This window comes from Paenibacillus nasutitermitis, assembly GCF_014641075.1.
Taxonomy (GTDB): Bacteria; Bacillota; Bacilli; order Paenibacillales; family Paenibacillaceae; genus Paenibacillus_Z; species Paenibacillus_Z nasutitermitis.
Genome location: NZ_BMHP01000002.1, coordinates 864,405 through 979,747 on the forward strand (window position 1 = coordinate 864,405; position 115,343 = coordinate 979,747).

Sequence of the window (115,343 nt, forward strand, 5' to 3'; positions counted from 1 at the left end):
ATAATCCGTCCGGTTTCACGGGCGCGGCTCAAGTCGCTGGTCACAATGCCATCCCAGCGCATCTCCTCGTTGCTCAGTCTTGCAGCGAGAGCGTGAGCCTGTCTGATACCCTCCGCATTCAAGGCAATATCTGTTTGACCCTGAATCTTGCCTAATGCGTTCCAATCCGTTCTGCCGTGACGGATAAGTCCAAGTCGCACTCCAAGCCCCTCTTTCCTCTCAATTGACATGCCTGAAATTCCTTGCAGCGATCCGCGTAAAACGAATAGGGATGGGCTGCGGTTATGTTTAGTTTCGCGTCCGCGAAAACCAGTTCAAGATAAGCAAAGTCATGATCATCCCCAGCAGAGAAAACGCAACCCAGTACTGAGGAACGGTTGGTACGACATTCAATATGATGGGATCGCTGATGCTCGCGACAGGGACATCGGCATAAAAAGAATCGCTGATCAGCGAGCTGTCGCTTGACGCGTCAGCTGTATCGAGAAGCCCGGTCAGCTTTGCCACCTCCACGGAGGAGGGGTCGTTATAGCCAATCAGCAGATAAAATAATCCACATACGAATATCGCCATACAGCAAGCAATAGCAGCTGTCATATTGCGGCGAAAGGTCCGGGTAAACTGATAGCTTCGCGTTGGAATAGGCATGAGCCAGCTTTGCTCGCTGTAGATCCGTTCCATAACATCCTGATTGACTCGGTCAAAAGATGCCATTTCCTCGTCATTTTCGGAGAAATCACGAATCAATTGCTCGCTTTCCTGCCATATCCGAAATTCCTCCCTGCATGCTTCGCAGGTAAGGAGATGCTCATCTACCATTATTCGTTCCCTATCCGTCTCGGGCATATCCCAATAAATGCCCAGCGATTCCTGAACTTGGAGGCACTTCATCATGATTTCATCCCCTCGTATTCCTCCAGCAATGGCGAATCGCCGAAATACGGTTCAAGCTGTATCTTCACGCTGCTGCGCGCACGAAACAATAAAGACTTGACGGAGCTCACCGTCTGTCCGAGAATACTGGCAATCTCCTGATAATCCAATTGATCGTATTCGCGTAGAATCAGTGCGGAACGCTGTTTCTCCGGCAGGCTGTTGATCGCTGCCCTGACCATCGTCATGCGTTCATTTTGCAGCAACCGGTGCTCAGGGACGGTGTCTAACGACGCTGTAGGCATAAAGCCGATTTCATCGAGCGACACATTGCCCGTCTTTTGCTTACGCAGCTCGCTTAGTACCGTATTTCTTGCAATGGTGTACAACCAGGTAGAAAAGGAAGCATCAACTTCCCTGAACGAATGCAGGCTGCGATACGCTTTGTAAAAAGATTCCGAGCATAGGTCTTCAGCTAGCAGCTCAAGCTTTGCACTTTTCAGCATGTGATAGATGAAGGCTAGGATTTTACGTTGGTAGCGCCGCATCAGTTCCGAATAGAGCTGTACGTTACCGTCTTTGATTTCGCGTATTAACTGGGAATCGGTCATCGCGGGCGACCCTCCTTGGCCATAGGAGTACTCCCGCTTCGGTTATAATATTGTACCGAAGCGGGAGGAAAAAGTTGCGCGGCTAACTCTATATTAAATGTCTTATATTTATAATCATGAAATGAATTCGCGAATTGAGACCATTTTCCTGCTTCTTTCGACATCATTATTCATCCCACATTTTTACAATCGATACGTTCATTGTAGCATAGCCGCTCATATCGAATGATAAATTTTTTCCAAATTTCCGGTATGTATGGTTCAACAGATTGCAAGCAGCCATCGAAAATGGATATCCGCCCTAAGATTAGACGGATAATAGTGCGTTAAAGTTTCAAAATTCACCGGAAGCTGTTTAATAAGATTATTTGAAGATAAAACAGGTTAGCTAATCCGCAAACTGTGCAGTTCCGTAATCGAGTTATCGAGCACACGAAAGACAGTCACGTCCGTTACGAACCAGGCTGAAATGGAATATTTCATGATTTTACAGACTCTCAAGCATTTTTAAACACAGAAGAAGAATTTGGAAACAAAAAAAAGGCCGCCTTCTAAAGGCGGCCTCGCACATAGTGCGAAGGATTGGATAGGAGTGGAGAGAAACCATACTGTACTTTTATTATATGTATACGTTTTCATTTTGTCAACATACGTTTACATAAATGACGGCTTTATTTTTAAAAATGGACAGGGAATCCAATTTCACCCAGTTTATGAACAGCCTGGTCCAAATCATCCTGCGTACGGAAAGAAAGCCGGAGCACCCCGGGCACATCTTCCCTGCTTTCAATAATGTGAATATTGCTCAAGTTGATTCTGCTGTTACCCAGCTCGGTTGCGATCTTTCCGATGATCCCCGGATGATCGGGCACATCGACATAACATTCATAGATCGAATGAATCATGCCTTTACGCCGCTCCGGAAGCTGGCTGCGGAATTGTCCCGCATTCAGGAAGGCCTGCTCAATGCCCTCCCCATCACCGGTCTCCAGCAAACGGACAAAATAACCGATCTCCATGCTCCAGTCCTTGAGCAGCTCCAGCAGCACACTGCTGTTGTTGATCAGGATATCCCGCCAGACGACCGGATCGCCCGAGGCAATACGGGTGATATCGCGGAATCCTCCTGCCGCAAGGACGCTGTTCAGAGGATTCTTCTCATTGTAACGACGGATCTGGTTCACAAGCGCTACAGCAATGATGTGGGGAAGATGGCTGATTGCGCCGACAATTTCATCATGTTCCTCCGGATCGACATGAACGATATGTGCTTTCGTATGCCTGATCAGCTCTGTCAGCTTCTCCACATCGCCGGCGGGCGTGTCCGCTGCGGGAGTAAGTACATAGAACGCATTCTCAAACAGATAGGAGGACGCCGCTTCCACCCCTGAGCGCTCCGATCCAGCCATGGGATGCCCGCCAATGAAAGTGACGCCTGATCCGAACAGCCTGCCGGCGGTCTTGGCAACTGACGCCTTGGTGCTTCCCACATCCGTAATAATACAGCCTGGCTTCAACTGCATGGCGCTGAGCTCGCGAACATATTCCTCCAGGTTTCCAACCGGCACGCACAGAAAAATAAAATCCGCACCTTCGGCAGCATCATGCATGGACGTTGTCGCATAATCGACAACGCCTCTCTCCATGTACTTGGTTACGGATGATTCGCGTACAGAGTGACCAACTACGGTGAGTCCCGGCTTGTCTTTAAAGCACAAGGCCAGAGACCCCCCCATCAGTCCGACGCCGAATATTGCAATTTTCGTCATGATGTCAGCCCCGCACCGCCGCTTCTTGAAGAACTTCTTCAAGCGCATGGATAAACGATTCATTCTGCTCTTGGCTGCCTACCGTAATACGGATATAGGTCGGGTAGTGGGCCCAGCGAGCACGGGAGATGATGCCTTTGCGCAGCAATCCGTCAAATACTTGCTGCGACGGGAGCTTGGTGTCGAACATAACAAAGTTGCCATGCGCTTCGAAATAGCTCAGTCCCATGCGCGCAAGCTGACCGCATACATACCGCCGTCCCTCTGCATTGCGCTGCCTGCAGCTGTTCAGGAAGTCGAGATCGGTGATCGATGCCGCTGCCGCCGCCTGGGCGAACCGGGTCGTGTTGAAAGGCTCGCGAACCTGATTGACATGACGGATCAGGTCGGCATGAGCCACACCGTAGCCGATACGCAGCGAAGCCAGTCCATAGATTTTGGAAAACGTACGCAGTACGATAATGTTCTGGTGTTCGCGAAGCAGCGCCAGACTGTTTGGATAGTCGGCATCTGTCACATATTCGTAATACGCTTCATCCAGCGCGATAATGATATTCTTCGGCACCTGTCTGACGAAATCGGCCAGTTCGTCTTCGCGGACAATCGTTCCGGTAGGATTGTTGGGATTGCAAATCCAGATGATTTTGGTCCGGTCCGTAATCTTCGCCAACATCGCCGGAAGGTCGTGCGTACCGTTCTTCAGGGGCACCTCCACTGTAGCCGCGCCCTCGATAACCACATTATGCTTATATTGCGAGAAGGTCTCGTCTGCCATGATCGTTTCGTCTCCGGGAGACAGGTATGCCCGCGCAAGCATCAGAATCACTTCATCAGATCCGGCGCCAAAAATGATTTGATTGCGTTCCACCTGCAAATAATCGGCGACAAGACCGGTTAACGTGGTACTGAAGCTGTCCGGATAAATCGAGATGTTCGCAAGTTCGTCCTGAATGGCTGCTTTGGCACGATCCGAAGAGCCGAAAGGATTCTCGTTGGAAGCCAGCTTAATGACTTCTGTAAGCCCAAGCTCGCGTTTTACTTCTTCAATCGGTTTGCCCGGCTGATACACAGGCAGATTCACTATACTTTGTTTAGGCTGCACCTATCGTCACCTCTTTGAATTTTAGCTGATGTTATTCAAGATTCATTGTCTCATAAGTTGCTTTTATTTTAAAGGAAAAGATGCGACAGCTGCTTTCGTCCTCAGCTTCGATACACTGGCCTGCAACAAGCAAGTCTGTCTGTAAAACCGTCCGGTCCGGGCGAAAAAAAAACCGCATCAGGCTGATGCGGCGGTCTGCGGGATTTGCTTCATTTATCGTTCTTAACCTTTAAGCGCTGAGACAAAAGCACGAATCTGCTCAAGGCCCTCCGCTTTGGTCTGCGGTTCGTGAAGGAGAGGCAGCACCTCTTCGATTTTGCGGACGATCGCGCTGCCGACAATGACGCCGTCAGCCTGCTTTTCAAAACGCTGCACCTGTTCCCGGCTGGAAATTCCAAATCCGACCGCGATTGGCACGCTCGAATTATTGCGGACCGTTGCCAGAAATTCGTTGATGCCCTGGTGGAAATCCGCCCGGACTCCTGTGACGCCAAGTGACGATACGCAGTAGACAAAACCGCGCGCTTTGCTGGCAATCCTCGCGACCCGGTCATCCGAAGTAGGCGCCACCAGAGGAATGAGATGGATATTGGCCTGCTCCGCCATCGTCCTGACCTCCCCGTCCTCCTCAATCGGCAGATCGGGAATGATCAGGCCGCTGATGCCTTTATCAGATATAAGACGGAAGAACGATTCCAGTCCCAGCTGCAGGATCGGATTAAAGTAAGAGAACAGAATAAAAGGAATTTGAACGCCGGCTTCGCGTGCGGTTTCGGCCACCTGCACGACCTTGGCGAGTGTAACCTTTCCGTTTTTCAGGGCACGCTCCGAAGCGCGCTGAATAACCGGTCCATCAGCCAGGGGGTCGGAATACGGCACTCCAAGCTCGATCATATCCGCGCCTGCCTGCTCCAGTGTCTGAATAATTTCAACGGAGGTCCCAAGATCCGGGTCCCCGATTGTCAGAAAAGGAATCAGAGCTGTTTTCCCCTGATTGCGCAGCGTCTCGAAGGCAATGTCAATACGATTGGTGCTGTTCAAGCCAGCTCACCTCCCAAATATCCCATTATAGCCTGTACGTCCTTGTCGCCACGGCCGGAGAGGCTCACGACAATAATTTGGTCAGGGCTGAGCGTAGGTGCAAGCTTCATAACTTCCGCGATGGCATGGGCCGACTCGAGCGCCGGTATAATGCCTTCCGTGCGGCATAGCAGCTGCAGGGCCTCCAGCGCTTCAGCATCCGTGATCGGAACATACTGGGCGCGCTGCGTATCCTTCAGATGTGCATGCTCGGGTCCGATACCGGGATAATCCAGCCCTGCCGAGATGGAATGGGCCGGCTGCACCTGCCCATATTCATCCTGAAGCACATAGCTGAGCGACCCCTGGAACACGCCATGCCGTCCTTTGGTCATCGTAGCTGCATGCTCGTCCGTATCCACGCCTTTTCCTGCCGCTTCCACTCCGATCAGCTTAACCGATTCGTCGCCGATAAACGGGTAGAACATACCGATTGCATTGCTGCCTCCACCAACTGCAGCGACGATGTAATCAGGCAATCTTCCCGCTTCCTTCTGAATCTGTTCCCTGGACTCGTCGCCGATAATCCGCTGAAAGTCGCGAACGATCATGGGGTATGGATGAGGACCGGTGACGGATCCGAGAATATAATAGGTGTCATCAACATGGCTGACCCAATAGCGTAATGTCTCGTTGCAGGCATCCTTGAGCGTTCGCGTGCCGGACATGACCGGAACGACCTCTGCGCCGAGCAGCTTCATCCGGAATACGTTCAGCTCCTGCCGCTTGGTATCCTCTTCCCCCATGAATACTTTGCATTCCAGCCCCAGCAAAGCGGCTACCGTCGCCGATGCGACGCCATGCTGGCCCGCGCCGGTCTCGGCGATAATCTTGGTCTTGCCCATCCGTTTGGCAAGCACGCCTTGTCCGATGGTGTTATTGATCTTGTGTGCGCCGGTATGGTTCAAATCCTCGCGCTTCAAATAAATCCGGGCTCCGCCAAGATGTTTGGTCAGCCGCTCCGCATAGAACAACGACGTCGGACGGCCGGAATATTTGTTTAGCAAATCATTGATTTCAGCGATAAACTCCGGATCCTTGGCGTAATGTTTATAGGCTTCTTCCAATTCCAGAAGCGCGTTCATCAGTGTTTCCGGCACATACCGTCCTCCGAATTGGCCGAAACGCCCTTTTTCATCCGGGACCTGGTTCATATTCCCTTCACCCTTTCCACAAAAAGCCTGATTTTCTCTATATCTTTCAATCCGTCCGTCTCCACTCCGCTTGAGACGTCCACGCCATCCGGCGAGTAAATCCCAAGCAGCTGCCCAACATTATCGGGATACAGTCCTCCTGCCACGTACAGAGGCACGCCGATCTCACGAGCCGCAGTGCGATAGCCGTCTATGACATGCCAGGCAAAGGAACGGCCCGTCCCGCCGCCCGCCGTATCGATCAGAATCGCGTCTACCGCGCCGCGGTAAGCCGCAAGACGGCCCGGTCCGTCGGCATGCCCGCCTTCTTCGCCAGCTTCGCCCGTCCGCTGCTGCTTATCCTCGAGAACACCAAGCACCTTCCATACGTCAACGCCCAGCTCCGCCTTGACAGCAGCGCAAAACTCCGGAGTCTCGTTGCCGTGCAGCTGTACCACATCAAGGGGTGCAATGGCGAGAGTCTCGCGGAGGGACTCCAGGTCCGCGTCAACAAACACACCTACTGTTCTTGGCGCTTTGCCGGCTGGCGTGTGCAGCCCCCGGACCTGCTCCAATAAATCGGCAGCCAGCTCCGGTTCAACCTGCCGCCGGCTGGCGGCAAATACGAAGCCGATTTCATCCACAGGCAAACCATCCATGAGACGAATGGTTCCGGCATCGCGCAAGCCGCAAATTTTCACCCGGGTACCGCCTGTCTGCCCTGTTTTCCCGCTCATTAATTACTCACCGGTCCCATGAGCTGCTCAACGGCTTGACCCACATCGGGCTGCCGCATGAAATATTCGCCTACCAGAACGCCTCTGGCTCCTACCGATTGCAGGTACGCAATATCCTGCGGCGATGAAATCGCGCTTTCGCTTATAACCGTCACGCCAGGCGGAACCAGATCAATAAGATGCTCAGTTGTTTTCAAATCCGTCGCGAAGGTTTGCAAATTGCGGTTGTTTATACCAACCAAGGTCGCCTTGCCCAGACCAAGAACCGACTCCATCTCTTCCCGGTCATGTACTTCAAACAGAACATCAAGGCCAATCGACTTGGCCAGATCATGCAGCTCGGACAACAAAGTAGGACGCAGAATAGCGGCTATCAGCAATATGGCATCCGCTCCAATTGCGCGGGTCTCATAGACCTGACGATAATCAACGATGAAGTCCTTGCGCAGCAGAGGCAGCTTCACAGCGGCTCTGACGTCGGTCAGAAACTCATTGCGGCCTTGAAAATAATCGGCATCCGTCAGGACGGAAATACAGTCGGCACCTGCTTTTTCGTAAGTAAGCGCCAAATCAACGGGATGAAAATCAGGCCGGATAACCCCTTTGGAGGGAGAAGCCTTCTTCACTTCCGCGATCAATCCTACGGGGCGATGGGTACGGCGTGCCAGCGTTTTCTCGAACCCTTTGCAGGGAGGAAGCTCGGCAATCATGCGTTCATATTCATTTATTGAAAAATGTTCAGCCAAATCATCGACTTCTTTACGTTTGGAAGCTACGATTTTATCCAGAAACATAAGCAAGCTCTCCCGTCATTTCAATTAATTGCTGCAGCTTGGCCGCCGCCTTTCCGGAATCAATGATCGCCGCTGCCGCCGCTACTCCTAACGGCAGCGATTCAGCAGCGCCGCCCATAAACATGCAAGCACCGGCATTGGCAAGGACAATATCGCGGTAAGCGCCTCGTTCCTCGCCTTTAAAGATCCGCCGGATGATAGATGCGTTCACATCCGCATCTCCGCCGACGATCTCGCTCAACTCATGCCGTGGAAGTCCAAGCTCCTCGGGGGTAATTTCATACGTATGGACGACTCCATCAGCAAGCTCGGAAACTTGGGTTGCCGAGGATACGCTGATTTCATCCAGCCCGTCGAGACTGCTGACAACCATCGCCCGCTTGACTCCCAGCTCCCCGAGCACCTGCGCGACGGTCGGCGTGCGCGCGATATCATAGAGTCCCAACAGTTGGCGGTCCGCTCCAGCCGGGTTGGTCAGCGGTCCCAGCATATTGAATATGGTGCGGAATCCAATTTCCCTGCGCGTTGCCGCTGCATGTTTCATTGAAGGATGATATAACTGGGCGAACATGAAGCATATGCCAATCTCATCCAGACATTTAGCCGCCTGGTCAGCCGTCAAATTAATCTGTACGCCGAGCGCCTCCAGAACATCCGCACTGCCTGCTTTCCCCGACATCGCCCGGTTGCCGTGTTTGGCAACCCGTACACCAGCCGCCGATGCGATCATCGCCGAAGCTGTGGATATATTGAATTTATGAATGCCGGAGCCGCCGGTCCCGCAGGTATCCAGCAGCCCTTCCTGAACGGTTTGCACCCGGTTGGAGTGGGAGCGCAACACCTCGGCGAAGCCGGTAATTTCCTCCTTGGTCTCGCCTTTCATACGCAGAGCTGTAACGACTGCGCCGATCTGCGAATCCGTGGCCTCGCCGTTCATAATAATGCTCATAACCGATCTTGCGTCTTCACGGGACAAATCATTGCCGGCAATGATCGCTGCCAGCGCACGCTGAATGGATATTATTTCGTTTCCCACGCTTCGCTCACCCTTTCGCATTGGCGTAATAATCCGTATTGATCATGTTCACGCCCCGCTCGGGAGCGGAAAACACCGCTTCGGCAGCGCGAACGGCTTTCAGCAGCGCTTTGGCCTTGTTAATGGTCTCCTGGTATTCATTTTCCGGAATGGAATCCCATACAATCCCTGCGCCAGCTTGCACATAAGCCTTGCCGTTCTTGAATATGAGCGTACGGATTGTAATGCAGGTGTTCAGGCTGCCGCCAAAACCGAGGTAACCGATCGCACCGGCATAGGCGCCGCGAGCTTCATTCTCAAGCTCAGCGATAATCTCCATGGCGCGTAGCTTGGGAGCACCGGATACAGTGCCCGCAGGCATGCAGGAAATGAACGCATCGAAGAAATCCTTATCCTCGCGCAATTTGCCTGACACGTTTGAAACAATATGCATGACATGGGAGTAACGTTCAATATCCATCAGTACATCGCAATGGACACTGCCGAATTGGGATACGCGTCCGATATCGTTGCGTCCGAGGTCCACAAGCATCATATGCTCCGCCCGTTCCTTCTCATCGGCAAGCAGCTCCACTTCCAGCTGCTGATCTTCTTCCTCTGTCCTGCCGCGCGGACGGGTACCGGCAATTGGTCTTGTCTCCACACGGTCGCCGTCCACCTTGACCAGCGCTTCCGGCGAGGTGCCGACGATCACTTCGTCATCCATTTTCAAATAATACATATAAGGTGAAGGATTCATATTCCGGAGCATTCTGTACACATGAAGAGGTTCGACATCGGTTTCAATGCTGAACCGCTGGGATAGCACCACCTGAAACACGTCGCCGGAACGGATATATTCCTTCGCCTGCTCGACATTCGCGATGTATTGTTCCCGGGTCAGATTGGAGGCGACTTCGCCAAGATCCGGATCGGACGGAATAGTTCCTCCAGCCATCAGCTGCGTAGGCAGCGGCTGTTGAATGCGTTCAATTACCGACTCCATCTTGCCGAGCGTTTCCTCGTAGGCCTGCGCGATGACGGTATCCGTGGCCGCTTCCGGAATATGCACATTTCCGATAACCTGGATCTGTTGCTTGAAATGATCAAACACAATGATCTGATCGCAAAACATAAACTGCATATCATTCATATTCATGTCATCGATCCGATGAGGGGGAAGCTTCTCGTAATATTGCAGCAAATCGTAACCGAAGAAGCCGATGGCGCCGCCTGTGAACGGGGGCAACTCCGCGATGGACGGGCTCCGGAACGAACGCAAATGAGCTTTCAGCAGCTCGATCGGCTTATCGCGGAGGACCTGTTCCCTGCCCCCCTGCTCCACTACCATTTCCCCATTCTTCCCACGGACGATCATGAAAGGATCGGTTCCAATAAAGGAATAACGCGCCCACTTCACGCCTCCCTCCGCGCTTTCAAGCAGGAACGCCCTGCGCTCCTTGTAAAAATGCTGAAACAACCGGATTGGCGTCTCCGTATCCGCCATTACATTGCGTACGATGGGGATCAAGTTGTAGTTTCCTGCAAGCCGAATGACCTGCTGCAGCTCCTGATTCATGTCAATCTCTCCTCTTTAACGTAAAATAAAAAAACTCCCGCCGTAGCAGGAGTGTTCATGTCGGAAGATGGAACATGAGTGCTGGAACGCGAATCAGAAGGCCTTGTCTGCTCAAGGTCAGCCGCATCGGCATGACAAATGAACGACTCATCCTGCTTGAAATCGTGTCTGTACTTGAACTACTCTCAGCTCTACTCATCTCATCTGACAACATAAACGCTGCCATTGCTCAGCTCTGCTCTGTCTCTTGCATTATTGTATTTCATCACTATACACCAGCCATTATGTACCGTCAATATCGGTACTTGACAATAGAGCGCTAATTCAGCAAAAAATCTGCTAGCTACCGCTTACGGCCTGGATAAGTCAGGGCGCAGAGCCTGCGCACCGCCGTAATAAACATGCTCGATCTGCTGCTGGGTTTTGTCGGTGTTGACCAATACCATCAGCCTGATGCATTTCTCCAGGCTTCCTTTGACAGGCACTTCGAGCGCGCACATAAGCGGCACCAGCTCCCAACCGGCCATTTGGCGGATCGCGCTGGCCGGGAAGGTCGCATCCAGATCCTGTGTAACGGTAATGAACACATTGCAAATATCATGCGGATCAAGCCCATTGGCATTTACAATGCCGTTAAGCAGTTCCAGAGTTGCTTTTAAAATCGGTCCTTCTTCATTGGCATTTACCGTAATGGCACCGCGGATTCCCCGTACACTCATGCTTGAACGGCCTCCTGTTTCAATTGTTCCACGATTTTTCTGACGAGCTCCGTGGATACGGATTTGTTGATTTCCACCTGCCCGATTGCAGTTGGAACAATAAAGATCATCGTGCCCTCAAGAAATTTTTTGTCATGCATCATCGCTTCCATGATCCGGTCGGTATCCAAATGTTCCGGAAGACGAACCGGAAGACCCACCCGCGACAGTACGCGTTTGGTGACCGTCAGCACCTCCTGCGGTGCTCCCAGCTCCACGGCCAGCCGCGCAGATCCTACCATTCCGATGGAAATGGCTTCCCCGTGAAGCAGCTCGTTATAACCGGCAACAGCTTCCAGCGCGTGGCCGATCGTATGCCCCAGGTTCAGAATCATCCGCAGGTCGTTCTCCCTCTCGTCCCGCGACACGACAGCCGCTTTGACAGTGCATCCTTTGTAGAGCGCGTAACCCAGCGCTTCCGGGTCAAGAGCAAGCAGGCGATCCCCATGGTCGTCGCACCACTGGACAAATTCCGAATCCCAGATCAATCCATGCTTGACGACTTCCGATAAACCGGCACTTACTTCACGCGCCGGTAAGGTTTGCAATGTATTTAAATCATAGAGAACAAGCTCGGGCTGATGAAAAGCGCCGATGATATTTTTTGCTTGCGGATGGTTGACCGCAACCTTGCCTCCGACACTGCTGTCGTGCGCAAGAATCGTAGTCGGTACCTGCACGAATTTGATGCCGCGCATATACGAAGCCGCCACAAAGCCTGCCAGATCCCCGACAACGCCGCCGCCCAGCGCAACGATCGTTGATTTCCGGTCAAGGCCGGCCTGCAGCGCTTTGGTCATCAGATCCTCAAAAACAGCCAGAGACTTCGACGTCTCGCCGGGAGGCACAACGGCGGATTCGGTCTGATATCCGCTTCTCTGGAGAACGTCCACGAGCTTGTCCAGATGGCGCACGGCCACATGCTCGTCCGTTACAATCAGCACCGGCGATTTCTTGCCGATCCCCTGCTTCTCAAACAGCTCCCCAGCCTGCTCCAGCAGCCCTTCCCCGATGAAGATCGGGTAGGAGCGCTCGCCCAGTTCAACGCTCAATTCGCGCATCGCGTTCATTAGTATCGCCCCACTTGCGCAAGGTAGTTGTCATAATTGGCGCGGATCTCTTCCATGGAGTCGCCTCCGAACTTCTCCAGGAACGCTTTGGCGACTTCCCAGGCGACGACATGCTCCATCACCACACTGGCTGCCGGCACGGCACAGCTGTCCGAACGTTCCACCTGGGCCGTGAATGGCTCTTTCGTATCGATATCAACGCTCTGGAGCGGCTTGTAGAGCGTTGGGATAGGCTTCATAACGCCGCGGACCACAATCTGCTCGCCATTAGTCATCCCGCCCTCGAAACCTCCCAGACGGTTCGATGCGCGGTGATAGCCCCTCTCCGGTGTATACAGGATTTCATCATGAACCTGTGATCCCTTCATAATGCCTGCTTCAAAGCCGATCCCGACCTCGCAGCCCTTGAAGGCATTAATCGAAACCACCGCCTGGGCAATTCGACCGTCAAGCTTGCGGTCATATTGCACATAGCTTCCGAGCCCAATGGGAACGCCTTCGACGATACACTCGACGATACCGCCAATTGAATCGCCCTCCAGCTTGATTTGATCGATATAGGCGGTCATCTTCGATTCCGTTACCTTATCGACTACACGCACAGGCGACTCTTCAGTCAAAGCAATCAGCTCGTCGACCGGCAGATTGTTTGCAGGGGCTTCGACTTCCCCGATGCGTATCACTTGACCTGCGACCTTGATGCCGAATGCGGACAGAAACTGCCGCGCGACCGCACCAACGGCCACGCGAGCCGCAGTTTCCCTGGCGCTTGAGCGCTCCAGAACATTGCGCAGATCCTTCAGATTATACTTCAGTCCGCCGTTCAAGTCGGCGTGGCCAGGACGCGGACGATGAACTCTGCGTTTCTCCTCGTCTCCCCCTTCAATGGGTTCGATATTCATCACGCTCGTCCAATGTTTCCAATCCTTGTTCTCCACCACAAGCGCTACAGGTGCGCCGGTTGTCTTGCCATGGCGCACGCCGCCTACAATGTTAGCGGTATCTTTCTCGATCTGCATGCGGCGGCCGCGGCCATGGCCCTTCTGCCTGCGATGCAGCTGAAAGTTCAATTCTTCAAAATCCAATTGCAGGTTGCTCGGCAGCCCTTCAATAATCGCTGTCAGCTGCGGACCATGAGTTTCACCTGCTGTCAAATAACGTAAAGTCATGTATATGTTCCCCTTTCAAACCGAACATCGAGAGTCTTGCGACCATAAGTTCCTCTTTGGTTCAAGCCCAAATATCTTTGCTCATTATAGTATAGCCTTGCCGGTTTGACAAGGAATTGCGGGGCTTTACTGGAAATGCAAAAAGCCGCCTGCCGCGCTTATGAACAGCGCGGCAAGCGGCTTCTCTTGCCTTATCCTAGCTATTTACGGATTTCTTGTCCTGCCTTGTATTCGGATCCGTTGACAAGTAAGGATCGCTCATCAATCCGGAGAATTGGGCGGTATCGATGCCCAGGATCTGCGCACACTCCTGAACATTAATAAACCCCCGCTTGTATGCTGCAATGACTTTCCGCTTGTCCATCATGAAACCTCCAACGCTGCTGTTTCTATAAGTTAGTATTGGAGAAGTTGGATAACGTTATACCTTTACAGCAGTCTGCGGCGGTAAAAGAATGTTTCTACTGTCTCAAAATCATACTGGGAAGGTGTGAAAATTTGCTCCGTGCTGCCGACAAACAACAGCCCGCCGGGACGAAGCGCCTGCGAAAATTTATGATAGAGCTGATGTTTGGCTTCTTCCGTAAAATAGATCATCACATTGCGGCATACAATCATATCGAACTGACGATCAAATGGATCGTTTAATAAGTTCTGCTGCTTGAAGGTGATCGCTTTCTTCAACCGGTCATTAACAACGTAATGATCCGCATCCTGCTTGGTTAAATACTTCTGCAGATAGCTCTTTGGCACATCCCGGACTGATCTTTCATGGTAAAGGCCCGGAGCGGCCTTGTCCAAAACAAGCTGATCCAGATCGGTTGCCAGAATGGAGATGCGGTCAAGCGCGCCCAGCTCCGCCGCGATCATAGCGAGTGTATAAGGCTCTTCGCCGGTGGAGCAAGCCGCGCTCCATAGCTTGATGCGACCTCCGCCGCGCAGCATGTCCGGTATAAACCGTTTCTCTACAGCTTCCCATCGGCCCGGATTCCGCCAAAACTCGGAAACGTTAATCGTCATGCGGTCAAGAAACTCATTCATCAGTTTTTTGTCGGTATCGATCGCTTTCCAGTATGCGGCAAACGTGTCAAAACCGTGTTTCTGCCGCAGCGTGGTCAGCCGCCGTTTCATTTGGGCCTCTTTGTATTGCGACAAATCGATCTCTGTCTTGTCTTTAATCTTCCTTGCAAATTGTATGAAATCCATATCTTCCAACCGTCATACCCCCGCTGCCCGCTGCTCTGCTGATAGGTTAAATCCAGTTCTGAATAATCTGTTCGTATTCCACAAGCTCGTGAGGCTCAAAGAAAATGCCAATTTCCCGCTCCGCGCTTTCAGGAGAATCCGATCCGTGAATAAGATTGAAATTCGTATGTACGGCGTAATCCGAACGAATGGTGCCTGGGGCCGCCGCGATGGAATCCGTCTTGCCGATAAGCGCACGCGTCAGCGCGATGACGTTATCCCCCTGCCACACCATGGCAAATACCGGGCTGGACGTAATAAAATCAACCAGCGGCGGGAAGAAAGGTTTGCCGATATGCTCCGCGTAATGGCGCTCGGCAAGCTCCGGTGAAATTCTCATAAATTTCGCCGCAACCAGCTTTAACCCCTTCCGCTCGAAGCGGGATACAATTTCACCGATTAATCCGCGCTGAACACCATCGGGCTTGACCATCAAAAATGTTTTTTCCATCATAAACTCCTCCTCGCTAAAAATATTCGTGCATCATGTTACGCCCCCCGCTAACGAAGAAGGCCAGAGACTAGACTTCAGGCATCCTTAATAATTCCGTTTGGAAGCGAAATGGGTGATATCCGTCAAGTTCTTCTTGGCAGGAATATCCGGCAATTCGGCGAGCGCATGAATGGCTTTGGCGATATAACGGTTGGCCAGTCCTTCTGATGTCCGGATGCCTGCGCTCTTACGTATAATGTTCAACGCTTTTCTCGTATCCCCTGCTCCATCCGACTGACGAATTTCAGCCAATTCGGAAAGCAGCTGTTCGCGGCCGGTTTCCCGCAGAGCAAGCAGAACAGGAAGTGTAATATTCCCTTGCCTGATATCGGAGCCGGGCGGCTTGCCGATCTGTTTCTCGGTCCCAAGCAAATCCAGTAAATCGTCCCTGATTTGAAAGGCCATGCCAAAATTGTAACCGAACCGGTACAATTTATTGGCTACCGACCACTCCGCCCCCGACGCAATCGCCCCGAGCTGGCAGCTGACGGCAATCAGCAGCGCCGTTTTGCGGCGGATCCGCAGCAAATATTCCCGGACCGACTGACCGGTGTTGAAAAAGTCGCGGATCTGCTCCATTTCACCGATGCACATTTGCACCATGGCTTTGGACAAAATTTGATGAATCAGCGGATTTTTGAGCTCCGTCACGGTAATAAGCGCTTTGGCAAAAATATAGTCGCCGGTATACATGGCGATCCGGTTGTCCCATTTACTTTTTACCGTCAGTTGTCCACGGCGCGTTTCGGCGTTGTCGATCACATCGTCATGAACAAGCGACGACATATGAATCAACTCCAGCGACACTGCGATTTTCTCCAGCGTATCCAGCCGGTAATCGCCGAATTTACCGGAAAGCAGCACAAAAATGGGACGAATGCGCTTGCCGCCGGCTTTCAACAGATGGGTGGATGTTTCGCTCAGAAGAGAATGATCTGATGTGACGCTCTGCGCGAGCTTGCCTTCGAGAACATCGAGATCGCTTTTCATTTTGGCATATAAATCAAGTAGTTTCATTCGTTCACCTGTAGGGCAGTATGGTCTACAAAAAACTCCATCCGGACATCCTGGTCAAGCAGGCCAAGTGATCGGGCATATTCAAAATAGAGCGATAAGCCTCTCTGCTCTTCCGTTCCGAAGTTATAGGTCAAGCCTTGAAAATATTGGCGCCAATAGGCTTCGGTTCCGCCCAGCTGCGCCATCGCTTTATGAACAAGCGGACCGGTATCTTTCAAGCTCCGGCTTTTGCTGGCCGTTAAAGCTTGCAGGACCTGCGACACCGCCTGCGGATCGGCCGCCGCCACTTCCTTGCGGACCGCAAACAAAGCAAAGGTCATCCCGCAGCCGGTCCAGTTGCGCCACAGCTCGCCAAGGTCGATAACCGTAAATCCTTCGCTTCTCCAGGAAGCGGTAATTGCCGTGTCCCCAATCAGCAGAGCCGCATCCGCGCTCCCGAGCATTTGATCCAGCGACGGTTCCATCGTGATAAATGCAGGCGATGCCTGATAATACATCGACATCAGGATTTTCAGCAAATTGATCGAGGTGGCCGATGTAGAGGTCATCGCGATCGTACCGCCCAACACCTTCTCCATCGGTTCCTTCGTGATGAGCAAAATGGAATTGACGCGCCCTTTGGCGCTCACGGACAAATCCGGCAGCAGCAGAAAATGATCCGCATACTGCGCGTAAGCATAAGATGACATCGAGGTGATATCGATCTCCCCCCGCTGCATCGCGGCATTCAGCGCCGAGGGCACCCTTCTGTCAATAACGAATCGATCCGCCGGCAGCAGATCCTCCGCATAATGAAATATTGGCCAGACGTTCGTATAGTCAATGCGTCCGATGGTGATCGGGCGATTTAGGCCCATGCTGCTCATCTCCCCATCTTCTGTACAAATTATGTTCAACCGGCAGCTGATCCAATACTTTTCCCACCAGGAAATCCACCATATCAGCTACCGTTTGCGGTCCATTATAAAAGGCCGGCATGGCTGGTATGAGTTTCACCCCGAGCCTTGCCAAAGTCAGCATGTTTTCCAGATGAATCGCATGCAGTGGCGTCTCGCGGGGAACAAGCAGCAGCTTCCGCCCTTCCTTCAGCATCACATCCGCAGAGCGGGTCATTAAATTATTGGAACTCCCGTGCGCGATAGAAGCAAGCGTCCCCATCGAACAGGGCATGATGATCATTCCCTCAACCCGGTAAGAACCGCTGGCGATAACAGCACCAATGTCGGCGTTCGGGTGAAAAATGAGCTGCTTGGCATCAAGCAGCGCCTTGAATTTCGCTTCAAGCGCCGCCGGTCTGCGGGAAGTTTCCCATCCCAGCTCCTCTTTGAGAACACGCCAGCCCGCCTCCGTTATGACCAGGTGCACGTCCAGCCCGGCGGCGGCAAGAGCTTCAATCAGACGGATGCCATATACCGAGCCGCTGGCCCCCGTAATGCCGACGATCCACCGTTTGCGCACCTCCGGGGTGCGGACTTTTACCATTGGTGCAGCACCATCAGGTCAATGAACGTAAAGCCGAACAGCGTAATGCTGAGCGCTCCGTTCATCGTAAAAAAAGCGGTCTGTACGCGGCTCATATCCGTAGGTTTCACAATCAAATGCTCATAAAATAGAATACCAAGGGCAATCACGACGCCGAGCAGGTAGCCCCAGCTCAAATCAGTCATCCAGAATAAAGCCAGGAAGCAGGCGGCTGTAATCAGATGGAATATCCGCGCCAGCACAAGAGCGCCGGCAAGTCCAAAGCGGGCGGGTATGGAATGGACGCCCTCCTTGCGGTCGAAATCAAAATCCTGGCACGCATAAATCACGTCAAAACCGGCAAGCCAGAATACGACTGCAGTGAAGAGGACCCAAGCCGGCCAGGCGAACTCACCGGTTACGGCTACCCAGGCGCCCAGCGGCGCAAGGCCGATCGTTAGTCCCAGAACAAGATGGCAAAGCCAGGTGAACCGTTTCGTATACGAATAAAGAACGAGCATCAGAACGGCAATAGGCATCAGCTTGATGCACAAGGGATTAAGCTTTGCTGCGGCATAAAACAGCACAATGAAGGAAATCGCGATAAAGAGCATCACTTCACCGGTTTTGAGCAAACCCGCAGGAATGGCCCGTTTCTCTGTGCGCGGATTTTTCTTGTCGATCACCCGGTCGATCACCCGGTTAAGTCCCATAGCAGCGCTTCTTGCGCCGACCATAGCCAGCAGAACCCAGCCGATCTCGCTCCATTCCGGCAATCTGTTTTCCATAAATACCGCACCAAGCAAGGCGCCGATAAAAGCAAACGGCAGGGCGAATATCGTATGCTCCACCTTAATCATTTCGAGAAAAATACCAAATTTGCGAATCATGCTTCCTCTGTTCCCTTCGTTCCGATATGCAGCGCGGCAATACCGCCGGTCAGCGGGAACGCGCGAACGTCTCGGAGACCAATCTCACGGTATACAGCCGCCAGCTGGTTTTGGTCCGGGAACGCCTTCAGCGACTCCGGCAGCCATTTGTATTGCTCATAACGTTTGGCGACAAGCTTGCCCAGATTCGGCAATATGCGCTCGAAATAAAAATAATAGATCGATTTGAACGGCTGCCAGGTGGGCTTGGACAGCTCCAGACAGACAACTTGTCCGCCAGGCTTGACGACGCGCTGCATTTCTTTGAGCACCTGTACAAGATCCGGAACATTGCGCAGCCCGAAGCCAATGGTCGCATAATCGAACCGGTTGTTCTCGAAAGGCAGCTCCATCGCATTCCCCTGTATAAGCGAGATCTGGTTGTTCAGGTTCTCTTTATCAACCTTCTGCTGACCGAAATCCAGCATGTTGCGGCTGAAATCCAGGCCTACCATCTTGCCAGTCCCGCTTGCTCGGGCGAGCGATATCGTCCAGTCGCAGGTGCCGCAGCATAAATCGATTGCCGTCTCGCCTGGCTGCATATTCATTTTGCGCATCGTAAAGGCTCGCCAGGCTTTATGTCTGCGGAAGCTGAGCAAATCGTTCATCAAATCATATTTGGGAGCGATGTTCTCGAACACATCGTGTACATACGTTTCTTTGGATTTGGATTGCATTTCTATGATCACCTTCTCTCGCCATGAACGGATACCGCAGCAATGAGCGGCCGCTGGAATGATTCGCCGATCTGTATCAGCTCGCGCATGAGCTTCTCGGGATCAAGCTTGGATGAATAGGACAGGACATGGGATATGGATTGCTTTAATTTGCCGGCGAGCATACTGCGGATATCGTATTTGGCGAGAAGAGCGGACGCGAAAGGCAAATCCCCGGACTTCTCGACAAGCTTGCGCTTCTCTTCCTCGTTGCCTTCTTCCAGGACATGCCAATAACCCCAGCTTCCGCCGAAACGCTCCGGCTTCTCGCTGCGGGCAAGCTCTTCCACAAGCACCTCGCACCGGCCAAAGCCCTGCAATAGCTCCCGCCAATCTGTAATTGCCTCATCATCCAGCATATCGGTGAAGACCCGGAACAATTCCGTCTTCAGTCCAATGGACTGGTCCAGATAATCCTCAGCAGTCACCCGAAGCTGCTTCATCTTCACGTACAAATTCATTTTAAGCTTGTTGACTTCGCAAACGCCTTCGCTGATCCGCTTGACCATATCCACCTGCCCGGCCTGTGCGAGCAAATGATAAAACCGGCTGCTGAAGTAATCCCCGGCAAGCACCTTCAACTGGCGTGAGCGCATTTCGCGTTCAGGTACATGGCCGGAATCGGAATCAATCAAATCATGCGTATCCATGCCGAGCTGTACAAGCGAAACAACCAACGAATATAGCTCACTATGTTGAAAAGGCGCCTTCTGATTGGTCAAAAAAGCGAAAAGCAGCCGAATCCGCGAATCGGGAAACTCCGGCAGCTCCGTATACGTCTGAATCATCTCATGATCCGCGTATTTTTTGGCTAGTTCGGGTATTCTGTAAGATTTCATAAGGTCAAGCCTCCGGACAGATCAGCGATTACCGTGCTGTTCTATAATCTAAATAATTATAGCATTATGTCAAGTTTTTCGCTACAAGTCCGCCTTGACGAAAGTAGGCGCTTTGACTGCGGTGACAACACTCAGGCAGCCGGGCCCAAACGATTGAATCCTTCCTGGGAAACAGATAAGCGAAGCCTCTGCCTCCACTCCGCACTTGACAGCAGATCCGTCTCCGCCAAATCCGTCAGACCGGAAGCCAGCCATTCATCGTTCTTCCTGACATCCACAGCCGCCAGAATTGTCGCCGGTGAGGCGGCTGTGACGCCTCCAGACAACTTCGGCTCCACAAAACGCACCAACACGCGGTTCACATTATCCGTCCGCACAAAAGCCAGCTCAAGCAGTCTCTGGAGGTCGGCAGCCCATACGCGATTGGCGCCGCCCTTGTCATCAACTGCCAGATCAACGGAAAGGACTGCCTGATTCCAGGCTGCTTTTTTGATCGCCAGCGAAAGCTGAAGACCGATCATCGAGTCGACCAGATTATCGCTCGACAAACGCTTTATAGGTGTCACACGGAATACTGCGATGTCTCCTCTTTGCTGTGACCCGTTTGGCCGCATGGTTGGAATCGCGGTTAACAGAACCGTTACTGCCAAGGTTATTGAAGATGCAAGGATCAGCCTTTTCCACAGGGACATGCCAAGATCGCCTCCGCAAATGAAATGGTCGCACTCCTTACAGTGTACAAACTAAAAAAGCAGGCTATGCCTGCTTTTAGAATTAGTCTTCGGTATCGACGGTTCCATACTTTGTCAAAACGGTCGCTTTGCCACGGATTTTGATAGCGGATGTATGATCCGTGAACTGGCAAATGAGCACTTCGCCTTTGTCCAGCTTCTCGGTGTGGTGAAACTTCGTATCCTGTCCGCGTGTGAGTCCGATTACTTGCACGCCTTGGGCTTTCGCTTTTACGACGATATATTCCCCATGCAAATCATTCATAGAACCGTCCTCCTTCAATTTAAAAAACCGCCTCCTGAACGAACAAGCTCAAGGGCAGCAGTTTATGGTTTGTTATATAAATGGTCGGGTGTACCGGATTTGAACTGGCGACCTCTACCACCCCAAGGTAGCGCTCTACCAAGCTGAGCTAACACCCGCCCTAGCAGGGATATTGCAAGCATCAAACTGACGCTTTCATTGCAGCACCCTTCAACCGCAAAGCCCAGTTTACTGGAATTGCAAGGTATTGTCAACAAGAAAATTCGCGAAAAACGCCCGGATACCGTAAGCATCCGGGCGTTATCAACGGCATGGGCCGCGTTATTTATTTGGAGACGAGATCTTTAAGCGATTTGCCTGCTTTAAAGGTCGGGATTTTGCTGGCCGGGATATCAATCTCCTGACCGGTTTGCGGGTTGCGTCCTTTACGGGCTTCGCGGCTTTTCACCTCGAAATTTCCGAATCCGACGAGTTGTACTTTGTCACCGCCTTGCAGCGAATCCGAGATCGCATCAAAAACAGCGTCAACCGCTTTGGAAGCATCTTTCTTGGAAAGCTCAGTCAACTCGGCAACTTTGGCAATCAGTTCCGTTTTGTTCAATTCTTTCACCTCCCCTTACGTGCATCATTTCATAAGCACATCAATATCATTCTGTTTTACACAAAACCTGAGAAATTATACCTGCAGGTTATCGTACAGACGATTTCGCTGTCCTTTTTTAGAAAGACACCGACAGCTTGCCACAGCCTTAAACCTGATAACCGGGCGTGTGTGCAGCTCCAGCAAACTGTACGACGAACAGATTTATAGTAATACAGTGCCTATATAATTTCAAGAGGGACGGCAAGTTTTCCCATTAAGATCCTGGTTTTTTTATGTTTTTTTGCGATTTAAATGTACAAATGTGACTGCGAGCGCGAGCACAAGCACGCATCCTTTGACAATATCATTGATATAATACTGCAAATTCATCATCGTCATTCCGTTAAGCAGAACCCCGATAAGCACCGATCCGATGAAGGTCCCGATCACATTCGGGCGCCCCGCTCCCAATACGGAATAACCGACGAATACCGCCGCTACCGCTTCCATCAAAAGAGAGCCCCCGGCGTCGATTTGACCAGTTCCGACCCTTGCCGAGAACAATATCCCGCCGATCGCCGCAAACACGCCTGAAGCGATGTATGCCGCTGTACGTATCCGTTTGACGCGCACGCCGGAAAGCCTTGCTGCTTCTTCGTTGCCTCCGGTCATCTGCATCTGGCGTCCCCATCTTGTATAAGAGAAGAACACATGCACGCCGGCAACGGCAATGACCATCAGAATGACAGGGATCGGAATGCCCAGCCATTTGCCTTGCCCCAGCCACAGGAAGTCCTCACGGAATACCCCGGGAGCGGTAGAGCCGTCCGTCAATTGCATATTGTTGTAAATGGAATAGCCTTTCGTGAACGTTTTATGAACGCCTGCAACGATATACATAATAGCCAGGGTCGCCAGCAGATCCGGTATGCGGATTCTGACAATCAGCAGTGCATTGATCAAGCCCACCACAACGCCGATAAGCAGCGGAAATACGATGACGACAATCAATGGCTGCTCATACCAGACCATCAGTGCGGCGGAGACGACTGTCGTAAGCGAAACGGTCGAGCCGACCGACAGGTCAAAGCCGTCCACAGTAAGCGAAAAAGTCACCCCGATCGCAACAAAGGTCACGATCGAAATCGAGCGTAAAATATCCGTGATGTTGTTATACGTGAAAAAATGCTCGTTCCAGAGCGAGAAAAACACGATGACGATGCCTATGACGAGCAAGGAGCCGTATTTAAAAATAAAATCCATCGGTTTGCTGATCATGCTGTATGCTCTCCTCCTCCGCTGGCATAGTAGAGCAGCTGCTCCTGCGAGGTTTCTCCCCGCTGAAAAGAGGCTACAAGCCGCCCGTCATACATGACCAGAATGCGGTCGGCAATCCCGAGCGCTTCTGCAAATTCGCATGTCAGATAGACGATTCCCCTGCCCTGCTGGGCCAGCTCTCCGATTATCCGGAAAATATCGCTTTTGGCGCCGATATCGACGCCTTTTGTAGGTTCATCAAACAAAAAAACATCCACACCGGCATTCAGCCATTTGCCGATCGCTACTTTCTGCTGGTTGCCTCCGCTTAAAAACATCGTTTTCTGTGCAGCGGATGGCGTTTTGATGCCCAGCCTGCCAATAATCGAAGAAGCGTTGCGCTGTTCGCCTGCGCCCGAGAGAAAACCGAAACGGGAGAGCAGCTTCAGAATCGGCAGACTCAAATTGCGCTGTACCGACTCTGACACCAATATTCCCTGACTGCGTCGTTCCTCGGGAACCAGCGCAATACCACCGTTTATGGCAGCTGCAGGCTGGGAGAGACTGATTTTCTTGCCGTTAACGCGGACCGTGCCCGTCTTCACGGCATCCGCACCGAACAAGAGCCGGGAAAGCTCCGTTTTGCCGGCCCCCACGAGCCCCACTATGGCGACAATTTCGCCTTTCTTCACATCGAAGCTGACATTATGGACCGAGCGTGCAGCCGAAAGGCCTTCTACTTCAAGCACGACTGGTCCGATAGCCGCCTCCGCCTTTGGGAATTCCTGCTCAAAGCTGCGGCCAAGCATCGCATGGATTACCGCGTCCATATCCGTCTCTTTCTTCTCTTCCAAGAAAACACGCTGGCCATCGCGCATAACAGTGATCCTGTCGCACATGTCGAACACTTCCGGCAACCGGTGAGTAATAAAGATACAGCCGATCCCTTCGTCCCTTAACTGTCTCATAACACGGAACAACCGCTCAGCCTCTTCCAGGCTGAGCGGTGCGGTCGGTTCGTCGAAAATGACAAACTTTGCTTGTTCGGTGAGCAGGCGGGCGACAAGGACAAGCTGTTTCTCGGCAAGCGTCAGTTCACTGACCCGTTTACGTACCGGGATTGGGGAGTCGAGGCGCTTCAATACCGCCTCCGCCTCCCGGTGAAATGCTTTCCAATCCAAAAAATGGGCGCTTCCCGGTGAAGATATGCGGTCAAGCATAATATTCTCCGTCACGGACAAATGCGGAACCAACGCCGTATCGACCTCCTGGTAGACACAATGGATCCCGCACGCCTTGGCATCGCCTGGCGCCATGATCTGAAGGGCTTGTCCATCGACTTCGATAGATCCGGCATCCGCGGTATACGCACCGGACAGAATTTTCATCAAGGTGCTTTTGCCGGCCCCGTTAGCACCAAGCAGGGCGTGAATTTCTCCCGCCCGGACTTCAAAATCAACCCTTTTGAGTGCATCCACACCGGCAAAGGATTTGCCGATGCCGCGCATTTTCAAACTGCTGGTATTCCCCATGCCGCACTTCCTTGTCTGCTCATTCACCTGCATCAAGAGCGTTTATTTTGCAGTTGAAGCTTCCAGCTCCTTCAACAAATCGGTGTAGCCTTGTTCACTGCTGCCCCAGCCTTCCACATGCTCGCTGAGCTGTGTCGTATTGACTTTCTCAGGCAGAGCAGGCAAATCCTCGCGTTTCACCAAAGTCGGCTCGAGCACGACGGTCTCATCGGTTTGGTCGCCATTGAACTTCTGATAAAGATAACGAACCTGAACGCTTCCGATTGAAATCGGATCAACCGCTGCAGAAGCGACCCACGGGCTATTGGAATCCTGGATCAGTTGAAGATCCTCGTCGCTCATATCAATCCCGTATACTTTGATTTCTGTACGTCCTGCCTGTTGAATGGCACGTGTTGCTCCTTTGGCAAATTCGTCCCACGACGCCCATACGGCTGTGATATCGCCTTTGTTCGGATATTTCTTCAGCACAGCTTCCATTTGAGACTGGGCATCCATGGCCGGGTTGTTGGCATTGCCGAAAGCGGCAATCTCCTTGAAATCCGGGTTGCTGTCAAGGAAAGCTTTATAAGCGACGTTGCGGCGCTCCATCGGAGCAAAGCCGGCAACCCATACTTTAACGATGCTGCCTTTGCCGCCGGCATCTTCAGACAGCTTGTTCAAAGTCATTTCCGTCAGCTTCGCGTCATCCTGCTGGAGCACGGTTACCTCCGGCACTTTGAGGTCGGCATCAAAAGCAATAACTTGGATTTTTTGCTCGACAGCTCTTTTGACGCCTGCTTCCAGCGCTCCAGCTTGTCCATGGTCAATCAGAATTCCGTCAAAACCCTGGTTGATCGCGGCATCCAGGTTGGAAGCCATTTTGGCAAGATCATTATCCGCGGCAAAAACTTGAACCTCGCCGCCAAACTTGGTCACCTGATCCTTCACGCCCTGAATATACTGCGAAGAAAATGTTCCTGTATTGAACTGCATGATAAGGGCAATTTTCTTGCCTTTGAGAGCGTCCAGGTTTTTCGTGGCATCGGATGGCTCCGGTGAGCCTGCCTGGTTTGTTTCGCCCTCCTGATTGGATGTTTTGTTACCGCCCGCAGTGTTATTGTTTTCATTGGCTTTATTGCCGCATGCGCTCAGCACGACCATTATAGCAAATGCCAGCAGTAAAATTGATGCTTTTCCCCATTGTTTCATTTTCTCTTTCTCCTCCTGATAACTCTATCTATTTTTCATAAGAATTATAATATCACGGATTCCTACTATGTCAATCGGAATTAATAACCTGAATGCGGACAAAGTTCCAATATCTGTGAAAACAGCCAAAGAGACACGCTTCACGCGTGCCTCCAGTTGTTGAATATGGCTTATAAAATGATGGCAATCAAACCGCCGGAGCCCTCATTGATAATCCGTCCAAGCGTCTCCTGGAGCTTGTAGCGGGCATTATCCGGCATCATGGCAATTTTACCTTGGATGCCTTCACGTACAATGGAATGCAGCGAGCGGCCGAATATGTCGGATTCCCAAATCTTAATCGGATCGTTCTCAAAATCCTGCATTAAGTATCGAACCAGCTCTTCGCTTTGCTTCTCCGTCCCGATAATCGGTGCGAATTCCGATTCCACATCGACACGGATCATATGAATGGAAGGCGCGGTCGCTTTGAGCCGCACGCCGAATCTCGAACCCTGGCGGATCAGTTCCGGCTCATCGAGCGCCATTTCCGCAAGTGATGGGGCGGCTATGCCGTATCCGGTTGTTTTGACCATTTCCAGTGCTTCCGCGAAACGGTCATATTCCCGTTTGGCATGGGCGAACTCCTGCATCAGCTGCAGCAAATGGTCTTTCCCGCGAATTTCCACGCCGACGACTTCCATCAGGATCTGGTCATACAGCTCATCCGGCGCATAGAGGTCGATTTCCGCAACCCCTTGGCCCATGTTCATGCCACTTAATCCTGCTCTGGCGATAAACTCATAGTCCATGAACTGCGAAACTACCCGATCGACGTCCCGCAAGCGCCGGATATCCTTCACCGTGTCGCGGACCGAATTTTCATAGTTGCTGCGCAGCCAGTGCTGATCGTTCAGTACCATGACCCAGCTCGGCAGATTGACATTAACTTCATGCACCGGAAATTCGTACAGAACTTCACGGAGCACGGACATGACATCTTCCTCGCCCATGGTGGCCACGCTCAGCGTCATAACCGGAATATCGTATTTGGCCTGCAGCTCGCTGCGGAGCTGAAGTGCCTCGTCACTGCGGGGACGCGTGGAGTTGACGATGAGAACGAAGGGCTTGCCTACCTCCTTCAATTCGTCAATAACGCGTTCTTCCGCTTCCACATAAGAGCTGCGCGGAATTTCCGCTATCGTTCCGTCAGTCGTTACGACGACCCCCAAAGTGGAATGTTCCTGGATGACCTTGCGCGTTCCGATTTCAGCTGCTTCCTGAAACGGGATCGGTTCGTCGAACCATGGCGTTGTAATCATCCGCGGACCATTTTCGTCCTCGTATCCTTTCGCGCCATTTACAGCATAACCCACGCAATCCACCAATCTGATGTTGACTTCAAGCCCCTCAGCTACCCTCAATTGAACAGCCTGATTGGGCACAAACTTTGGTTCCGTTGTCATGATCGTTTTGCCTGCCGCGCTTTGCGGCAGTTCATCAATAGCTCTTAGCCGGTCGGCGTCGTTTGTGATGTTTGGCAGAACAACCGTCTCCATGAACCGTTTGATGAAGGTTGATTTGCCTGTGCGGACCGCACCGACGACGCCGAGGTAAATATCCCCGCCGGTTCGTTCGGCTATGTCCTTGAAAATGTCCACTTTCTCCACTGAATATCCCCTCCCAATCGAATTTCGCCTGTACATGGACGTACCGTTACTGCCGCATATCCTCCTGCTGTGTTGCCGCATCTGTCCGCCGCCTGTCTTCCTTTTACGAAGCAGGCCAGCGGCGCAACTCGTACATGATTTTGGACTAGTAATAGCTTATTGCGCGTTCGTCCCAATTATGACGACTTGGGGGTGAAATCTTTCGATTTGATATAACGTTCCTTAAGCATTCGCCCTTCCAAGATTGAGATATATGAGAGAAAGAACGCTACTATGCCTTGAAGCACAAAAAAAGTCCCCCTTATCCCAAGTGGAATGACATAAGAGAAACTTCATAGAATAGTTGTTTATTTGAGCACCGCTTGCGGTTCTCCATTTACAAGATGGTATACAGGCGACTTGACCGGCACAAAATCCGAGCTGTCGGCGAGCAGCTCCCGCAGATCCTGATCCTGCTTCAGACCGCTGCCAGCCGTCTTCTGCAGCGCCTGCATGATGTCGCTGCCATAGTCGATGTACACATTGCCTTTGACATCCGCCAGGGTGGATAGCGTTTGCCCCGTGAACATGCTGCGGATCGCCGGCTCTTTAATCCCCAGCTTCTTGAAATCGATCCGCATAAAGTCCGGATAAGCCTCGCCGGAGGAAGGCAGTTCGCCGTTATGGCCGTTCATATAGGTTTTGAGCGCAGCCTGCACATCATTAGCTTTCTGATAGATTGCCAGATTCATCAGTTTGACGGACGGCTGCGTCTCTTCGTTGATAATGAGATAATAATAGGTTCCGCCCTTCTCATAAGCGGTCTCCGGTATGCTGGATAAATAGTTCATTCTTTGCAGCTTGGCAAAGTCAATACGATACTTTTCGTATAAAGGAGTAGTCTGGTCGCTATTTTGAATCGGGAGCAAGCCCGTATCCTTCTGATATTGGTTGATTACGGTCTGCACATTGAGAATGGCGTCCTTAGCCGGCTGCTTATCCAGCTGGGCATCGGGATACATACAGCCTGACAACAATACGGTCAGGACCATGATCATTGTGATGGCAGCTGCGCCTCTTGTTCCACGTTTAAACATAATGCCTCCTGAACGATTGAGCTGTTTGTTTACTTCACTGTCATCTAGTTCTGACTTCTACCAAAGTTTATCTTCTTCCGCCTGCCGCATTAACTGCTTTCTGACCGCCGCACGAAGTGGATCTTCAGGCAGTTCCACAACCGCCTTTCCGGTAATTCGGGTCTGGCAGGCAAGTCTGGTGCCTTCTGCTTCAAGCCCTGCAAGCTTTCGCCGTTCCATATCCTGCATAGGAGACAAGCCGCTGCTGCTGTGGGCGACAACTTTGCACATCAGACATGAGGCTTTTCCATCGCATCTGGTCCGGACCGGTACCCCATGGCGCCTGGCGGCGTCCAGCACCGATGTTCCCTGTCGAACGGACACCTTACGGCCTGAAGGCAGAAACGTGATGTCAACATTCATTGTGGTCCCTCGTTTCTCAAATTTCCAATAAGATCATGCATATAAGCGAGCGAGGATGGACTCAAACGGTTTGCCTTCTCAATAGCCGCAAATGCTTCTTTATGGAGATCCTGCTCAGCCTTAACCGTTTCGGCGATCATTTGTATCCGGTCTTGCCGCTTGCGCAGCTGATTAAACCACATTTCATGTGCAAGGGGCACAACACCAATCTCTGAGCCGTCAACCCGTACGACATAACGCAGCGGAGCCAGCACCTCCGAGACCTGAACGGCATAACGGTCTTCGCCGGATTGAATAACGAAACCGCCAACCAGCTCTACCGGCACACCCTCGATGACGTAATGACTGAGCAAAGAACGATATATACCGCTTATATTCAGCTCCTGCTGATCAATCGCATATTCCCGTAGCCTCTCATGAAGCCGTCTGGCATCTTGTTCATCTGCGTATAGATCCAAATCACGGGGAGGACGTTCCAGCTCCATTCCCCGCATCATCAGCCCGGTACTCCCGCCAACAAGCCAGATGGCTTCGGCGGAACGGGCGGCTTCAGCGATCCTGGACAAAACATTGTGAAAGTTATTGGGATTTGACAACGAAAAAACACTTCCTCAACATTAGAAATAAGTCCGGTTCTCCGCCTTTATGACAGCGTCTGCCGATTTGACGACCGCCTGGCAGCCTAGCCGGTAGCCTTCATCGAACTCTTCAGGCTCGAGCCGGTCCCATTCCGCGTCGGTAATCTCCTCCAGATACTCTCCACCTTCAACGACCAGACAGCGGCAGCGCGCGCAGGTACCCCGCGTGCAGGAAAAACCCCAATCCAGCTTGTGTTTCAGTGCAATATCCAGGATGGACAACCCCGGTTCAGCTTCCACGCGTATCGATTGTGTAAGTCCTTTTAGCTCTAACATATGCAAGCTCTACATCCTTTCGACATTGCAATTTGTACCGTAATCTTATGGACGATAAAGACTATCCGGCTTCTTATGAATCTGCACGGTCCAACCAAAGAACAGAGCGATCAGACCGCACACGGACAATCCTTATGTAATGGAAATTAATCCGAGTAACCCGCCAATAATCAGAAACAAAAAAGCCACAGAAGAAACGAGCGTTTTAACCAGTCCTTTAGTCTTGTATCTCGCCAGCGTAACCAGAACCGCCGCGAGCGCCATAAGTCCAATCCCTACAAAAGAAACCCACATTTTCATCATTGGATCCATTGAATCTTTCGCCACCTTGTCCATCCATATTCGATCCATTATACCATTACTCGTCTTTGCTCTGCTACTTTCAGGCACAATTTAGATTTATTGATTTATCTCGTCAAAAAAAAAGAACCCCGGCACAAGGTCTGCAACGGCCGACATCTGCCGCCGCTCGATTGCGCCGAAATTCTCCCTTAGTTCTTGAGCATCATTTTCATGAGCATTTCCATATTGGAAGTATTCATCCCGCTCTTTTTTACAGCTCCGATAATATCGTTGATCGTCTGCTCCGTGACGGGTACCTTCGCCATAGCGGACACGGATTTGATCAGCTTGCGAAGTTCATCCTCATCCTGCATGGTATGGGCTGTCACATTGCTCGCAAGCTTCTTGACAGCACTTTCCGTTATCGGTTTGCCTGTCTTTTTATTGACCGCATTAAGGACTTCTTTGGAAATATTGTTTTTGCCGCTCAATTTTTCCCCTCCTCAAAGTTTTCGAAGAAAACTCACTTCGTAAGCATAAACCTAGTTTTCGAAGAAAACTCGCTTCGTAAGCACATGCAAACTTACATCGAAAGCAAAAAGCCAGCTCTCGACGTATCATATGAGGGGAAAGGCTTATTGGTGTAGGCCCCAGGAGGCGGCTCCTTCTTCCATTTCATGCGTACGGCCGCGGCCCATTAAATCTTCAACGGCGCTGCGCGGCGGCTTATTCCCATAAAGCACCTGGTACAGCTGCTCGGTAATCGGCATGACCACATCGAAGCTGGCTGCCAATTCGCGCGCCGCATTTGTCGTGCGGACCCCTTCGACAACCATGCCCATACGCTGCAGCACATCGTCCAGCGCAAGTCCGCTGGCGAGCATTGAGCCGGCACGGTAATTCCGGCTGTGCCTGCTGGTGCAGGTGACGATCAAATCGCCGATGCCGGCAAGTCCGGCGAAGGTCAGCGGATTGGCCCCCATCGCCGTACCTAGCCGGCTAATCTCCGCAAGTCCCCTTGTGATCAGCGCCGCTTTGGCATTATCGCCAAAGCCCAGTCCTTCGGTCAGTCCCGCGCATAATGCAATAATATTCTTAAGCGCTCCCGCTACCTCGACGCCAACCACATCCGGATTGGTGTACACCCGAAAATAAGGGGTGATAAAAGCGTCCTGAGCACGTTCAGCCGATTCCTGACAGGCCGAAGCCACCACGACTGTCGTCGGCTGCTTGCCGATGACTTCTTCTGCGTGGCTTGGTCCGGACAGCACAACAAGCTGTTTGGGATCGATCTGCAGCTCTTCGGCCAAAACCGTAGTCATCCGGTTAAAGCTGACAGATTCAAACCCCTTCGTGGCATGGACACAAAGCGTCCCTTCCTTGATGAATGGAGCTGCCTGTCTGGCAACCTCCCGCATAGCAGTCGACGGAGACGCAAACAGAACAAGTTCCGCTCCAAAAAGCGCTTGCTCCATATTCGTAGAGGCGACTATACCCGGCGGCAATACCGCATCAGGGAGAAACTTGCCGTTTCGATGCTCCTCATTGATTTCCTTTGCCTGCACGGGATTGCGGGTCCACATTGTGACGTGGTAGTCATTGTCGGCAAGGACAGCCGCCAGAGCAGTCCCCCAGCTCCCGGCAACAAGAACAGCAGCTTTCCGGTTCGTCATATGCGCCTCCTACCCTTTTTTGGCCCCAAGCTTATTTTCATTGCCTTGAAGCAGCTTGACAATATTGCTGCGATGACGGACAAAAGCAAATATACATAAAATGAATGCTGCCCAGAACAAGGCCATCGGCATCCCCATGATCAATACGATTACCGGGGTCAACAATGCAAAAAGCAAAGAACCCAGCGATACAAACCGGGTCAGGACAATGGCGGCGATTGCAATAACTCCGGCGATAAGACAAGGCACCAAAGCCAGTGTCGCCATTACGCCTACAGTTGTGGCAATTCCTTTGCCGCCTTTGAAACGGAACCAGATCGGCCAGTTGTGCCCGGCAATCGCTGCCAATCCGCATAGAACGGGCGTCCACTCGTCACCAACGATCAGCATACCCAAACAAACAGCAACGACCCCTTTGGCAATATCAAGCAAAAACACGGTAATTCCCGGACCTTTGCCAAGCACCCGCAAGGTATTGGTAGCTCCCGCATTGCCGCTGCCGTGACTGCGGATATCAATGCCCTTAACCCATTTGCCGATCAGAATACTGAATGAAACAGAACCTAATAAATAGCTTATAAGAACCGCGATGACTGTGAACACGTTCTTCTCTCCCCAACAAATTTCTTACCCCCGATCCCCGAAGTCGGGGAGCTCTAAGGGCTCCGCACACTTGTCCCCCAGTTAATACAACGTATGAAGGACAGACGGATTCGTGGTGGCTTCGCCTTTTCGAAAATCTCCCATTCAGAAAAAGCGCCATACCTTGCTACTTCAATCGTGACTGTGAGGCAAGCAATTATTAATCCTCGTCGGATTTGCGGCGTGTATAAATACGAATCGGCGTCCCTTCAAAATTGAAGGCGCCGCGAATTTTATTTTCCAGATAACGCTCATAAGAGAAATGCATCATCTCCGGATCATTGGCGAACAGCACGAAAGTCGGCGGTTTCGTTGCCACCTGTGTCGCATAATTGATCCGCAGACGTCTGCCCTTGTCCGTAGGAGGCGGATTAATAGCGATTGCATCCGATACGATATCGTTCAGCAAATGAGTCTGAATGCGAAGCGCATGCTGCTCCGAAACATGAACAACGACCGGCAGCAGCTTATGCAAGCGCTGCTTGGTTTTGGCGGACAAATATACGATCGGCGCATAGCTCATAAATAAGAATTGATCGCGGATGTTCTGGGTAAACTGCTGCATCGTTTTTTCATCTTTATCGACGACATCCCATTTGTTGACGACAAAAACAGAAGCCTTTCCCGCTTCATGCGCATAACCGGCAATATGCTTGTCCTGCTCAATGATGCCTTCTTCGCCATTGATCAGCACCAGCACCACGTCTGCGCGTTCAATCGCTTTCAACGCCCGCATAACGCTGTATTTCTCGGTTGTTTCATAAACCTTGCCGCGTTTGCGCATGCCTGCTGTGTCAATCAGCACATATTTCTGGCCGTCGCGCTCAAACGGGGTATCGATCGCATCGCGCGTTGTTCCCGCCACCTCGCTGACAATGACGCGTTCTTCGCCAAGCAGCGCATTCACGAGCGAGGATTTGCCGACATTCGGCCGTCCAATCAATGCAACGCGGATGACATCCTCCTCGTAATGATCCTCGACGAGCTCCGGCAGCTTCTCGACGGCAGCATCCAGCAAATCGCCGATCCCCATTCCGTGAGAACCCGATATTGCGATCGGATCGCCGAACCCTAAATTATAAAACTCATAAATATCATCGTGACGGTTGAAATTGTCAACCTTGTTCACGGCCACTACAATCGGTTTGCGTGATCGCAGCAGCATCTGCGCCACTTCATCGTCCGCATGAGTCAATCCATCTTTGGCATCCACCATAAAAATAATAACGTCCGCTTCCTCAACAGCCAGCTCCGCCTGCATACGGACCGATTTCATGATTTCATCTTCGCCGTCAATTTCAATGCCTCCGGTATCCACGATACTAAAGGCTCTGCCGTTCCATTCCCCGGAACTGTATATACGGTCCCGAGTAACGCCCGGCTTGTCCTCCACAATCGCTAACCGATCGCCGATGATGCGGTTAAATATCGTAGACTTCCCCACGTTAGGCCGCCCAACGATGGCGATAATGGGTTTTGCCATGTTTTCACTCCTTCATAATATGAGTTCCATTTTGTTTTTTCACCGCGTATTCGCAATGTATATGCAACGAATAAATCCTATCCGTTTCTTCACAAATATAAGTTATGTATAAGAGAGGGTTATACGTGCTTATATTTACTCACGCCTACCATCATAGCAAAAAACACCCCGCTTGGCTAACATTTCATTCATGGCGATGGTTCACTAAAATGATGGTTCCATTCTTCAAATCATGGGCGCTGGCGTCTAAAATCTTTTCCAGCAAGAATGCTGTCGTTTCCCGTTTATCCATGTCGGGTTCGATAAAAATGGGGGCACCTCCGTCGATTCTTTCCTTGTGAACCGTCACGATTGCCACTATTTTAGCCATGTTTGCCCTCCTTGCGGTTTACACTTGCTTCGCTTGGCATCCGAACCGCAGATTCCAGGATCGGCACCTTCAGAGCTACTGCCCGCGCCTTATGCGGGTCCAAATCCTGAGGCAGCATAAAAACAGCCAACCGCCCATTCTCCATATCCAGCTTGGCTAAAGGCACAAGAGCAGGCTCCCCGTCATCACGGTATACGCCAAGAATCGTGGACAAATCGAAGAGGATCGCCTGTCGCTGGCCAAGGTTGCTGAGCGTGGCGATGCCATTGATATTATAGGGGGTCAATATCATACCAACCCCTCGCTGCGCGATCAGCTTCTGGTTGCTTGCAAGTCCAACATTCATCATATAGATGTCCCCGACATAAAGATCAGGACCGTCAATTCTTAAAGCTGCATTGTCCACCTGTGCGATATGTGAAATATTTTTTCCCGATTTGAGCACCCACACCAGGACGAAAGAGAGGGTCCCTGCAAGAACGCCAAACAAGGGGCCCAATCCGATAGCCGCCAAACTTGTCAGCAAGGAGGTCAAAATAACAAGATAATTTCGTCCCTCGAACACCATGGCAATGCCTTCAATATAGGTTGCACCCCGTGGAACGAGCTCCAGACTGTCGATTTTATCAAGCGTATCGCGCTCCATCTTACGGACATCGCGAAATTGCTGGGCGGCAAGTGTCAAAAAGGTGATTGCCGTGTAATCTTTGTTATACATAGCCGGTACGGCGACTGCCCCCAGCGCAGAAGCAATTACGCCGAGAGAAATATGGATAATACGCCCATGTGGATAAGTCGGGTACTGCCGGTAATCGGTACGCAGCATCAACATCCGGGAAAATACACCAAATACGATGCCAAGTAGAATCCCGATTAAAATATGATGCGGCTGACCAAATTTCATCTGTTCCCACATGGTTTTACAATCCCCCTTTAGCTGAATCGTCCCCTTCTGGCTTTATGAAACAACCCTCTCATGAATTCCTTCAACAGGGTAGTAACTCTTGCGGCAAGCAGTGCGATCGCAAAGGCGTCCCACCATCCCCACGAACCCAAAACCATATCTCCGCCTGGTGCTCGGACAGGAATCAGCACAAACGCCATGAGCGCTGCAAATACGATCAAAGTAAACTGGTGACGGAAACGCTCGAGCAGCAAACCTCCTATTATTCCAGCCAGCAAAGGACCATCCCATATTGGATGCAAACCAATAAAAACAGGGTCTGCCCGGTACATCAGACGAGCCCATGTCCAGCTCATTCCTGCAAACAGGCTGCTAAGCAGCATGGACACGACAAGACCGGCATTCCTGCAGTCTGCAACTGACAAAATCGCCGCTCCGACTGCCGCGATCAGACTAGCCTGAAGGATCAAATGGTTGCCGAGCGGCAGCCATAAATCGTGAAGAACGAAGACCGCTAGCAGAAAAACCGCAAGCACACGACGCGATACTCCGTCTGCTACCTGCTCCTTCCACCCTGTCATATATAAGATCAGCAGCATGAAGGCAAACCAGCATGCGATAAACCCTTCATTCAAGACTATCCTCCCTCTCTCGACTGTCCTATTATGCGCTCCGGCAGGCAAACCTAATCTTGTTCCCAAATCCGTATGCAACAAAAAAAGCCGTTCGACGGCGCCATGGCCCGTCAAACGGCTGTTCATATCGTGGTACTATATGAACGAACTATTTCAAGTTTTTCAGTTTATCTCCAAAACGTTCAGCCAGTGTAAAGCTCATGCTTTCGTTGCTCAAGCTGACATTCGGGTTATTAAGCTCCACCTTAGGCGAACGCTGCGACGATGAAGAACGCTCTGGGCGTGAAGCAGGTTGTTCCGGAGCCTCTTCTGTTTCCTTGATGCTGAGGCTTACGCGTTTTTCAGAAGGATTGAAATCAAGCACTTTCGCTTGAACCTCCTGGCCTTCCGTTACCACCTCATTAGGAGTGGCTACATGGCGGTGAGCAAGCTGCGAAATGTGCACAAGACCTTCAACGCCCGGGGCAATTTCCACGAAAGCGCCGAAGCTGACGATACGACGGACCGTTCCCGTCACGATGTCACCTGCTTTGAATTGGCCATCTGCCGATTCCCAAGGGCCTGGTTGGGCGGCTTTCATGCTCAAGCTGATTTTGCCGGCAGCCGGATCCACTTTAAGTACTTTTACGTTAACGGTTTGGCCTTCCGACACAACATCCTTCGGATGCGCCACATGCTGCCAGGAAAGCTCAGACACGTGAACCAGACCATCGATACCGCCGATATCTACAAACGCGCCGAATGGCGTAAGGCGCTGTACGGTGCCTTCAATTTCTTGGCCAACTTGAATCGCGTTCATAACTTCTTGTTTGTTTTGCTCGAATTCGGCATCCAGCACTTCTTTCTGGGAAAGGATCACTTTATTGTTCTCGCGATCGATTTCTTTGACTTTGACACGCAATGTGCGGCCTTTATAATCGCTGAAATCCTCTACAAAATGACGTTCCACCATAGAAGCGGGAATAAATCCACGCACGCCAACATCAGCAACCAATCCGCCTTTGACTACATCGGCAACGGTTACTTCGAACACTTCGCCTTGATCGAAACGGTTTTGAAGCTCATCCCAAGCTTTTTCGCCGTCAACCAGTTTTTTGGAAAGCACAAGTTTTTCCTTGTCATCGTCAATGCTGACGACTTTAAGTTCAACTTCTTGGCCGACTTCAACGGCTTCAGCTGCACTTTCAATCTGGATCGAGGAAAGCTCACGAAGTGGAATAACGCCGTCATATTTATATCCAAGGCTAACATAAGCTTGGTTATCCTCAATTTTGACGATAGTACCTTTTACGGAGTCGCCTTTCTTCAAAGACACAAAGTTATCCAGTGCCTCTTGGTTTTCCGTTTGTTCAGTTGCTTCGGCATTTTCAGCCGATTCTGCAGCAACAGGTTGCCCATTTTCGATATTTTCCGCAGCAGCGGTTTCTTGCGATTCGATATTTTCCGCAGCAGCGGTTTCTTGCACATTTGTTTCTTCTGACATTTGAAAAACCTCCTCAGTTCATACCCCAACTTTATTTAAACGCACGCCCGCGACATTGAAACAGCAGCCTGACGCACCATCTAAAACTTAATTATACAACTAAAACCCTATCCGTGCGCAACCATTTCACGAATTCGCTTCATAATGGCTTCGGTGACCTGCTCCAGAACGTCAGAGCCAGGATCCTCAATAAAGGCAGTAATATCGATCGGCTTCCCATAACGGATCTTCATTTTGCGGAAGATGCGGTAATTGCCGACAATCGCCACCGGTATAATGGTCGCTTTGCTCCGCATGGCAATCATAGCGGCGCCTTTCTTCCCCATATCAGTAGCAGCGGCTTTGCGGGTTCCCTCCGGGAAAATCCCCATGACGCCGCCTGCCTGCAGAAGGCTGATGGAAGAACGTATGGCATCCTTGCTGACACCGCCGCGTTTAACCGGGAATGCGCCAAGCTTTCGGATAAAAGGACCGAATAAAGGAATCTGGAATAATTCCGCTTTTGCCATATAATGTACCTTACGGTTAACCTTTGTGCCTACCGTAGTAGGATCGAGCAAACTCAGATGATTGGAGCAGAGTATGACTCCCCCTGTGGCCGGGATGTTCTCCAAGCCGCTTGCTTCAAACCGAAACAAGAAAGCATACAGGATACGAAGCACTCGGCGGCAAACCCGATATAGCATAGTTTACTTCGCCTCCGCCAGTTTGGTTCGGCCTAATTCCTGAATAAGTGCAACAACTTGTTCAATGGTAAGCTCCGAACTATCGATACGTATCGCATCCTTCGCACAAACAAGCGGCGATATTTCACGCTGTTCGTCGCTCAGGTCGCGTCCTGCGATCTCCGCTTCCAGCTGCTCCAGCGAGACTCCTGTGCGGTCCTTCAATTCCTGATACCTTCTGAGTGCTCTGATATGCACACTTGCGGTAAGGAATATTTTCAATTCGGCGTCCGGCAGAACATGGGTGCCAATATCGCGGCCATCCATAACAATGCCCCTTGCCGCGGCTAGCTGCCGCTGCAGCTCCACCAACCGGATACGTACCGATTCATGCGAAGCCACCTGTGATACATGCTGCGTTACATCACGTGAACGAATTTCAGACGTTACATCTTCCTCATTCAGAAATACCATTTGACCGTTCTCACCAGGAGCAAGGCGAATATTCAGGACTTCCACAAGCTCCTTGAGCCTGTCCTGCTCACCCGGATCGATCCCCGCCCGATTGGCGGCGAGCGTTACGGCACGATACATGGCTCCCGTGTCGATGTAAACATAGCCGAGTTGTTCGGCAACCTTGCGTGCCACCGTGCTTTTGCCGGCACCGGCAGGTCCGTCAATCGCTACGTTAATGCGGTCGCTACAGCGTCCCCCATTGTTGCTCAACGGTGTACAACCTCCTTGAGAGCCGTTAGCGGTTTTCATCCCATGCTCTGATCATCAAGAAAAAAGCAGGCTCTGCCTGCGATAGTAGAAATTATACCACAGCGGTTTTGAAGATGCAAAGAACGCGAGTCGTGTCAGAGGGGCGTCCCTTCCAACCGATCCACGCCTGTTACCCACATCCGCACTTGCGGAATCTGCAGCGCAAGCTGACTGATCACCAGAGCGACCAGCAATGTAATAATCATTTTTTTGAGCACTTGCGAGACTTCATCGGATAACTGTTCAACCCCCTTTAAACGTTTGTCGCGCCTGTTGCCAGTCATTTTTTGCCAAAGCTTCATGAAATGCGCCTCTCCTTTGTATACTGCAGAAAAAACAGTATGGAAGTCTGAGGTTAGTTTTTCATATCGCAATTGTCATTATGCGCCTTCGTCCTAAAATGATCAGCTTTTTCGGATATCCAGCTGGCGCTCGAAGCAGAAACGAATAATTTTCTGTCTTTCCCCGTCCGTAATACCTGAAAATTTAGCCATTACCTGAACCTTGCCCGTTTCTGTCCTTTTTACCCGCACTACCTCTGCCTTGAACTGGGCATGATCCAGGCTGCCGTTGCGATAAGGCACAAGCAGCCAGCAATCCAATGTGGTCCCTTCCGTTATTGGCCATTTGCCATCGGCGAGAAACGAAATACCACCGCCCCCCACATCATCGGTCACACCGATAAACCGGACCTGCTCCGACATCTTGATTGCCAATTCCAGTTCCGCCGCCACACGAAGAAAATGCCGCCTCTGGACTTTCGTGATGGTTTGCGGATCCGGCTTGCGAATTCGGATCATTTTGACGACGTCCTCTTTAAAACCAAGCACATGTGAGTTGAAGTAATGTTTGACGCCATCGCCGGTCATGAAATATGCCGATAATTCGTCTCCCAGGAACAGCCGCTTGTACCGCCCCGTCCTCTCAAGGATCGGGATATCGATAAGGAGCTCGTCCTCTTGTTCATCCGATACCCTTGATTTGTATTCTATGTTCGCTTCTTCTTCATCGGAAGAGGCAACTTGAAGATACAGAAACTGATTCACTTTCGGCAGCATGATCGTCCCCCCATTTTTCTAAATTATAGCATAGCGTGCCAGAAATGGGCGAGAGGTGCGGTAACGAAAGAAATAGGACATGCAACATAAGTTCGCATGTCCTATCTTCTATTGGGGCATCTGTTCAATAGCTTCTTCAATTCCTGTTTCGGCATTAATGTAGATCCGGTAAACCCCTTTATTGATTTTACCGACAAACTCGTAACAAAGCACTTCTTCCCCCAAATCGCTTTTGATCAAGGCAAGCTGCTGCGATTTCGACTGGAAATCAGGATTCAATAAAGCCCTTGCCTGCTCCAGCGTAAGCTTAGGTTTGGGTATCTTTCGGTTATGATGCTCGTATACGTAATCCGAGGCTTGAAGCCCTACCGTTTCCCCATTATCCAGAGCAACCTTTACCGTTAGCTTGTCGGGGAAGATCAGAACCCCGTCCTGAGAACCTACGAAGGTGAACACGGATATCGTATCGTAATGGTCGTAATTTATGGCTTTCATTCCCTTATAGCCGTGATGCTCCAGAAACTCCTTTGCCTTGGCTTTTGCTTCCTTCGCTTGAAGCGCCTGCTTGCCAATCGTGCGGGGATTCTCGAACCAGATCAACTGGCCGCCTTTTTTCGTAAAATCCATCTGAATCGGATTGTTCATATTCGGCAGCTCTATTGTAGCGGAATACGACTCGTATTCCGTGCCTTTCCCATTCTCCACCACATTGATATTGTTCGGATCCTGTATCCCCATGAAATCAGCTGCGATTTTTCTGATGTCTTCGGGCGATTTCATCTGGCCGCTGAGCATATTAATCGTTCTTTTCTGATACATGCTGGCAACCGATGGCCCCCAGTTGATTTCCGGGTATTCGCTGACTTCTTTGTCAACCGTTTTGAACCCGTCAATGATGGTGTTGTCATTTGTCGATTTTTCGGACGCCAGCGCGACTTCAACATCCATCCAGCGCAGGTTTTTTGCCAACACTTTATCCTGCACGGTGTTCAATTCTTTGGAGATCTGCTCGGAGTTCGCATATAGCGTTTTGAGCATTTTGTGTTCATCATCCGTCAGCGGCTGCTTCGTCAAATCCCTTACAGATGTTTTATAGGAGAAGTTTGCGATCTTGGAGAGGAACTCCTCTGTTTTGTTGAACGGCAGCAGCGTCAGCGGTAGCTGGTTGATCTCGTTCTGCGCTTCGCTGGTTAGACGCCATACATTAACAAGCCCCTTGCGTTGATAGCCTTGTGAAGCGGCATTGACGGCAAGCGTATTGCCTAACTGCCTGTGAAGCTGCGACACATGGTAAGTCAAATCATGAAAGGCCCGCTGGTACTGGTTCTCGGCTTTGATCAAAACCGAATTCTTCTCTTGATGCTCCTGGTAGCCCCAATAAATCGAACCGATAAAAAACAGCGTCATTACCGGGAACAACACGGCGCTTAATCGACGGTACATAAGGCAAAAGCTCCTTTCGTATGCAAAACCTGGTGTTAGTTTGGTTTGCAGGAAGGAGCTTTATGCATAAAGATTAAACACATTTGGTACACGAGGTATTCCTTTTTCGGTACCGCTTTTCTAAAGAGCCTCTTCCACTTCAAAATCATGTTCGTTGTTGCAGAGGCATTGCTTGAAGCCGGTGTCGATGCGGTCATTATCCTTTCGTCCGCGAAGCACAAATTTCTCTCCGCATAGTTTGCAGCGAATTCTCACTTTAACCCTGGCCGTGATCATTTTTTCCTCCCGTCAAAAAGAAAAAACGATCGCCTTTATTCGAGGCTACCCGTCTTTCCCTTCTGAAAATATAAGTAAATCTAATATTAAATGTGGCGGAGCCCGTCGTACCTTATAGTCCTATTATAGACAGAGAAGCTATAATTTAATCTCTTCCTCCCGCACAAGAAGCGCGAACGGTGACCGGGCGTTTGCCCGGTTCATTTTACGTATTCCTTTCACCCACAAATAAATCATCAGCGGCACGATAAACCATACCCAGTATGTGGTGCCGGAGCCCATAATCCAGTCATACACGCCATGTTCCGCTACCGGAATAGCAGCAGCCAGCAAAATATATTTGCCGCTCGACTTTTTGGGGGCGAATTTCGCTTTCCCCAGATAATACCCCATCGTGACGCCGAACAAAGCATGTCCCGAAACGGGCAGAAGCGCGCGGAAAATCAGCGTTCCCACGGAGGCTGGCTGAAATACCGCATACAGCACATTCTCAAGTGTCGCAAATCCAAGCGAAATGGCGACCGCATATACAATTCCATCATAAGGCTCATCGAACTCCGTATGATTATAAATAATATGATAAAGCACGAACCACTTGACCAATTCCTCCACACCTGCAGAAATGACAAATGCAAACAGGAAAGGATGATCGCCCCAAAGGAGGGTCAAGCCTCGTTGGATGACCATAATAGGCAGCACCACAACGACACCGAGAAGAAATACCCGCAGTACCATATGAATCGGTTCGGTATCGTAACGGTCCTTCAAATAAAAATAGGTCAGCAGTGAAATTCCGGGCGCAACCGCTCCGGTTAATATGGAAAAAAGCAGCATCTCCCTCGTCTGTCACCTCCTGGTGTCTATCTTGCTCTCTTAAACCCAGCCGCGGTAACGTGAAGCCTCGGCTATCTTACGTACGCCAACCATATAGGCTGCAAGCCTCATATCTACCTTGCGGGCAAGGTGCAGGTCATGTACCTGGTTAAATCCGCGGATCATCATTTGCTGAAGCCTGCTGACCACATCCGATTCGGACCAGTAATAACCCTGGTTGTTCTGAACCCATTCAAAATAGGACACAATGACACCGCCCGCGCTTGCCAGCACATCCGGCACCAGAAGGATGCCGCGGCTGGTGACGATTCGCGTGGCCTCCATCGTAGTCGGCCCGTTGGCCGCTTCCACGATAATCTTCGCCCGGATCTTCTCGGCGTTATCCACGGTAATCTGATTCTCAATTGCTGCGGGCACAAGAACGTCGCACTCAAGCTGAAGCAGCTCTTCATTGGTGATCGTTTCACGGAACAGATTCGTCACTGTACCGAAGGAATCCCTGCGATCCAGCAGTGAATCAATATCCAGCCCTTCTTTATTATACAACGCTCCGTTCACATCGGAAATACCTATTACTTTGGCACCGGCATCATTCATGAATTTCGCCAAGAAACTCCCCGCATTTCCAAAGCCCTGAATGACCACCGTCGCATTGTTCAGTTGAATGCCTTTGACCCGGAGAGCCTCGTCGATCATAATCGCCACTCCGCGTGCCGTCGCAGTTTCACGTCCCAGAGAACCGCCGAGCACAATCGGCTTTCCGGTAATGAAGCCGGGTGAATCAAATTCGCGGATCCGGCTGTATTCATCCAGCATCCAGGCCATAATTTGCGAATTGGTCATCACATCCGGTGCGGGAATATCTTTGGTCGGACCGACCAGCTGGCTGATCGCACGGACATATCCGCGGCTTAGCCTTTCCAGCTCACGGAAGGACATTTGGCGTGGATCGCAAATAATGCCTCCTTTTCCACCGCCAAACGGCAGGTCCGCAATTCCGCATTTCAGACTCATCCAAATCGAAAGGGCTTTGACTTCATTCTCGTTGACATCGGGATGAAAACGGACGCCCCCTTTTGTAGGTCCGACCGCATCATTGTGCTGAGCCCGGTATCCCACAAACACGCGCGTTTTTCCATTGTCCATGCGTACAGGAATCCGTACTGTAAGAAGACGCATCGGCTCTTTGAGCAACTCAACCATTTGCTCATCGTAACCCAGCTTGCGAAGCGCATCCTCGATCACGGTCTGCGTCGATGCCAGCATATCATTTTTACTTGACATTGTATCCGTCATATATAAACGCCACCACCTTTTCATTCCATAATATGAACGGTAATGGACCGTGCTATGCGAAAAGGCGGAGAGGGTGAATCAATTTCATAACTAGAAAAAAACCGCTTAATTTACACTACATATAGGTTTGTTGGAGTTATACAATCAACAATTGTGAAAGATTAAGCTGAATATGCAATTATGAAATTGATTCGCTATCAAACAAAAAAAGCATCGTGCAAACGGAAAAGAGAACCGCTGCAGATGCTTGGAAAGGTTTATTTTAAAAATAAGTGCAAATTTCGGAAACCGCCTTGGCGGGCATAATCACTTTGCCGTATTCCTCGAGTATGGCCGTTGTGACGGATGTCGCTTCCCCGTATTCGGCAAGCAGGGCAATGACCGCGTGATAGCGCGCAAGTTCCAGCCCTTCCGATTCAAGGACAAGCATATATTTGCCGTTATAGGAATATAAACGTCCATCTTCCGTTATTTCGGCCGCCATGATTTGCTTGCAGACGGCAATGACATCTTCGATGTCCCGGAAAGCATACATAACGATATCGCTTTGCTCAAGCGTGACTTCAAGCTCGTAAACGTCCTCATCGTGGTCCTCTTCCTCCAATGAGCGTTCTTCCGGCTTGAGATTTACTTTGCCTCTTGTGACGATGACGACCATTCCCTGTGCCGGGAGCGCAAATACTTCAACAGCAAGCGGACCGCTCGCATCAAATCCGAGTTCATTATAAGCCTGATCCATCATCTCGCTGAACAGCTCGTGCACCTTCGGAATTTCGCGCCACATGTCCTCCTTCTGGATCCCACGCTCCAGCAGGTCGTCGAACGTCAGAAAAATACGTATTTTATCTTGATTGAGTCGTTCGATTTTCATGATAGGATCCCCCTTCTCGAAAGCATCTGCTTCGTTTTTGCGGAGCAAAATCGTCTTCGAAAGCGCACAAACGCGGCATTATTGGTTATAACAGCGTATGAAGCGCGCGCTGATTGGTGATTAAATCGTGCTATGTAACTATGTTAGCATGTCTGTGATTGGAATGCTACTTATGAACACATAAAAAAAGAATCGCCGGACCGTCTCCATATATACGTAATCAGACGATCAAACGATTCAATTTTTAATGCTTTGCCGCTTCCTCCATAATCTCTTCCACTTGCTGCTTGGCACGGGGTTCCTGGTTCAGCAGCTCCTCAATTTGAACCCAGTTTTCGCCTGTTTTTTCTTGGGTGGGCTTGGCATGCTTGGATGCTTTATGCCCGCGGTCCGAGCCGATATTGCGGTTGATCACGGCATCGACTGCCTTACCCTTCATCCCGCCCCAAACTTCTCCTGCCGCAGAGCTTGCCCAGGCAAACATTCCAGGACGTTTCTTGGCGGCATAAACAGATAATGCCACCCCTGCAAAACTGCCGAGTAAAAAGCTGCTCCACTTCATCGGTAAGCCTCCTTTGACTGATCAGGTGATTGGTGCCCCGAGCTAAGAGCGGGCTCAAGACTTCCTGAATTCAAGTATAGTTTGACCCAACCGGGCGGCTGTCATTCCGTTATCAGTATGTTACAATGATTGGACTGAATTACGCCGATTCATTGTGAATCATTCCATTCAATGGACATTCAAACACCCCAGGAGGAATACGATGCCGACCTTACAAAAAAATAAAATTTTTCTGGTACTCACCCTTGGAACTTTGCTGATCTCGGGCTGCGCCTCAAAAACGGGAAACGTCCCGTCAAATGATAATGCTATTGCGAACGCGCCATCGACGCAGTCTGACTCTAATGGAACAAACACGTCACAAGACCCGGAACCCGCAGATCCCGAAGCAAGCAAGACACCGGAGCCAAACGGCGCTGTGAACAGCGGAGGAGGCGGCGAAAGCACGAAGGAGCCTTCGGAACAGAAGCCGGAGGAATCAGATCCCCCAAAGAAGCTTTACAAAATGTCCAAAGCTTACCGCTTTGAACCCATCGGGAGCGATACTCCGGACAAGGTAGTGCTGCTCACTTTCGATGACGGCCCCAAAGAGGATGAAATGATCAGCAGTCTGCTCGACACACTGGATAAGCATAAAGCAAAAGCTGTCTTCTTCGTTAACGGCTACCGCGTTAAAAGCCATCCGGAGCTGCTTAAAAAAATAGCCGACCGCGGACAGACGATCGGCAATCATTCATGGGACCACATTGATTTAAAGAAAGAATCGGCTGAGAAGATTGAAAAGCAGATTGGGGATGTGCAGGATATCGTGAAGGAAACCATTGGTACGGAGCCCGTATTCTTCCGGCCGCCATTTGGTTCGGGAGGCGACAAGGTCGCAGCGATCGTCAACAAGAAAGGCATGCTTTATACGACTTGGTCAAACGGTTCCCTGGACTGGGACAAAAAAAGCACGAAGGAGCAGCCCGAGCTGGTCATAAAAAACGTCCTGGAGCAGCTCCATCCCGGAGCCAACATTCTGATGCACGAGCTTCCCTGGACGGTCGAAGCGCTGGATACGCTTCTGACCAAACTGGAAGCGAAAGGATACGGATTTATTGATCCCCAGACGATTGATCCGGGTGTGGATCAGACTTCAAAGTAAGAAGATGAAACTGGGCCGGAGCAAGCAGCCTGAGCGGGAATTTGGACGTACCGAAACCGCAGCTGACAAACAGCAGAGGCGATACCGGCCTTTCCGGCGGGCTTGCCGGGAGCTTGAACCATCCACGCCCGTAGGCATGCAGGGATTTGGTCTTGAGAAGAGGACCGAACAAAGGCAGAACGATTTGTCCGCCATGCGTATGCCCGCTCAGAATGAGGTCGATCGGCACAGACGGCAGCAGACGGCCGGCAATAAGCGGATCATGGGCAAGCAGCAGCGTGAACAGCTTGTTTCCGTCCTCGGGCTCGCTGAGCGTTACAGCAAGCTTGTCGCGGTTGGTCCGGGGATCGTCCACCCCTGCAAGCCGGATACGGCTCCCATCCTTTTTTGCAAAGGTAACGGATTCATTAACCAGCAGATGGACTCTCTCTTCCACCAGCATCACTTCGAACGGCCGGATATCCTCGTCATGGTCATGATTGCCGTATACAAAATAAACCGGTGCGAGGGCGGCCAGCTTTCGCAGATTGCTGCGGACCCGTTCCAGCGGAACGCCTTTCTCCCGCAAGTCCCCCCCGATCAGCACCAAATCGGCACCCCCGGCTTCCCTGCACTGCTCTACTACAGCCTCCGGGATAACTCTTCTATGTATATCGCTTATAAATAGAAGCCTCGTTCCGTCAAAAGCTTCCGGCAGCCGGACAAGCGTAATTTCATGCTGATCCAGTTGATACCGGTATGCCTCCCATCTCATATAAACTAACATTCCTACAGCGACGAATATAAGAGCAAGCAGCCATCCTGACATTAAAGAATCCGCCTCCTCTTTATATTCCGGTCAGCTTCCTTCCCCATAATACAAGCCCGATCACAAGGATCATAAACAGGGTAAAAAGCAATCGGTAATACCATTTGGCTAACATTAATTTGTTTGAAGGAAATTTTTGGAGCCTTGATGGCAGATTCCCCTTCTCTTGCGCACTTTCAGACAATCGTCCTGTGACCCGTTGTGCCGGCTTCGCCTTGCGCGGTTTCCCGTGTTTGAGAACCCTGCTCATGTCCCCCTCCGGAAGCGAATCACAAACCCCATAACCATATCTATGACAAAATGCGCGACGATAGGTGCCCACAGCGAGCCGGACTGGATATAAATCCACCCTAAAGCATAGCTGATCGAAAATACTAGTCCTGTCGGAATCCAGTGCTTCAAGTAACGGACATGTATCAGCGCAAATACAATACTTGTCCAATAAGGTCCCAAGTTATGCTGGATAGCGCCTCTGAACAAGGTTTCTTCACAAATGGAAACAATCAGGGAGAGAACGATTATATGCCAGACAGGCCTGTTCTTAAAAATCCGGTCATTGACGCCGCCGTCATCCCCTGCCTCCTCGGGAACAAACCGGGAAACCAGCAGGTCAACCGCAATCACAACGACAGCCAAACCAAGGCCCCAGAACAAAAAACTCAGCTCTCTGGGCAAGGCAAACAATAAAAATGGATTCCGGTGCTGAAAAAATATCCATATTAAACCGATAACTAAAGTAACGGCCTGTGTAGCATACAAATTGATGAGCAGCAGGCGGTCGTCAATCTGGTCGATTGAGACTGTTTTAAAGCGTATTTTACGGATGTCGAATTTTTTCATTTCATAACCGCCTGACATGAAGGTTCATATTTCCTTTTCCACCACTTTAACCTATACTAATTAGGACAATCGAATCAGATCAGAAGAACGAAGGGGATTATCATGGAGAAACGATTAACACGAACTGAAATGCTATTTAGCCTCGGCTTTCTGTTTATGCTGGTATGTGCCGTTGGCGCTTTCTTTTACGGTGTAAAAATCGGGTCCGATCAGACCGAAGCTAAGCTCATTGAGCAAACGAAACATTTGAGCGGCGGAAAAACCAGCCTTGTACCCGCCTATCAGCAGCAGGATCTGGTCTCCTTCTATCATACCGTATTTCTGCCCTACCGTGAATTTCAAAACGAATGGACGCAAACCTTACATAAAATATCGACCGGGCAGATTTCCGATTCTGCCTCCGCGTTAAAGGGGTTGGCAAGCACCGCCAAACAAAAATACAAGGAAGCCAATCTTGCTTCGGTGCCGGCATCTTCGCCTCTCCTTGAACAATCCCAGCTTCAGCTGCTTAAAGGATTAAAGCTCTTCGGCGAAGCCGCCCAGCGAGGCGCAGGCTCGGCGAAGGATATGTCAGTGGAAGAGCTTGTCAAAGAACTTGTGAAGGATGCCTTCTATCTGGAAGGCGTCAAACAGGCGTTAACCGGCCAGGTGAGTTATTATTATGCCATGATGAAATGGAGCAGTTCCGTTGACCCGCACATTCCGGATCAATTCTCGACGACGTCCGTCCTGGCCCTTGGCAAATGGAAGACGCTCCCGCTTGTCGTGAAGAATAAAGTGATCGCGGAGCAGCTCAAGTCGCGCATGCTGATTATTCCTTATTATCCGCAGGATTTAACTTCCCGCGTGGATCAGTTTATCAGTTCGGGACAGGCGAGCAAAATGGGAATGAAGACGCTTGGTTCCGTTATTGACTTGTTGATCGACACGGAGGCGGTAAGGTCCGGGGACTTCGATACCAGCAAGCCTGTTCTATACGCCAAGGAGCTGCTGCCTCAGCTGCCATTCTTTTTTCCTGAATAAGGGTATTCAATCATATTGAAATCCGCGCAAGGCGGCTACCGCAGCCATTCCACCGTTCACATTGTGGAGGTTGCTGTAGCCTTTTTCCGTTAAATAACGGCATACTCCCGTACTCCGAACTCCATGCGCACAGATAATATAGACCGGTTTATCCGTCGGAATTTCATCCAGCCTGCCCGGTATGGTATTCATGGGCACCAGCAGCGAACCATCCAGATGATAATAATCCCATTCCATCTGTTCGCGTACATCTATTACTTGAGCTGGCTCAAGCCATCCCCCGGAAGCAAGCAGATGAAAGGCGTCCGGTTCGATATCTTTCCATAGCTCCATTTGAATTCTCCTTTTGCTTATGATGGCAGCCACTGTCCAGCAGCAGTAATGACGCCTTTTACAGCGGTCGCTTTTCATGGTCGATCATAACTAAATTTTCACAAATGAGCAAGTTTCGCCATTGCAATTATCAGCGTCCTTGCTATAGAATAGTAAAGGTTACATGTCTATTTCTGTCGGTTCCGCGCTATGACGAGGGACTTATAACCGATTTAGCGCTTCAGCGGGAATCCATAAGCGAACCCCGCTGCTTTCATTAATAACAGCTTACTCTTCTACTATATCTACATAGGCGTATACCTGCGTAAATAATTTTTCAGGAGGCAATTAGACATGTTCAAAGTATTAGTTTCAGACCCGATTAGCGATCTTGGTATCCAGAAGCTGGTGGATGCGGAGGATGTCGTTGTCGACAAAAAACCAGGGCTCAGCGAAGATGAGCTCGTCGCCATAATCGGCGAATACGACGCTATGCTCGTCCGCAGCCAGACACGGGTTACAGCACGTATAATGGAAGCAGGCAAACAGCTCAAAGTCGTTGGACGAGCCGGCGTCGGCGTCGATAATATCGATTTGGAGGCTGCTACACAGCGCGGCATTATTGTCATTAACGCACCGGACGGAAACACGATTACGACCTGCGAGCATACCTTTGCCATGATGATGGCTGTTGCCCGTCACATTCCACAGGCCTATTTGAAAACAGTCGGCGGCGAATGGGACCGCAAATCCTTCCTGGGCGTTGAGCTCCGCAACAAAATATTGGGCGTCCTCGGAATGGGCCGCATCGGCAGCGAAGTTGCCAAACGGGCCAAAGCGTTTGGAATGGAAATCTGGGGTTACGACCCCTTCCTGACAGAGGAGCGTGCGGAAAAACTCGGCATCCGTCTGTCCTCGGTCGATGATATCGTCAGAAATGCCGACTTCATGACGGTGCACACGCCGCTCACTCCGGAGACACGCCATATTATCGGCGCTTCTCAATTCGAAGTGATGAAGAAAGGAATGCGCATTGTTAACTGCGCACGGGGCGGCATCATTGACGAGATCGCGCTGGTAGCAGCTGTCGATAAGGGTATCGTGGCAGGTGCGGCCTTCGACGTTTTTGAATCGGAGCCTCCGGCTGCAGACCATCCATTCCTGTCCAATCCTAAAATCATCGTTACGCCGCATCTCGGCGCTTCCACGGTTGAAGCCCAGGAAAATGTAGCGATCGACGTCTCGGAGCAGGTGCTTAACATTCTGCGGGACAAGCCGTTTTCGAATGCGGTCAATATGCCGCCGATCCCGGCTAACGTGCTCAACATATTGCAGCCTTACTTCAATCTTGGCGAGAAACTCGGAAGCTTCGCTGCTCAGCTGACGGAAGGGGCCATCCAGGAAATTACCGTCAATTATTCCGGTGAACTGGCGGAAGTCGATACACAGCCGCTTACCCGCTACATTGTACGCGGCGTGCTCTCGCATCACCTGGGTTCGGAAATGGTCAACGTCGTCAACTCCATGCATCTTGCCAAGGAGCGAAGCGTCAACATCGTCATTCAGAAATCCCATACATCGCGCGACTTCACCAACCTGGTTACTGTTTCTCTTCGCTCGAAGCAGGAGGAGCGTCTTGTAGCCGGAACCTTGCTCACCGGTTATGGTCCACGGATCGTGCAAATTGACAAGTTTCCCGTCGATGTGGCTCCGGGGGGCAATCTCATTCTCGTTTCCCATAATGATAAGCCTGGCATCATCGGCCGCGTAGGCACACTGCTTGGCACCAATGATGTCAACATTGCCACCATGCAGGTAGGACGGAAGATTATCGGTGGGGCGGCTATCATGGTCCTGTCTGTGGATAAAGCTGTTCCGAAAGATGTCCTTTCCCAAATTGCCGAACTCCCGGATCTGAATAACGCCAAAGAGATTATTTTGTATTAAGCGGCACGCTTCCGCTGCTTGTGAAGTAGCCCACAAAAAAGCCCTCCAAGCGAGTCCAAGCGAGGGCTTTTTTTGTTGCAAATGTTTCACGACCAACAAGATTTGTCGGCCTGCTTCAACAAAAAAAGCGCTCCAGCCAGGAGCGCTTTGTCATTTACAGCTTCGCTTCGACAGGAAGCAGCAGCGTGAAGACCGTGCCTTCGCCGACTGTGCTTTCCACATCAATTCGTCCATGATGGGATTCCACGATGTTCTTCACGATTGCAAGGCCAAGCCCCGTTCCCCCGGAGGATGTAACCCTCTTGCGCGCTTTATCGGCCTTGTAGAACCGTTCAAAGATATAAGGCAAATCATCTGCTGGAATCCCCTGTCCCTCATCCTGAATCTTCAGCTCGATCAAACTCTTGCGATCCCTCGTCACATATTGGCCCGAGATTATGATCCGGGCACCGCGCTGTGTATGTCGAAGGGCATTATCAAGCAGGTTGGTGAGCACCTGCTCCAGCCTGTCCTCATCTGCGGCATTCATGGTCAGGCCGGTTTCGGGTAACTCACACAGCAGCATGATCCCCTCTTCCTTGGCGTAAGCCAGAAATTTGCGGTGCACCCGCTTGACCAATCCTTTGATATCCACCTGCTCGAATTTTATCTCAATATGACCGGCCTCCATTCTGGCCAGATCAAGCAGGTCCTTAACAAGCCTTCCCATCCGCAGCGACTCGTCATGGATGACCTGGACAAGCTCCTGCCGCTCTTCTGGAGAAGCTGCAATATCATCCAGCAGCGCCTCGCTGTATCCTTGCAGCATGGATAGCGGCGTCCGGATTTCATGCGATACATTGGCGACAAAATCGCGGCGGAGCTTCTCCAGGTTGGATTCTTCGGTTACATTTCTCATTACAGCTACGGCGCCGCGCACGGAATCGTTGGATTTCAGAGGTGCCATAACAACCGACCACACGCCGCTTTGCACATGAATTTTATCTGTCATGTCCTTACCCTCGCGCAGCACCCGACGGTAGAGATCCAGGACGGGTCCCGGCACCTGAATTCCGGAACGCAGCCGCGGCACAGAGCTTGCCCCGTCTTCCTCATTCCAGTCAAGAGCGTTCCAGCTTTCGATCAAGAGCTGGCCATGAGGATTGGCCAGAATGACCTGGCCTTGCGCATCCAGCGTAATGACCGCGTCCGCCATGCTTCTGAGCACGCTTGCCAGATGCTCCTTCTCGTGGTGCAAATCCCGAATCAGCGTATCCAGATCGGCGGCCATATGATTAAAGGTGTTGGCCAGATCTCCGATTTCATCGGAAGAGCGGATCGGAACACGGGTACGGTATTCCCCTTGCGAAATAAGATCTGCGGCTTTTTTCATTTGCAGCAGCGGTTGTGTTATTTTGGTCGAAAGAAAAAAAGCGAAAAATGTGGAAAGCAGAAATCCGATAATCGCGGTATACATAAACAGCACTTTGACATTATGCGAATTCTCTTCAAACGTGATGTCGATATATTGCAGGAGGAACATTCCGAGAATCAGCAGAACAACGGCGACCAGACCGATAATCGTGATCCACAGCTTGCCGACAACGCTTCGCAGCAGCTTCATAATTTACTTGGAAACCTCAAGCTTGTATCCTACGCCCCATACGGTTGTAATCATGGAGGCGGCTTCTGGCGATACTTTGTTGAGTTTCTCGCGAAGCCTCTTCACATGCGTATCCACCGTGCGCAGATCGCCGAAAAATTCGTAATTCCACACATCCTTGAGCAGCTCTTCGCGGGAGAACACTTTATCCGGCGATATGGCCAAATAATGAAGCAGTTCATATTCCTTCGGGGTCAGGCTTACCTCCTGGCCGCCCGCCATCACCCGGTGTGCATCGTGCTCGATAATCAAATGCGGAAAAACGATATTATTGGTGGTCATCGTCTCTTTGGTCAGAAACGCTGTGGCGGAAGAACGGCGAAGAATCGCTTTGACCCGGTAGATAACTTCCCGCGGACTGAAGGGCTTGACCACATAATCATCGGCTCCCACTTCAAATCCCTGAACCCGGTTCATTTCCTCGCCTTTTGCCGTCAGCATAATAACGGGGGTTGTTTTTACTTGGCGCAGTCTGGTGCATACCTCTATTCCGTCGATTCCGGGCAGCATTACATCCAGAAGGATCAAATCAAAGTCGCTGGCCGTCGCCAGGCGCAGGGCCGTTTCCCCGTCCTCCGCCTCGACAATGGCGTACCCCTCTTTCTCCAGATACATTTTGAGCAGACGACGGATCCGTTCTTCATCATCCACGACCAGTATACGGTGCACTTCTTCTGACATGCGAATCAGACTCCTCTCAATTTGATTTAGTCGACACCTGCATAGGAATGAAGACCAACGAGAACCAGGTTAACTCCGACCAGTGTAAACATAACCACTATAAATCCGATTACCCCAAGCCAGGCGGATTTGGTTCCATGCCAGCCGCGCGATAAGCGCAAATGAAGGAAAGCGGTGTAATAAAGCCAGGTAATAAGCGCCCAGACCTCTTTAGGGTCCCAGCCCCAGAATCGGGACCAGGCCTCATAAGCCCAGATCATCGCAAAGATAAGCGCCCCGAGCGTGAATATCGGATAGCCGATCGCTATCGCCCGATAACTGATTTCATCAAGATCATCCGGATCGATGGCTCTTGTCAGCGGTTGGATAACAGCAGCGATTGGCTTGCGGATAACCAGCCGGATGAGCCCGTACAGAACAAGGCCGGAAATAATCGACCACACGATAGTATTCAACTTGCGGGCGGCATCTACACCCTTCATCCAGTGCGGTGTTTCAAATAGTCCATCCTTCATCCCCAGGAACGAATCCATCGATGTGACATGGCTATTATAAGGCTTGAATATCGGCGGCGTCGTATAAGTAACGTCCGCAATCTCTGAGCTTTCCACGCCGGAGTCGCTGATACGAACAGTTTCCTGGGAGAACGTAGCTTCATAGCCTGCGGCCCGGAATGCAAACACAGAAACCAGAAAGCCGATAAGGATTACGCCCACAAGCATGACCATCTCAATCGCGCGTTGGGCTTTGCGTGCTTTATGTCCGGTTTCCTTGAAATTCACGGTACGGAGCAGGTACATGAGCCCGAGAGCGAAGCCTACGCCGAAGAAAGCTTCGCCAATCGCGGCAGTTGTTACATGAATCTTCAACCAGTAGGAATCAAGAGCCGGTATAAGCGGCTGTACTTCTTGTGGAAATACCGCAGCATACGCTACGATAACGACAACCAGCGGAAGCGTAAACATTCCGATAAGCGGCTTGCGGTAAATGGCGTATACTACAATGAAAGCAAACATGATGGCCATAGCCAGAAAGGTCATGAACTCATACATATTGCTGGTTGGTATATGGCCTCCCCCTATCCATCTGGTGATAAAGAAAGCCAGATGGCAGAGAAATCCGAGCAGGGAAACGATAAAGGAAATCCTTCCCCAGCGTTGGAGATGCGCTTTGGGATCGCGATTGCTGAATCTCGCTCCCGCTACTGCAACCGCATAGAAGATAAAGCCGAAGCAATACAAGAAAAATGCAGCCAGAAAAATGTCGCTGCTGAAATTTAATAAACTCACGCAGTGTTCCCCCCGTTATCTAATGACTTTGGCTCTACGACGATACCTGCGCTTCCGAGTGCGGAGGCGACATCGGCACGCATGCCGTAATTGTTTTTGTTTGTGTGCGCTCCAATCAATAAGCGATTCCCGTCAGCCCGAAGCCAAATGCGGCGATGCTGCCAATACGAGCCCAGCAACAAGCCAAACATGGAAATGCCCGCTCCCGTCCAGATAAACGGCATTGCGCGGTCTGTACGGATATTCAGAGTGGTTACGGTGCCGGCGAAGGTTACGTTATCCATCGACCCCACCTTGATTTCAAACTTCTCCGCAAGCTTTCCGTTGATGGCATCCTGGCTGAAGGTCTGTTTGTCCACCTGTTTTGGAAAATACATGTAAGGCTCCCCGCTCTCCGGCAAGCCCGGTCCCTTGATCAGGAATACGAAAGCAGGTGCGTTGGGCTCGGAGGATTTCGTCCCCGGCTGCCCGTTCTTGTCCAGCGTAAAATCCATATATTTCTGCTTCAGCAGGAGCGTATAAGGCCCAAGCTTGTATTCAAGCTCCGGATCACGCATTTCCAGATTGAAAGGACCGTAGGTTTCACCGGTTGTTTTATCGACCAGCACCGGCTTGACCGTTTTGAGCTTAAGAGTATCATCGAATCCGAATTGGTAAGCCTTTAGCCCTTTATAGGAAAGCGGTTTATTCACGATGATATTGTGGCGTTTGACTTCCTCAAGCTTTGGTCCTGCCGCAGGATCATCGCAATCCGCCGTACAGGAATAAAGAACCGCCTTCGTTTCATACAGCTTGGCTCTGCCTGTTCCCTTCAGCGTGTCGGGCAATTCGGAATCCTCATAATAGTCAATGGTAAATTTCTCATTCTTCAAATAGTAATTCGTACTCGGAATCTGCACGGTCTCCCCTTCGGGAACGGTCACATACGTATCCATCGCCCAGCCAGGCAGCGAACGAAGCAGAACAGCCAGCAAGAAGACGATCAGACCGATATGATTAATGTATGGCCCCCAGCGGCTGAATCTATTCTTCTCCGCAAGTAAAGCCGTGCCATCCCGGTGTACACGGTATCGTTTCCGCTTTAGCTTCTCCCCGATGAGGATAGTAAAATCCTCGGCCTTTTCCTCCGGAAACGGGCTGTCATATACGGTCCGCTGCCGGCTGAGAAATTGGGGATGCTTGCGGATCTGCTGCTTTTTTAGCGCGCGATAAAGAGGCAACACACGATCAAGGCTGCAGATGACAAGCGAAGTGCCGATCATCACAAGCAGCAGGATAAACCACCAGGATTCATAGGTATTGGAGAAGCCAAGCTTGTAATACCATTTCCCGAACCATCCGTAACGCTCCTCGTAATAGGTCGTAGGGTCAAAGGAAATAAATGCATTTTCCTGTGTGAAAATGGTGCCGATCATTGCTGCAATTAGCGTGATTACAATCAACCGGACCGCAATTTTCACTGAGGAGAAGAAGCTCCATACCCTGTCGATGATAGAGGGATTGCTTTTCTGCGAGCGTCTCGCAATCCCGTCATAGCGCATTTCCAGCGGAGTGTCGCTGTCTGCTTCCTTGTCCTCCAGCGGTTTGCCGCAGTTTTCGCAAAGTACGGTCCCGACCGGATTCTGATGCCCGCATTCACATTTTGTGTTTTCAAATTCCAACAAGAAAAAAGACCTCCTTCGGTCAGGACTGAAGCAGTTTCGTGACGCGCTCATCAATGTCCTTCTCCGTCATCGGTCCGACGAAAATATCCATAATCGTTCCGTCGGGTCTAATAAAAAAAGTTGTCGGATACGATTTCAATCCATATTGGCGCTCCACTTTTCGATTTTCATCCTGAACTATCGTGTAGCTTACTCCGTACTGCTTGACAAAATTATTCACCGTCATTTTATCTTCGCCCAAATTGATCCCGATAATTTCAAACGGCTTGTCCGCCTGCTTCTCATACTGCTTCTGAAGATCCGGTGTTTCATAAACGCAGCCCGGGCAAAAGGTACCCCAGAAATTAATGACGAGGGCTTTGCCTTTATAATCGGAGAGCTTATGCGTCTTGCCGTCAGTGCCCAGCAGTGCGAAGCTTGGCGGCTTATCGCCCTTCTGCGGCAGGCCGTCGCTGGAAGCGAACAGGGCATTGCCGATGGCATAACCGCCCAGAACCAGAACACCGAGAAATATAACAATCTGCAATGCTCTGCGGTTTGATTTCACGAGTGTTATTCACCGCCCTATGCTTCAAATAGAACCTCTAACCAGGGCATGCATACCCCGGCCACTGTCATATTGATTATAACGAAAACCGACGGCAATTGAGGTTGCCGCCGCTCGTTATTTTTGAATTTTATGTGTCTTAACCGCTGATTTCAACAGGAGTTCAACTTCCTTCGGCTCCAAATGGCGATATTTCCCTCTTTTAAGTCCCAGCAGGCTCAATTCGCCAAATTTGATACGGCGGAGCAGAATAACCGGGTGTGAAATGGCATCGAACATGCGCCTTACCTGACGATTGCGGCCTTCATAGATGGTAATCGCAATTGTCGACTGGTTTTTCACCGTATCCACATCATGGTACTCCACCTCCGCGGGAGCCGTCATTCCGTCGTCAAGCATGACGCCGTTCTGAAGCTTCTCCAGCAGACTGCCGTGAGGCACTCCCTTCACCGTCGCCCAATAGGTCTTGGGTACATGATGGCTGGGATGCGTAAGCAAATTGGCAAACTCTCCATCGTTCGTCAAAAGCAGGAGCCCTTCGGTATCATAATCCAGCCTTCCAACCGGATATACCCGTTCTGTAATACCATGAAGAAAGTCAGATACGATCGTGCGTCCCTGAGGGTCGCTGGCGCTCGTAATGACTCCTTTTGGCTTATTAAGCACGAGATATAGCTTCTTCTCGCTCTTGATCGGCTTGCCTTTAACCGTAATCACATCCACGGCAGGGTCCGCTTTGACGCCGAGCGTCGTCACAGGCTCCCCGTTAACTTCCACCTGTCCGGATAAAATAAGCTCCTCGCATTTGCGCCTTGAAGCCACGCCCGCATGCGCCAATATTTTCTGTAAACGTTCCAATGCTTTCACCTCATTCTTCATCATACCCTAAAAGCGGCAGCAAAGGAAAGGTTGTTCAAAGAAGCCCGCACAAGGGTCGCAAGCCTTCTCTTTTCACAAAGAGAAAGCGTCCCTTGTACAGGCTTCCTGGATGAATCAGCCAAACACATATAAACAAATGATAATAGCGGCTGCAAATCCGACCAGATCAGAGAAAAGTCCCACTTTCAGCGCGTAACGGCTGCGGCGGATGCCGATTGCTCCAAAATAAACGGTAAGCACATATAAAGTCGTGTCCGTGCTGCCTTGAATCGTAGAGGCGATGCGTCCGATCATCGAATCAGGGCCGTACGTCTTGATCAGCTCCGCGGTAAATGCCAGCGAACCCGCTCCCGTCAGGGGCCTCAGCAGGCCCAGGGGAAGCACCTCGCTGGGTACTCCGAGCTGATGAAGCAAAGGACTGATCAGGGATGCGAGCATATCCATCGCACCGGAGGCGCGGAACATGCTGATGGCCACCATCATGCCGACAAGGTGCGGGATAATGTTAACGGCGGTGCCGAACCCATCTTTGGCTCCCTCCAGAAAGGTTTCATAAACAGGAACTTTGCGAAAAGCCGCATAGAGCGGGATAAAGACGATAATAAAGGGTATTGCCCACGCCGAGAAGACGGTTATCCACTCATACAAAGACCTCACCCTTTCCGCTGCCAGCGCTGGCATTAGGAGGGACGCCGTCAAGGGAAGAAGCCTCTGGCGAAGGTTTTATGGATTTGTATATATGACCTCCATCCTTGTCCGTCCATTTAGGCGGTTTCGCGCGGCTTCTATACCACCGGTCTGCTGCAATGGCGGCTGCCGTAGCGACCAGCGTCGCGGCCAGGGTAGTCCCGACAATTTCCGCCGGATGCGCCGAGCCGTAGGTCATCCGGATCGCGATTAAGGTTGTTGGCACCAGCGTAATACTTGATGTGTTCAGCGCAAGCAGCGTACACATGGCGGGCGTCGCCGTCTCCTTGTCCGGATTCAGCTTCTGCAGCTCCTGCATCGCTTTGATTCCCATTGGGGTGGCCGCATTGCCCAGGCCAAGGATGTTTGCGCTCATATTGCTCATGATATAGCCAAGCGCCGGATGACCTTTGGGTACGTCAGGAAACAAAAACCGCACGATGGGCTGCAGCAAAGATGCCATTTTTCGGAGCAGACCCGCATCCTCGGCAATGCGCATAATTCCGAGCCACAGAACCATCACACTGATCAAACCAAAGCTGACGGTTACGCCGCTCTTGGCGCCTTCAAAGGCCGCTTCCGTCAGAGCTTCCATCCGCCCGTTAATGACAGCGGCAACAAAACTGACGGCAATAAAAAACAACCAGATCCAATTTACCATCCTGCCCTCTCCTTTCCCCCGAATAACGTGGAGAGCGTCAACTTCAATGCACTGCCAAATGAGTGCAGCCAAGGCTTGGCGGAAAGATCAGCATCTTTGCCGCCTTCAGCTGTCCAAGCCGGTTTTTCAGGCAGGAGGCTACGCTCGCTTCGCGGTTCATATACCGGCGTCGCACCGATTTTCATATCCCCCATATACCATTCAATCGTGCCGCGCTCTCCCAGCGAATAAGAGGTCGCCTTCTGATCAGTCAGAACCAGACGGGAGCGCAGCTGTTCCTTCTCCCCATCGGCCAAGGGATAGCGGAGCGTCCGGCCAACGGCCAAGGGATAGCCGTTTACCGGCTGCCCCTTATGAGTGACTTCGGCGAGGGGATAATGGGCAAATCCCCAGTTAAGCAGCTTCTGATGATCCATCCAGTCATCGCCGTCATTCAGCGTCACAACAGCGAGCTGCTGTCCATTTCGTGTCGCCGAGCTGACCAGACAGCGGAAAGCCTGCTTGGTATAGCCGGTTTTCACGCCATCTGCGCCATCGTACATCGTGAGCATTTTATTTTTATTTTTCCAGGAATAATCCCATTTTTCATTGGGGTTGGGAGCGGATTTCACCTTGGTTTTAACAATTTCCTTGAAGGTCTGATTCTTCAGCGCATAGGCGGTCAACTTGGCCAAATCATTGGCCGAGGAATAATGCCCTTCGATATCCAGTCCATGCGGATTCATAAATTGCGAACGGGACATCCCCAGCATTTGCGCTTTCTCATTCATCATATGGACAAATCCTTCCTCGGAGCCGCCCACATGCTCGGCAATCGCCGTAGCCACATCATTGCCCGAACGCAGCATGAGGCCATAGAGCATATTTTGCAAACTCATCTCCTCGCCAAGCTTGAGATAAATCGAGGAACCTTCTCTCCCTGCTGCCCGTTTGCTTGTTTTGACCATGTCCGAGAGCTTGCCGTGCTCGATAGCTACAATGGCGGTCATTATCTTAGTCAGGCTGGCGATTTTCATTGATTTATCACCTTGAAAAGTGTATAAAAGCCGTCCGGATTCCACATCAATGAGCGCGGCAGCTTGTGCATGTGTGGCTATCGGCTCCGGAGGGGCGGCATGGGCGGCGCCAGGAGCACCTGCACCAGACAGCGCCGAACAGACAAGAGTCCATATCCCGGAAACACAAATCAATAAACGGACAAGCCTCATACGTTTCCTCCTAAAGAGTTTTTGGTGGGAAACAACCACCTGCAAGAACCAAAAACTCACTTCGTAAGCATAGGCTAAGAGTTTTTGGTGGCCTTCAGCGAACAACCACCAGTGAAACCAAAAACTCACTTCATAAGCATAGGCTAAGAGTTTTTGGATAAAACTCACTTCGTAAGCATCTGCATAGAGTTTTTGGTGGCCATTTAAGCAAAAGGGTCTTGTACTATTATATGAACAAGCACTAAGGTTATGCTCTTCTTTATGGCATGGGATCCTTATTATAGGCAAGTGCAAGGGATCAAAAAAAGAAACCGCCGGAAAGAACGGTTTCTTCAGGCCCAAATCCAATGTGAACCCTCATGTGTGAATTCGGTTAAGGGTACTAAATATAGGTGCCTTCCGGGCGGTTGATCTGGAGGTTGGAATCATCTTCCAATATCATGTCATCTTCGCGTTTGAACAAGCTTTGTATTTTATCAAATACTTTCGGCGCCGAATCAATAACACGCTCCATCAGATGTGTCTGATTATCAAGTGGCACAATTCGTACGCCCTGAGTTCCGACAACGAGAAATGCGATAGGGGTGATGGATACGCCGCCCCCGCTTCCTCCGCCGAACGGTAATGAAACGGAAGCCGTATGAGCATCATTAGGCTGCTTGTGATTTTGATTTTGTTGATCAAACCGGATATCGCTGCCTCCAGCAACGAAACCAAAACCAACCTTGGAGATCGGCATGATGACACTGCCATCCGGCGTTTGGACGGGATCGCCCACGATGGTATTCACATCCACCATTTCTTTAATATTTTCCATTGCAGTTTGCATTAAGCCTTGAATAGGATGGTCGGCCATTAGGTTGTCCTCCTTAAGATCAATCTTATCGTCAATCTGGAACCTGCACATTGCAATTTTATCGTTCCCGCCATTCGCTTGCTTTATGTGAGACAATCAGGCCCTCATTAAAATGCGCTGCCAGCTAAGCAAACCCTGGGGGATACCCTTGTTTTTTTTTAGCCGGTACATCAAAGCAATTCCCGCGAAAATCGCATAGCCAAAACGGATCCTGGCTCTGAATTTTCCCTCCGTTGCAAAATAAACCTGATTATACATCGGCGTCACGCTGAGCAAGGGGGTGCCGGTCAAACGGACCAGCTGTGACAAGAGACCGATCGACGTTGTTTTAGCCGACCAGACCCCGCCAGTTGCCATAGCCGTCCAAACGGCATCGCCTGTTCCCACCACCGTATGCCAGCTCCATTCCGAAACCACTATATGTCCGAGCGTTTTTCTGGCCCAGCCCAGCAAGTCCCGTGTTTGGCCGAGAAGCTGATTGAAGGATTCAAAAGACTTCGCAATCGAATGGGAATTGACATGATAGGTAGCCGATTTTTGATTGCTCCCTCCCAGATTGTCTGCTGCAGCTTCCTCCTTCACCTCTACTCCCGCGCCTTTCATCCGCAAACCCGGCAGCTCCCATTGGTAATGAATCAACCCCAGAAGTGCGCGCACATGCAGCTGCGCCTCATCGTTCTGACCGATCCGCTTCAGATGGCCGTTAATATCGACGGTCGAGAGTGCTGCTGCCAACAAAAGCAAAAAAAAGAGACCTGCCGCGATCATCCATCCGAGCGGGTACCCTAGCATGGGCTTCTTTCCCCCGTTTCCCTATAATTGGTCGGATATAGTATGACCTAACGGACAAATCTCATTCATTATCATCCAGCGCGGGCGCCGGCACTTCCTCGATCGTAATCTGGCGGTCTTCCAGCTTGTCGAACAGCAGCTGCGTCTGCTCGTCGAGCGAATCTTCATCCACATCAGCCGGTTCAGGCAGCGCATCCAGACCAGGTAGTCCAAAATAATCCAGGAACGATTTGGTCGTCCCATATAGAATCGGTCTGCCGATCGCTTCCGCCCTCCCGACGCCTTCAATCAAATCCTTGACTACCAGCGTATGCAGGGCCCGATCGCTTTTCACACCCCGGATTTCTTCGATTTCCACCCGCGTAATCGGCTGCCGGTAGGCCACGATGGACAAGGTTTCCAGCGCTGCCTGCGACAGGCTCGACCGGGTCGGGGTATATGCCATCCGCTCAAAATAGGTGGAATGGGCAGGGTTAGTTGTCAATCTAAACGCGCCTGCGACAAACGACACTTGAATGCCGCGTTTTTTCTGCTTCAATTCCTTCATTAAATCCCTGGCGATATCGGAGGCGACCGCAGCATCCAGCTCCAAAATGTCTGCCAGCTGCTTGGCATTTAATCCCTCGTCCCCCGCCATAAAAAGCAAGCCTTCAATAATCGATTTCAACTTCGAGAATTCCACTTTCCACTTCTTCCCCTCTCCAATGAACGACAATATCGTCAAATAACTGATGCTGAAAACAGGTTACCTGTTTCATTTTCATCAGCTCCAGAATCGCCAGGAAGGTCACGACAATTTCATGACGGCCCATTTCCTCGCGGATCAGCTTGGAGAAACGGACGATCTCATGCTCACGGAAAAGCTCCATGATATCGCGAATACGGTCCTTCACTGAAATCTCGTCCCGGTGAATCGTCGATACCCGGTTTCTTCTTCCCGCTTTGCGCAGCGCCTTCTGGAAAGCTTTGATCAGATCACCGACATGTAGACCTTCAATAGGATTTGCCGGCTCAGCTTTCATGAATGGCGTTAAATCCTCGGGTTCCTTCGTATACAGAAGACTCCGCTCGAATTCCTGCTCCCGCAGCTGCTCCGCAATTTGCTTGAATTTCCGGTATTCCACCAGCTTCGCAATCAGGTCGTCATGGGGATCGAGACCATCATCGTCCCATATGTCGTAGTCCTCTTCGATAACCGGCGGTTTAGGCAACAGCTGCCTGCTCTTGATGGATAACAAGGTAGCCGCCATGACAAGGAATTCGCTCGTGACTTCCAGCTCCAACTCCTGCATCGCACTTAGATAATCCATATATTGATCCGTAATTTCACTGATGGATACCTCGTGAATGTCAATCTCTGCCTTATCAATAAGATGAAGCAGCAGATCAAGCGGACCTTCGAACGCTTCCAGCTTATAGGTGACTGTCATGGCGTCAGCCCTCCTTACCCTTGCAGCTGTCTGGTCAAGTTCGCCATCTCAATGGCTGTAACCGCCGCTTCCCATCCTTTATTGCCGGCTTTTGTCCCTGCACGCTCCACAGCCTGTTCGATCGTATCTACGGTCAATACGCCAAAGATTGTCGGCACGCCGGTTTTGAGCGATACAGCGGAAACGCCTTTGGCGGCTTCGTTGCACACATAATCAAAATGCGGCGTTGATCCGCGTATGACCGCACCAAGCGTAATGACCGCATCGTACTTGCCGCTCTCCGCCATCTTCTGGGCGATCAGGGGAATTTCAAACGCGCCCGGCACCCAGGCCACTTCCACATTCGCATCGTCCGTACCATGACGCTTGAAAGCATCAAGCGCGCCGCCGAGCAGCTTGCTCGAAATAAATTCATTGAATCGTCCAACGACGACTCCAAAACGTTGTCCTTCTTGTACAATTAAATGTCCTTCATATACATGTGGCATTGATTGTCTTCCTTCCATTGTGGTTTAAGTGATAGAGCTGCCGGACTAAATCTCAAATTCCAGTAAGTGACCAAGCTTCGATTTTTTCGTTTGCAGATACTTTTCATTATCCTTATTGGACACCATTTGTATCGGCACACGTTCCACTACTTCTATGCCATAACCTTCGAGCCCCTTGATTTTGCGGGGATTGTTGGTTAAAAGACGCATTTTGCGTATACCCAGATCCTTCAGAATTTGAGCTCCGATCCCATATTCGCGCAAATCGGGTGCAAACCCTAATTTAATATTCGCGTCGACCGTGTCGAATCCCTGCTCTTGAAGCTCATAAGCTTTTAATTTGTTAATCAGACCGATTCCCCGGCCTTCCTGGCGCATATACAGCAGCACCCCCGAACCGGCCTCATCAATCTGACGAAGCGCCGCTTCGAGCTGAGGTCCGCAATCGCAGCGGTGGGAATGGAACACGTCGCCTGTCAGACATTCCGAATGGACCCGTACCAGTGTCGGGCTCTCCGGATCGATGTCACCTTTAACCAATGCTACATGCTCCTTGTTGTCTACCTCATTGGTATAGGCTACTGCGCGAAATACGCCGAAATCTGTCGGCAGCTTGACATCAACCGCGCGTTCCACCAGCTTTTCCTTTTCATTTCGGTAATGAATCAAATTCTGGATCGTGATCAGCTTCAGATTATGCTTGCGTTTAAATTCCACCAGGTCGGGCAGACGGGCCATCGTACCGTCTTCTTTTATTATTTCACAGATCACGGCTGCCGGTGCGGATCCGCACATACGGGCAAGATCGATAGCCGCTTCCGTGTGTCCCGTCCTGCGCAGAACCCCGCCTTTTTTGGCGATTAGCGGAAAAATATGCCCCGGGCGGCGGAAATCCCCAGCTTTGACGCTTGTATTCATCAAAGCCTTGACCGTTTGTGAGCGTTCCCCTGCGGAGATCCCGGTCGAAGTCGAAATATAATCAACGGATACGGTAAAAGCCGTTCCGTGATAATCCGTATTACGGGTGACCATAGGCGGCAATTCCAATTCATCTGCCCGCTCCTGGGTTATCGGCACACAAACGAGTCCGCGTGCTTCGGTGATCATGAAATTGATAATCTCCGGAGTGGCCTTATCGGCCAGCGCAACCAGGTCGCCTTCATTCTCGCGGTCCTCGTCGTCTACGACAATAACCGACTTGCCCAGAATAAGATCATAGATGGCCTCTTCAATGCTGTCAAACACTTCCGCTTCATTGAATTGCGTATTTTGTTGTTCTCCCGTCATGATGCTTTCCCTCCTTCATTTCCTTTAAGCGAACCTTCAATAAAACCCGTTGTCAGCCAAAAAAGCGGCTGTTATTCCTTTGGAGCCCGCCGCCTGCCTGCTACTGCTGCCGGACGCTTCGCTTTGGCCCGCTTCGCCTTTGAAGTGCAGCAGATGGTCCACATACTTCCCCAGGACATCACATTCGATATTGATGACACTGCCCGACTGCTTCAGCTGCAGTGCGGTTTCACGCAGCGTATGGGGAATGATCGACACCGAGAACGAGATCGCATCCACATCTACCACCGTCAGACTGATGCCGTCGACTGTTATGGATCCCTGCGGGATGACATACCGCATCAATTTCTTGTCATGCGGCCGGATCGTGAAAACTACAGCATTTGCATCCGTAGTCCGGGAAGCAACATTTCCTGTGCCGTCGACATGTCCTTGTACAATATGACCGCCGAAGCGCCCTCCTGCTTTCATCGCCCGCTCCAGATTGACCCGTTCGCCGGGACGAATGTCCTTCAGATTGGTATGACGAAAAGTTTGCGGCATGACATCGGCGGTAAATGCTGAACCCGAAAGCTCCGTAACGGTTAAACAAACGCCATTCACACTGATGCTGTCGCCAATTGCCGCATCCTCCAGGACCCTCGAAGCTTCAATGGTCATCATCATCGCTTCACCTTGCTTGTAGCTGCGCTTAAGCGTGCCTATTTCCTCGATCAAACCCGTAAACATCGTACTTGCCTCCCCTCCATCATTGGTTTGACGGCCGATCAGTCTCCCTGCAGTTGTACGTATTTCGGATATCCGCTAATGCAAATATCACTGCCGATCCGCTCTGTCGTCATGTCAGTCATTTCGATAGCCTCGCTCATTTTATCAAAACCCCCAAAGGCGAATGCCTCCGGAGAAGATGCGCCGCCAATGAGCTTGGGCGCTACAAACAGGATCACCTTGTCAAGAAGGCCGGATTCGAGCATGGCGCCATTGAGCAAACCTCCGCCTTCCAGAAGGATCGAAGCAATCTCACGCTCCCCGAGTATTTTCAGCGCTGCCCGCAAATCCACTTTTTCTCCTGCGCCGCAGTCAATTACCTCAACCCCATGGGCAGCTAGCTCAGCTTTTCGGACCGGATCAGAACCTTCTACCGTCAATACAATAACCGGTGACAATCCGTCCTGCACCATCCTTGCCTGAGCCGATAGCCGAAGCTTGGAGTCCACCACGATCCGTACAGGATGCAGGGCTGGAACACTCAGCCTGGTCGTTAATTCGGGATCGTCCGTCAATGCCGTCTGCACCCCGATCATAATCGCCATGTTCTGGTGGCGAAGCGTGTGAACAAATGCACGCGATTGCGGGCCGCTCACATAGCGGCTGTCCCCCGTTTTGGCTGCTATTTTCCCATCGAGAGTCATAGCCGTCTTCATGGTTACAAACGGCATGCCCGTAGTAATAAATTTATTGAAGGCTTCGTTCATCCGCTGCGAGGCTTCTCCCAGTAATCCTACCTCCACTTCGATGCCCTCTTCACGAAGGCGGGCAACACCTCGTCCGGCTACGAGCGGATTAGGATCCAAAGAAGCAACCACAACGCGGGACGCCTTGGCTTCAATAATCCGCTCGCAGCATGGTGGTGTCCGCCCGTAATGACTGCATGGCTCAAGAGTTACATAAACAGTAGCTCCTTTCGCCTGTTCCCCCGCCATAGCAAGTGCATGAACCTCTGCATGGCCTTCGCCTCTCTTGAGGTGCGCGCCAAGGCCGACAACGCGGCCGCCGCTCACGACTACACAGCCGACAACTGGATTAATCCCGGTCTGTCCCTTGGCGCTTTCAGCCATGTCAAGTGCCAGCTTCATATAGGTTTCGTCGTTCAGCACATCCAAGGAAATAAAAAATCACCCCTATGCAGGCAAGCTGCCCGCGGGGTGATGGATTAGAATCATGAAAGACGAATGAAAGACACATTTAAACAAACCAGCCCTCCTTGTGAAAAAAAGAACAAAGAAGACAAGAAATGAAAAATGAGCTCTGCAAACGTCCCCTTCTCCCATCCAGACTATACTGTCGGTCCCGGATTTACACCAGGTCCACCGTTTTGCCGCCAATCCTCCAGTGAAGGTATCGACATCAGGCAAGACGGGTCACGGACTGACAAAACGTTAGACAAGCGTCATGGACGCTATCGACGTTCGGATCACCGCCGGTTGGGAATTTCACCCGACCCCGAAGGAAAGCTGCACTTATTTTATGTTGCTTTTAGATGTTAATCATGATGGATCATGTCATTTTCCTGATGTTCGAAACATTTTCAATAGTTCCCTACCGGAAACCTACCAAGAAACCTGCCTAGGAAATTGACAGTAATCATTTAACATTGTTGAAATGGTAACACTTGAAAATGAAAAAAGCAAGGATTTTCATCCCTGCTCATGTGGTTTGGCGGATCATTCAACAAATCAGAACGTCTTGATTGTTGGGCTAATCAAATTGATACAAATAGCCCGGTAACAAATGTCCAATCATACAACGATAGTTATGCATAAATTACAGAGTACCCTAAATTTAAGGGAGGTGTATGGAATGTCTGGTAGCATTGGTGGAATTCACAATAACACAGGTTTTGTCCTCGTGCTTTTCATCCTTTTGGTGATTATTATTTGTGGTTGTTCAGGGATCGGTAGATACTAAGCTAAACGAATAAGGCCGCCAGCCGCCACAGTAACCAATCCGAAGCCTTTTTGGAATGCCCTGCGCATACCTCCCTGACCTACCCTAAAGGTACTCTGACCTTTAGGGTATTTTCATTCGCACTGTCATTTCCGGATCATAAGTTTTACATAATCCCGAATATGTCAAAAGAGCACAAAAAAAACGCCGAAATCCCTTATAACAAGGGTTGAGGCATTTTGTTCTATCCGTATTGCATGATCTTCCGACCTCGAAGAAATCGGGATATTTTAATATCATTATCAGGTTTGTTTCATTTTGATTTAAGGTAGGGGGGATATACTTCTTATCAACGACCCCCCATTCATATACATTCTCTCTTGGACCCGCATGGAAATGCGGGTCTCTTTTTTTTATTTTTCGTAGCCCGGCATTGTGTAATCCTGATTGGTCAGCTTCGGCAGTATTTTCATTGAATCGATATGGTTTTTGGTTTCCGGTGTTCCAATTTGATAGATATAGGTATAGAGATCACGAATATCTTCACTGTACTGTTCTTCCGATTTGTCATGATCGGCAGACTTGAATGGAATAACCGCACGCAGTGAAGTTATCTCATTCGTGAAGATTTCCTTATCCAGTTTATGTTTCAGCACATCGAGCTGATCCTCGCTCGCCTGTATGGCCAATTGATCTGTATTGGAAGGTTCCCGTTCAATCGTTCCCGAAGTGATCGACACATAGTAAGTCTGAGGCGTCATACGGCCCCCTCCTTTCCATTTCGCAGATCCCCTTCTCATTAATTCCTATGAGGAATAGTAGAACCGCGTTAAGAGTTATTAAACGAGTCCTTCACGTGCGAAACAAAGAACCCGTGCCAGCTTAAAGCCTGACACGGGTTCTTTCATTGTCAATCGGGTATGTTCTATACCTCGACAATTTCCACTTTTTGCATTTTATCGCCGCCTTTAAATCCATCCACAAGCTCCATGCCTTCCGTCACCTTGCCGAAAACCGTATGTTGTCCGTCCAGATGTGGCTGGGGCTTATAAACGATATAAAACTGGCTGCCTCCCGTATTACGGCCGGCATGGGCCATGGCTAGCGCTCCGCGCTCATGCTTGTTCGGGTTGATTTCGCAGTCGATTTCGTAGCCTGGACCGCCGTTTCCGATTCCGTTGGGACATCCGCCTTGTGCGACAAAGCCCGGAATGACACGGTGGAAGACCAGACCGTTGTAGAAGCCGTCATTTGCCAATTTTTCAAAATTTGCAACCGTATTAGGAGCATCTTTTTCGAAAAGGTCGATTTTGACCTCCGCGCCGTTTTCCATCGTGATTTTCGCTTGTTTTGCCAATTTGATCATATCCTTCCGCATTGTTTTTTTGATTAAAAACCGTTTTCAAGATCCCCCTAAATCCCCCTTCTCTTCAAGGGGGACCCCAGGGCGCTGCCGCCCCTGGACCCCGGAAGGGGCGTGGGCGTTCACGGGGCCGTCTTCGATGGAACGTTCGGTGAAGGAACGTTTACGTCCGCTGGCGCGGACACACTTGACTGTACCCGTTTTAAGCCGCTTTATGCCCGTGTTTCCTGCTGCTTTCGCCGCTTTTTCCGTTACCCTCTGCAGCTTGCCGCGTCCTGCCTGCGTCCGGAAGCTAACCTTTAAGGATCGTTCGGCTGCGCCAAACGTAAGAGCTAAGGTGAACGAGACTCGTTCGGCTGCGCCAAACGTAAGGGCAAACTAGAACGAGACTCGTTCGGCTGCGCCAAACGTAAGGGCAAACTAGAACGAGACTCGTTCGGCTGCGCCAAACGTAAGGGCAAACTAACCAAAGAAAGACCGTCCGGCTACGCCGAACGTCAGGATAGACCGATCAACGGCCGGCTGTGCCGAAAGGCAAGGCATATGTTGAGAATGTAACTTTTGACATTATAACATGAACCACAGGGTATACAAAGCATGTCCCCCACAGAATATTCGATCTGAGGGGGACATGCTTTGCTATATCGTTATTTAGCGTTTATTTTGTTGTGGATTGCTGCTGCATGCGCGCAGGGATTACATCGTTACCGACAATATCATCCAGGGATTCGCGTTTCACCGCGACATCAGCCTGGCCGTCTTTGACAAAAACGACAGCCGGACGGCGTATACGGTTATAGTTGCTCGCCATGGCATAGTTATAGGCACCCGTACAGAACACAGCCAGCAAATCGCCGGTCTTTGCTTCAGGCAGCTCCAAGTCCCAAATCAGCATATCGCCGCTCTCGCAGCATTTGCCCGCTACCGACACGGTTTCTGCCGTCGCTTCGTTGGCGCGGTTTGCGAGTACCGCTTCGTATTTGGACTCATAAAGAGCCGGACGAGGATTGTCGGTCATTCCTCCATCCACCGCAATATATTTGCGGACACCTGGAATATCCTTGCTTGTCCCGATCGTATATAAAGTCGTGCCTGCGTCGCCCACCATGCTTCTGCCTGGCTCGACCCAAATTTCCGGGAGCGGGTATTGGGCAGCCGAGAAGTTGTTTTTGATGGAATCCGTGATCGCTTTGACATATTGGGAAACCGGAAGCGGCGTATCGCCTTCGACATACCGGATTCCAAAACCTCCGCCCAGGTTGATGACGCGGAAAGTGATATTCAGTTCGTCACGGACTTTAACGGCGAACATGGCCACTTTATCGACAGCCATCTGGAAGCCTTCGACTTCGAATATTTGCGAGCCTATATGGGAATGCACACCCAGCAGATCAAGATTAGCCAGCGACTCCGCTTCCTGTATCGCGCGGTAAGCCGAGCCGTTGCCCAGATCGAAACCGAACTTGGAATCGGTTTGTCCAGTGGAGATATATTCATGCGTGTGGGCCTCGACACCTGGTGTGATACGCAATAATACATTAACCTTCTTGCCTTTGTCCTGGGCCAGCGCATTCAGCAACGCAAGCTCGATAAAATTGTCCACTACAAAACAGCCAATATTGGCATCAAGCGCCATATTGATCTCTTCCGGCGTTTTGTTGTTGCCATGGAAATGAATCCGGCCGGCAGGGAAACCTGCTTTAATAGCCGTATAAAGCTCCCCGTCCGATACGACATCAAGGGAAAGATCCTCCTGCTCCGCAATGGTGCACATGGCCATCACGCTGAAAGCTTTGCTGGCATAAGCAACCTGAAATTTCAATCCCGAAGCGCGGAACGATTCCACATATTCGCGGGCCCGCTGGCGGACGAGCGCCTCATCGACAATATAAAGCGGCGTTCCGAACTGCTTGGCCAGATCTGCTGTATCGCAGCCGCCAATTTCCAAATGCCCTTGCGGGTTGATTTTGCTTGTTCCGTGAAAATACATATATTTCCCTCCGTGTTCTCCTAGGTATCCCATAAAATTGGTTTGCATCATTTAACATCAGTATAACGTATTCCCCTGACGACCGAAATGGATTAATTCGCATTAGATTTGTATTATTTGCAAATGGCTACTCCTCTTTGCTCTTCGGCATCCGTCTCTTCTGCTGCGGTTTAAGCAAGTTTGGCCGTGTGCGGTTCTGCAGCACCGGCGTCCGGATTAGGACATTCCACAAGCCCCTGAAATCAAACGGTATAAGCGGCCACATATAAGGCCGGTTGAAGGAGCGGCTCACGGTCAGGAAAATAAACAGCAACGTCGTTGCCACCATAAAACCCGGCACCTTGAAGGCGGCGACAGAAACAATGAGCACCAGACGCACGATACGGTTGGCCAGACCCAGCTCATAACTCGGCGTGGCAAACATCCCGATGGCAGCCACTGCCATATACATGATGACCTCGTTAACGAATAGTCCCGTCTTTACCGCGATATCTCCAATCAGGATGGCAGCGATCAGCGACATGGCCGTAGCAAGCGGAGTCGGTGTATGAACGGCAGCCATTCTCAGCAAGTCCACGCCCACTTCGGCAAGTATGAATTGGGCCACAAGCGGAATTCTTCCTGCCTGCTGCACGCCGATAAAGTCCAGAAAGGGCGGCTTAAGCTCTGGCTTGAGCGTGAACAGAAACCAGATCGGCAGCAGGAACAGAGAGGCTAGAATACCGAAATAACGGACCCACCTCAGGTAAGTGCCGATAAACGGGGTTTGGCGGTTTTCCTCGGCATGCTGAATCAGATTAAAGAAGGTTGTGGGCAAAATCATGACGCTCGGCGTCGTATCCACAAAAACAGCGACATGTCCCTCCATTAAATGAACCGCCACCACATCGGGCCGCTCCGAATACCGCACCAGCGGAAACGGATTCCAACCCCGCTTGATTGTCGCTTCCTCGAGCTGTTTATCGGCAAATGGCACCCCGTCGAGCTTCACCTGTGAAATTTTATCCCGGATCGATTCCACCAGTTCCATATCGACAATATCGTCGATATAAGCCAGACATATATCTGTTTGCGTACGGTCGCCAAGCCGCATGATTTCATATCGCAAATGTTTATCCCGCAGGCGCCTGCGCACGAGCGTCACATTCACCAGCATCGTTTCTACAAACCCATCGCGGCTGCCCCGCACTACACGCTCCAGAGAAGGCTCCTCCGGCCCGCGTGAGGGGAAGTTCTTGGCATCGATAATCAGAAGTGTGCTTTCCCCATCAATGAAGAATGCTGTCGCGCCGGACAAGACGGAAGTCATCATATTATCCCAGTCGCTTTCATGGACGACCTGCACCGCAGGGACATACAGGTCAAGGAATGAATGAATGACCCCCGAGGAAAGATCCTCCGAATGCAGATAGGTTAAACGCTTGAGCACCTCTGTCAGCACCGATTCCTTGGCGAAGCCGTTCAAGAAAAAAAACGCGGTGCGTTTGTCGCCGAAGGTCATCTCCCTGACAACAACATCGAAGCTTTTTTTATAGCCGACTTCCTCCTCCAATTTTTTGACAAACTGCTCCAGCTCAGCGGGGATAGGCTGCGGTTCCCGTTTCTGCTCCTCCTGCCTCTGGTTCTTCCATTTGGCGATAATGGGGTCTACTACATATTCCGGGTCTTCATCCGTAATGGATGCCGCCTGTTCAGCCGAGTGCTTGTCCGTGGTCCCCGAGCCGTTTTGCTGCTTTCCTTCTTGCTGCAGGGATTCCGAATTGTCTTCCCCATGAGCGGCGTCCTTTGACTCGATTTCGGAATCACCATCCCCTTCGGCTGTGGCTTCCGACTGCGGATTGTTGTGTTCCGATTTCACCGCTTTATCCTCATCTGCATTCTCCCGAGTGTCTCTGGTAGCCGTCTGCGAACCTGTCTGGTTGCCGCTCGAATTCCCATCCTCCGGGGCCGTCTCGTCTCCAGATGACGCTAACTTCTGCTGCTCCAGTGCTTTCTCGACTATCGACAAGGCCTCCAGTACCGGCCCGATATCGCTCATGCCTTCTTTTCCATGATGGGATTTCGCCCCATAACGTGATTCTTTCCGATAATTCTCGATCGGCATCGGAATGATCATCGGAGTCGTTTTAATCTCTTTATCCTCATCCAATCTCATGCTGTTTGCCCTCCTTATAGAAACATCCAATCCATGATAAGCAAACCGTCCGACTTTCGGTTATAGGGGTTATTCCGGCCATTGATAAACTAGCCAATCAAACAAAGAACCGAAAATCTTTCCCATAACCATGGCCGTAACCAGCCATACCATAAACCGGCTCAAATTCAGCCGCTTCGCCAGAATCGGCAGTACATTCATCACTTCCGTGAGAGCGGCGGCCAGCATCCCTACAAAGATTCCGTCAAAAAGACCCATAACCCCCAAAGTGAAGTGGCGCGGCAGCCGCAGCCGCCAATCCAGAAAATCCGCCAGCGACCAGTACACCGCTCCCATAATGACGGAGCTTTCAAACCAGACGGACTTGCGGTAGGCATAAGCCAGCTGCGCCAGTCTCGGGATGATATCCAGCACGATAATCAAAGCGACAAAACCGCTGCCGACAGCTAAGCCTCCCGCCAGACCGAGAAGGACCGTAAAACCGTTTGCCGCCCAGCTAATCATCTTTGTCTCTTCGCTTTCATCGCCGGTTCGTTCTTTTTGTGCATTTCCTCGGCGATCACGCAGTCGTTTACATTTTCCTCATACATATACAGCTCCACTTCTAGTGGGTTCGGTTCTTCGTTAAACCGTTTGCGAAACATGCGGTTGAAAAACACAATCATGCCCGCTCCAATTCCGAAGGAATAAGGAATCTGAAACCACAGGGGGTGATTGTTTTTGCGGCCGGTCACAAGCTCCGTAATCCGGATGTGAACCTCCTTCATGCTGACATCCGTGTGGAAATTCATAATCGCAAGACCAGAGCCAAAAAACAGCAGCAGCCATACCCCGACCAGCATGAGCATTTTCGGCTTTGGCGGGTCTTCCGAGACGGTGATCAGCACCTGCGGATCACCGAAGGATTCGACGTTCACCATGGCTTCGGCTTCACGTACTGCCTGAACGATTTGCAGCAAATCGATGACGACACGGTTGCCGTCTTTTTTCTGATGTCTGTGAAGCAGGAGTGCTTGAAGTCTGGATTCCAACGCAGGATCGGCAGTAAAGAGACGCGCTGCCTCCCCCAGGGTGACGCTGCCGCCAGGCTTGATCCGGATCCGCTTGCGCAAACGCAAATATAGAGTCGAATTAGCTGCAGAGCTCATGCCCGCTCCCTCCAATCATCCAAATGCATCTTATAGCCAGTTGTTTAAACATGCCCCTTTAGTATGATTAAAGGCAGCCTTGGATAGTCGCGCCATGGCAGACTATTTTTGCCCAGCAGCAGCTTGAAGAGGATTAAGGCACAAAAAAAACCGGAATCCCCTATTTTATGGGAATTCCGGCAGCATACAAGGATCCTTCACCCGTTACAGGGCGATCTGATCCCGAATCAACTGTAAGATCTTCTTCTCCAGCCTCGAAACCTGTACCTGCGAGATCCCGAGCCTGGCCGCAACCTCCGATTGGGTTTGGTCGCGGTAATACCGGAGAAAGACAATGATCCGCTCCCGCTCCGACAAACCGCTGATCGCTTCCGACAAGGCCAGCTTGTCAAACCAGCGGTCCTGGGAGTCATCAGCGATCTGATCCATCAAGGTGATGGGATCGCCATCATTTTCAAATACCGTCTCATGAATGGAGGTTGGCGGCTTATTCGCTTCCTGGGCGAAAACGACATCCTCCGGCGTAATGCCGAGCGACTCCGCGACTTCTTTAATCGTCGGCAGTCTCCCCAGCACCTTGGACAGCTCGTCTTTTGTCTTGCGCACCTTGTTGGCCGTTTCCTTCAATGAGCGGCTGACCTTTAACGTTCCGTCATCCCGCAGAAACCGCTGGATCTCGCCGATTATCATCGGTACCGCATAGGTGGAAAACTTTACATCATATGACAGATCAAATTTATCCACCGACTTTAGCAGGCCAATGCAGCCGATCTGGAATAAATCCTCTGGCTCGTAGCCACGGCCCATGAACCGTTGAACAACCGACCAGACCAGCCGGATATTGCTTTGTACAAGCGTATCGCGAGCCAGCGTATCCCCGGTTTGACTAAGCGCAATCAACCGCTTGACTTCAGAATCGTCCAAAAATGGCTGCGCCGTTTGTTTCAGATTAACATCCATGCGGTTCAACCCCTATGCGCTTAGTTAAAAAGCGCTTTTTTCGATTCGATACGCTTCGTCATCGCAATAGATGTGCCTTTGCCGGGTTCGCTCGAAACGTCAAAGCCGTCCATGAAATTTTCCATAATGGTAAAACCCATCCCGGACCGCTCCAGCTCCGGCTTAGAGGTGTACAAGGGCTGACGGGCCAAATCCAGATCTTCAATACCGTGGCCGTCATCTTTGACAACCAGCCTCACCACATCACCGGTAATGAGCGCTTCAATCGTAACCATGCCGCTTTCGTTGCTGTCATAACCGTGAATAATGGCATTGGTGACCGCTTCAGAAACGACTGTTTTCAAATCGTTCAATTCTTCCATGGTAGGATCCAGCTGGGAGATAAAGGCAGCAACCGTGACACGGGCAAAAGACTCATTTTCCGATCGAGCGGAAAATGACAGCTTCATCTCATTCGTTCCGTTCATGAGACGACCTCCAGACTTGAGAGCGCTAAACGCTCATTCTCGTGAATCGACAATATTTTGAACAGACCCGAAAGCTCAAACAACCGGTAGACGCCCTGATTGACGTCGCAGACTACCATTTTCCCGCCTTTGGCTTTGAGCTGCTTGTAACGGCCGAGGATCACGCCGAGACCGGAGCTGTCCATAAACAGAAGATCCTTTAAACTAAGAATAATATGATCGATATTGCCACGCAGAATCGCTTCCTCCATCTTGAAGCGGACGACATCAGCCGTGTGGTGATCAAGCTCGCCACGCAGCCTTACAATGAGCACATTGCGAGAATGCTCCAATTCAACCTGCAGACTCATAGCCTTGTTCACTCCCAAAAGTTATTGCAATCCACACCCGGATTATGTGTTTCTTACCCATAGGGTTAAGAAAAGCCTGTCCGGTTTTTAAGAGCTTCTGCCCGAAGCCGCCGCGTCTTGCCCGAACAGAGCAAACAGCGGTCTCTTGGCATCATCATCTGCGGCGGCCTATGCATCAGCTCCCGCAAGATGTTGAACAAGGATTTCTCTATCTCTGCTTCTAATTCCTGCCTCACGACAAAACTAGAAGCTAGACGCTATGAGCTGACAAAAACCGCTGGATCTGCGGAATTCGCCGCATGTCAGGGCTAAGCTTTTGGCTCGCGCCAAAAGCTTAGCCTATCCTTCCGTAGCAGCTTTTGGCTCGCGCCAAAAGCTTAGCTTATCCTTCCGTAGCAGCTTTTGGCTCGCGCCAAAAGCTTAGCTTATCCTTCCGTAGCAGCTTTTGGCTCGCGCCAAAAGCTTTTAAGAAAACAAGTTCGCGCTTGTCCGCTTGAACAGGGTCCACCAGCCCGCACGCTCGACGGATGCCGGAGAGTCCACGGGAAATTCGGTCAGCACCTGGTCGCCCTGGTAAACAATCAACTTGCCAATGGGTTCGTTAATCGTAACCGGTGCCTTGAGCGGCTCCATACGAAGCTCATAACGGATATCCTTGACAGGGCTGCCTTTTTTCAGCAATACGCTGTAGGAATGTTTCGCCGTCAGCTCCAGCTTCGGAATATTGCCTTTCTCGACCTGTACGGTACCCATTTTCTCGCCTTCCTTGAAGATCGAGTGGTTCATATATTGGGCAAAGGAATAATCAAACATTTGGGATACTTCCGCGTTGCGCGTCTTTGTGTTCGGCTCCCCCATCACGACAGCGATTACCCGCAAATTGTCGCGGCGTGCCGTTGCTGTCAGACAGAACTTGGCTTCCGTTGTAAAGCCGGTTTTCAAGCCGTCCGCGCCGCTGTAAAACCGAACGAGCTTATTGGTATTAACGAGCCAGAACGGCTTAGCGCTCGATTTGCGCAAGTAGTCTTGATACATTCCTGTATATTTCGTTATTTCACTATGCTTGAGAAGCTCTTTGGACATGATCGCGATATCATGCGCCGAAGAATAATGATCCGCTACAGGCAGTCCGTTGCAGTTGACGAAGTGGGTGTTTTTCATTCCCAGCTCCTGTGCGCGCTTGTTCATCTGGTTGACGAACTCCGCCTCCGTTCCCGCTAACTTCTCGGCCATCGCAACAGAGGCGTCATTTCCCGAAGCGAGCGCAATGCCTTTGATCATTTCGTCAACGCTCATTTCCTCGCCCGGTTCCAGAAAAATTTGCGAGCCTCCCATGGATGCCGCATATTCACTGGTCGATACCTTATCCGTCATTTTGATTTTTCCTTCATCCAAAGCTTCCATAATGAGCAGCAATGTCATGACCTTTGTAATGCTGGCAGGCGGTAAGCGGTCATGGCTGTTCTTCTCGAAAATAATGGTACCGCTGTCAGCATCCATCAAAATGGCGGACTTGGCGGCTTCCGCCAAATTGCTTTGGGCGGCAGGCGCCGGCTTGACAGGCGTTTTCTCGCGCGCAAAGACTGCTACAGGCACAGCAAACACCATAGCAGCCGCTATACATCCAACCAATATTCGCTTCCAATTTCGATTCATGATCTTAGATCCCTCCTAGGATGATGCCTGCGCGGAGCAGGGCCGCATTTTTGTCTACTATCTCATCCTTAGTGTGGACCGATAGCAGCTAAAATATTCCATAATGGACCAAAAGAAAAGAGGCATGCGCCGCATGCCTCTTAAATTAAGAGATGACAAATGCTATTCTAGTTTCTTCTTCCCAGTTTCATCCTGCTTTCCGGTTTATAGTGACCTCATTTCTGGTCGCTGCCATGCATGCCGCATAGACTATCCGCCGTATACCCGAATTTCGGTTACTTCTGCACGCGGACATCCGTTAGTCTCTAATACAACAAGGCGAAGCTTCTCAGCCGTCACGGCGCTGGACAGGCGGTGGATTCTTTTTCTCCTATGGTTATCCTGTACCTCTACGGCGGTACTCCATCCGTCTGAGCCAAAGATGTCCACGCGATAATGTTTCACAAGCTCCGGAATCACTTCAAACGGGGTGAAATGATGATGAAGGTTGATCAGATCCTCGTTTACATCGTCATTGAAGGTAAGCTGGATCTCGCGGATGAGCTGCGTATGCTCCCAGCTCAGCTCAAGCCACTCCTCCCCGGCTTCGGTTAAAGTGCCGGAGGACCATAGCTGCGGCCCCCCGTATGGCCGATTATAGCCTCCCGCCGCTTTATCCGGTGAGTAGGCGCTGGTCGGAGCCGTCAAGCGGATGCATAAAGGGCTGCGAGCCTGTCCGTGCATGCGCCACTGCGCCACAGGTTGTGCGGGCTGGACGTCAAGCTCGGCGGATACAATCGGCTGCGGACCTTTTTCGAAGACAATAATACCGGTTTGCGGCTGCACGGAGCTGTGCAGGGTTACGGACTCGTTCGCTTTAATTATGATAAAAGCATTAGCCGGCGATTCCGGGCGCCACTTCAGCGGAATGCGGACCCACTGCGAAGGGCCTTGCTTCACTTCAACTTCATAGGTGTCAATCTGTGTATGAGGCACATAGTTTTCCCGCTTGCCGGTCGTCCACAACTCAACGGTCAACGTGACTGTCGCCGCGGCTGTGAGGAGAAGCTCCATCCCGTCAAGACCGGGGTCAACGGGCACAAGAACCCCTGTGTCCTCATTCAGATTCCGTACATTGCCGGCGTTCTCCACATTAAGCTGCGTGAGGAAGCTCGAAGCGCTTATCCGGGCTGCACGGGCCAAATCATGCGGATCGCGGTTCACTACCCCGATGAGGGAAGCGTCCTGCCTGAGAAGCGTTTGCTGAAGCAGTTCCAGATGGTTCCTATGAAGCTCCCGCGGTGAAACACCCTGACGCAGACATAATGCTGCCCCTGTCCCCGCCGCTTCACCGATTACCGCACAGGTGGCCATGACCCGTGTGGTTCCAAAAGCCACATGCGAAGCGCTGATGTTACGTCCGGCGAACATCAGGTTATTCACATTGGAAGAATACAGGCTGCGAAACGGAATATGATAAATGCCATCCGCAAACAGATGCTTGGAGCCGCTTTGCTGGGAATAAACCCCTTGCGGGGGATGCAAATCGATCGACCATCCGCCGAAAGCGACTCTGTCCTCAAATGGGGTTTGGGCCAGAATATCCTGCTGGTTCAGCACATAATCGCCCAGGAAGCGTCGGTATTCACGTTTGCCTGGAACACTGCCTACCCATTCCAGCGTCATGGTTTCGGAATCGAACTGGCCGGAGTTCTTAATATAATCCCAAATTCCGTAGATCACCGCCCACAGCTCGTCACGGATCGCTTCGTTGTCATGCACGATATCATGCTCGCCGCCCCATTCGATCCACCAGTAGGCACAGCCATTGTCACCGCTGCGGATGACCCGCTTCAGCGGTATGCTCGTTGACTGGATATCCTTGGCAAAGCTCGGCGCGATATATTTCACCGGTTGACCGGTATCCTTCGTATAGAACAGGAGCGTGCTGCCAAGCGTAATATTATCGGCTGTTTCCGGCGCCCAATCCTCCTGGTATTCCGATTTGGCCTCTCTGCCGATCCGGTGCCTGGCCCCGGCCAGGAAGCCGACAAGTCCGTCTCCCGTGCAATCCAGAAACATCGGACTATGAAATTGAATACGCCGCTCCGAGCCCATCATCCAGCCTGTCACGGACTTGATGTTGCGATTGTCCTCGCCGCCTTCCGCATCCACTTCATGAACATCGGTATTAAGAAACAGGCTGATATTTGCTTCAGCCCGGACCGCTTCCATCAGTACCAGATCCCAAATATACGGATTTCCTTCTTTATTCCGGTACTGATTCTCCACAAACAGCTCGCCCATAATTCCGGTTTCCCTGGCATACCGATTCGTCCCATGGGCTGTCGCGCCGCAGACCCAAACCCGGACTTCACTGCTGGAATTGCCTCCAAGCACAGATCGGTTGTGCACGAGCGCCACTTTGCTCCCCAATCTGGCAGCCGCTATTGCTGCGCATAAGCCCGCAAGACCGCCGCCTATAACCGTCACATCAAATTGCAGGGATTCATTTCTCATTCTTGCACCGCCTTATAAGCTAATTAGATTTAATTTATTTCATTGTATAAAATCTGCTCATAGAGATGAATGCATCATGTTACAATATGAGATATACTTTATTTCGCCATATGGAGAGGTGCTGTCCCTGTGAGTCCTTCCTTCGCTGTCACGCTTCACAGCCATATATACTGGAACCGCAAAGAGGTCTTTGCCCTGGACAAAGACCGCTATCCGTACTGGACGCTATTCGCGGTAGAAAAGGGAACATTCCAATATGATATCGGCGGACAGAAAGGGACTGCCGCCGAGAATGAATTGATCCTGTGTCCGCCGCAGGTCTGGTTTCACCGCCGCGCGCTGCATCCTGTATCCTTTCATTTCGTGCAATTCGAATGGAATAGTGCGGAATCCCCTTTGGATGATCCAACGGCTGAGGTACGGGTCAGGATCGCCGATACGCTAAGGCTGTCAACCAGCTTCGCTTATTTGCGCCAGTTGGCAGCACTCACGGACCAGCGATCTCATGACTGGAAAACGTATATGCTAACCGATATGCTGAATATGGCCATATTTGAGCGGGAGTGGGCAGCAAGACAGCCAAAACAACTGGAGAACGGGGATGATCTGATGTTGGAGGTGCGGAAGGAGCTTCAGGCGCGGGCGCTTGGAAATCTTCAAATGGCAGAGCTGGCTTCCGAATTCGGCATCACGCCTGTTCAACTGACAAGACGCTTCCGTGCCGCTTTCGGGGCGACACCTTCCGGATTGTTAGCGGATATCCGGCTGTCCCAAGCCGTTCTCCTGCTCAAAGAAACAGCGCTGACGATGGATGAGATCGCTCAGCGCTGCGGATATGACAACGGTTATTATTTCAGCCGGGTATTCGAGAAGCATCAGCGGATGCGCCCTTCCGTATTTCGCAGGCTCAATCAGGTCTGAAGCCTTCGTTCATCCAGACCGGATGCAGAAGAATCCGCGTCGCCCTCGAAAGTCCGCTACAAATCAATGGTCATGCCTCCGTCGGCAACCAGCGTCGCTCCGGTCATGAAAGAATTTTCGTCGCTTGCGGCAAACATGATGACCGAGGCGATTTCCTCAGGCTGTCCGACACGGCCGATCGGCTGGGAATCGTTCCACTGTTTCATGATCTCTTCCCGCGGCGTATCGAGGTTTTTGACGCTTCCTTCCAGCATCGGTGTTTGTACCGCGCCTGGGAGAACCACGTTGACGCGAATATTCTGTCTGGCATAATCCAGAGCGATTGCCCGCGTCAAGGCGACGATTCCGCCTTTAGAGGCGGAGTAGGCGGAATACCCTTCCAAAGTGGCCAGCGCATGAACCGAACTGACGTTGACGATTGCGCCTCCGCCGGCTTCGACCATGGATGGAATGACTTCGCGGCAGAAGAGGAAGACCGAGGTCAGGTTATTCGTGATCACCTGATTCCATGTATCCAAAGTCAGGTCTGCCAGACGGATTTGCGGACAAACGGCCGCATTATTGACCATGACATCGATTTTACCGTATGCCTCCAGGGTATCGTGGACAACACGCTTCACATCGGCCTCTGAAGATACATCAGCTGCCATGCCGACAGCTCGATGCCCTGCTTCCGTAATTTCACGGGCAACCCGCTCTGCTTTCTCTGCGGTGCGGTTTACGACCACAACCTGCGCTCCGGCTTCCGCAAACCGGTGGCAGACAGCACGGCCGATCCCGCCGCCGCCGCCCGTTACGACAATAATCTTATCCTTCCAGCTCATCGTTTGCTCCCCCTCTTACCTTGTGCTTTCCGCAGCGAAGATACTGCGAAGCGTGCCGATTCCCTCTACAGCTACCTCCACAATGTCCCCAGGCTTCAGCCAAATCTGCGGAGTTCGGCCCATGCCAACTCCCGGCGGTGTTCCCGTACTAATAATATCGCCCGGCTGCAGCGTGATTGTGTTGGATAAGAAAGAAATGAGATAAGCAATATCGAAAATCAGTTCTTTCGTATTTGAATTCTGCATCATTTCACCGTTCAAACGCAGGGAGATATCCAGCCGTCCCGGATCTGCAATCTCGTCCGCAGTTACAATCCAGGGGCCCGTAGGAGCGAATCCATCTACCGCTTTGCCGCGTGTCCACTGGGGTTCGTTTAATTGGATATCTCTTGCGCTGACGTCGTTAAGAATGGTATAGCCAAAGACATAATCCATTGCGGACTCCCGGCTGACCTTGCTGGCCCTCCTGCCAATCACAACGGCAAGTTCCACTTCATAGTCGCATTGCGTAACTTCCCGGGGAATGACAACCTCATCCTCATGACCAACCAGGCAATTATTGAATTTTGGAAAAAGCACCGGTTTCTGAGGGACCTGCATACCGGATTCCATGACATGATCGAAATAATTCAATCCTATACAAATAATTTTCTCCGGATCCGTAAGCGGTGAGAGCAGCTTCACTTCATGAAGGGGGATAAGCTCCCCGCCTTCGGCAAGCTGCTTGAGTTCCTCTATAGCATTGGCGGACTCGGCAGCTGCTTCTATCAGTTTGCGCGCCGTCCCCTCAGCCCTGAGTACGCGTACATGCGCTTCGTCCTCCAGTATTCCTACCTTTAAATGGCGATCCGCATCAGCACGGAGAATAAATTGCAGCAGCTTCATTTAAGCGAACTCCTTTTTCAATTCAATGTCAATAAAATTTTTGCTGTTTTACCGGGGCCTGTGATCAGCTTCTCGAAGCAGGCGCCGCCTTCCTCAAGCGGAGCGCTTACAGTCCATGGCAGCAGGTTCACTTTTCCTTCTGCAATCCAATGCAGCGCGGTTTCGAAATCTTGGTGCGAATAAGCAAACGCGCCCTTCATAACAATTTCCCTGCGGATAATGTCATTGACCGGCAGTTGGCTGTCTGCTTCATGCAGCCCGGTAAAGATTAAGCGGCCTCCAGAGCGCAGCGCGTTCACGCTGGCCTGGCGGGTTACCTGTGCGCCAACGGCATCCACAGCGGCATCAAACCCGCCTTCCGGCAATGAACCGCAATCTTCTAGCCTGGTTACAGCAATGCCGCCCAGCTCTCTGGCGATTTCCAATCGTGCTTCATTCAGATCGACAATGACAATGTCGCGCGCTCCACAGACCTGTGCAGCCTGGAGCGTGAACAATCCGATTGGCCCCGCTCCATAGATGACAAGGCGGTCCTCCGGCTTCAAATCAAGCAGACGGCATACATGCACCGCGCAGGCAAAAGGCTCCGCGAATGCGCCTTCCTCCATGGATACATGGGGCACAAGCTCATAGACATTCCGCTCCGCAACTGCGACGAACTCCCCGAAAGCGCCGGGAAGATGGGCTCCGAGCAGCTTTCGTTCCGGGCACAGCTGGGTCTCGCCCGACTGGCAGAATCGGCAGATGCTGCAGGTAACCAGCGGATTAGCGGTTACTCGCGCGCCGGCGGACGTCCGTAAGACCGCTCCGCCCGTCTTCTCCACCAGACCGGCAAATTCATGGCCCATAATAAGCGGCGGCTTGCGCAGGGAATTATGACCCAGATAGCCACCCAGCTCGGAACCGCAGATTCCGACCTTCGAAACGGCGATCAGCACCTCATCTTCCCTGATGTCCGGCACCGGCACCTGGCGCATCTCCATGGTCCGCGGTCCTTCATACACAAGCGCCTTCATCGTTTTCGCTTCATTCGTCATATTCTTCAGCTCCCCCTCTATACCATCCGCTCCCGTTTTTCCCAGCCGGAACGGAACAGTGGCAGCCAGTTTCCTACATGATAGGGATGCTTGCCAACCTCCTCCAGGTTCAGTTCGACGCCCAGTCCCGGACCTTCAGGCGGCTGCAGATAACCATTCTCCACTTTCATTCCCGGGAGAAGCACATTTTCCTCCCACGGTTCGTTGAATTCATCAAAGATCTCATGCATATAGAAGTTCGGAGTCGCCATATTCAGATGGGCACAGACTACCGAGCAGACAGGCCCCTGTGCGCTATGCGGCGCTGTTACGCCGTTGTGGGCATGGACCATGCCGCTGATCTGCTTGGAAGCCGATATTCCGAGGAACTGCGGTTCCAGCTGGATGATATGAACGGCATCATGCTTGAGAAGCTCGGCGAACTGCTCGCGCGAATAATAATCCTCTCCGCAGGCTACCGGCACCGGGCTGCGCCGGGCAACTTCGACCATGGAAGATACGCGGAGCGGGGGAACAGGAGCTTCGAACCATGTCGGGTTGGAAGGCATCATAGCCTCCGCGAACTGCAGCGCCGTATGTACGGAGAAGCGGTTATGCCCTTCAATAAGGATATCCACATCCGGCCCTACTGCCTCGCGCACAGCCGCTATGTTCTCAAGCGCCAGGTTGAAATCGCGTTTCTCCACCGTCCGCCACGCCGCACCGAACGGATCGAATTTAAGCGCGGTGTAGCCTTTGGCCACTACCGCCGTCGCTTTCTCATGGAAGTTCTCCGGCGTGCTTGGGCCGCGGTACCAGCCATTGGCGTAGCAGCGCAGCTTGTCATGGCAGCGGCCGCCTAACAGCTTGTAAACAGGCTGATTAAGCGCCTTGCCCATTATATCCCAGCATGCCGTTTCAATGGCAGCCAGCGCGGAACCCTGGATTTGTCCGCCGTCAGAATAAACATCGCGGAATAGCCTGAGGCTGATCGTCTCTACATCGAAAGGATCCATCCCGATTACCAGATGCTTCAGCTCATGAATCGCCGCTTCCACCGTTTTGGCGAAGCCGTTCAGCGTTCCTTCTCCAAGCCCTGTCAGCCCTTCATCGGTTTCAACCTGGACAAACAGCCAATTCTTCCAGGGATTGCCCAAAATATGTGTGTGCACGTCAATAATTTTCATTTTTTCGTTCATCCTTTCAAACCATAGTTGATGAAATTAACGTACCACGGCAAACTCAGATTTACAATATGTCTAACTTGTATACATCAAAAAAACAAAATCAGAGCAGAACCGTTTTGACAAATTCGATATGTGCAGCGATCAATTGCTCCGTTCGCACAACATCTCTGGCTGTAAGGGCCTCCCGGATCCGAATATGCTCTTCCAGACTTCCCCACAAGCGTTTCTTGTTCTTAACGAAGGTTGTACGTACAGCAATGAGAAATTTATCCTGAATCCGCGACATCGCTTCCGTGAATTCATCATTGCCAAGACCCCTCACAATCATTTCGTGAAATTCCCTGTCCAGACGGACGTAAAGCCCCACATCCTCCTGCTTCACAGCTTCGGCCTGCTGCTCCAGGTTCCGATCCATCAGCATAAAAAAAGTATCGTCCAGTTTCCCCGTCATTTGCTTGGCGGCGAAGGTTTCCAGCGCCAGGCGCAGCTCGTAAATCTCCAATATTTTCTTCAGGGAAATCTCCTGGACAATAACTCCCTGCTTGGGAGAAAGCTTGACCAGACCAATCATCTCCAGCCGGTCAAGTGCCGAACGGATAGGGGTTTTGCTCATCTGCAGAAGCTCGCTGAGGTATTTCTCCGACAGAAAAGTGCCGCCGGACCATTCACCGCTCACAATCCCTTCCTTTATCGCTTCATATGCTGTATCCTTCATTGTTTTCGTCGTCTGGATATCTGCCATTGGCTGCGGACTCCTTGAGTTAGATTTTTTATTTCAAAGCCTATCACAGATCTTTACGGCCGTAAATGCCGGCAGAAAAAATGCCGATTCATGTTATAATCATTAACGTGTGTTTTTATCTATCTTATGGGAGGCTGCCGGAATGGGACTGCGCAAGGAAGCCTATGATGCGATTTTACAATGGATGCTGACCAATGAGTTAACCAAAGGCTCTGTGACCTCGGAGATCGAGCTGAGCAAACGGCTGGATATGAGCCGGACTCCCGTGCGAGCAGCCCTGCAGCAGCTGGAGACGGAAGGTTATGTCCGTATCGTCCCCAAGCATGGCGTGCTGATTCTCGACTCCTCCGCTGACCGCGTAAGCGACTTGTTCGATACTCTGGCCGCGCTTGTACTGTTCGCCATCGAGCAGGCACGGGCTGCCGATCCGGATGAACTGGGCGGCCTCGGGTGCCTGGCAGAGCGCACATTCAAGGATTTGCTGCCTGCCGACAGAGGCAAGTATAACAGCGGTGCGCTGGGAAGATTTGAATATGAACTGCTCAGAGACCTGTCGTCTCTGGGCCATAATCAGGAATTCGCCCGGTTGTTCGAACTTACAACCGCCAAGCTGTTCTGGTTTCACAACGACCGTCGATGGCAAAGTCCTTATCAAGCGGCTACCGTGGAATGTCTGGACCGCTTTCTCGCCATGCTGGCTGAACCCACGAGCTTTCTCCCCGGCACCCTGCTCCATTATTTCCAGCTGCTCAAGCGGACCTGGTCTTGAAGATGCTGCAGTTCTGGCGGAGCCGGCTGCTTGCCCGTAAAACGCCAAAAGGCAGCGGCACAAGCACCGCTGCCTCCCTCATCCTGGAATCAAAACCGCTTAATGCCCTCAGCCGTTACAACTGATAACAGCAGCGGCTTGTCAGCCGGCTTCTTGTTCCCGTTAATCGTATAGGCCTCCCTGACACGCTGCATGGCCGCCTCCACGGACGGACTGTCTTCGCGGGCATGAAGCAGGGCGATAACATCGCCGGCTTTCACACTGTCGCCCACCTTGCGTTTGAGTACCAGTCCCACCGCATGGTCAATGGCATCATCCTTCGCCGCGCGTCCGGCGCCCAGCATCATCGCGGCAAGGCCGAGCTGCTCCGCATCGATATGCAGCACGTAACCTTCCTGCTGCACGATCACCTCGATGATCACCGGAGCTCTCGGGAGCAGGCCGGGGTCATCCGCTACTGCGGGATCGCCCCCCTGCGCCGCGACGAAAGCGCGGAACTTGGCTAGGGCGGCGCCGGATTCCAGCCGCTCAAGGAGCATCACTTCCGCCGCTTCCAGATGATCCGCCTGTCCGCCCAACACGACCATATGCGCACTTAAGGCCAGACATAGATCCAGCAGATCGCGGGGACCATTCCCTTGCAAAACGGCAATGGCTTCTTCCACCTCAAGCGCGTTGCCGATTGCATATCCGAGCGGCTGATCCATGTCGCTGATCAGCGCTGCCGTCCGGCGGCCGACCTGCGAGCCGATCCCCACCATCGCAGCTGCCAGCGCCTCGGAATCTTCCAGCGTCTTCATGAACGCTCCGCTGCCTGTCTTCACATCCAGAACGATGGCGTCCGCACCGGCTGCGATCTTCTTGCTCATGACCGAACTTGCAATAAGCGGAATCGATTCCACTGTGGCCGTCACATCCCGCAGTGCATAGAGCTTCTTGTCTGCCGGCGTAATATTGCCGCTCTGTCCGATCACCGCAATTCCGATCTCGTTCACCTGCGCAAAGAACTGCTCCCTGGAGAGCTCCGTGCGGAAGCCGGCCATAGATTCCAGCTTGTCAATGGTTCCGCCGGTATGACCGAGACCCCTGCCGGACATCTTCGCAACAGGTACGCCGCATGCCGCCACCAGCGGCGCGACAATAAGCGTCGTCTTGTCCCCTACGCCGCCGGTGCTGTGCTTGTCCGCTTTAATGCCCTGAATGGAAGTAAGGTCGACCTGATCGCCCGATTCCGCCATCGCAAGCGTCAAATGGGCGGTTTCTTCAGCTGTCATGCCCTGAAAATAAACAGCCATCGCCCAAGCCGACATCTGGTAATCCGGAATGTCGCCCCTGCTGTAGCCTTCAATGAGAAAAGACAGCTCCTCCGCAGTCAGGGATTCGCCGCTCCGTTTCTTGTGAATGAGATCCACTGCGCGCATCTTTTCCCGTCCTCCTTATGAGGGTGCTAAGATTATGTCGAGTCAAACTGGTTTACTTTCCTGTAATTCAAGCGATTTGCTTTTTTCAGCCTGGGCCTTCAAAATGAGCTGATCAAGCGACTGGCTCAGCAGCAGCACATCCCCGTGCAGGAATGTCTGCTTCCGCATGGCGGTTGCCACCAGTTGTCCCCGTAAACGTTCCAATCGATGATTCATATGGTTGTCCATGAAAATCCTCACTTTTTCGATTTATCACGGACATTATACGACGGTTACGGAACAAAGGATGTCAGAATCGGTCGAGGCCATTATTACATTTTTGTTACAAAAAATGCAATTAAAGGAGTGGTATGATCTCTTCAACAAGTCCCAGGAACCGTGTTTTTACTTTCTCCGTCGTTTCCATAACCTCTTGATGGGACAGAGGCTGATCCAATATACCCGAGGCCATGTTGCTGATACAGGATATTCCAAGCACTTCAATACCCGAATGGCGCGCTGCGACAACTTCGGCAACCGTCGACATTCCGACAGCATCCGCACCCATAATACGCATCATCCGAATTTCGGCCGGTGTCTCATAAGACGGACCCAATACGCCGATATAGACCCCTTCGCGCAATGAGAAGCCCTGCTTCTGCGCAGTCTGTGCGGCAAGCACCCGCAAACGGCGGCTGTATGCCTCCGACATGTCAGGAAACCGCGGTCCGAGTTCATTGTCATTGGGACCCACAAGCGGATTGCGGCCCGTCAGGTTGATATGATCGCTGATCAGCATAAGGTCGCCAGGCTCATAGCCTGTCTGGATCCCGCCCGCTGCATTGGTAACCACGAGGATGCCGACACCAATTGCTTTCATTACCCGTACCGGGAAGGAGGTCAGCTCCGGCCCGTAACCTTCATACATATGAAACCGGCCGCGCATCAGCACGACCGCGCGCCCGGAAAGCGTCCCGATCAACAATTCGCCCGCATGGCCTTCAACTGTAGAGACGGGGAAATGGGGAATCTGTTCGTATGGAATCGTAACCGCATCGCTCAGATGATCGCCCAGCACGCCGAGTCCCGAGCCCAGAATAAGCCCTACCTGGGGTTTAAGCGCTGTACGGCTTGTAATGAATGCCGCGGCTTCGGCAATATGGGAAGCATTTAGTATTGTCATTCTTAAGATCACTCCTGCCAGATAATATGCTAACGTAAACCTTTAATAAACGATGCGCCATTCTGCGGCGGCTTAACGCCGAAGTTATCCGCAATCGTCGCTGCCACATCAGCGAATGTCGATCTTACCCCGAGCGGTCCAGGCGCTTGAAGCGCTGGCCCATAAACCAGCAGGGGCACGTATTCTCTCGTATGGTCCGTGCCTGGATGCGTCGGATCATTGCCGTGATCGGCCGTAATGATCAAGAGATCCCGCTCTCCCAAACGCTCGATCAGAGCAGGTAGCGCACGGTCGAATTCCTCTAGCGCACCTGCATATCCTTGCGGATCGCGCCGGTGGCCGTGGAGCGAATCGAAATCTACCAGGTTGGTGAAAAGCAGCCCTTTAAACGGGCGCTCCAGCGCTTCAACCGTCTTTTGGATGCCGTCCGCATTGCTTTTGGTCGGAAGAGATTCGGTTACCCCTTCACCGTCAAATATGTCATGGATTTTGCCGACCGCGATCACATCATAATTCTTGTCCTGCAGAGCATTAAGGAGTGTGGGTTCTGGCGGCTTCACCGCATAATCGTGACGGTTGGGCGTGCGCTTGAACGCTCCCGGCTCTCCTATGTAAGGTCTTGCAATAACCCGGCCGATGGCATAACGGTCATCCAGGGTCAGCTCGCGGGCAATCCGGCACCCCTCATACAGCTCGTCCAGCGGAATAACCGATTCGTGGGCTGCAATCTGAAACACGCTGTCCGCAGACGTGTAAACGATCCATTTGCCCGTTCGCATCTGCTCCTCGCCCAGTTCCTCGATGATCTCGGTGCCGCTGGCCGGCTTATTGCCAAGAACGCCGCGTCCTGTCCGGGCTTCAAAAGCCATCAGCAGGTCTGTCGGGAAGCCGCTTGGAAAGGTGCGGAAAGGGGTTGTCAGCTTCAGGCCTGCCAGCTCCCAGTGGCCGGTCATCGTGTCCTTTCCAACCGATACTTCTGCCATCTTGCCATAAGAAGCGATGACGTCGCCTTCAGGCGTCCAATCGCCAAGCTTGGTGATCCGGTCAAGTCCGAAGCTGCGCAAATGGGGTAATTCAAGGTTTGGCACTCGATCCAGGATATGACCGATCGTGTGTGCGCCCTCATCTCCAAACGAAGCGGCATCAGGAAGCTCACCTATTCCCACGCTGTCAAGCACAACCAGCGCAATTCGATCAAATCTCATTCGTCCTATCACTCCTCTTATTTCCAATATCAAAGTATTCATTCTTCTGCCGTTTATTTTACTTTTGCCCTGGGATGAGCTTGATTATAAACATCCTTGATGCGCAATTTGGTCACCTGGGTATAAATCTGCGTCGTGGAAATATCGGCATGCCCCAGCATTTCCTGTACCGACCGCAGATCCGCCCCATTTTCCAGCAAATGGGCAGCAAAGGAATGGCGCAGGGTATGCGGCGTAATTTCGCTTTTGATCCCCGCTTCAACCGTGTATTTCTTGATCATTTTCCAGAAGCCCTGTCTCGTCATACGCGTTCCAAGCTGGTTGAGATAAAGAGCGCTCTCCGCGCTCCCCTCCTTCACCAACTTATGGCGGATGGAGACCAGGTAAGCGGACAGCGCGTCGCAAGCAATGCCCCCGAGAGGGATGATCCGCTCCTTGGCGCCTGCTCCCACGCACCGGATAAAACCGAGCGATAAGTCGACATGGTCGACGTCCAGGGAAATCAGCTCCGAAACACGAATGCCGGTAGCATAAAGCAGCTCCAGCATAGCCTTGTCCCGAATTCCGGCAAGCGTCGAGGCGTCGGGTGCGGCAAGCAGGCATTCCACTTCCTCCACGGTCAGCACTTTCGGAATCCGTTTCTCCTGCTTGGGTGTCTCCATGTTGAGCGACGGATCATGCGCAATGATCCGCTGGCTTGTCAGATAATGAAAAAACGAACGAATAGAAACCGTATGCCGCGATACGGTTGCCGTAGCTCTTCCCTGCTGCCGGAGCATAAGCAAATAGCGGGAAATATGATGCATTTGAATATCAGGGATCCCGTTCAATCCCTGCCCCGCCGAAAAATCGAGAAAACCAACCAGATCCCGTTCATAGGAAGCGAGCGTGTTTGGGGAAAGCCTTCTCTGGGCTTCTAAAAAACGGATGAACGTCTGCAGATGAGCTTTCATGTGTTGTTCCTTTCCCGTAAATACGTTCAGCTTCACAATCTCTACACCTGCTATATTCAACAAGCATCGACGTTTTCCTGCCAAACCTAGCCTTTTCCTGTCGAAACGGCTCTTCCAGACGGCTGCTGTGGTTTATTCTCCATACCAGTAAAAGACTTTGAGCCTTTCGAAAAGGCTGGTATCGTCAACGACGGCATAAGGATGAAAAACCTTAAGTGCATGCCCTTGCGGAATTCGGTACGGATCGGATGGAACGATCCAGGTAGCAGCTAACCGGCAACCGCCGTACATGATGAGGGTAAGAATCGACAGCAGCAGGACAAAGGTTATCCGCCTGACCCATTTTCGTACCGACAAGACCACGTTTATCGACTCCCCACTTTAGGAAATACGAGGACTCTGGGTTATTTACAGCCGATTGTCCTCTTTTTAACCTTATGTGAGAGATACGTCATTCATGTCTTGGCCACCGGGCACCTGAGAAAACAAGGAATCAGACTATAACGTCTCCAGCCGGACATACGGCATTCCTACCGCATCCGCAACCTGCGGGTGAGTAATATGGCCTTTGTAGACGTTCACACCTTTGGCGAGTGAACGATTGTGTTCCGCTGCCGATGCGAGTCCGGCCTTGGCCAGTTCCAGCGCATAAGGGATGGTCACGTTCGTCAGCGCGTAGGTCGATGTCCGCGGAACAGCTCCAGGCATATTGGCAACGGCATAGTGAAGGACGCCATGTTTCACATAAATCGGGTCGGAATGTGTGGTGACCCTATCGATTGTTGCAATCGTGCCGCCTTGGTCAACCGCTACATCAACGATTACCGCACCTTTCTTCATCGTTTTGACCATCTCCTCCGGCACGAGATTCGGCGCTTTGGCACCTGGAATAAGGACAGCACCGATCAGCAGATCCGCCCTGCGGACTGCAGCCGCGATGTTGTGGGAATGGGACATCAGCGTGCGGATACGGCCTCCGAATACTTCATCGATATAACGCATCCGCTCAGTGCTTTTCTCCAAAATAACGACACTAGCGCCCATTCCAAGCGCTATTCTCGCCGCATTGGTGCCGACTATGCCGCCGCCCAAAATGATAACCTCTGCCGGAGGAACACCAGGCACGCCTCCCAGCAGCACGCCCCTGCCCCCGTAGAAGGCCTCCAGAAATTGCGCCCCTATCTGAACGGCCATCCGTCCAGCCACCTCGCTCATCGGTGTCAGAAGCGGCAGAGTCCCATTATCCAGCTGGATCGTTTCATAAGCGACAGCCGAGACCCCGGCATCGGCCAGCGCCCGCGCAAGCGGTACTGCCGCAGCCAAATGCAAGTAAGTAAACAGCATGAGTCCGCTGCGGAAATAACCGTATTCCTCAGGCAACGGTTCCTTCACCTTCATAATCATCTCGGCGCGTGACCAGACATCCGCGGCATCCGCGGCGATTAGAGCGCCTTCGGCCATATAGGCTTCGTCCGGAAAGCCGCTTCCCTCACCAGCACCGGGGCCGATCAGCACCTCATGACCGGCGGCGGACAGAATAGCGGCGCCAGCGGGCGTAAGCGCCACGCGATACTCGCCCGATTTGATTTCCTTCGGCACTCCAATCCTCATACGAACGCCTCCTAGTCACCTAGACATACCTATTCTTCTTCATATGCATGATAAGAATTTGTTGACAGTCTTCCCCATACGATTTCCCGCATCCACGTAAATTATGTGACGGCAGACGGCATACACCCACGCCCGCAATCATCCGCCCCCATACAATAGACCAAGAAGTTTATGATTGTGGGAGGTCACATCTTGCGAAAGCTGGAACGGTTGCTGGAAAGCTGTATTTCTGGCGGAGAAACATCGAACACCATTCGCACCTTAATCGGTTTTAAACATCGCTCACAGTACCAAAAAGTAATGAAGGAACTGTCAAAACAGGGCATTACACCCGTCAAATGCATGCGGGAAAGCAACGCGATCTGCTGCCATGTCCACCCTAAACACCGAAATCGGCTGCATGCGCTGAATGCCCATCCCCAAGTGGAATACGTGGAGCCCGATTATAAAATGAAAGCACACGGCCTGCCCCAAAGCAGATTGCCCGCACGCCGGATAAAAAATAGCAAGGATCAGAACACCCGCTGCAAACTGCCCGCAGTCACCTGGAACATTTGCCGGATCAAAGCTCCCAGGGTATGGCCTCGGACGCGAGGCAATGAGACCGGGATCGGTATTATTGATACAGGAATCGCGAAACACCCGGACTTACGTATTGCTGGAGGAATTAATACGATCAACGGCGGATCCTTCCTGGATGATAACGGCCATGGGACCCATGTCGCGGGTATCGCAGCCGCGCTGGGAACAAACGGCCAAATTCCAGGTGCCGCTCCAAGAGCCAGGCTCTACGCAATCAAAGCGCTGGACGCTAATGGCGAGGGCTATATATCGGATATCATAGAAGGCATCGAGTGGTGCAGCAAGAAAAAAATCCCGATAATCAATATGAGCTTTGGGCTCGAGGGTGGGTCCAGCCGGGCTCTGCGGGATGCGGTCCGTCGCGCCTACCGGAAGGGTACGGTAATCGTCGCCTCTGCCGGCAATAACGGACGGTCAAGCGGCAGGATCGATGAACCCGGCCGTTATCCTGAAGTCATTGCGGTAGCCGCATCAACCCGCCGCAACAAGATCGCTTCCTTCAGCAGCAGAGGTAAAGGAATAGCCATCACAGCCCCCGGAAGCAATATTAAATCGACTTGGCTAAACGGTGGATATAAGATTCTGTCCGGCACCAGCATGTCCTGCCCTCATGCGGCCGGCACAGCCGCACTGCTGCTGTCGCTGCGGCCCAGGCTTACGCCCGCGGCTGTCAAGCGGCGCCTGGAATCAACCGCACGGCCTCTGCCGGGCTTCAGCCAGCTGTCCCAGGGCAGTGGATTGCTAAATGCTGCTAAGGCGGCGGAAACCCGCAATCAACAAGGTAAACGACGCCTGGCACCGCACCCTAACAGCTCTTCCCCGCCGCTTCTCCTGGCTGGGGGACTTGCGCCCATACACCAACAAAAACGATAAACGGCAGACGCCGTCCATGTGCTGGTGTAGGTGATAACTTTATATACTGTCTAATATTTTCAAAAAAACTCCCATATGTGCGTCGCTGCCTTCCCAATTGAAGAGGCGGCGCACCATGAGAGTTTATTGTTGCTCGTTTTTTGTTCTGCAGCGGCTGCAAATGCCTTGAAAATCAAGACGATGGTCAATGACTGAAAATCCATATTCCTGCTCAAGCCGCTCTTCCAGTGGACCAAGCCAATCTTCTAATATTTCGTCCATTGATCCGCATTGCACACAGATTAGATGGTGGTGATGATGTTTATTATTGTCGGTTCGCAAATCGTATCTCGCTACCCCGTCGCCGAAATTCAGCTTCTCTACTACATGCAGCTCACTCAACAGCTCTAGCGTCCGGTATACAGTTGCGAGTCCGATCTCTGGCGCCTTATCCTTAACAAGCATAAAAACATCTTCCGCGCTCAGATGATCTTCCTCATTTTCCAACAGTACACGAACCGTCGCTTCACGCTGCGGGGTCAGCTTGTACCCTTGCGACTGAAGCTGCTGCTTAATCTTATCAATCCGGGATTCCATGGTTTCCCCCCTCGCAACTGCTTCGTGCCTATCACCGGAAACGGATGATATAATTATAGGGGCACATTGCGAGGAAAGTCAAACTTTTCTGGAATGATTACAATCCGGTGCCGATGCCTAAGATCAATGGCGCAGCCCACTTCAAAAGAAGCGGTGATACGAACGATTCCACCAGTGCCGCTCCCACCGCTATAAGAATCATAAATACCCCGGTTGCAGTATGCGAGATAAACGATTGGCTCATGGAGCCATACCTTCCCAACAGCCTGTTTTTAATCACATAAATCGAGAAAGATACCGCAGAAACGCTGGCGATCAACAGCGCTGGCACTACGAACAGATTTGCAGGGGCAACCGATACCAACGAGAAAAGCAACCCCTTCCATTCATGCTGGCTGACCAATGTGCCTACGGCAAAACCAACCAATACTCCTTTTAAAAAATCAAGGGCCAGCACAAGCGGCATACCGACAACCGTTAATCCAAGCACCCAGATGAGCAAAATCCATTTGGCGTTGAATATCGCCCGGTCCCAGAAGGACTGCGCTGCGTCAGGCAGCATCCCTGACTGAATATGTTGGGCGAATTGTTGTACATCCCCTGCCAGGTCCTGCTGCTGATCCAGAGTCAGCGCATTGACCAGCAGAGCGCCGAATACGAGTCCCACCACAAACAGAACGCAAACAAATACATACAGGACCAACTTGTCTTTGATCATCGGCTGAAGCGTTGAAGAACGCATGGAACATCCCTCCAGATAAGACCGGATGGTTCATTATATGTCCAAGCTGTCCACGCTATGCCGTCTGATCTTGGGTCAGGCAAGTCACAGCACAAAGAATCAATCAGCGTTTGCGCTATCTGTTATCCTGCTTTCGGAGCTGGTGACTTTACCGTACCGTCCTCCGCCTCCGGAGAGAAGATTCAACGTTCCCGATCGGGAGCGCGCAATAACCGAAGCGGTTGCTTCTCCCGCCGTCTGGGCGATCTCGCTCACCTTCGCATCATGCAGGATGTTCATTTCCGTACCGAAGCGGTCCAGCAGCTTGTCCATCGTCCGTTTGCCTACACCGGGGATGAATTCCAGCGGAACCTGGTACACATAGGGTGGCCTGTCATCGGGAACGACAGGTTTATTCCTCCCCGCCTGGAAAGCGAGCTCCTCAATACGGTCCATCACTCCCCGCACCTGCTTGAGACTGCCGCAGTGCGCGCACCGGCCGGCGGCATTTATCTCATCCGCAAGCTCGCCGCAGTTCACGCAGTAAGTCCGGTGGTATTTGCCCAAGACGGGATTCAGCCCGTAATTCGCCGTGATGGCTCTGCCCGAGAGGCCTCGGAGTGCTAGCGCAAGTTCGGCAAAGGAAGGTTCTGCGATGAGAAGCTCATTGTATTCGCGGCCGATCTTTCCCAGGGAATGGGCATCCGAATTCGTTACAAATGGAAGACCGTCCAGCTCAGGGATCAGCCCGGCCATATAACTGTCGGAACTAAGTCCAAGCTCAACGGCATCGACAAGCATTGGATCCAGCGTACGGTCCAGACGGTCGGAGCAGCTGCCGAACAAGCTTTTGTGCGGCGTGAAAATATGGGCCGGAATAAACAGCCCGCCCCTGTCCTTCACTTCCCGCTGAAGCACGCCTGCAGGCACATAAATGCGCTGCGAGCTGAGATTGACATTCTTCATATGGCGGGACATCCAGACCGTAAACTCCTTCATATCTGCAAGGGATGGGAGGTATGCCAAATGATGGGCGGGACCACAGCCTTCATCTCTGACTTCGATCTCCGCACCGAGCAGAATCGTCGTCTCCTTGTACCGGATACCGCCGCCCTGGGCCTCTTCCATTTCCCCGCTTTCCAGAAGATTGGCGATATCCTCCTGAACACCGGGGGCATGACAGTCTATGATGCCCAGCAGACCGATTCCTTTGCGGACGGCGGCTTCATGGGCAATATTAAAGAAGGTCAAATCGCGGCTGCCGCTTATTTTTACCGGCTGGCCGCTTTCCGTCCGCCCGATATGCAGATGAAGGTCGGCAAACACTCGCCCTAACTTCGATGTTTTCATTACAGTCCGATCTCTCCGGTCAATCGGTAAATCTGCCAGGCATATACAGCCAGAATCGTCTTGGCATCGCTGATACGCTCCTCGCGGATATACTGCTGCGCCTCTTCGAAGGAAAGGGACTCCACCGCCAGAAATTCATCCTCGTCCGGGCGGCTATCCCCCTTCACCAGATCCTCAGCCACATAAAGATAGAGCTTCTCGTCGGCAAAGCCTGGCGATGTATAGAACGCGCTCAACGGACGAAGCTTGCCTGCCCGGTATCCCGTCTCCTCCTCCAGCTCGCGCGCTGCCGCTTCCATAGGGTCCTCACCTGCATCCAGCTTGCCTGCAGGAATTTCAACCTGAAATTTCTCCATTGCTTTGCGGTATTGCTCCACAACAAGCATCCGTCCGTCAATCAGCGCCAGAACCGCGGCTGCGCCCGGATGCCGGATAATTTCCCTGGTGGCTGTTCCTTCGCCTGGCAGCTGCACCGTATCTACCTGAAGGGAAATCACTTTTCCTTGGAAAACCGGCACAGTCGAGATTGTTTTTTCCTGATATTCCTCCGTATATTTCAGCATTCTCAGCTTCAGCTCCTTATTTGTATTCAAGCCTATCATGACGTTTAAACAAGCTTGGCATAATGGATCGTTATTTTGCATATGCATAAGCAGAATCATAAACCTTGCAGACGCGTAACCGCAACTCAACTGGTTAAGATTTCCTCAAAAAGAGTATACATAATTAAAGGGGGGTTAAGTTGATGAAACAATATTCCTTCTCAAGTCAATTAACACTTGTCGGCAAAGCGTGGGAAATCCGCCATCAGCTCAAACTAATGGTACAGCAAAGCCCTGCTTCTATCCGCAATCAAAAAAATAAATCCGTCAGCACGCTGGGCGATTATCTGGAGCATCGCCGGTCTGCAAGCCGTTAAAAATTCCGCCGCTTTGCACATATATGAATAAGAAGACCGGACAATCCCTGTCCGGTCTTCTTCATGTCAATGGTTGCTTTTTGCCGCTTGGGCAATAATTTCGACCACAAGAGAAGCCGTTTTTACCAAATCCTCAACTTTGATTTGTTCCTTGGTTGTGTGGATATGCTCATACCCGATAGCTAGGTTTACGGTTGGAATGCCAAGCCCGTTGAATATATTGGCATCACTGCCTCCGCCGGAATGAAAGGTACGCGGGACGCAGCCAATGTTCCTGATCGCTTGCTTGGCCAGCTCAACAACCGGGTCCCCGTCTTCATAGGAATAAGCCGGATAGATGATGTCGCTGTTGAATTCCGCCCTCGCTCCATAATCGGCCACCGTACTTTCTACCGCATCGCGCATGGATACAATCTGTTTATCCAGCTTCTCCTGGACAATGCTCCGCGCTTCTGCGTCGAGTCTTGCATAATCGCAGACGACATTCGTCGCGCCGCCGCCTTCAAACCGCCCGATGTTGGCTGTTGTCTCATGATCGATCCGACCCAGTTTCATCCGGGCGATTGCTTTGCCAGCCACCTGAATGGCACTGATACCATCCTCTGGATTCACCCCGGCATGAGCCGATTTACCGAAGATATTGATGGAGATTTTGGCCTGGGTAGGAGCGGCAACTGCAATATCGCCAATCTGTCCATTGGAATCCAGGGCATATCCAAAATCAGCAGCCAGCCGGGAGCGGTCCATGGCTCTCGCTCCGGCAAGACCGGATTCCTCTCCTGCTGTAATCACAAATTGGACCGGCCCATGGGGGACATCGTTTTCCTGAAGTACACGAATGGCTTCCATCATGGCAGCAAGACCGGCTTTGTCATCGCTGCCCAGAATCGTTGTGCCGTCGCTCCGGATATAGCCGTCGGCATCCACTTGCGGCTTGATTCCATTGCCGGGCATCACCGTATCCATATGGGAAGTGAAGAAGATCGTCTGAGCGGCGTCAGCCCCCTGGGCAGGGAGCATGGCAAATAAATTTCCGGATCCGTGTCCCGTTTTCGATGCCGTGTCATCCTCTTCCACGGACAAGCCAAGCGCCGAAAACTTGGCGATCAGCAAATCGCATATTTGACGTTCATCCCGAGTCTGACTGTCTACACGCACAAGCTCCATAAATTCGTCTACCAGACGTTTCTCTTTGATCATACTCTTCCACCGTCCTTCTCTATCGTATACAATAGTTAAATAGGAATCTTATTATTATGGAAAGGAGCATGCCATCATGCGTACCAACCGGTTTGTGAAAGTATTTATCTGGATACTTATAGCGGCTATGCTGTTATCAACTCTGATCGTCGGCCTTGGCTGGATTTTCGAATAAGCCCGGTACGTCAGATTCTTTATAACCGAATTGGCGGCAGAAATGCGGGATAATCCCGGCAGCCGCCTGTTCTACGGTTAAGTGCCGGCCAGTCAAATCAGAGAAGGAAGTAACCGCAAAGTCCTGAATACCGCAGGGAATAATCCCCTGGAAACCATCCTCCGCGATGCCTTGTTTCACATTCAGTGCAAACCCGTGGCTTGTTACGAATCCGCGGCGGTTCCTTGCTTTATTGAATTTGACGCCGATCGCGGTAATCTTCTTATCGTCGACCCATACGCCTGTATAATCGGATTTCCGCCCCGCTTTGATTCCGTAATCGGCAAGCCAATCGATGAAGACCTGCTCCAGGCTCCGTAAATAACCATGCAGATCAAGCCCGGCCGCATCCAGATAAAGGAGCGGATAGCCTACCAGTTGACCCGGTCCATGGTACGTAATATCTCCGCCGCGGTCGATCTTGAACAGGCCGATGCCCCGCTGCGCAAGCTCCTCCTCGGAATACAGCAAATGCTCCGGATGATTCTGCGATCCTACCGTATACGTCGGGGGATGCTGCAGAAGAAGGAGCGATTCGCTCCGCTCCTCCTTGTCGATTTCCTTGACATATTTTTTTTGCAAATCCCACGCTTCGGCATAACCGAGCATCGGCGTATAGGTGATATCGAGTGGCTGTGCCACTGCTTCATTTGTCATGACCGGTAGCCTCGTCTCAGTACAATTTCGTATCCATATTGAAGCCTTCCAGATTTTCCTTTACGCGCTGCAGGAAACGGCCGCAGATGACACCGTCAAGAATCCGGTGGTCCAGCGACAGGCATAAATTAGCCATGGAGCGGACGGCGATCATATCGTCGATAACGACAGGCCGCTTCACAATCGATTCGAATGTAATGATCGCCGCCTGCGGATAGTTGATGATTGGATACGAAGCGATCGAGCCAAACGATCCCGTGTTGTTCACCGTGAAGGTACCGCCTTCCATATCGGACAGCGTAAGCTTCCCTTCGCGCGTTTTGCGGGCCAGTTCATCAATTTCGCGGGCGAGCCCGGCGATATTTTTCTGATCGGCATTTTTAATAACCGGTACTTTAACGGCATCTTCTGTACCCACGGCGAGTCCAAGATTGATATCCCGCTTCACCACAATCTTGTCTACGGCCCACACGGAATTCATAATCGGCACATCTTTGATCGCATTCACAACGGCCTTCAGCATGAAAGCCAGATAGGTCAAATTGATGCCTTCGCGTTTAATAAACTCATCCTTAAGCTTATTGCGCAGGACGACCAGATTGGTCACATCCACTTCAATCATCGTCCATGCATGGGGAATTTCCGAAGCGCTTAGCTTCATATTGCGGGCGATGGCATTGCGCACAGGCGTCACATCGATAAAATACTCCCGTCCGGACGTCGAGCGCCCTTCCACCTCAATGGTCGGTATCGTCGGGGTATCCGTCAAATGCAGCCCCGTGGAGCGGACGTTTTGCATCTGCGGCACAGCCGGGGCATTCGCAGCCGCTTTGGCACTGCTTGCCGTTTCCACATAGGCCAGAACATCCTTGCGAGTAATCCGGCCGCCTAAGCCTGTGCCCGGAACATGGGCGAGATTGACGCTATGCTCCGCTGCCAGCTGCTGCACAGCGGGCGAGAAGCGATGACGCATGCTAATATCCCCGCTCTCCTGAGTTACAGGATTTCCTGCCATGCCACCACCGGTGTTGCTGCCACCTGTTTGAGATAAAGCCGCATTGCTCAGGATGCTCTGCGTTTCTCCTGCGGATGCCGCCCCGGCGGCGGGAGCAGCCCCCCCCTCCTGTTCGACTTCAACGAGACAGACCGGTGTGCCTACTGGCACATTCTCACCTGCTCCGACCAATATTTTCACGATTGTGCCTTCCAACGTGGATGGCAGCTCCGCATTGACTTTATCTGTTAGTATTTCGCAAATTGGCTCGTACATTCCAATGGTGTCGCCCGGCTGTTTCAGCCACTTGTCGATCGTTGCGGAAACGAGTGATTCGGCAAGCTGCGGCATAACGATTTCAGTCACGATCTTCATTTCACCACTCCTAAGAACAGGTTGTTCAACGTCCGCTTTCGGTTATAAAGAACGACCAGGACTTCATTGAACGTGCACTAATAAAGTGCCAGATGCCTCATCGCTTCTTTTACTTTTTCCTTGTTCAACAAAAAATGCTTTTCGCCCGGAGGATTGATAGGCATCGCTGGGACATCCGGTCCGCATAACCTCATGATCGGTGCGTCCAGTTCATATAGCATTTCCTCCGCAATAATGGCCGACACCTCCGCGCCGACACCCCCGAATTTGTTGTCTTCGTGGATAATCAGCACCTTGCCCGTACGGCGGGCTGCTTCCAGCACAGCTTCCTTGTCCAGCGGCTGCAGCGTTCTCAGATCAAGAATATGAGCCGTAATGCCTTCTTCGGCCAGTTCATCGGCCGCTTGCATGGCAAAATGGAGCGGCATGCTATAGCTGATAACCGTAATGTCATCTCCTTCGCGCAGCACATTGGCTTTGCCGATCGGAACGGTATAATCCTCTGCCGGGACATCTCCTACGATAAGCTTGTAACATTTCTTGTTTTCAAAAAACAACACCGGATCCGGGTCGCGTACTGCTGCTTTAAGCAGGCCTTTGGCATCGTAAGCCGAATAAGGCGTTACAATCTTCAGTCCAGGCGTACCAAAAAATACAGATTCGGGACATTGCGAATGGTACAGGCCGCCGAAGATCCCCCCGCCAATAGGGGCGCGGATGACAATGGGGCAGGACCAGTCATTATTGGAGCGGTAGCGGATTTTGGCCGCTTCGCTGATAATTTGATTCGTCGCGGGAAACATAAAATCAGAATATTGCATTTCGGCGATGGGCTTCATCCCGACCATAGCAGCGCCGATCGCAACACCGGCGATAGCCGATTCAGCAAGCGGGGTATCCATAACGCGCGCTTCGCCGAACTGATCCAGCAGCCCCTTGGTGGTCGTAAATACGCCGCCTTTGTAGCCGACATCCTCACCGAGAATAAATACGTTCTCATCGCGTTCCATTTCTTCTTTCATTGCGAGGCGGATCGCATCAATATATTCCATTTGCGGCATGTTTAGCGTCCACTCCCTTCGCCTTGTCCTTCATCGTACACATGCAGGAGAATATCCTCTGGAGCCTGGAATGGCGCTTTGTCTCCATAGGCGGTTGCATCATCGAGCATCGCCTTGATCTTCTTGTGCATTTCCTCTTCCTGCACGTCGCTCCACAAGCCGCATTCGGTTAGATAATTCCTGTAACGGGGAATGCCGTCCTTCGCCCGGTTCTCATCCACTTCTTCCTTCGTCCGGTAAGCCAGATCATTGTCGGACGTTGAATGGGGAGACAAGCGGTACATCATCGCTTCAATCAGCGTAGGACCCTCGCCGGCAACGGCGCGTTCGCGCGCTTCCTTCACGATGCGGTAGACCTCCAGCGGATCATTCCCGTCCACCTGGTAGCCGGGAAAGCCGTAACCGATCGCCCGGTCGGCGATCCGTCCGCTTACCTGTTTATGCAGGGGGACTGAAATCGCATATTGGTTATTTTCGCAAAAAAGGATGACAGGCAGCTTATGAACGCCTGCAAAATTGCAGCCCTCGTGAAAATCACCCTGATTGCTCGAGCCTTCCCCGAAGGTGACAAAGCTGACCAGCTTCTGCTTTCTCATCTTCGCTGACAAAGCAATGCCGACCGCATGCGGAACCTGGGTCGTTACAGGACTTGAACCCGTGACGATGCGCAGACGCTTGGAGCCAAAATGGCCTGGCATTTGTCTGCCGGCGCTGTTTGGATCCTCAGCTTTGGCAAAAACAGATAGCATCAGTTCCCGAAGCGTCATCCCGACAGCAAGCACAAGCGCGTAATCGCGGTAATAGGGCAGAAAATAATCGACATCGCGGTCCAGCGCGAAAGCTGCTCCTACCTGTGCTGCTTCCTGGCCGATGCCGGATACGTGAAAATTGATTTTACCTGCCCGCTGCAGCAGCAGTCCTCTTTCGTCATACAGTCGTGCCGTCATCATAGTCACATACATTTCAATGGCTTGCTCGTCCGTTAATCCGAGCTCGGTATGTCTGAATTGCTGTAAAGGTTGTTCGGATTGTATCATGAGGGATGCCCTCCTTTTGGCTGCTATTATAACCTGGTACTAAGACTTGACTATACCTATTATAACCGACTTTTATTTAAAAGGAAATGAATCAAGAAGAAACGGCTGCGCCGTCCTCTGGCGGCACAGTTAGTTTCTTCCCTTAGACCTTATAGAAATGTATAAGCGTGAAACTTTTAAATTCTATAAGGTTCAGAAATCGGCCCCATTCGTGCCGATCCCACCTTAAATGACTGCTGCTTTTCCGTCGACGGCAAGCATCGCCTCACCGAGTGCTTCCGAAAGCGTAGGATGAGGATGAATGACTTGTCCGACTTCCCATGGCGCGGCATTCATCAGTAGCGCCAGTGAAGCTTCAGACAGCAAATCCGTGGCATGCGGCCCTACAAGATGAACCCCGATAATGTCGTTGGTTTTCTTATCCGCGATCACTTTGGCAAAACCTTCCGGATGGCCAAGAATCAGAGCCTTGCCGATTGCCTGGAAAGGAATTTTACCGATTTTGATGTCATGTCCCTCTCGGCGCGCTTCTTCCTCGGTCAAGCCGATCGAGCCAATTTCCGGAGAGGTATAAATAGCTCTCGGAATCTGCACGTGACCAGGCGGCGTCTGCTTGTTTCCCAGCAGATGATCAACGGCAGTCATCCCCTCATGCGCAGCAGCGTGCGCCAGCTGCAGACCGCCATTCACATCGCCGATGGCGTAAATATGAGGCTCCGTAGTTTGAAAATGGCTATTGACACGAATAACGTCCCGGTTCAACTGTATATCGGTATTTTCCAGACCGATTCCTTCTATATTTGCCTGCCTTCCGACAGAAACGAGCAGCTTCTCCGCCGTCAAAATTACATGGCCGTCTGCAGTATCCGCTTCCAGCGATGCTTGTCCTTCCTGATAAGCGTATGTTTCCGGCTTTAGTTGAATACCGGTTAAAATGCGGACTCCGCGTTTTCTTAGCTGTTTGGTGAGCTCTGCGGAGATTTCCGCATCCTCGCCAGGAAGAAGGCGTGCAGCCGTCTCCACCAATGTGACCGAAACGCCGAAGTCAATCAGCATTGAAGCCCATTCCACCCCGATAACTCCGCCACCGATAATCAGAATCGATTCCGGAAGCTGCTCCATCACCAGCGCATCGTCACTGGTCATCACCTGGGAGGAGTCAATGGGCAGTCCCGGCAGCGTTCGCGGTCTGGACCCTGTGGCAATAATCAGATGCTGCGGCACAACTGTTTCCATCTCACCATCGGCAAGCTCTACGGCCACGCTTCCGCTGCGCGGCGAGAAAATCGATGGGCCAATGACCCGCCCAGCTCCTGCCATAACTGTAATCTCATGTTTGCGCATTAAATATTGGAGTCCTTTGTAAAGTTGTTCTACGGTTTGTATTTTGCGTTCCTGTACACCGGGGAAATCCAAATGCACGGCGTCCTTGGCTACTTTGATTCCATATGTATCCGCCTTGAGCAATGTCGCGTAAATTTCGGCGCTGCGCAGAAGCGATTTGCTTGGAATGCAGCCCTTATGCAGACAAGTGCCTCCAAGCTTTTCTTTTTCTATAATGACAACCTTTTTACCAGCCTGGGCTGCCCTGATTGCTGCAGTATATCCGGCAATACCCCCGCCGATAATGGCTATATCGCATTGAATGGTCATCTTATTTCCCCTTTCGCTGTTTGGGCCATGAGGCCGGTTATGCAGAAGATGCGTAAGCAGGATGTTTTCATGTCCCTTTTCTATTGTACCTGTTTTTTGAGCCAGGGAAAACAACCCGCCCTTTCAAATGGACAGCCGAGGAGGAAAAAGGTATGATTAACAGATAGAAATGAATGACTTTGGCTGCTCACGCTAGCTTAAAGTTGTTTTTTTGCTGATCAGGAGGATTTGGTATTATGAAGCAGGTTGCAGTCCGTTTGATTGCTATTTTATTGCTGGTTATCCCCGGGCTTGGGGCGACATACGGATTTCTCCTTATGAAGGATGCCGTTTTCCATTATTTTTCATCTTTTGGCGATGATCGGATAACCCCCGTCTTCGAATGGTGGCTCTTTATCGGAGGGATGCTGCTGTTTCTCATTGGCGCCGGTTTTATCGGAGGCTGGACCTTCTTCCGCGACAAGAAACGGAATTATCTCCAGTCGCGTTTCCGCGAGAAGCGCCCCCGCCCGCCGCGTCCAGGGCAAAACGCCTAAAAAACTTGTATCGCGCACCTGACAGGTGCTGGCGGTACAAGTTTTTTTGTCTGGAAATCCACCTTCGGGGAGAACAACTCGTGTCAGAGCCACAGTGCACGCAGGGGAGCTGCATACGCTGCGAAAAATGCCAAACGTATGAAAGGAGCCTCTTTCAGGCCGCTGCCCGAAAGAGACTCCTTTATTTATGGGGCACAGCCCGGAAGCTGCTAAGCCATATGGGTAATAATCCCGTCGATTAAGCCGTAATCTTTGGCTTCCTCGGCGGACATAAAATGATCACGGTCTGAATCCTGTTCAATCCGTTCAATCGGTTGGCCTGTATGATGGGCAAGCACGCCATTGATCTTATCCCTTGTCCGCAGTATCCAGTTGGCATGAATCTGAATATCAGATGCTTGCCCTCGTGCTCCCCCGATAGGCTGGTGAATCATCACTTCGCTGTTCGGAAGCGCATAACGTTTCCCTTTTGCGCCTCCAGTAAGCAGTACGGACCCCCAGCTTGCGGCAAAACCCGTGCAGACCGTGGATACATCCGGCTTGATCAACTGCATCGTATCATAGATGGAGAAGCCGGCTGTCACCGAACCTCCTGGGCTGTTTACATACAAGGTAATATCCTTTTCGGGATCGTCGGCGGCGAGAAACAATAATTGGGCCACGATGGAACCGGCCATTTGATCTTCAATTTCACCACTCACCATAATAATCCGGTCCTTCAGCAGCCTGGAATAAATATCGTAGCTGCGTTCACCGTTTTTGTTCTGCTCAATCACATAGGGGGTGAGATTCATTTTATTTTATTCTCTCCTTTACGGATTCAAGCTGCAGCAGATAGCGTCCGCCACGAACAAGTTGCGTCTATGCCCGAACGATACGCAGCAGTTGTCGTTGGCACATGGCCTGATATCCGTCCAACAGCCTGAATCATGTCTAGTTGCCCGTTATTCGTTTGAGCAAGTCTGATAATCGCTTGGGGATCCGCTTCACGGATCGCCTTTACATATGCCATCGCCAAGTCATTGTCGGCTGCTTGCTGCGCTTCATCCCTGAACCAATCGGATTCCCTGGACGAAAAACTGTGCTGGATCCGTTTATCCAATGCCGTACGGGCCCGATGGAGCGCAGCCTTGACCGCTCCTTCCGATGTACCCAGGATACCGGCTACTTCCGCTCCCGAATAGCGGAACACCTCACGCAGAAGGAATACATGCCGCTGCAAAGGAGAAACATGACGCACCAGCAAGCTAATCGCATTTTCGATTTCATGAGAAGGTTCAGCTTCAGTGTAGAAGTCTTGCATATTGGCATCCAAAGCGCGGCTGGCTGCAAGCCTTCGCCGCGCCTGATCGATCGAGAGATTTTTGGCAATACGAAGCATATAGGCTGCCGGGTTTGGATGAAGCTGAGCTCCATTTACCACGGGAAGCGCCCGCATACAAGTTTCCTGCACAAGATCCTCTGCATCCCAGGAGCTAGTTGTAAGCGTCAGGCAATAACGCTTCAAGACTGAAAGCAGCTGCTCCATATCTGGTTGTATTCCGCCATTTAATCCTGTTTCATTCTTAGTTCCACATATCACGACGCGGCACCTCCTCGTTATTGTCGCTTCAATTTAGTAAACGAATAAGTGACTTCAAAAGATACGCGGAAAACATGATGATATCATTAATATCTTTCCATGCGGGATAGATGTCAACCATTTGCCGTGCAAATGGGCTTCGAAATCAGCATAAAACACCAAGCTCTATTGGCTACAGTTCTGCCAATCCAGCTTCAACCATAACAAAAAAATACCGCCCTTTATTGGATTTTAGCCCCAATAAATAACGGTATTAGTTGGTATGATACATAGAAGTTTATCGGTATAGAAACGATGATTTCAGATATTTACCGCCAAAATTGTTTTAGCACCAAACAGCCGAAATCCCTTACTCCTATTAGACTCAGCTTACTTTGTGCTCGATCCGCAACTTATCCGCGACCATTGCGATGAATTCGCTATTGGTTGGCTTGGATTTGGAAATATTTATGGTGTAGCCAAATAAATGGCTAATGCTGTCAATGTTGCCGCGCGTCCATGCGACCTCAATGGCATGACGGATAGCGCGTTCAACCCGGGAAGGAGTTGTTTTGAATTTTTCGGCGATTGCCGGATAAAGAGTCTTCGTAATGGCCCCCAGAATTTCAATATTATTGTAAACCATTGTAATCGCTTCCCGTAAATACTGGTAACCCTTAATATGAGCCGGAACCCCAATTTCATGGATAATGCTTGTAATGTTAGCATCCAGGTTTTTACCTTTTGGAATAGGCACCACATTTGATTTCAGAATCGATGAGGAGGAGTAGGAGGAAGATGATGATGAAATAACAGTTGAATTACCGACCAGCTGGCGAATCCGATTTGCCAAAATTTCCATATCGAATGGTTTCAATATGTAGTAGGAAGCACCCAGCTGTACTGCTTTTTGTGTGATGTTCTCTTGCCCGAATGCAGTTAACATAATGATTTTCGGCATAGGAGATAAATTCATTTCACGCAGCCGCTCCAGCACGCCAAGTCCATCCAAATGAGGCATGATGATATCCAAAATAAGAACGTCAGGCGTTTCGCGTGTTTCCTCCAGCAGTCGAAGCACTTCTTCACCATTGTACGCAACCCCGGTGACGACCATATCATTTTGTTCCGAAATGTATTCCGATAATAAATTCGTAAATTCTCGGTTGTCATCCGCTAACAATACTTCGATTTTTTGCAAGGTATAGTCCTCCTTAGACTCGATCTGCCATCAATCTGATTTTTTTGATGCCTTATTCTGTTCTTTTCGCTTCCTGTCTACTAAACATTTTCGACACTCAAAATCAAATTCCTTCTGTCGAATAATCTTTTTCTTTATTTTTTATTCGAACTGCTTTATAATTAAAATTTTATTACATCAACTATCATTTTTCGTATTTATTCGACAAAACTCCACATGGAACCATGCCCCGCTATGCTGCACAGATATGATATTGATGAATTGCATGGCCACTGAGTATCCATAACTGCTGCTTGAGAAGATAACAAAAAACCTTAAGGGGCGTTAAGCCGCCTTAAGATTTCTCTGGTTCTGCTTTAACAAAATGCCGGCGTCCTGAAGCATCCATTCAATAAAGCAGCCATAACCGGAGCTTGGATCGTTGACAAACACATGCGTGACAGCTCCAATTAGTTTGCCATCCTGAATGATGGGACTGCCTGACATGCCCTGTACGATTCCTCCCGTTTGTTGAAGAAGACGCGAATCGGTGATTTTAATGACCATCCCTTTTGTAGCAGGTGAAGATTGATGCGTAACATGGACAATCTGCACATCGAATCTTTCTACTTTCTGACCATTCACAACCGTTAGGAGCTGTGCAGGACCTTCCTTAACCTCTTCTGCAAATGCCACTGGAATAGCCTGCTCTTTGTAGCTGTGATCCGGGAGCTCTGTCATTTTACCGAAGATGCCGAATGGCGTATTTCGTTCAATATTGCCCAGCACCTTGCTTTCCTTGATAAAATGAGCTCTTTTTTCACCGGGCTCACCGTTTTGACTTTTGTTGATTGAAGTTACGTTCGATTGTAAAATCTGTCCTTCTCCTACCTCAATGGCCGTTTGTGTATCCATGTCGGTTATGACATGTCCCAGTGCCCCGTAAACGCCCTGGTCGGGTGCAAAGAAAGTTAGCGTGCCAACACCTGCTGCGGAATCACGAATATACAGTCCTAATCGCCACGCTTTATCCTCGGTATCATAGACCGGATCCAGCTTGGTTTCAAAAAGCTGGCTGCCTCGCTTCACCGTTAAATTAATCGGCTGCTTCGCACCACCGGCTTCTTCTGCTATCCGTGCCACTTTATGCACTTCATTAACGAATTGACCGTTTATCTTCACAATAAGGTCGCCTAGCTGGAGCTTGGCGAGCTCACCTGGAGACACCTTTGATCCGTTGGCACGCAGCACTTGATGATGGCCTACAACCATAATTCCAGCGGATTTCACTTTGACGCCAATTGTTTGGCCGCCGGGTACGACTCTGAGATCAGGAACAACGTTGACTTTCACCGTTTTAAACGGAATCTTGCCAAATAATTTCAACTTCATTGTGGTTTCGCCACTATAATTAGATTGAAGAGACAATGGCTTGTTGAGATCAACCGATATGGAACGATTATTGGATCCGTTGACCTGCAGAATATGTGGATCGACCGTAACTTGCGCATGTACGGGCATCACATAATCCAATTGCTTCAATTGACCGGAAAAAAGTCTCAACTCATTTGGAAAAGCGGCGAAATGTTGAAATGGAGCCGAAATACCTAGCATGCAGACGATAAGGACAAGAACAAGACCAAGCCATCGCTTTCGCTGATTGGCATTCAATGACTTCACACTCCCTGTTGCTAAATCGCTTGACGAGAATGGAGTTCGTCATTTGCGTACACTTAAGGTCTCCTTGGCCATTGCCTTTTATGTCGCCAAAATCATTCCCGGATTGGCTTTGAATTACGCTCCCTTCTGTCTGAATGCCAAGTCAAGCATTTCTTGTGCATGATGTCTTGTTTTTTCCGTTATTTCTACGCCGCCCAGCATACGGGCCAGCTCTTCAATACGTAAATTAGGCTCAAGCTCCTTAACCCTTGTGGACGTACGTTCCGCTACAATGGTTTTAAGAATTTCATAATGATGATCTGCCATGCAGGCAACCTGCGGCAAATGAGTGATGGAGAATACCTGGCACATTTCCGATAAACGAGACAGCTTATCGGCAATCGCTTGTGCCGCCCGGCCGCTGACTCCCGTATCCACTTCATCGAATATTAGAACCGGCACTTGATCGATTGAAGCAAATATTGATTTCAGAGCGAGCATAATTCTTGACATTTCCCCGCCGGAAGCGATTTTGCTTAGCGGCTTAAGCGGTTCGCCCGGATTTGGAGCGATAAGAAAAGCCGCTTCATCAATTCCATTGGGCAGCAGGCGGTGGTGCTCGCCTTCCTCATGCTGTTGAAGCTGCACGCGAAAGGTCGTTCTTTCCATTTGAAGCTGCCTGAGCTCGCTTTCGATGGCAACGGCAAGTCGATCAGCCGCATGCCGTCTGAGCGTGGAGAGCACTTTGCCTAAACGATAAGCTTCTTCGAACAGCTTCTGCTGCTCGTCGCGAAGCCTCGCGATATGCTCGTCGCGATTTTCGATTTTATCCGCTTCCGATTTTATTTTCTTTAAATAGGTCAAAATATCCTGAATTTGCTCTCCATATTTGCGTTTAAGACTGTTTATCATATTAAGCCGGTCGTCAATAATGTCAAGTCGTTCCGGATCGGAATCAACCCCGTCCCGATAATCCCTCAATTGAAAAGCCGAATCCTCCAGCTGATAAAAAGCCGACTGAAGCTGCTCCAGAAGCGGAGAAAGAACAGATTCATCATAGCCGCGGATATCTTCAATCCGGGAAATCGCCCGATTTATCGCATCCAGACCTTTGTCTCCATATACAAGCTCATACGCCTCCGAAGCCGCGTGACGGCGTTTTACGGCATGCATTAGTTTTTGCATTTCTTCTTGAAGTGATTCATCCTCGCCAACTTTTAGATCGGCAGCGCTAATTTCTTCAATCTGAAATCGGTACAGATCAAGCATTTGCATATTTTGCCTCGACGAATCCTCCAATTCCCGAAGCTGGGAACGAACCTTTTCATATTGTTTGTAGGTGGTGCGGTATTTATCAAGCTTGTCCATGACTTTGACACCCGCATACAAATCCAGCCAATCCAAATGCTTCTCCGTTCGCAGAAGCGATTGATGCTCATGCTGCCCATGAATATTTACGAGACATTCCCCTGCTTCGCGAAGCATGGACATCGTCACAATATGACCGTTAATTCGGCTGACGCTTTTACCCTGCGAGGAAAGTTCTCTGCGTATGACAAGCTCCTCATCAGGCGATGCATTCACTCCAAACGACTCTAATGTCCTCCATACCGGATGGTTGCCAGGCAAATCAAACATGGCTTCAATTTCAGCTTTGTTGCAGCCATACCGCACCATATCGCATGATCCTCTTCCTCCGACGACAAGGCTGAGCGCATCGATCAGAATGGATTTGCCCGCCCCTGTTTCTCCGGTTAACACATGGAATCCATCATGGAAATGAGCAGTTACCGATTCAATAACGGCCAAATTGCGTATAGACAGCTCGCGAAGCATGAATGTCCCCTCCTTAAGTCTTCCCATGCGGCTATGGCGCCGCGGATTGGTAACGCTTGAACCAGCCTAGTTCATCAAATCCAGTAATCTGTCAATAACCTCTTCGCTTTGCGTTTTGGTGCGGCAAATAATCAGAATGGTGTCATCGCCGCATATGGTTCCCATTACTTCCGGCCATTCCATATTGTCGATCATCGCGCCGATGGCATTCGCCGTTCCCGGCAGGCATTTCATAACAACCAGATTCTCCGTGTGGTCAATATGCAGGAAATGATCGGCAAGCGTTCGTTTCAGCTTGTGGATGGGATTCATGCGCTGCTCCTGCGGCAAGGAATATTTATAACGGCCGCCCTCAGCCGAAACCTTAATGAGCTGCAGTTCTTTAATATCCCTGGAAACGGTTGCCTGAGTCACCTGTAATCCCGCTTCTCTAAGCGCATCAACAAGCTCATCCTGTGTTTCAATAATTTTGCCGGTTATCATTTCACGAATCTTCATATGCCTGACACTTTTCATGGGAGCCCCCCTCTTTAAGTTCTATTTCAGTTGTATTTAAAATTTATCCGAATCGGAAAGTAATCTTCCGTATGGTTTTGTCTTTTTGATCGATGAACAATACGCCTTCACTTTCAGGCAGAAGAAGTGCATAAACCAGAAGTCTATCCCTCACCCCGCTGCCCGTCCAATCCATTGGCATGCGGTCACGGGAAGTTTTGACAATATAATATTTGCCATCCTTCTCTGCAATTAAATCAATGAACAATCGGCTCTGCAGTTCCAGTCCATCCAGATCGATGCGGATCGGAAGTCTGTATTTGCCGTGAGTCACTTCATAACCGGCCTGCTCCAGAAATCGGACATTCTCATCCGTATCATCGACATCCTCGGCTTCGCTGAGAAGCAGTTTCGAATTCATGCCCGGCGGCTCGTGAAGCCAGCGGTAGAAAACACGATACAGCCAGAACACAATAATCCCGCCGGCAATCAGCATAACCAGCCAATCCCCGTATTTACCCAAGGAAACCCCTCCCTGTCCAATCGCTCTTCTTAAATTCATTCGCGCTGGCGGGTGTATTTCCTCTTTGCAGAAATTACGAACGCTTGTTTGGTTTTTTCTAGTTTAACAAAAAAATAGCCATCTGCAAAGGGGGCACGGCCGAATATACAAAAAAAAGAGCTCCCCTGACTTCCAGGAAAGCTCCCCATAGGATCCATTAAATAATAAACGAAGCGATATTCAGCTTTTTTTGGAATTTCCCTGTGCAAACGTCCGGGAAGCCTCTTGAACAAGAGCCGCAACGGCTTCTACTGACAGTGGCGGCTCCGTTGTCCCCGGCTTCCAGATCCAGTAAGCCAAAAATTCGATATTACCTTCTCCACCCGTAATGGGTGAGAAGGTAAGATGCTGCAAGGAAAAACCAAGCTCCGCGGCGTACCCGAGGACTCTGTTCAATACTTCCTCATGCACCTTGGGATCCCGGACAACGCCTGATTTGCCAACGTTCTCCCGCCCCGCTTCGAACTGAGGCTTGATCAGCGCGACCGTCCCTGCGCCATCCGCAAGCAGCGTACCCAGTGCAGGCAGGATATGCTTGAGGGAGATAAACGATACGTCAATGGTCGCAAAGTCCGGTTGGGGCCCCTTCAGATCAGCAGGCTGCGTGTAGCGAAAATTCGTCCGCTCCATAACGTCTACTCTGCTATCCTGGCGCAAGGACCAATCCAGCTGGTTATAACCCACATCCACGGCATAGACATAAGCTGCGCCATTCTGAAGGGCGCAGTCTGTAAATCCCCCCGTGGAAGCTCCAATATCCAGCATGACTGCCCCCTGGAGGGACAACTCGAACTTGTCGATGGCCTTAGCCAGCTTTAACCCGCCGCGGCTTACATATGGATGAGGAGCCCCCTTCACTGTGATAGCGGAGGTGCGCGGAACTTTCATGCCGCTCTTTTCAATCCGTTCCCCATCCACAATGACAAGTCCTGCCATCAAAGCGGCTTTTGCTTTTTCCCGGCTTTCGTAATAGCCCTGCTCAACAAGCAGAATGTCGATGCGTTCCTTAGCTGTCGTCATCATTCAATCTCCGATCTTATGCGGGTCCATGAGCTCGTTTCCGCACAAGCGGAAGCATTGATTTGATCTCTGACGCCACACGCTCGCTGGTCAATCCTGCTTCCCTGCGCTGTTCCGGTATGGAACCATGCTCGATAAATAGATCCGGAACTCCGACAAGACGTACCGATCCATTATAAGATTTATTATGGATTGAATAAAATTCCAGGACGGCGCTGCCTAATCCGCCTTGAACCGCGCCTTCTTCCAGAACAATCATATTCAAGCCTTCCTTGGCCAGCTGAAGCAACATGGTCTCGTCGAGTGGCTTGATAAAGCGGGCATTAACAATCCGGATATTGAGTCCTTCTCTTTTGAGCTGCTCCGCTGTCTCTTCGGCTACCTGAAGCATGGGTCCGATGGCCAGAATGACAGCTGAATCGCCATCGCGTACCGTCTCCCATTTGCCGATCTGCAGCGGGGTGCTCTGTTTGTCGATCGCAACACCCAGCGCGTTTACACGCGGATAGCGAATCGCAATAGGCCCTTCATTGTATTCGAACGCCGTTATCATCATGCGGTGGAGCTCATTCTCGTCTTTGGGCATCATTAGAACCATATTCGGAATATGCCGCAGGAATGCGATATCGTACACGCCCTGGTGAGTCTCCCCGTCCGGTCCGACAAAACCGGCCCGATCTATGGCGAATACAACATTCGCGTTATGTCTGCAAATATCGTGGACCACCTGGTCATAAGCCCGCTGCAGGAAGGTGGAATACACCGCGAATACGGGCTTCATCCCTTCCATAGCAAGCGCTGCACACATTGTTGCGGCATGCTGCTCGGCGATGCCCACATCAATCATCCGATCAGGGAATATCTTCGCAAATTTGGTTAAACCCGAGCCTCCCGGCATAGCCGGCGTAACGGCT

Annotated in this window: 123 protein-coding genes, 1 tRNA gene, 1 pseudogene and 1 riboswitch (2 of these 126 cut by a window edge); of the genes and pseudogenes, 9 read left to right on the forward strand and 116 right to left on the reverse strand. The window is 51.2% G+C overall.

Going from position 1 to position 115,343, the window contains the following annotated elements; genetic code table 11:
• From IEY46_RS14075 to IEY46_RS14340, 54 genes are all read right to left on the reverse strand, one after another.
• Positions 1-230: the start of a histidine phosphatase family protein gene (locus IEY46_RS14075; protein WP_373288806.1), read on the reverse strand. Its footprint begins 397 nt before the window's first position; only the first 230 of its 627 coding nucleotides appear in the window; it begins with the start codon at positions 228-230; the stop codon falls past the left edge of the window.
• Positions 231-288: 58 nt separating this feature from the next.
• Entirely contained in the window at positions 289-894 is a 606-nt protein-coding gene (locus IEY46_RS14080) for an anti-sigma factor family protein (protein ID WP_188992625.1), read from the reverse strand.
• The gene (locus IEY46_RS14085; protein ID WP_188992626.1) at positions 891-1,484 is read right to left on the reverse strand and encodes an RNA polymerase sigma factor; all 594 of its coding nucleotides are present in this window, start codon (positions 1,482-1,484) and stop codon (positions 891-893) included. The genes IEY46_RS14080 and IEY46_RS14085 overlap by 4 nt, the downstream gene beginning before the upstream one ends.
• Before the next feature lie 677 nt (positions 1,485-2,161).
• Entirely contained in the window at positions 2,162-3,253 is a 1,092-nt protein-coding gene (locus IEY46_RS14090; protein ID WP_188992627.1) for a prephenate dehydrogenase, read from the reverse strand.
• A gap of 4 nt (positions 3,254-3,257) precedes the next feature.
• Positions 3,258-4,355 (reverse strand): histidinol-phosphate transaminase, encoded by a 1,098-nt coding sequence (hisC, locus tag IEY46_RS14095; RefSeq protein ID WP_188992628.1) that lies wholly within the window; start codon positions 4,353-4,355, stop codon positions 3,258-3,260.
• A 222-nt stretch (positions 4,356-4,577) separates the two neighbouring features.
• The gene (gene trpA, locus IEY46_RS14100) at positions 4,578-5,396 is read right to left on the reverse strand and encodes a tryptophan synthase subunit alpha (protein WP_188992629.1); all 819 of its coding nucleotides are present in this window, start codon (positions 5,394-5,396) and stop codon (positions 4,578-4,580) included.
• Positions 5,393-6,589: a tryptophan synthase subunit beta gene (gene trpB / locus IEY46_RS14105; protein ID WP_188992630.1), complete on the reverse strand. Its 1,197-nt coding sequence runs from the start codon at positions 6,587-6,589 to the stop codon at positions 5,393-5,395. The genes trpA and trpB overlap by 4 nt, the downstream gene beginning before the upstream one ends.
• The gene (locus tag IEY46_RS14110) at positions 6,586-7,305 is read right to left on the reverse strand and encodes a phosphoribosylanthranilate isomerase (RefSeq protein ID WP_188992631.1); all 720 of its coding nucleotides are present in this window, start codon (positions 7,303-7,305) and stop codon (positions 6,586-6,588) included. The genes trpB and IEY46_RS14110 overlap by 4 nt, the downstream gene beginning before the upstream one ends.
• A complete protein-coding gene (trpC, locus tag IEY46_RS14115) occupies positions 7,305-8,099 on the reverse strand; it encodes an indole-3-glycerol phosphate synthase TrpC (protein ID WP_188992632.1) in 795 nt (264 codons plus the stop codon). The genes IEY46_RS14110 and trpC overlap by 1 nt, the downstream gene beginning before the upstream one ends.
• A complete protein-coding gene (gene trpD, locus IEY46_RS14120) occupies positions 8,086-9,156 on the reverse strand; it encodes an anthranilate phosphoribosyltransferase (protein ID WP_188992633.1) in 1,071 nt (356 codons plus the stop codon). Before trpD ends, trpC begins: the two co-directional genes overlap by 14 nt.
• Positions 9,143-10,693 (reverse strand): anthranilate synthase component I, encoded by a 1,551-nt coding sequence (gene trpE / locus IEY46_RS14125; protein WP_188992634.1) that lies wholly within the window; start codon positions 10,691-10,693, stop codon positions 9,143-9,145. The genes trpD and trpE overlap by 14 nt, the downstream gene beginning before the upstream one ends.
• 350 nt (positions 10,694-11,043) lie before the next feature.
• Positions 11,044-11,412 carry a chorismate mutase gene (gene aroH / locus IEY46_RS14130; RefSeq protein ID WP_188992635.1) on the reverse strand — a complete coding sequence of 123 codons (369 nt, stop codon included), beginning with the start codon at positions 11,410-11,412 and terminating at the stop codon, positions 11,044-11,046.
• Positions 11,409-12,512, reverse strand: coding sequence for a 3-dehydroquinate synthase (gene aroB / locus IEY46_RS14135; RefSeq protein ID WP_188993830.1), 1,104 nt, complete (start codon positions 12,510-12,512; stop codon positions 11,409-11,411). The genes aroH and aroB overlap by 4 nt, the downstream gene beginning before the upstream one ends.
• A gap of 8 nt (positions 12,513-12,520) precedes the next feature.
• A complete protein-coding gene (gene aroC, locus IEY46_RS14140; RefSeq protein ID WP_188992636.1) occupies positions 12,521-13,690 on the reverse strand; it encodes a chorismate synthase in 1,170 nt (389 codons plus the stop codon).
• Between the two features lie 196 nt (positions 13,691-13,886).
• Entirely contained in the window at positions 13,887-14,054 is a 168-nt protein-coding gene (locus IEY46_RS14145; protein WP_188992637.1) for a hypothetical protein, read from the reverse strand.
• Between the two features lie 65 nt (positions 14,055-14,119).
• On the reverse strand, positions 14,120-14,905 hold the full coding sequence (locus IEY46_RS14150; protein ID WP_308422798.1) for a CheR family methyltransferase: 786 nt from the start codon (positions 14,903-14,905) through the stop codon (positions 14,120-14,122).
• A 37-nt stretch (positions 14,906-14,942) separates the two neighbouring features.
• Positions 14,943-15,386, reverse strand: a complete 444-nt coding sequence (gene ndk / locus IEY46_RS14155) for a nucleoside-diphosphate kinase (protein WP_188992639.1) — start codon at positions 15,384-15,386, stop codon at positions 14,943-14,945.
• 87 nt (positions 15,387-15,473) lie between these two features.
• A complete protein-coding gene (locus IEY46_RS14160) occupies positions 15,474-16,445 on the reverse strand; it encodes a polyprenyl synthetase family protein (RefSeq protein WP_188992640.1) in 972 nt (323 codons plus the stop codon).
• Positions 16,442-17,302: a menaquinone biosynthetic enzyme MqnA/MqnD family protein gene (locus IEY46_RS14165; RefSeq protein ID WP_229750289.1), complete on the reverse strand. Its 861-nt coding sequence runs from the start codon at positions 17,300-17,302 to the stop codon at positions 16,442-16,444. The genes IEY46_RS14160 and IEY46_RS14165 overlap by 4 nt, the downstream gene beginning before the upstream one ends.
• Positions 17,265-17,927 (reverse strand): UbiX family flavin prenyltransferase, encoded by a 663-nt coding sequence (locus IEY46_RS14170; protein WP_188992642.1) that lies wholly within the window; start codon positions 17,925-17,927, stop codon positions 17,265-17,267. The genes IEY46_RS14165 and IEY46_RS14170 overlap by 38 nt, the downstream gene beginning before the upstream one ends.
• Positions 17,921-18,796, reverse strand: a complete 876-nt coding sequence (locus IEY46_RS14175; RefSeq protein WP_188992643.1) for a UbiA-like polyprenyltransferase — start codon at positions 18,794-18,796, stop codon at positions 17,921-17,923. Before IEY46_RS14175 ends, IEY46_RS14170 begins: the two co-directional genes overlap by 7 nt.
• Positions 18,793-19,512 (reverse strand): demethylmenaquinone methyltransferase, encoded by a 720-nt coding sequence (locus IEY46_RS14180; protein WP_188992644.1) that lies wholly within the window; start codon positions 19,510-19,512, stop codon positions 18,793-18,795. The genes IEY46_RS14175 and IEY46_RS14180 overlap by 4 nt, the downstream gene beginning before the upstream one ends.
• 8 nt (positions 19,513-19,520) lie before the next feature.
• Positions 19,521-20,390 (reverse strand): heptaprenyl diphosphate synthase component 1, encoded by an 870-nt coding sequence (locus IEY46_RS14185; RefSeq protein ID WP_188992645.1) that lies wholly within the window; start codon positions 20,388-20,390, stop codon positions 19,521-19,523.
• Between the two features lie 131 nt (positions 20,391-20,521).
• Positions 20,522-21,082 (reverse strand): hypothetical protein, encoded by a 561-nt coding sequence (locus IEY46_RS14190; RefSeq protein ID WP_188992646.1) that lies wholly within the window; start codon positions 21,080-21,082, stop codon positions 20,522-20,524.
• Between the two features lie 82 nt (positions 21,083-21,164).
• Entirely contained in the window at positions 21,165-21,386 is a 222-nt protein-coding gene (gene mtrB / locus IEY46_RS14195; RefSeq protein WP_188992647.1) for a trp RNA-binding attenuation protein MtrB, read from the reverse strand.
• Between the two features lie 81 nt (positions 21,387-21,467).
• Positions 21,468-21,544, reverse strand: a tRNA-Pro gene (locus IEY46_RS14200).
• Between the two features lie 167 nt (positions 21,545-21,711).
• A complete protein-coding gene (gene hbs / locus IEY46_RS14205) occupies positions 21,712-21,987 on the reverse strand; it encodes a non-specific DNA-binding protein Hbs (protein ID WP_188992648.1) in 276 nt (91 codons plus the stop codon).
• Positions 21,988-22,260: 273 nt separating this feature from the next.
• Positions 22,261-23,247 carry an ABC transporter permease gene (locus tag IEY46_RS14210; protein ID WP_188992649.1) on the reverse strand — a complete coding sequence of 329 codons (987 nt, stop codon included), beginning with the start codon at positions 23,245-23,247 and terminating at the stop codon, positions 22,261-22,263.
• On the reverse strand, positions 23,244-24,758 hold the full coding sequence (locus tag IEY46_RS14215) for a sugar ABC transporter ATP-binding protein (RefSeq protein ID WP_229750290.1): 1,515 nt from the start codon (positions 24,756-24,758) through the stop codon (positions 23,244-23,246). Before IEY46_RS14215 ends, IEY46_RS14210 begins: the two co-directional genes overlap by 4 nt.
• A 42-nt stretch (positions 24,759-24,800) precedes the next feature.
• Complete coding sequence (locus tag IEY46_RS14220) at positions 24,801-25,949, reverse strand: sugar ABC transporter substrate-binding protein (protein WP_188992650.1); 1,149 nt, start codon at positions 25,947-25,949, stop codon at positions 24,801-24,803.
• Between the two features lie 170 nt (positions 25,950-26,119).
• Complete coding sequence (gene spoIVA / locus IEY46_RS14225; protein ID WP_188992651.1) at positions 26,120-27,598, reverse strand: stage IV sporulation protein A; 1,479 nt, start codon at positions 27,596-27,598, stop codon at positions 26,120-26,122.
• Between the two features lie 347 nt (positions 27,599-27,945).
• On the reverse strand, positions 27,946-28,674 hold the full coding sequence (locus tag IEY46_RS14230) for a YphF family lipoprotein (RefSeq protein ID WP_188992652.1): 729 nt from the start codon (positions 28,672-28,674) through the stop codon (positions 27,946-27,948).
• A gap of 57 nt (positions 28,675-28,731) precedes the next feature.
• Positions 28,732-29,076 carry a 2Fe-2S iron-sulfur cluster-binding protein gene (locus IEY46_RS14235; RefSeq protein WP_188992653.1) on the reverse strand — a complete coding sequence of 115 codons (345 nt, stop codon included), beginning with the start codon at positions 29,074-29,076 and terminating at the stop codon, positions 28,732-28,734.
• Positions 29,073-29,672, reverse strand: a complete 600-nt coding sequence (locus IEY46_RS14240; RefSeq protein WP_188992654.1) for a nucleotidyltransferase domain-containing protein — start codon at positions 29,670-29,672, stop codon at positions 29,073-29,075. Before IEY46_RS14240 ends, IEY46_RS14235 begins: the two co-directional genes overlap by 4 nt.
• Before the next feature lie 21 nt (positions 29,673-29,693).
• A complete protein-coding gene (locus IEY46_RS14245) occupies positions 29,694-29,990 on the reverse strand; it encodes a 2Fe-2S iron-sulfur cluster-binding protein (protein ID WP_188992655.1) in 297 nt (98 codons plus the stop codon).
• A 132-nt stretch (positions 29,991-30,122) separates the two neighbouring features.
• Positions 30,123-30,341: a DUF2768 domain-containing protein gene (locus IEY46_RS14250; RefSeq protein WP_373288807.1), complete on the reverse strand. Its 219-nt coding sequence runs from the start codon at positions 30,339-30,341 to the stop codon at positions 30,123-30,125.
• Positions 30,342-30,481: 140 nt separating this feature from the next.
• On the reverse strand, positions 30,482-30,763 hold the full coding sequence (locus IEY46_RS14255; protein WP_188992656.1) for a stage VI sporulation protein F: 282 nt from the start codon (positions 30,761-30,763) through the stop codon (positions 30,482-30,484).
• Positions 30,764-30,907: 144 nt separating this feature from the next.
• Complete coding sequence (locus IEY46_RS14260) at positions 30,908-31,945, reverse strand: NAD(P)H-dependent glycerol-3-phosphate dehydrogenase (RefSeq protein WP_188992657.1); 1,038 nt, start codon at positions 31,943-31,945, stop codon at positions 30,908-30,910.
• Positions 31,946-31,954: 9 nt separating this feature from the next.
• The gene (plsY, locus tag IEY46_RS14265; protein WP_188992658.1) at positions 31,955-32,548 is read right to left on the reverse strand and encodes a glycerol-3-phosphate 1-O-acyltransferase PlsY; all 594 of its coding nucleotides are present in this window, start codon (positions 32,546-32,548) and stop codon (positions 31,955-31,957) included.
• Between the two features lie 199 nt (positions 32,549-32,747).
• Positions 32,748-34,070 carry a ribosome biogenesis GTPase Der gene (der, locus tag IEY46_RS14270; protein WP_188992659.1) on the reverse strand — a complete coding sequence of 441 codons (1,323 nt, stop codon included), beginning with the start codon at positions 34,068-34,070 and terminating at the stop codon, positions 32,748-32,750.
• Positions 34,071-34,254: 184 nt separating this feature from the next.
• A complete protein-coding gene (locus tag IEY46_RS14275; protein ID WP_188992660.1) occupies positions 34,255-34,440 on the reverse strand; it encodes a capping complex subunit for YIEGIA in 186 nt (61 codons plus the stop codon).
• A complete protein-coding gene (locus IEY46_RS14280) occupies positions 34,433-35,356 on the reverse strand; it encodes a YIEGIA family protein (protein WP_229750291.1) in 924 nt (307 codons plus the stop codon). The genes IEY46_RS14275 and IEY46_RS14280 overlap by 8 nt, the downstream gene beginning before the upstream one ends.
• 17 nt (positions 35,357-35,373) lie before the next feature.
• Complete coding sequence (locus IEY46_RS14285) at positions 35,374-35,979, reverse strand: YphA family membrane protein (protein WP_188992661.1); 606 nt, start codon at positions 35,977-35,979, stop codon at positions 35,374-35,376.
• 148 nt (positions 35,980-36,127) lie between these two features.
• Complete coding sequence (gene rpsA / locus IEY46_RS14290) at positions 36,128-37,462, reverse strand: 30S ribosomal protein S1 (RefSeq protein WP_188992662.1); 1,335 nt, start codon at positions 37,460-37,462, stop codon at positions 36,128-36,130.
• A gap of 107 nt (positions 37,463-37,569) precedes the next feature.
• Entirely contained in the window at positions 37,570-38,148 is a 579-nt protein-coding gene (locus IEY46_RS14295; protein ID WP_188992663.1) for a lysophospholipid acyltransferase family protein, read from the reverse strand.
• Between the two features lie 3 nt (positions 38,149-38,151).
• Positions 38,152-38,853, reverse strand: a complete 702-nt coding sequence (gene cmk / locus IEY46_RS14300; RefSeq protein WP_229750292.1) for a (d)CMP kinase — start codon at positions 38,851-38,853, stop codon at positions 38,152-38,154.
• A gap of 134 nt (positions 38,854-38,987) precedes the next feature.
• Positions 38,988-39,194: a hypothetical protein gene (locus IEY46_RS14305; RefSeq protein WP_188992665.1), complete on the reverse strand. Its 207-nt coding sequence runs from the start codon at positions 39,192-39,194 to the stop codon at positions 38,988-38,990.
• 102 nt (positions 39,195-39,296) lie between these two features.
• Positions 39,297-39,950, reverse strand: a complete 654-nt coding sequence (locus IEY46_RS14310; RefSeq protein WP_188992666.1) for a flagellar brake protein — start codon at positions 39,948-39,950, stop codon at positions 39,297-39,299.
• A 108-nt stretch (positions 39,951-40,058) separates the two neighbouring features.
• Positions 40,059-41,393 carry a germination protein YpeB gene (ypeB, locus tag IEY46_RS14315; protein WP_188992667.1) on the reverse strand — a complete coding sequence of 445 codons (1,335 nt, stop codon included), beginning with the start codon at positions 41,391-41,393 and terminating at the stop codon, positions 40,059-40,061.
• Between the two features lie 120 nt (positions 41,394-41,513).
• Positions 41,514-41,669, reverse strand: a complete 156-nt coding sequence (locus IEY46_RS14320) for a hypothetical protein (protein WP_188992668.1) — start codon at positions 41,667-41,669, stop codon at positions 41,514-41,516.
• A gap of 138 nt (positions 41,670-41,807) precedes the next feature.
• The gene (prsW, locus tag IEY46_RS14325) at positions 41,808-42,503 is read right to left on the reverse strand and encodes a glutamic-type intramembrane protease PrsW (RefSeq protein ID WP_188992669.1); all 696 of its coding nucleotides are present in this window, start codon (positions 42,501-42,503) and stop codon (positions 41,808-41,810) included.
• Between the two features lie 39 nt (positions 42,504-42,542).
• Entirely contained in the window at positions 42,543-43,799 is a 1,257-nt protein-coding gene (locus IEY46_RS14330) for a Glu/Leu/Phe/Val family dehydrogenase (RefSeq protein ID WP_229750293.1), read from the reverse strand.
• A gap of 262 nt (positions 43,800-44,061) precedes the next feature.
• Positions 44,062-44,670, reverse strand: a complete 609-nt coding sequence (locus tag IEY46_RS14335; protein ID WP_188992671.1) for a genetic competence negative regulator — start codon at positions 44,668-44,670, stop codon at positions 44,062-44,064.
• A 244-nt stretch (positions 44,671-44,914) separates the two neighbouring features.
• Complete coding sequence (locus tag IEY46_RS14340; protein ID WP_188992672.1) at positions 44,915-45,232, reverse strand: hypothetical protein; 318 nt, start codon at positions 45,230-45,232, stop codon at positions 44,915-44,917.
• A gap of 202 nt (positions 45,233-45,434) precedes the next feature.
• Between IEY46_RS14340 and IEY46_RS14345 the strand changes: the two genes are divergently transcribed.
• Positions 45,435-46,376: a polysaccharide deacetylase family protein gene (locus IEY46_RS14345; protein ID WP_188992673.1), complete on the forward strand. Its 942-nt coding sequence runs from the start codon at positions 45,435-45,437 to the stop codon at positions 46,374-46,376.
• On the opposite strand, the gene IEY46_RS14350 is transcribed toward IEY46_RS14345, so the two are convergent.
• A complete protein-coding gene (locus tag IEY46_RS14350; RefSeq protein WP_188992674.1) occupies positions 46,327-47,184 on the reverse strand; it encodes a metallophosphoesterase in 858 nt (285 codons plus the stop codon). The two genes, IEY46_RS14345 and IEY46_RS14350, sit on opposite strands and share 50 nt — an antisense overlap.
• A 246-nt stretch (positions 47,185-47,430) precedes the next feature.
• Positions 47,431-48,024: a CPBP family intramembrane glutamic endopeptidase gene (locus tag IEY46_RS14355; protein ID WP_188992675.1), complete on the reverse strand. Its 594-nt coding sequence runs from the start codon at positions 48,022-48,024 to the stop codon at positions 47,431-47,433.
• A gap of 102 nt (positions 48,025-48,126) precedes the next feature.
• Here IEY46_RS14355 and IEY46_RS14360 point away from each other — a divergent pair, with 102 nt between their 5' ends.
• Positions 48,127-49,047 (forward strand): hypothetical protein, encoded by a 921-nt coding sequence (locus IEY46_RS14360; RefSeq protein ID WP_188992676.1) that lies wholly within the window; start codon positions 48,127-48,129, stop codon positions 49,045-49,047.
• A 6-nt stretch (positions 49,048-49,053) separates the two neighbouring features.
• Here the strand turns inward: IEY46_RS14360 and IEY46_RS14365 are convergent, their stop codons facing one another.
• A complete protein-coding gene (locus IEY46_RS14365) occupies positions 49,054-49,380 on the reverse strand; it encodes a rhodanese-like domain-containing protein (RefSeq protein ID WP_188992677.1) in 327 nt (108 codons plus the stop codon).
• 333 nt (positions 49,381-49,713) lie between these two features.
• On the opposite strand from IEY46_RS14365, the gene serA reads away from it, so the two are divergent.
• Positions 49,714-51,306, forward strand: coding sequence for a phosphoglycerate dehydrogenase (gene serA, locus IEY46_RS14370; protein WP_188992678.1), 1,593 nt, complete (start codon positions 49,714-49,716; stop codon positions 51,304-51,306).
• A gap of 154 nt (positions 51,307-51,460) precedes the next feature.
• Here the strand turns inward: serA and IEY46_RS14375 are convergent, their stop codons facing one another.
• The 28 genes from IEY46_RS14375 to IEY46_RS14515 form a co-directional block, all read right to left on the reverse strand.
• Complete coding sequence (locus tag IEY46_RS14375) at positions 51,461-52,909, reverse strand: HAMP domain-containing sensor histidine kinase (RefSeq protein ID WP_188992679.1); 1,449 nt, start codon at positions 52,907-52,909, stop codon at positions 51,461-51,463.
• Positions 52,910-52,912: 3 nt separating this feature from the next.
• On the reverse strand, positions 52,913-53,629 hold the full coding sequence (locus IEY46_RS14380; RefSeq protein WP_188992680.1) for a response regulator transcription factor: 717 nt from the start codon (positions 53,627-53,629) through the stop codon (positions 52,913-52,915).
• 26 nt (positions 53,630-53,655) lie between these two features.
• Positions 53,656-54,918: a c-type cytochrome biogenesis protein CcsB gene (gene ccsB, locus IEY46_RS14385; RefSeq protein WP_188992681.1), complete on the reverse strand. Its 1,263-nt coding sequence runs from the start codon at positions 54,916-54,918 to the stop codon at positions 53,656-53,658.
• Positions 54,915-56,582 carry a cytochrome c biogenesis protein ResB gene (gene resB / locus IEY46_RS14390; protein ID WP_229750294.1) on the reverse strand — a complete coding sequence of 556 codons (1,668 nt, stop codon included), beginning with the start codon at positions 56,580-56,582 and terminating at the stop codon, positions 54,915-54,917. The genes ccsB and resB overlap by 4 nt, the downstream gene beginning before the upstream one ends.
• A 19-nt stretch (positions 56,583-56,601) precedes the next feature.
• Positions 56,602-57,129, reverse strand: a complete 528-nt coding sequence (locus IEY46_RS14395; protein WP_188992683.1) for a redoxin family protein — start codon at positions 57,127-57,129, stop codon at positions 56,602-56,604.
• Between the two features lie 117 nt (positions 57,130-57,246).
• Positions 57,247-57,987 carry a pseudouridine synthase gene (locus tag IEY46_RS14400; RefSeq protein ID WP_188992684.1) on the reverse strand — a complete coding sequence of 247 codons (741 nt, stop codon included), beginning with the start codon at positions 57,985-57,987 and terminating at the stop codon, positions 57,247-57,249.
• A 135-nt stretch (positions 57,988-58,122) separates the two neighbouring features.
• Positions 58,123-58,656, reverse strand: a complete 534-nt coding sequence (locus IEY46_RS14405) for a spore maturation protein (RefSeq protein WP_188992685.1) — start codon at positions 58,654-58,656, stop codon at positions 58,123-58,125.
• Positions 58,649-59,356, reverse strand: coding sequence for a nucleoside recognition domain-containing protein (locus tag IEY46_RS14410; protein WP_188992686.1), 708 nt, complete (start codon positions 59,354-59,356; stop codon positions 58,649-58,651). The genes IEY46_RS14405 and IEY46_RS14410 overlap by 8 nt, the downstream gene beginning before the upstream one ends.
• Positions 59,350-60,564 (reverse strand): D-alanyl-D-alanine carboxypeptidase family protein, encoded by a 1,215-nt coding sequence (locus IEY46_RS14415; RefSeq protein ID WP_188992687.1) that lies wholly within the window; start codon positions 60,562-60,564, stop codon positions 59,350-59,352. Before IEY46_RS14415 ends, IEY46_RS14410 begins: the two co-directional genes overlap by 7 nt.
• 382 nt (positions 60,565-60,946) lie before the next feature.
• Positions 60,947-61,420: a GerW family sporulation protein gene (gene ytfJ, locus IEY46_RS14420; RefSeq protein WP_188992688.1), complete on the reverse strand. Its 474-nt coding sequence runs from the start codon at positions 61,418-61,420 to the stop codon at positions 60,947-60,949.
• Positions 61,421-61,516: 96 nt separating this feature from the next.
• Positions 61,517-62,212 carry a DUF2953 domain-containing protein gene (locus IEY46_RS14425; RefSeq protein WP_188992689.1) on the reverse strand — a complete coding sequence of 232 codons (696 nt, stop codon included), beginning with the start codon at positions 62,210-62,212 and terminating at the stop codon, positions 61,517-61,519.
• 61 nt (positions 62,213-62,273) lie between these two features.
• Positions 62,274-62,894 carry an SMC-Scp complex subunit ScpB gene (gene scpB, locus IEY46_RS14430; protein ID WP_188992690.1) on the reverse strand — a complete coding sequence of 207 codons (621 nt, stop codon included), beginning with the start codon at positions 62,892-62,894 and terminating at the stop codon, positions 62,274-62,276.
• Entirely contained in the window at positions 62,863-63,642 is a 780-nt protein-coding gene (locus IEY46_RS14435) for a segregation and condensation protein A (RefSeq protein WP_188992691.1), read from the reverse strand. Before IEY46_RS14435 ends, scpB begins: the two co-directional genes overlap by 32 nt.
• Positions 63,643-63,656: 14 nt before the next feature.
• Positions 63,657-64,130: a 6,7-dimethyl-8-ribityllumazine synthase gene (gene ribH, locus IEY46_RS14440; protein WP_188992692.1), complete on the reverse strand. Its 474-nt coding sequence runs from the start codon at positions 64,128-64,130 to the stop codon at positions 63,657-63,659.
• Positions 64,131-64,175: 45 nt separating this feature from the next.
• Complete coding sequence (locus IEY46_RS14445; RefSeq protein ID WP_308422799.1) at positions 64,176-65,417, reverse strand: bifunctional 3,4-dihydroxy-2-butanone-4-phosphate synthase/GTP cyclohydrolase II; 1,242 nt, start codon at positions 65,415-65,417, stop codon at positions 64,176-64,178.
• Positions 65,418-65,453: 36 nt separating this feature from the next.
• The gene (ribE, locus tag IEY46_RS14450) at positions 65,454-66,146 is read right to left on the reverse strand and encodes a riboflavin synthase (protein ID WP_188992693.1); all 693 of its coding nucleotides are present in this window, start codon (positions 66,144-66,146) and stop codon (positions 65,454-65,456) included.
• A 38-nt stretch (positions 66,147-66,184) separates the two neighbouring features.
• The gene (gene ribD / locus IEY46_RS14455; RefSeq protein WP_229750296.1) at positions 66,185-67,300 is read right to left on the reverse strand and encodes a bifunctional diaminohydroxyphosphoribosylaminopyrimidine deaminase/5-amino-6-(5-phosphoribosylamino)uracil reductase RibD; all 1,116 of its coding nucleotides are present in this window, start codon (positions 67,298-67,300) and stop codon (positions 66,185-66,187) included.
• Positions 67,301-67,452: 152 nt separating this feature from the next.
• Positions 67,453-67,652: riboswitch (FMN riboswitch) on the reverse strand.
• A gap of 845 nt (positions 67,653-68,497) precedes the next feature.
• The gene (locus IEY46_RS14460; RefSeq protein ID WP_188992694.1) at positions 68,498-68,845 is read right to left on the reverse strand and encodes a hypothetical protein; all 348 of its coding nucleotides are present in this window, start codon (positions 68,843-68,845) and stop codon (positions 68,498-68,500) included.
• A 164-nt stretch (positions 68,846-69,009) separates the two neighbouring features.
• Complete coding sequence (locus IEY46_RS14465; RefSeq protein WP_188992695.1) at positions 69,010-69,441, reverse strand: peptidylprolyl isomerase; 432 nt, start codon at positions 69,439-69,441, stop codon at positions 69,010-69,012.
• Between the two features lie 664 nt (positions 69,442-70,105).
• Entirely contained in the window at positions 70,106-71,437 is a 1,332-nt protein-coding gene (gene lysA / locus IEY46_RS14475) for a diaminopimelate decarboxylase (RefSeq protein ID WP_188992697.1), read from the reverse strand.
• Positions 71,438-71,564: 127 nt separating this feature from the next.
• Positions 71,565-73,592 (reverse strand): spore germination protein, encoded by a 2,028-nt coding sequence (locus IEY46_RS14480; RefSeq protein ID WP_229750297.1) that lies wholly within the window; start codon positions 73,590-73,592, stop codon positions 71,565-71,567.
• 69 nt (positions 73,593-73,661) lie between these two features.
• The gene (locus IEY46_RS14485) at positions 73,662-74,096 is read right to left on the reverse strand and encodes a stage V sporulation protein AB (protein WP_188992698.1); all 435 of its coding nucleotides are present in this window, start codon (positions 74,094-74,096) and stop codon (positions 73,662-73,664) included.
• Positions 74,093-74,740, reverse strand: a complete 648-nt coding sequence (locus IEY46_RS14490) for a stage V sporulation protein AA (protein ID WP_188992699.1) — start codon at positions 74,738-74,740, stop codon at positions 74,093-74,095. Before IEY46_RS14490 ends, IEY46_RS14485 begins: the two co-directional genes overlap by 4 nt.
• Before the next feature lie 204 nt (positions 74,741-74,944).
• Positions 74,945-75,700: an RNA polymerase sporulation sigma factor SigF gene (gene sigF / locus IEY46_RS14495; RefSeq protein WP_188992700.1), complete on the reverse strand. Its 756-nt coding sequence runs from the start codon at positions 75,698-75,700 to the stop codon at positions 74,945-74,947.
• 20 nt (positions 75,701-75,720) lie between these two features.
• On the reverse strand, positions 75,721-76,167 hold the full coding sequence (gene spoIIAB / locus IEY46_RS14500) for an anti-sigma F factor (RefSeq protein WP_188992701.1): 447 nt from the start codon (positions 76,165-76,167) through the stop codon (positions 75,721-75,723).
• The gene (spoIIAA, locus tag IEY46_RS14505) at positions 76,164-76,517 is read right to left on the reverse strand and encodes an anti-sigma F factor antagonist (RefSeq protein WP_188992702.1); all 354 of its coding nucleotides are present in this window, start codon (positions 76,515-76,517) and stop codon (positions 76,164-76,166) included. Before spoIIAA ends, spoIIAB begins: the two co-directional genes overlap by 4 nt.
• A 465-nt stretch (positions 76,518-76,982) precedes the next feature.
• Positions 76,983-78,173: a D-alanyl-D-alanine carboxypeptidase family protein gene (locus IEY46_RS14510; protein WP_188992703.1), complete on the reverse strand. Its 1,191-nt coding sequence runs from the start codon at positions 78,171-78,173 to the stop codon at positions 76,983-76,985.
• Positions 78,174-78,422: 249 nt separating this feature from the next.
• Positions 78,423-80,672 carry an FAD-dependent oxidoreductase gene (locus tag IEY46_RS14515; RefSeq protein WP_188992704.1) on the reverse strand — a complete coding sequence of 750 codons (2,250 nt, stop codon included), beginning with the start codon at positions 80,670-80,672 and terminating at the stop codon, positions 78,423-78,425.
• A gap of 129 nt (positions 80,673-80,801) precedes the next feature.
• On the opposite strand from IEY46_RS14515, the gene IEY46_RS14520 reads away from it, so the two are divergent.
• Positions 80,802-81,593, forward strand: coding sequence for a helix-turn-helix domain-containing protein (locus IEY46_RS14520; protein ID WP_188992705.1), 792 nt, complete (start codon positions 80,802-80,804; stop codon positions 81,591-81,593).
• Positions 81,594-81,649: 56 nt separating this feature from the next.
• Here IEY46_RS14520 and IEY46_RS14525 read toward each other — a convergent pair whose 3' ends face one another.
• The 5 genes from IEY46_RS14525 to IEY46_RS14545 form a co-directional block, all read right to left on the reverse strand.
• The gene (locus IEY46_RS14525; RefSeq protein ID WP_188992706.1) at positions 81,650-82,417 is read right to left on the reverse strand and encodes an SDR family NAD(P)-dependent oxidoreductase; all 768 of its coding nucleotides are present in this window, start codon (positions 82,415-82,417) and stop codon (positions 81,650-81,652) included.
• A 15-nt stretch (positions 82,418-82,432) separates the two neighbouring features.
• The gene (locus IEY46_RS14530; protein ID WP_188992707.1) at positions 82,433-83,302 is read right to left on the reverse strand and encodes a fumarylacetoacetate hydrolase family protein; all 870 of its coding nucleotides are present in this window, start codon (positions 83,300-83,302) and stop codon (positions 82,433-82,435) included.
• Positions 83,303-83,319: 17 nt separating this feature from the next.
• Complete coding sequence (locus IEY46_RS14535; RefSeq protein WP_229750298.1) at positions 83,320-84,339, reverse strand: alcohol dehydrogenase catalytic domain-containing protein; 1,020 nt, start codon at positions 84,337-84,339, stop codon at positions 83,320-83,322.
• 17 nt (positions 84,340-84,356) lie between these two features.
• Positions 84,357-85,505: a mandelate racemase/muconate lactonizing enzyme family protein gene (locus tag IEY46_RS14540; protein WP_188992708.1), complete on the reverse strand. Its 1,149-nt coding sequence runs from the start codon at positions 85,503-85,505 to the stop codon at positions 84,357-84,359.
• Between the two features lie 100 nt (positions 85,506-85,605).
• Positions 85,606-86,247, reverse strand: coding sequence for a GntR family transcriptional regulator (locus IEY46_RS14545; protein ID WP_188992709.1), 642 nt, complete (start codon positions 86,245-86,247; stop codon positions 85,606-85,608).
• Positions 86,248-86,389: 142 nt separating this feature from the next.
• Here IEY46_RS14545 and IEY46_RS14550 point away from each other — a divergent pair, with 142 nt between their 5' ends.
• Complete coding sequence (locus IEY46_RS14550) at positions 86,390-87,016, forward strand: GntR family transcriptional regulator (RefSeq protein ID WP_188992710.1); 627 nt, start codon at positions 86,390-86,392, stop codon at positions 87,014-87,016.
• A gap of 89 nt (positions 87,017-87,105) precedes the next feature.
• Here IEY46_RS14550 and IEY46_RS14555 read toward each other — a convergent pair whose 3' ends face one another.
• From IEY46_RS14555 to ald, 7 genes are all read right to left on the reverse strand, one after another.
• The gene (locus IEY46_RS14555; protein ID WP_188992711.1) at positions 87,106-88,437 is read right to left on the reverse strand and encodes a pyrimidine-nucleoside phosphorylase; all 1,332 of its coding nucleotides are present in this window, start codon (positions 88,435-88,437) and stop codon (positions 87,106-87,108) included.
• 42 nt (positions 88,438-88,479) lie between these two features.
• Entirely contained in the window at positions 88,480-88,665 is a 186-nt protein-coding gene (locus tag IEY46_RS14560; RefSeq protein ID WP_229750299.1) for a Spo0E family sporulation regulatory protein-aspartic acid phosphatase, read from the reverse strand.
• A gap of 109 nt (positions 88,666-88,774) precedes the next feature.
• Entirely contained in the window at positions 88,775-89,599 is an 825-nt protein-coding gene (locus IEY46_RS14565; protein ID WP_188992713.1) for a purine-nucleoside phosphorylase, read from the reverse strand.
• A 29-nt stretch (positions 89,600-89,628) separates the two neighbouring features.
• Positions 89,629-90,804, reverse strand: a complete 1,176-nt coding sequence (locus tag IEY46_RS14570; protein WP_188992714.1) for a phosphopentomutase — start codon at positions 90,802-90,804, stop codon at positions 89,629-89,631.
• A 53-nt stretch (positions 90,805-90,857) separates the two neighbouring features.
• Positions 90,858-91,757 carry a site-specific tyrosine recombinase XerD gene (xerD, locus tag IEY46_RS14575; RefSeq protein ID WP_188993848.1) on the reverse strand — a complete coding sequence of 300 codons (900 nt, stop codon included), beginning with the start codon at positions 91,755-91,757 and terminating at the stop codon, positions 90,858-90,860.
• Between the two features lie 132 nt (positions 91,758-91,889).
• The gene (locus IEY46_RS14580) at positions 91,890-92,120 is read right to left on the reverse strand and encodes a DUF4227 family protein (protein ID WP_188992715.1); all 231 of its coding nucleotides are present in this window, start codon (positions 92,118-92,120) and stop codon (positions 91,890-91,892) included.
• Between the two features lie 135 nt (positions 92,121-92,255).
• The gene (gene ald, locus IEY46_RS14585) at positions 92,256-93,368 is read right to left on the reverse strand and encodes an alanine dehydrogenase (protein WP_188992716.1); all 1,113 of its coding nucleotides are present in this window, start codon (positions 93,366-93,368) and stop codon (positions 92,256-92,258) included.
• A gap of 192 nt (positions 93,369-93,560) precedes the next feature.
• Between ald and IEY46_RS14590 the strand changes: the two genes are divergently transcribed.
• Positions 93,561-94,823, forward strand: coding sequence for a S8 family peptidase (locus tag IEY46_RS14590; RefSeq protein WP_188992717.1), 1,263 nt, complete (start codon positions 93,561-93,563; stop codon positions 94,821-94,823).
• A gap of 123 nt (positions 94,824-94,946) precedes the next feature.
• Here IEY46_RS14590 and fur read toward each other — a convergent pair whose 3' ends face one another.
• The 4 genes from fur to IEY46_RS14610 all read right to left on the reverse strand — a co-directional run bounded on the left by fur (position 94,947) and on the right by IEY46_RS14610 (position 98,033).
• Positions 94,947-95,399, reverse strand: coding sequence for a ferric iron uptake transcriptional regulator (gene fur, locus IEY46_RS14595; RefSeq protein WP_188992718.1), 453 nt, complete (start codon positions 95,397-95,399; stop codon positions 94,947-94,949).
• Positions 95,400-95,496: 97 nt separating this feature from the next.
• A complete protein-coding gene (gene spoIIM / locus IEY46_RS14600) occupies positions 95,497-96,141 on the reverse strand; it encodes a stage II sporulation protein M (RefSeq protein ID WP_188992719.1) in 645 nt (214 codons plus the stop codon).
• A 99-nt stretch (positions 96,142-96,240) separates the two neighbouring features.
• Positions 96,241-97,470 carry an endonuclease Q family protein gene (locus IEY46_RS14605; protein WP_188992720.1) on the reverse strand — a complete coding sequence of 410 codons (1,230 nt, stop codon included), beginning with the start codon at positions 97,468-97,470 and terminating at the stop codon, positions 96,241-96,243.
• A complete protein-coding gene (locus IEY46_RS14610) occupies positions 97,470-98,033 on the reverse strand; it encodes an NUDIX domain-containing protein (protein ID WP_188992721.1) in 564 nt (187 codons plus the stop codon). Before IEY46_RS14610 ends, IEY46_RS14605 begins: the two co-directional genes overlap by 1 nt.
• Positions 98,034-98,215: 182 nt before the next feature.
• Between IEY46_RS14610 and mciZ the strand changes: the two are divergent.
• Positions 98,216-98,287 (forward strand): annotated as a pseudogene (gene mciZ / locus IEY46_RS37040) (Z-ring formation inhibitor MciZ); the annotation flags it as partial.
• A gap of 168 nt (positions 98,288-98,455) precedes the next feature.
• Here the strand turns inward: mciZ and IEY46_RS14620 are convergent.
• On the reverse strand, positions 98,456-99,589 hold the full coding sequence (locus IEY46_RS14620; RefSeq protein ID WP_188992723.1) for a M20/M25/M40 family metallo-hydrolase: 1,134 nt from the start codon (positions 99,587-99,589) through the stop codon (positions 98,456-98,458).
• A gap of 76 nt (positions 99,590-99,665) precedes the next feature.
• Between IEY46_RS14620 and prli42 the strand changes: the two genes are divergently transcribed.
• Entirely contained in the window at positions 99,666-99,764 is a 99-nt protein-coding gene (gene prli42 / locus IEY46_RS37045) for a stressosome-associated protein Prli42 (RefSeq protein ID WP_188992724.1), read from the forward strand.
• On the opposite strand, the gene lipB is transcribed toward prli42, so the two are convergent.
• The 5 genes from lipB to lpdA all read right to left on the reverse strand — a co-directional run bounded on the left by lipB (position 99,726) and on the right by lpdA (position 105,580).
• Positions 99,726-100,460, reverse strand: coding sequence for a lipoyl(octanoyl) transferase LipB (lipB, locus tag IEY46_RS14630; protein WP_229750300.1), 735 nt, complete (start codon positions 100,458-100,460; stop codon positions 99,726-99,728). The genes prli42 and lipB overlap by 39 nt on opposite strands.
• Positions 100,461-100,476: 16 nt before the next feature.
• The gene (locus tag IEY46_RS14635) at positions 100,477-101,829 is read right to left on the reverse strand and encodes a dihydrolipoamide acetyltransferase family protein (protein ID WP_188992725.1); all 1,353 of its coding nucleotides are present in this window, start codon (positions 101,827-101,829) and stop codon (positions 100,477-100,479) included.
• A 77-nt stretch (positions 101,830-101,906) separates the two neighbouring features.
• The gene (locus tag IEY46_RS14640) at positions 101,907-102,890 is read right to left on the reverse strand and encodes an alpha-ketoacid dehydrogenase subunit beta (protein ID WP_188992726.1); all 984 of its coding nucleotides are present in this window, start codon (positions 102,888-102,890) and stop codon (positions 101,907-101,909) included.
• Between the two features lie 2 nt (positions 102,891-102,892).
• Positions 102,893-103,927 (reverse strand): thiamine pyrophosphate-dependent dehydrogenase E1 component subunit alpha, encoded by a 1,035-nt coding sequence (locus IEY46_RS14645; protein ID WP_188992727.1) that lies wholly within the window; start codon positions 103,925-103,927, stop codon positions 102,893-102,895.
• 225 nt (positions 103,928-104,152) lie between these two features.
• Complete coding sequence (lpdA, locus tag IEY46_RS14650) at positions 104,153-105,580, reverse strand: dihydrolipoyl dehydrogenase (protein ID WP_188992728.1); 1,428 nt, start codon at positions 105,578-105,580, stop codon at positions 104,153-104,155.
• A gap of 236 nt (positions 105,581-105,816) precedes the next feature.
• Between lpdA and IEY46_RS14655 the strand changes: the two genes are divergently transcribed.
• The gene (locus tag IEY46_RS14655) at positions 105,817-106,116 is read left to right on the forward strand and encodes a DUF2627 domain-containing protein (RefSeq protein ID WP_188992729.1); all 300 of its coding nucleotides are present in this window, start codon (positions 105,817-105,819) and stop codon (positions 106,114-106,116) included.
• A gap of 209 nt (positions 106,117-106,325) precedes the next feature.
• Here IEY46_RS14655 and clpP read toward each other — a convergent pair whose 3' ends face one another.
• The 9 genes from clpP to dxs all read right to left on the reverse strand — a co-directional run.
• The gene (clpP, locus tag IEY46_RS14660; protein ID WP_188992730.1) at positions 106,326-106,910 is read right to left on the reverse strand and encodes an ATP-dependent Clp endopeptidase proteolytic subunit ClpP; all 585 of its coding nucleotides are present in this window, start codon (positions 106,908-106,910) and stop codon (positions 106,326-106,328) included.
• 26 nt (positions 106,911-106,936) lie between these two features.
• Positions 106,937-107,698, reverse strand: a complete 762-nt coding sequence (locus IEY46_RS14665; protein WP_188992731.1) for an RNA polymerase sigma factor — start codon at positions 107,696-107,698, stop codon at positions 106,937-106,939.
• A gap of 364 nt (positions 107,699-108,062) precedes the next feature.
• A complete protein-coding gene (gene spo0A, locus IEY46_RS14670) occupies positions 108,063-108,878 on the reverse strand; it encodes a sporulation transcription factor Spo0A (RefSeq protein ID WP_188992732.1) in 816 nt (271 codons plus the stop codon).
• A gap of 324 nt (positions 108,879-109,202) precedes the next feature.
• Entirely contained in the window at positions 109,203-110,528 is a 1,326-nt protein-coding gene (spoIVB, locus tag IEY46_RS14675; protein ID WP_188992733.1) for a SpoIVB peptidase, read from the reverse strand.
• 123 nt (positions 110,529-110,651) lie between these two features.
• Positions 110,652-112,352: a DNA repair protein RecN gene (gene recN, locus IEY46_RS14680; protein WP_188992734.1), complete on the reverse strand. Its 1,701-nt coding sequence runs from the start codon at positions 112,350-112,352 to the stop codon at positions 110,652-110,654.
• 66 nt (positions 112,353-112,418) lie between these two features.
• Positions 112,419-112,868 (reverse strand): transcriptional regulator AhrC/ArgR, encoded by a 450-nt coding sequence (ahrC, locus tag IEY46_RS14685; protein WP_188992735.1) that lies wholly within the window; start codon positions 112,866-112,868, stop codon positions 112,419-112,421.
• A 43-nt stretch (positions 112,869-112,911) separates the two neighbouring features.
• Positions 112,912-113,370: a hypothetical protein gene (locus tag IEY46_RS14690; protein ID WP_188993852.1), complete on the reverse strand. Its 459-nt coding sequence runs from the start codon at positions 113,368-113,370 to the stop codon at positions 112,912-112,914.
• Between the two features lie 219 nt (positions 113,371-113,589).
• A complete protein-coding gene (locus IEY46_RS14695) occupies positions 113,590-114,429 on the reverse strand; it encodes a TlyA family RNA methyltransferase (protein ID WP_188992736.1) in 840 nt (279 codons plus the stop codon).
• A 16-nt stretch (positions 114,430-114,445) separates the two neighbouring features.
• Positions 114,446-115,343, reverse strand: partial view of a 1-deoxy-D-xylulose-5-phosphate synthase gene (dxs, locus tag IEY46_RS14700; RefSeq protein WP_188992737.1) — the final stretch only. Its footprint extends 1,004 nt past the window's final position; the window shows 898 of its 1,902 coding nt (coding positions 1,005-1,902); its start codon lies off the right edge, out of view; it ends in the stop codon at positions 114,446-114,448.

Coding starts and splice junctions, on each gene's coding strand:
- IEY46_RS14080 (WP_188992625.1), bottom strand. CDS start 894: ATGATGAAGTGCCTCCAAGTTCAGGAATCGCTGGGCATTTATTGGGAT.
- IEY46_RS14085 (WP_188992626.1), bottom strand. CDS start 1,484: ATGACCGATTCCCAGTTAATACGCGAAATCAAAGACGGTAACGTACAG.
- IEY46_RS14090 (WP_188992627.1), bottom strand. CDS start 3,253: ATGACGAAAATTGCAATATTCGGCGTCGGACTGATGGGGGGGTCTCTG.
- trpB (WP_188992630.1), bottom strand. CDS start 6,589: ATGAACCAGGTCCCGGATGAAAAAGGGCGTTTCGGCCAATTCGGAGGA.
- IEY46_RS14110 (WP_188992631.1), bottom strand. CDS start 7,305: ATGAGCGGGAAAACAGGGCAGACAGGCGGTACCCGGGTGAAAATTTGC.
- trpC (WP_188992632.1), bottom strand. CDS start 8,099: ATGTTTCTGGATAAAATCGTAGCTTCCAAACGTAAAGAAGTCGATGAT.
- trpD (WP_188992633.1), bottom strand. CDS start 9,156: ATGCGAAAGGGTGAGCGAAGCGTGGGAAACGAAATAATATCCATTCAG.
- trpE (WP_188992634.1), bottom strand. CDS start 10,693: ATGAATCAGGAGCTGCAGCAGGTCATTCGGCTTGCAGGAAACTACAAC.
- aroH (WP_188992635.1), bottom strand. CDS start 11,412: ATGAGTGTACGGGGAATCCGCGGTGCCATTACGGTAAATGCCAATGAA.
- aroB (WP_188993830.1), bottom strand. CDS start 12,512: ATGCGCGAATTGAGCGTTGAACTGGGCGAGCGCTCCTACCCGATCTTC.
- aroC (WP_188992636.1), bottom strand. CDS start 13,690: ATGACTTTACGTTATTTGACAGCAGGTGAAACTCATGGTCCGCAGCTG.
- IEY46_RS14145 (WP_188992637.1), bottom strand. CDS start 14,054: ATGGACAAGCGGAAAGTCATTGCAGCATACAAGCGGGGGTTTATTAAT.
- ndk (WP_188992639.1), bottom strand. CDS start 15,386: ATGGAAAAAACATTTTTGATGGTCAAGCCCGATGGTGTTCAGCGCGGA.
- IEY46_RS14160 (WP_188992640.1), bottom strand. CDS start 16,445: ATGAAACTACTTGATTTATATGCCAAAATGAAAAGCGATCTCGATGTT.
- IEY46_RS14165 (WP_229750289.1), bottom strand. CDS start 17,302: ATGGGCCTAAATCGCCCGATCACCATCGGACGCATTGACTATACGAAC.
- IEY46_RS14170 (WP_188992642.1), bottom strand. CDS start 17,927: ATGGTAAAAGTCCGCACCCCGGAGGTGCGCAAACGGTGGATCGTCGGC.
- IEY46_RS14175 (WP_188992643.1), bottom strand. CDS start 18,796: ATGATTCGCAAATTTGGTATTTTTCTCGAAATGATTAAGGTGGAGCAT.
- IEY46_RS14180 (WP_188992644.1), bottom strand. CDS start 19,512: ATGCAATCCAAATCCAAAGAAACGTATGTACACGATGTGTTCGAGAAC.
- IEY46_RS14185 (WP_188992645.1), bottom strand. CDS start 20,390: ATGAAATCTTACAGAATACCCGAACTAGCCAAAAAATACGCGGATCAT.
- IEY46_RS14190 (WP_188992646.1), bottom strand. CDS start 21,082: ATGTCCCTGTGGAAAAGGCTGATCCTTGCATCTTCAATAACCTTGGCA.
- mtrB (WP_188992647.1), bottom strand. CDS start 21,386: ATGAATGATTTGCATGGGGAATATATCGTCGTAAAAGCGAAAGCCCAA.
- IEY46_RS14210 (WP_188992649.1), bottom strand. CDS start 23,247: ATGATCAGCAAACCGATGGATTTTATTTTTAAATACGGCTCCTTGCTC.
- IEY46_RS14215 (WP_229750290.1), bottom strand. CDS start 24,758: ATGGGGAATACCAGCAGTTTGAAAATGCGCGGCATCGGCAAATCCTTT.
- IEY46_RS14220 (WP_188992650.1), bottom strand. CDS start 25,949: ATGAAACAATGGGGAAAAGCATCAATTTTACTGCTGGCATTTGCTATA.
- IEY46_RS14230 (WP_188992652.1), bottom strand. CDS start 28,674: ATGTTTAAACGTGGAACAAGAGGCGCAGCTGCCATCACAATGATCATG.
- IEY46_RS14235 (WP_188992653.1), bottom strand. CDS start 29,076: ATGAATGTTGACATCACGTTTCTGCCTTCAGGCCGTAAGGTGTCCGTT.
- IEY46_RS14245 (WP_188992655.1), bottom strand. CDS start 29,990: ATGTTAGAGCTAAAAGGACTTACACAATCGATACGCGTGGAAGCTGAA.
- IEY46_RS14250 (WP_373288807.1), bottom strand. CDS start 30,341: ATGGATCGAATATGGATGGACAAGGTGGCGAAAGATTCAATGGATCCA.
- IEY46_RS14260 (WP_188992657.1), bottom strand. CDS start 31,945: ATGACGAACCGGAAAGCTGCTGTTCTTGTTGCCGGGAGCTGGGGGACT.
- der (WP_188992659.1), bottom strand. CDS start 34,070: ATGGCAAAACCCATTATCGCCATCGTTGGGCGGCCTAACGTGGGGAAG.
- IEY46_RS14275 (WP_188992660.1), bottom strand. CDS start 34,440: ATGGCTAAAATAGTGGCAATCGTGACGGTTCACAAGGAAAGAATCGAC.
- IEY46_RS14280 (WP_229750291.1), bottom strand. CDS start 35,356: ATGTGGGAACAGATGAAATTTGGTCAGCCGCATCATATTTTAATCGGG.
- rpsA (WP_188992662.1), bottom strand. CDS start 37,462: ATGTCAGAAGAAACAAATGTGCAAGAAACCGCTGCTGCGGAAAATATC.
- IEY46_RS14295 (WP_188992663.1), bottom strand. CDS start 38,148: ATGCTATATCGGGTTTGCCGCCGAGTGCTTCGTATCCTGTATGCTTTC.
- IEY46_RS14305 (WP_188992665.1), bottom strand. CDS start 39,194: ATGAAGCTTTGGCAAAAAATGACTGGCAACAGGCGCGACAAACGTTTA.
- IEY46_RS14310 (WP_188992666.1), bottom strand. CDS start 39,950: ATGCTGCCGAAAGTGAATCAGTTTCTGTATCTTCAAGTTGCCTCTTCC.
- ypeB (WP_188992667.1), bottom strand. CDS start 41,393: ATGTACCGTCGATTAAGCGCCGTGTTGTTCCCGGTAATGACGCTGTTT.
- IEY46_RS14320 (WP_188992668.1), bottom strand. CDS start 41,669: ATGATCACGGCCAGGGTTAAAGTGAGAATTCGCTGCAAACTATGCGGA.
- prsW (WP_188992669.1), bottom strand. CDS start 42,503: ATGCTGCTTTTTTCCATATTAACCGGAGCGGTTGCGCCCGGAATTTCA.
- IEY46_RS14330 (WP_229750293.1), bottom strand. CDS start 43,799: ATGACGGATACAATGTCAAGTAAAAATGATATGCTGGCATCGACGCAG.
- IEY46_RS14335 (WP_188992671.1), bottom strand. CDS start 44,670: ATGAAAATCGAACGACTCAATCAAGATAAAATACGTATTTTTCTGACG.
- IEY46_RS14340 (WP_188992672.1), bottom strand. CDS start 45,232: ATGAAGTGGAGCAGCTTTTTACTCGGCAGTTTTGCAGGGGTGGCATTA.
- IEY46_RS14345 (WP_188992673.1), top strand. CDS start 45,435: ATGCCGACCTTACAAAAAAATAAAATTTTTCTGGTACTCACCCTTGGA.
- IEY46_RS14350 (WP_188992674.1), bottom strand. CDS start 47,184: ATGTCAGGATGGCTGCTTGCTCTTATATTCGTCGCTGTAGGAATGTTA.
- IEY46_RS14355 (WP_188992675.1), bottom strand. CDS start 48,024: ATGAAAAAATTCGACATCCGTAAAATACGCTTTAAAACAGTCTCAATC.
- IEY46_RS14360 (WP_188992676.1), top strand. CDS start 48,127: ATGGAGAAACGATTAACACGAACTGAAATGCTATTTAGCCTCGGCTTT.
- IEY46_RS14365 (WP_188992677.1), bottom strand. CDS start 49,380: ATGGAGCTATGGAAAGATATCGAACCGGACGCCTTTCATCTGCTTGCT.
- serA (WP_188992678.1), top strand. CDS start 49,714: ATGTTCAAAGTATTAGTTTCAGACCCGATTAGCGATCTTGGTATCCAG.
- IEY46_RS14375 (WP_188992679.1), bottom strand. CDS start 52,909: ATGAAGCTGCTGCGAAGCGTTGTCGGCAAGCTGTGGATCACGATTATC.
- IEY46_RS14380 (WP_188992680.1), bottom strand. CDS start 53,629: ATGTCAGAAGAAGTGCACCGTATACTGGTCGTGGATGATGAAGAACGG.
- IEY46_RS14410 (WP_188992686.1), bottom strand. CDS start 59,356: ATGGTAAATTGGATCTGGTTGTTTTTTATTGCCGTCAGTTTTGTTGCC.
- IEY46_RS14415 (WP_188992687.1), bottom strand. CDS start 60,564: ATGAGGCTTGTCCGTTTATTGATTTGTGTTTCCGGGATATGGACTCTT.
- ytfJ (WP_188992688.1), bottom strand. CDS start 61,420: ATGGCCGACCATCCTATTCAAGGCTTAATGCAAACTGCAATGGAAAAT.
- IEY46_RS14425 (WP_188992689.1), bottom strand. CDS start 62,212: ATGCTAGGGTACCCGCTCGGATGGATGATCGCGGCAGGTCTCTTTTTT.
- IEY46_RS14435 (WP_188992691.1), bottom strand. CDS start 63,642: ATGACAGTCACCTATAAGCTGGAAGCGTTCGAAGGTCCGCTTGATCTG.
- ribH (WP_188992692.1), bottom strand. CDS start 64,130: ATGCCACATGTATATGAAGGACATTTAATTGTACAAGAAGGACAACGT.
- IEY46_RS14445 (WP_308422799.1), bottom strand. CDS start 65,417: ATGACGGGAGAACAACAAAATACGCAATTCAATGAAGCGGAAGTGTTT.
- ribE (WP_188992693.1), bottom strand. CDS start 66,146: ATGTTTACGGGTTTGATCGAGGAAATAGGCACGCTTAAGCGCAGCTAC.
- IEY46_RS14460 (WP_188992694.1), bottom strand. CDS start 68,845: ATGACGCCTCAGACTTACTATGTGTCGATCACTTCGGGAACGATTGAA.
- lysA (WP_188992697.1), bottom strand. CDS start 71,437: ATGTATTTTCACGGAACAAGCAAAATCAACCCGCAAGGGCATTTGGAA.
- IEY46_RS14480 (WP_229750297.1), bottom strand. CDS start 73,592: ATGAGATTGGATGAGGATAAAGAGATTAAAACGACTCCGATGATCATT.
- IEY46_RS14485 (WP_188992698.1), bottom strand. CDS start 74,096: ATGATTAGCTGGGCGGCAAACGGTTTTACGGTCCTTCTCGGTCTGGCG.
- IEY46_RS14490 (WP_188992699.1), bottom strand. CDS start 74,740: ATGAGCTCTGCAGCTAATTCGACTCTATATTTGCGTTTGCGCAAGCGG.
- sigF (WP_188992700.1), bottom strand. CDS start 75,700: ATGGATGTTAATCTGAAACAAACGGCGCAGCCATTTTTGGACGATTCT.
- spoIIAB (WP_188992701.1), bottom strand. CDS start 76,167: ATGAACGGAACGAATGAGATGAAGCTGTCATTTTCCGCTCGATCGGAA.
- spoIIAA (WP_188992702.1), bottom strand. CDS start 76,517: ATGAGTCTGCAGGTTGAATTGGAGCATTCTCGCAATGTGCTCATTGTA.
- IEY46_RS14510 (WP_188992703.1), bottom strand. CDS start 78,173: ATGAATCGAAATTGGAAGCGAATATTGGTTGGATGTATAGCGGCTGCT.
- IEY46_RS14515 (WP_188992704.1), bottom strand. CDS start 80,672: ATGAGAAATGAATCCCTGCAATTTGATGTGACGGTTATAGGCGGCGGT.
- IEY46_RS14525 (WP_188992706.1), bottom strand. CDS start 82,417: ATGAGCTGGAAGGATAAGATTATTGTCGTAACGGGCGGCGGCGGCGGG.
- IEY46_RS14530 (WP_188992707.1), bottom strand. CDS start 83,302: ATGAAGCTGCTGCAATTTATTCTCCGTGCTGATGCGGATCGCCATTTA.
- IEY46_RS14535 (WP_229750298.1), bottom strand. CDS start 84,339: ATGACGAATGAAGCGAAAACGATGAAGGCGCTTGTGTATGAAGGACCG.
- IEY46_RS14540 (WP_188992708.1), bottom strand. CDS start 85,505: ATGAAAATTATTGACGTGCACACACATATTTTGGGCAATCCCTGGAAG.
- IEY46_RS14545 (WP_188992709.1), bottom strand. CDS start 86,247: ATGGCAGATATCCAGACGACGAAAACAATGAAGGATACAGCATATGAA.
- IEY46_RS14550 (WP_188992710.1), top strand. CDS start 86,390: ATGGGACTGCGCAAGGAAGCCTATGATGCGATTTTACAATGGATGCTG.
- IEY46_RS14555 (WP_188992711.1), bottom strand. CDS start 88,437: ATGCGCGCAGTGGATCTCATTCACAAGAAACGGAGCGGCGAATCCCTG.
- IEY46_RS14560 (WP_229750299.1), bottom strand. CDS start 88,665: ATGGACAACCATATGAATCATCGATTGGAACGTTTACGGGGACAACTG.
- IEY46_RS14565 (WP_188992713.1), bottom strand. CDS start 89,599: ATGACAATACTAAATGCTTCCCATATTGCCGAAGCCGCGGCATTCATT.
- IEY46_RS14570 (WP_188992714.1), bottom strand. CDS start 90,804: ATGAGATTTGATCGAATTGCGCTGGTTGTGCTTGACAGCGTGGGAATA.
- xerD (WP_188993848.1), bottom strand. CDS start 91,757: ATGAAAGCTCATCTGCAGACGTTCATCCGTTTTTTAGAAGCCCAGAGA.
- ald (WP_188992716.1), bottom strand. CDS start 93,368: ATGAGGATTGGAGTGCCGAAGGAAATCAAATCGGGCGAGTATCGCGTG.
- fur (WP_188992718.1), bottom strand. CDS start 95,399: ATGGAATCCCGGATTGATAAGATTAAGCAGCAGCTTCAGTCGCAAGGG.
- spoIIM (WP_188992719.1), bottom strand. CDS start 96,141: ATGCGTTCTTCAACGCTTCAGCCGATGATCAAAGACAAGTTGGTCCTG.
- IEY46_RS14605 (WP_188992720.1), bottom strand. CDS start 97,470: ATGAAAACATCGAAGTTAGGGCGAGTGTTTGCCGACCTTCATCTGCAT.
- IEY46_RS14610 (WP_188992721.1), bottom strand. CDS start 98,033: ATGCTGAAATATACGGAGGAATATCAGGAAAAAACAATCTCGACTGTG.
- IEY46_RS14620 (WP_188992723.1), bottom strand. CDS start 99,589: ATGATCAAAGAGAAACGTCTGGTAGACGAATTTATGGAGCTTGTGCGT.
- prli42 (WP_188992724.1), top strand. CDS start 99,666: ATGCGTACCAACCGGTTTGTGAAAGTATTTATCTGGATACTTATAGCG.
- lipB (WP_229750300.1), bottom strand. CDS start 100,460: ATGACAAATGAAGCAGTGGCACAGCCACTCGATATCACCTATACGCCG.
- IEY46_RS14635 (WP_188992725.1), bottom strand. CDS start 101,829: ATGAAGATCGTGACTGAAATCGTTATGCCGCAGCTTGCCGAATCACTC.
- IEY46_RS14640 (WP_188992726.1), bottom strand. CDS start 102,890: ATGCCGCAAATGGAATATATTGATGCGATCCGCCTCGCAATGAAAGAA.
- IEY46_RS14645 (WP_188992727.1), bottom strand. CDS start 103,927: ATGATACAATCCGAACAACCTTTACAGCAATTCAGACATACCGAGCTC.
- lpdA (WP_188992728.1), bottom strand. CDS start 105,580: ATGACCATTCAATGCGATATAGCCATTATCGGCGGGGGTATTGCCGGA.
- IEY46_RS14655 (WP_188992729.1), top strand. CDS start 105,817: ATGAAGCAGGTTGCAGTCCGTTTGATTGCTATTTTATTGCTGGTTATC.
- clpP (WP_188992730.1), bottom strand. CDS start 106,910: ATGAATCTCACCCCCTATGTGATTGAGCAGAACAAAAACGGTGAACGC.
- recN (WP_188992734.1), bottom strand. CDS start 112,352: ATGCTTCGCGAGCTGTCTATACGCAATTTGGCCGTTATTGAATCGGTA.
- ahrC (WP_188992735.1), bottom strand. CDS start 112,868: ATGAAAAGTGTCAGGCATATGAAGATTCGTGAAATGATAACCGGCAAA.
- IEY46_RS14695 (WP_188992736.1), bottom strand. CDS start 114,429: ATGACGACAGCTAAGGAACGCATCGACATTCTGCTTGTTGAGCAGGGC.